Annotated in this window: 86 protein-coding genes, 4 pseudogenes and 1 riboswitch; of the genes and pseudogenes, 52 read left to right on the top strand and 38 right to left on the bottom strand. The window is 73.7% G+C overall.

Going from position 1 to position 96,868, the window contains the following annotated elements:
* Positions 1 to 315 precede the first annotated feature (315 nt).
* From xylB to ACY1JF_RS21965, 6 genes are all read left to right on the top strand, one after another.
* Positions 316 to 1,761: a xylulokinase gene (gene xylB / locus ACY1JF_RS21990; protein WP_462706906.1), complete on the top strand. Its 1,446-nt coding sequence runs from the start codon at positions 316 to 318 to the stop codon at positions 1,759 to 1,761.
* A gap of 354 nt (positions 1,762 to 2,115) precedes the next feature.
* Positions 2,116 to 3,324 carry an ROK family protein gene (locus ACY1JF_RS21985; RefSeq protein WP_462706905.1) on the top strand — a complete coding sequence of 403 codons (1,209 nt, stop codon included), beginning with the start codon at positions 2,116 to 2,118 and terminating at the stop codon, positions 3,322 to 3,324.
* A gap of 555 nt (positions 3,325 to 3,879) precedes the next feature.
* On the top strand, positions 3,880 to 4,482 hold the full coding sequence (locus ACY1JF_RS21980) for an N-acetylmuramoyl-L-alanine amidase (RefSeq protein WP_462706904.1): 603 nt from the start codon (positions 3,880 to 3,882) through the stop codon (positions 4,480 to 4,482).
* A 282-nt stretch (positions 4,483 to 4,764) separates the two neighbouring features.
* Positions 4,765 to 5,898: a GH12 family glycosyl hydrolase domain-containing protein gene (locus tag ACY1JF_RS21975; RefSeq protein WP_462706903.1), complete on the top strand. Its 1,134-nt coding sequence runs from the start codon at positions 4,765 to 4,767 to the stop codon at positions 5,896 to 5,898.
* Between the two features lie 94 nt (positions 5,899 to 5,992).
* Positions 5,993 to 7,072, top strand: coding sequence for a lytic polysaccharide monooxygenase auxiliary activity family 9 protein (locus tag ACY1JF_RS21970; RefSeq protein ID WP_462706902.1), 1,080 nt, complete (start codon positions 5,993 to 5,995; stop codon positions 7,070 to 7,072).
* Between the two features lie 242 nt (positions 7,073 to 7,314).
* Positions 7,315 to 7,704, top strand: coding sequence for a luciferase domain-containing protein (locus ACY1JF_RS21965; RefSeq protein WP_462706901.1), 390 nt, complete (start codon positions 7,315 to 7,317; stop codon positions 7,702 to 7,704).
* A 424-nt stretch (positions 7,705 to 8,128) separates the two neighbouring features.
* Here ACY1JF_RS21965 and ACY1JF_RS21960 read toward each other — a convergent pair whose 3' ends face one another.
* From ACY1JF_RS21960 to ACY1JF_RS21935, 6 genes are all read right to left on the bottom strand, one after another.
* Positions 8,129 to 8,323, bottom strand: a complete 195-nt coding sequence (locus tag ACY1JF_RS21960; protein ID WP_462706900.1) for a hypothetical protein — start codon at positions 8,321 to 8,323, stop codon at positions 8,129 to 8,131.
* A 127-nt stretch (positions 8,324 to 8,450) separates the two neighbouring features.
* Positions 8,451 to 9,314, bottom strand: a complete 864-nt coding sequence (locus ACY1JF_RS21955) for a phosphatidylinositol-specific phospholipase C/glycerophosphodiester phosphodiesterase family protein (RefSeq protein ID WP_462706899.1) — start codon at positions 9,312 to 9,314, stop codon at positions 8,451 to 8,453.
* 187 nt (positions 9,315 to 9,501) lie between these two features.
* A complete protein-coding gene (locus ACY1JF_RS21950) occupies positions 9,502 to 10,575 on the bottom strand; it encodes an acyl-CoA dehydrogenase family protein (protein WP_462706898.1) in 1,074 nt (357 codons plus the stop codon).
* A complete protein-coding gene (locus ACY1JF_RS21945) occupies positions 10,572 to 11,753 on the bottom strand; it encodes an acyl-CoA dehydrogenase family protein (protein WP_462706897.1) in 1,182 nt (393 codons plus the stop codon). The genes ACY1JF_RS21950 and ACY1JF_RS21945 overlap by 4 nt, the downstream gene beginning before the upstream one ends.
* On the bottom strand, positions 11,750 to 12,739 hold the full coding sequence (locus ACY1JF_RS21940) for an NADPH:quinone oxidoreductase family protein (protein WP_462706896.1): 990 nt from the start codon (positions 12,737 to 12,739) through the stop codon (positions 11,750 to 11,752). Before ACY1JF_RS21940 ends, ACY1JF_RS21945 begins: the two co-directional genes overlap by 4 nt.
* Before the next feature lie 240 nt (positions 12,740 to 12,979).
* The gene (locus ACY1JF_RS21935; RefSeq protein WP_462706895.1) at positions 12,980 to 13,552 is read right to left on the bottom strand and encodes a helix-turn-helix domain-containing protein; all 573 of its coding nucleotides are present in this window, start codon (positions 13,550 to 13,552) and stop codon (positions 12,980 to 12,982) included.
* 77 nt (positions 13,553 to 13,629) lie between these two features.
* Between ACY1JF_RS21935 and ACY1JF_RS21930 the strand changes: the two genes are divergently transcribed.
* The 5 genes from ACY1JF_RS21930 to ACY1JF_RS21910 all read left to right on the top strand — a co-directional run bounded on the left by ACY1JF_RS21930 (position 13,630) and on the right by ACY1JF_RS21910 (position 18,495).
* Positions 13,630 to 14,592: an NAD(P)/FAD-dependent oxidoreductase gene (locus ACY1JF_RS21930; protein ID WP_462706894.1), complete on the top strand. Its 963-nt coding sequence runs from the start codon at positions 13,630 to 13,632 to the stop codon at positions 14,590 to 14,592.
* A gap of 176 nt (positions 14,593 to 14,768) precedes the next feature.
* Positions 14,769 to 16,307, top strand: coding sequence for an ATP-dependent DNA ligase (locus ACY1JF_RS21925; RefSeq protein WP_462706893.1), 1,539 nt, complete (start codon positions 14,769 to 14,771; stop codon positions 16,305 to 16,307).
* Positions 16,304 to 16,765, top strand: a complete 462-nt coding sequence (locus ACY1JF_RS21920) for an NUDIX domain-containing protein (RefSeq protein ID WP_462706892.1) — start codon at positions 16,304 to 16,306, stop codon at positions 16,763 to 16,765. The genes ACY1JF_RS21925 and ACY1JF_RS21920 overlap by 4 nt, the downstream gene beginning before the upstream one ends.
* Positions 16,766 to 16,843: 78 nt before the next feature.
* Positions 16,844 to 18,229, top strand: a complete 1,386-nt coding sequence (locus ACY1JF_RS21915) for an NADP-dependent succinic semialdehyde dehydrogenase (RefSeq protein ID WP_462706891.1) — start codon at positions 16,844 to 16,846, stop codon at positions 18,227 to 18,229.
* A gap of 26 nt (positions 18,230 to 18,255) precedes the next feature.
* A complete protein-coding gene (locus ACY1JF_RS21910; RefSeq protein WP_462706890.1) occupies positions 18,256 to 18,495 on the top strand; it encodes a DUF6213 family protein in 240 nt (79 codons plus the stop codon).
* Here the strand turns inward: ACY1JF_RS21910 and ACY1JF_RS21905 are convergent.
* The gene (locus tag ACY1JF_RS21905; RefSeq protein WP_462706889.1) at positions 18,483 to 19,178 is read right to left on the bottom strand and encodes a thiaminase II/PqqC family protein; all 696 of its coding nucleotides are present in this window, start codon (positions 19,176 to 19,178) and stop codon (positions 18,483 to 18,485) included. The two genes, ACY1JF_RS21910 and ACY1JF_RS21905, sit on opposite strands and share 13 nt — an antisense overlap.
* A gap of 166 nt (positions 19,179 to 19,344) precedes the next feature.
* On the opposite strand from ACY1JF_RS21905, the pseudogene ACY1JF_RS21900 reads away from it, so the two are divergent.
* The 6 genes and pseudogenes from ACY1JF_RS21900 to ACY1JF_RS21875 all read left to right on the top strand — a co-directional run.
* A pseudogene (locus ACY1JF_RS21900) lies at positions 19,345 to 20,427 on the top strand (type III polyketide synthase); the annotation flags it as partial.
* Positions 20,424 to 21,638 (top strand): cytochrome P450, encoded by a 1,215-nt coding sequence (locus tag ACY1JF_RS21895; RefSeq protein ID WP_462706888.1) that lies wholly within the window; start codon positions 20,424 to 20,426, stop codon positions 21,636 to 21,638. The pseudogene ACY1JF_RS21900 and the gene ACY1JF_RS21895, both read left to right, overlap by 4 nt.
* Positions 21,639 to 21,645: 7 nt before the next feature.
* On the top strand, positions 21,646 to 22,179 hold the full coding sequence (locus ACY1JF_RS21890; protein WP_462706887.1) for a cupin domain-containing protein: 534 nt from the start codon (positions 21,646 to 21,648) through the stop codon (positions 22,177 to 22,179).
* Between the two features lie 120 nt (positions 22,180 to 22,299).
* The gene (locus tag ACY1JF_RS21885; RefSeq protein WP_462706886.1) at positions 22,300 to 22,953 is read left to right on the top strand and encodes a VanZ family protein; all 654 of its coding nucleotides are present in this window, start codon (positions 22,300 to 22,302) and stop codon (positions 22,951 to 22,953) included.
* A 9-nt stretch (positions 22,954 to 22,962) separates the two neighbouring features.
* The gene (locus tag ACY1JF_RS21880; protein ID WP_462706885.1) at positions 22,963 to 23,637 is read left to right on the top strand and encodes a response regulator transcription factor; all 675 of its coding nucleotides are present in this window, start codon (positions 22,963 to 22,965) and stop codon (positions 23,635 to 23,637) included.
* Positions 23,630 to 24,709: a sensor histidine kinase gene (locus ACY1JF_RS21875; RefSeq protein ID WP_462706884.1), complete on the top strand. Its 1,080-nt coding sequence runs from the start codon at positions 23,630 to 23,632 to the stop codon at positions 24,707 to 24,709. The genes ACY1JF_RS21880 and ACY1JF_RS21875 overlap by 8 nt, the downstream gene beginning before the upstream one ends.
* 75 nt (positions 24,710 to 24,784) lie before the next feature.
* On the opposite strand, the pseudogene ACY1JF_RS21870 reads toward ACY1JF_RS21875, so the two are convergent.
* A pseudogene (locus ACY1JF_RS21870) lies at positions 24,785 to 25,507 on the bottom strand (DUF4253 domain-containing protein); the annotation flags it as partial.
* 50 nt (positions 25,508 to 25,557) lie between these two features.
* Positions 25,558 to 26,820, bottom strand: a complete 1,263-nt coding sequence (locus tag ACY1JF_RS21865; RefSeq protein WP_462706883.1) for an acyl-CoA dehydrogenase family protein — start codon at positions 26,818 to 26,820, stop codon at positions 25,558 to 25,560.
* A gap of 169 nt (positions 26,821 to 26,989) precedes the next feature.
* On the opposite strand from ACY1JF_RS21865, the gene ACY1JF_RS21860 reads away from it, so the two are divergent.
* The gene (locus ACY1JF_RS21860) at positions 26,990 to 27,631 is read left to right on the top strand and encodes a TetR family transcriptional regulator (protein ID WP_462706882.1); all 642 of its coding nucleotides are present in this window, start codon (positions 26,990 to 26,992) and stop codon (positions 27,629 to 27,631) included.
* Between the two features lie 92 nt (positions 27,632 to 27,723).
* Here the strand turns inward: ACY1JF_RS21860 and def are convergent, their stop codons facing one another.
* A complete protein-coding gene (gene def / locus ACY1JF_RS21855) occupies positions 27,724 to 28,287 on the bottom strand; it encodes a peptide deformylase (RefSeq protein ID WP_462706881.1) in 564 nt (187 codons plus the stop codon).
* A gap of 150 nt (positions 28,288 to 28,437) precedes the next feature.
* Between def and ACY1JF_RS21850 the strand changes: the two genes are divergently transcribed.
* The 5 genes from ACY1JF_RS21850 (at position 28,438) to ACY1JF_RS21830 (ending at position 32,995) form a co-directional block, all read left to right on the top strand.
* Positions 28,438 to 29,676, top strand: coding sequence for a DUF1727 domain-containing protein (locus tag ACY1JF_RS21850; RefSeq protein WP_462706880.1), 1,239 nt, complete (start codon positions 28,438 to 28,440; stop codon positions 29,674 to 29,676).
* Between the two features lie 27 nt (positions 29,677 to 29,703).
* Complete coding sequence (locus ACY1JF_RS21845) at positions 29,704 to 30,432, top strand: type 1 glutamine amidotransferase (RefSeq protein ID WP_462706879.1); 729 nt, start codon at positions 29,704 to 29,706, stop codon at positions 30,430 to 30,432.
* 178 nt (positions 30,433 to 30,610) lie between these two features.
* Complete coding sequence (locus ACY1JF_RS21840; RefSeq protein WP_462706878.1) at positions 30,611 to 31,636, top strand: 6-phosphofructokinase; 1,026 nt, start codon at positions 30,611 to 30,613, stop codon at positions 31,634 to 31,636.
* A gap of 180 nt (positions 31,637 to 31,816) precedes the next feature.
* On the top strand, positions 31,817 to 32,770 hold the full coding sequence (locus tag ACY1JF_RS21835) for a cytochrome c oxidase assembly protein (RefSeq protein WP_462706877.1): 954 nt from the start codon (positions 31,817 to 31,819) through the stop codon (positions 32,768 to 32,770).
* A gap of 54 nt (positions 32,771 to 32,824) precedes the next feature.
* Positions 32,825 to 32,995: a hypothetical protein gene (locus tag ACY1JF_RS21830; protein ID WP_462706875.1), complete on the top strand. Its 171-nt coding sequence runs from the start codon at positions 32,825 to 32,827 to the stop codon at positions 32,993 to 32,995.
* A 3-nt stretch (positions 32,996 to 32,998) separates the two neighbouring features.
* Here ACY1JF_RS21830 and ACY1JF_RS21825 read toward each other — a convergent pair whose 3' ends face one another.
* From ACY1JF_RS21825 to ACY1JF_RS21810, 4 genes are read right to left on the bottom strand one after another with little or no spacing between them, the layout of a single operon-like run.
* Complete coding sequence (locus ACY1JF_RS21825; protein WP_462706874.1) at positions 32,999 to 34,204, bottom strand: sensor histidine kinase; 1,206 nt, start codon at positions 34,202 to 34,204, stop codon at positions 32,999 to 33,001.
* A complete protein-coding gene (locus ACY1JF_RS21820; RefSeq protein WP_462706873.1) occupies positions 34,201 to 35,937 on the bottom strand; it encodes a sodium/solute symporter in 1,737 nt (578 codons plus the stop codon). The genes ACY1JF_RS21825 and ACY1JF_RS21820 overlap by 4 nt, the downstream gene beginning before the upstream one ends.
* A gap of 5 nt (positions 35,938 to 35,942) precedes the next feature.
* Positions 35,943 to 36,305: a hypothetical protein gene (locus ACY1JF_RS21815; RefSeq protein WP_462706871.1), complete on the bottom strand. Its 363-nt coding sequence runs from the start codon at positions 36,303 to 36,305 to the stop codon at positions 35,943 to 35,945.
* Positions 36,306 to 36,308: 3 nt separating this feature from the next.
* Positions 36,309 to 37,058, bottom strand: coding sequence for a LytR/AlgR family response regulator transcription factor (locus tag ACY1JF_RS21810; RefSeq protein WP_462706870.1), 750 nt, complete (start codon positions 37,056 to 37,058; stop codon positions 36,309 to 36,311).
* Between the two features lie 77 nt (positions 37,059 to 37,135).
* Here ACY1JF_RS21810 and ACY1JF_RS21805 point away from each other — a divergent pair, with 77 nt between their 5' ends.
* From ACY1JF_RS21805 to rocD, 3 genes are all read left to right on the top strand, one after another.
* The gene (locus ACY1JF_RS21805; protein WP_462706869.1) at positions 37,136 to 37,693 is read left to right on the top strand and encodes an Lrp/AsnC family transcriptional regulator; all 558 of its coding nucleotides are present in this window, start codon (positions 37,136 to 37,138) and stop codon (positions 37,691 to 37,693) included.
* A gap of 125 nt (positions 37,694 to 37,818) precedes the next feature.
* Positions 37,819 to 38,628, top strand: a complete 810-nt coding sequence (ddaH, locus tag ACY1JF_RS21800) for a dimethylargininase (RefSeq protein WP_462706868.1) — start codon at positions 37,819 to 37,821, stop codon at positions 38,626 to 38,628.
* Positions 38,628 to 39,848 carry an ornithine--oxo-acid transaminase gene (gene rocD / locus ACY1JF_RS21795; protein ID WP_462706867.1) on the top strand — a complete coding sequence of 407 codons (1,221 nt, stop codon included), beginning with the start codon at positions 38,628 to 38,630 and terminating at the stop codon, positions 39,846 to 39,848. Before ddaH ends, rocD begins: the two co-directional genes overlap by 1 nt.
* A gap of 287 nt (positions 39,849 to 40,135) precedes the next feature.
* Here rocD and ACY1JF_RS21790 read toward each other — a convergent pair whose 3' ends face one another.
* Complete coding sequence (locus ACY1JF_RS21790) at positions 40,136 to 40,591, bottom strand: RpiB/LacA/LacB family sugar-phosphate isomerase (RefSeq protein ID WP_462706866.1); 456 nt, start codon at positions 40,589 to 40,591, stop codon at positions 40,136 to 40,138.
* Between the two features lie 116 nt (positions 40,592 to 40,707).
* On the opposite strand from ACY1JF_RS21790, the gene ACY1JF_RS21785 reads away from it, so the two are divergent.
* Together ACY1JF_RS21785 and ACY1JF_RS21780 are read left to right on the top strand one after the other, a co-directional pair.
* Positions 40,708 to 42,228, top strand: coding sequence for an MFS transporter (locus ACY1JF_RS21785; RefSeq protein ID WP_462706865.1), 1,521 nt, complete (start codon positions 40,708 to 40,710; stop codon positions 42,226 to 42,228).
* A gap of 341 nt (positions 42,229 to 42,569) precedes the next feature.
* Complete coding sequence (locus ACY1JF_RS21780; protein WP_462706864.1) at positions 42,570 to 43,535, top strand: YihY/virulence factor BrkB family protein; 966 nt, start codon at positions 42,570 to 42,572, stop codon at positions 43,533 to 43,535.
* Positions 43,536 to 43,598: 63 nt separating this feature from the next.
* On the opposite strand, the gene ACY1JF_RS21775 is transcribed toward ACY1JF_RS21780, so the two are convergent.
* Positions 43,599 to 45,500 (bottom strand): ABC transporter ATP-binding protein, encoded by a 1,902-nt coding sequence (locus ACY1JF_RS21775; protein WP_462706863.1) that lies wholly within the window; start codon positions 45,498 to 45,500, stop codon positions 43,599 to 43,601.
* A 168-nt stretch (positions 45,501 to 45,668) separates the two neighbouring features.
* Here ACY1JF_RS21775 and ACY1JF_RS21770 point away from each other — a divergent pair, with 168 nt between their 5' ends.
* On the top strand, positions 45,669 to 46,391 hold the full coding sequence (locus ACY1JF_RS21770; RefSeq protein WP_462706862.1) for a lysophospholipid acyltransferase family protein: 723 nt from the start codon (positions 45,669 to 45,671) through the stop codon (positions 46,389 to 46,391).
* A gap of 62 nt (positions 46,392 to 46,453) precedes the next feature.
* Positions 46,454 to 47,491, top strand: a complete 1,038-nt coding sequence (locus ACY1JF_RS21765) for an NAD-dependent epimerase/dehydratase family protein (RefSeq protein ID WP_462706861.1) — start codon at positions 46,454 to 46,456, stop codon at positions 47,489 to 47,491.
* 46 nt (positions 47,492 to 47,537) lie between these two features.
* Here the strand turns inward: ACY1JF_RS21765 and ACY1JF_RS21760 are convergent, their stop codons facing one another.
* Complete coding sequence (locus ACY1JF_RS21760) at positions 47,538 to 49,142, bottom strand: alpha/beta hydrolase (protein ID WP_462706860.1); 1,605 nt, start codon at positions 49,140 to 49,142, stop codon at positions 47,538 to 47,540.
* A 929-nt stretch (positions 49,143 to 50,071) separates the two neighbouring features.
* Positions 50,072 to 50,204, top strand: a riboswitch (cyclic di-AMP (ydaO/yuaA leader).
* Between the two features lie 3 nt (positions 50,205 to 50,207).
* On the opposite strand from ACY1JF_RS21760, the gene ACY1JF_RS21755 reads away from it, so the two are divergent.
* The gene (locus ACY1JF_RS21755) at positions 50,208 to 50,681 is read left to right on the top strand and encodes a C40 family peptidase (RefSeq protein ID WP_462706859.1); all 474 of its coding nucleotides are present in this window, start codon (positions 50,208 to 50,210) and stop codon (positions 50,679 to 50,681) included.
* A gap of 376 nt (positions 50,682 to 51,057) precedes the next feature.
* Here the strand turns inward: ACY1JF_RS21755 and ACY1JF_RS21750 are convergent, their stop codons facing one another.
* On the bottom strand, positions 51,058 to 51,522 hold the full coding sequence (locus ACY1JF_RS21750; protein WP_462706858.1) for an ATP-binding protein: 465 nt from the start codon (positions 51,520 to 51,522) through the stop codon (positions 51,058 to 51,060).
* Between the two features lie 213 nt (positions 51,523 to 51,735).
* Between ACY1JF_RS21750 and ACY1JF_RS21745 the strand changes: the two genes are divergently transcribed.
* Positions 51,736 to 52,596, top strand: coding sequence for a helix-turn-helix domain-containing protein (locus tag ACY1JF_RS21745; RefSeq protein ID WP_462706857.1), 861 nt, complete (start codon positions 51,736 to 51,738; stop codon positions 52,594 to 52,596).
* Positions 52,597 to 52,605: 9 nt separating this feature from the next.
* Positions 52,606 to 52,836, top strand: coding sequence for a DUF397 domain-containing protein (locus ACY1JF_RS21740; protein ID WP_462706856.1), 231 nt, complete (start codon positions 52,606 to 52,608; stop codon positions 52,834 to 52,836).
* A 42-nt stretch (positions 52,837 to 52,878) separates the two neighbouring features.
* Here the strand turns inward: ACY1JF_RS21740 and ACY1JF_RS21735 are convergent.
* Positions 52,879 to 53,084, bottom strand: a pseudogene (locus tag ACY1JF_RS21735) (8-amino-7-oxononanoate synthase); the annotation flags it as partial.
* Positions 53,085 to 53,495: 411 nt separating this feature from the next.
* On the opposite strand from ACY1JF_RS21735, the gene ACY1JF_RS21730 reads away from it, so the two are divergent.
* The 6 genes from ACY1JF_RS21730 (at position 53,496) to mug (ending at position 60,159) form a co-directional block, all read left to right on the top strand.
* Positions 53,496 to 53,921 carry a GNAT family N-acetyltransferase gene (locus ACY1JF_RS21730; protein ID WP_462706855.1) on the top strand — a complete coding sequence of 142 codons (426 nt, stop codon included), beginning with the start codon at positions 53,496 to 53,498 and terminating at the stop codon, positions 53,919 to 53,921.
* Between the two features lie 355 nt (positions 53,922 to 54,276).
* Positions 54,277 to 55,728 (top strand): hemolysin family protein, encoded by a 1,452-nt coding sequence (locus ACY1JF_RS21725; RefSeq protein ID WP_462706854.1) that lies wholly within the window; start codon positions 54,277 to 54,279, stop codon positions 55,726 to 55,728.
* Positions 55,725 to 56,738, top strand: coding sequence for a hemolysin family protein (locus tag ACY1JF_RS21720; protein WP_462706853.1), 1,014 nt, complete (start codon positions 55,725 to 55,727; stop codon positions 56,736 to 56,738). The genes ACY1JF_RS21725 and ACY1JF_RS21720 overlap by 4 nt, the downstream gene beginning before the upstream one ends.
* 217 nt (positions 56,739 to 56,955) lie before the next feature.
* The gene (locus ACY1JF_RS21715; RefSeq protein ID WP_462706852.1) at positions 56,956 to 57,795 is read left to right on the top strand and encodes an SGNH/GDSL hydrolase family protein; all 840 of its coding nucleotides are present in this window, start codon (positions 56,956 to 56,958) and stop codon (positions 57,793 to 57,795) included.
* 362 nt (positions 57,796 to 58,157) lie between these two features.
* Positions 58,158 to 59,600: an adenylosuccinate lyase gene (gene purB, locus ACY1JF_RS21710; protein WP_462706851.1), complete on the top strand. Its 1,443-nt coding sequence runs from the start codon at positions 58,158 to 58,160 to the stop codon at positions 59,598 to 59,600.
* A gap of 13 nt (positions 59,601 to 59,613) precedes the next feature.
* Positions 59,614 to 60,159 carry a G/U mismatch-specific DNA glycosylase gene (mug, locus tag ACY1JF_RS21705; protein WP_462706850.1) on the top strand — a complete coding sequence of 182 codons (546 nt, stop codon included), beginning with the start codon at positions 59,614 to 59,616 and terminating at the stop codon, positions 60,157 to 60,159.
* A gap of 359 nt (positions 60,160 to 60,518) precedes the next feature.
* Here mug and ACY1JF_RS21700 read toward each other — a convergent pair whose 3' ends face one another.
* Together ACY1JF_RS21700 and ACY1JF_RS21695 are read right to left on the bottom strand one after the other, a co-directional pair.
* A complete protein-coding gene (locus tag ACY1JF_RS21700) occupies positions 60,519 to 61,244 on the bottom strand; it encodes an ABC transporter permease (RefSeq protein ID WP_462706849.1) in 726 nt (241 codons plus the stop codon).
* Positions 61,241 to 62,167 (bottom strand): ABC transporter ATP-binding protein, encoded by a 927-nt coding sequence (locus ACY1JF_RS21695; RefSeq protein WP_462706848.1) that lies wholly within the window; start codon positions 62,165 to 62,167, stop codon positions 61,241 to 61,243. The genes ACY1JF_RS21700 and ACY1JF_RS21695 overlap by 4 nt, the downstream gene beginning before the upstream one ends.
* A 108-nt stretch (positions 62,168 to 62,275) precedes the next feature.
* On the opposite strand from ACY1JF_RS21695, the gene ACY1JF_RS21690 reads away from it, so the two are divergent.
* The 3 genes from ACY1JF_RS21690 to ACY1JF_RS21680 all read left to right on the top strand — a co-directional run bounded on the left by ACY1JF_RS21690 (position 62,276) and on the right by ACY1JF_RS21680 (position 65,347).
* Positions 62,276 to 63,424, top strand: coding sequence for a sensor histidine kinase (locus ACY1JF_RS21690; protein WP_462706847.1), 1,149 nt, complete (start codon positions 62,276 to 62,278; stop codon positions 63,422 to 63,424).
* A 14-nt stretch (positions 63,425 to 63,438) separates the two neighbouring features.
* The gene (locus ACY1JF_RS21685) at positions 63,439 to 64,101 is read left to right on the top strand and encodes a response regulator transcription factor (RefSeq protein WP_462706846.1); all 663 of its coding nucleotides are present in this window, start codon (positions 63,439 to 63,441) and stop codon (positions 64,099 to 64,101) included.
* 91 nt (positions 64,102 to 64,192) lie between these two features.
* A complete protein-coding gene (locus tag ACY1JF_RS21680) occupies positions 64,193 to 65,347 on the top strand; it encodes an ROK family transcriptional regulator (RefSeq protein WP_462706845.1) in 1,155 nt (384 codons plus the stop codon).
* Between the two features lie 390 nt (positions 65,348 to 65,737).
* On the opposite strand, the gene ACY1JF_RS21675 is transcribed toward ACY1JF_RS21680, so the two are convergent.
* Complete coding sequence (locus tag ACY1JF_RS21675; protein ID WP_462706844.1) at positions 65,738 to 66,493, bottom strand: GntR family transcriptional regulator; 756 nt, start codon at positions 66,491 to 66,493, stop codon at positions 65,738 to 65,740.
* Positions 66,494 to 66,697: 204 nt separating this feature from the next.
* On the opposite strand from ACY1JF_RS21675, the gene ACY1JF_RS21670 reads away from it, so the two are divergent.
* The gene (locus ACY1JF_RS21670; protein WP_462706843.1) at positions 66,698 to 67,576 is read left to right on the top strand and encodes an alpha/beta fold hydrolase; all 879 of its coding nucleotides are present in this window, start codon (positions 66,698 to 66,700) and stop codon (positions 67,574 to 67,576) included.
* On the opposite strand, the gene ACY1JF_RS21665 is transcribed toward ACY1JF_RS21670, so the two are convergent.
* Together ACY1JF_RS21665 and ACY1JF_RS21660 are read right to left on the bottom strand one after the other, a co-directional pair.
* Entirely contained in the window at positions 67,528 to 68,397 is an 870-nt protein-coding gene (locus tag ACY1JF_RS21665; protein WP_462706842.1) for a lipase family alpha/beta hydrolase, read from the bottom strand. The genes ACY1JF_RS21670 and ACY1JF_RS21665 overlap by 49 nt on opposite strands.
* 137 nt (positions 68,398 to 68,534) lie before the next feature.
* Positions 68,535 to 69,077 (bottom strand): SRPBCC family protein, encoded by a 543-nt coding sequence (locus ACY1JF_RS21660; RefSeq protein WP_462706841.1) that lies wholly within the window; start codon positions 69,075 to 69,077, stop codon positions 68,535 to 68,537.
* A gap of 369 nt (positions 69,078 to 69,446) precedes the next feature.
* On the opposite strand from ACY1JF_RS21660, the gene ACY1JF_RS21655 reads away from it, so the two are divergent.
* From ACY1JF_RS21655 to ACY1JF_RS21630, 6 genes are all read left to right on the top strand, one after another.
* On the top strand, positions 69,447 to 70,082 hold the full coding sequence (locus tag ACY1JF_RS21655; protein ID WP_462706840.1) for an HD domain-containing protein: 636 nt from the start codon (positions 69,447 to 69,449) through the stop codon (positions 70,080 to 70,082).
* 48 nt (positions 70,083 to 70,130) lie between these two features.
* The gene (locus ACY1JF_RS21650) at positions 70,131 to 71,927 is read left to right on the top strand and encodes an NAD(P)/FAD-dependent oxidoreductase (RefSeq protein ID WP_462706839.1); all 1,797 of its coding nucleotides are present in this window, start codon (positions 70,131 to 70,133) and stop codon (positions 71,925 to 71,927) included.
* 161 nt (positions 71,928 to 72,088) lie between these two features.
* Positions 72,089 to 72,613 carry an RNA polymerase sigma factor gene (locus tag ACY1JF_RS21645; RefSeq protein ID WP_462706838.1) on the top strand — a complete coding sequence of 175 codons (525 nt, stop codon included), beginning with the start codon at positions 72,089 to 72,091 and terminating at the stop codon, positions 72,611 to 72,613.
* A gap of 86 nt (positions 72,614 to 72,699) precedes the next feature.
* Entirely contained in the window at positions 72,700 to 73,497 is a 798-nt protein-coding gene (locus tag ACY1JF_RS21640) for a hypothetical protein (RefSeq protein ID WP_462706837.1), read from the top strand.
* Positions 73,498 to 73,609: 112 nt separating this feature from the next.
* Positions 73,610 to 75,181, top strand: a complete 1,572-nt coding sequence (locus tag ACY1JF_RS21635; protein WP_462706836.1) for an ABC1 kinase family protein — start codon at positions 73,610 to 73,612, stop codon at positions 75,179 to 75,181.
* A 74-nt stretch (positions 75,182 to 75,255) separates the two neighbouring features.
* A complete protein-coding gene (locus ACY1JF_RS21630; RefSeq protein ID WP_462706835.1) occupies positions 75,256 to 76,131 on the top strand; it encodes an SAM-dependent methyltransferase in 876 nt (291 codons plus the stop codon).
* 1 nt (position 76,132) lies between these two features.
* Here the strand turns inward: ACY1JF_RS21630 and ACY1JF_RS21625 are convergent, their stop codons facing one another.
* The 9 genes from ACY1JF_RS21625 to ACY1JF_RS21585 all read right to left on the bottom strand — a co-directional run bounded on the left by ACY1JF_RS21625 (position 76,133) and on the right by ACY1JF_RS21585 (position 85,198).
* Positions 76,133 to 77,386 (bottom strand): wax ester/triacylglycerol synthase domain-containing protein, encoded by a 1,254-nt coding sequence (locus tag ACY1JF_RS21625; RefSeq protein ID WP_462706834.1) that lies wholly within the window; start codon positions 77,384 to 77,386, stop codon positions 76,133 to 76,135.
* A gap of 109 nt (positions 77,387 to 77,495) precedes the next feature.
* Complete coding sequence (locus ACY1JF_RS21620; RefSeq protein ID WP_462706833.1) at positions 77,496 to 78,818, bottom strand: NAD(P)/FAD-dependent oxidoreductase; 1,323 nt, start codon at positions 78,816 to 78,818, stop codon at positions 77,496 to 77,498.
* Entirely contained in the window at positions 78,815 to 79,390 is a 576-nt protein-coding gene (locus ACY1JF_RS21615; RefSeq protein ID WP_462706832.1) for a flavin reductase family protein, read from the bottom strand. The genes ACY1JF_RS21620 and ACY1JF_RS21615 overlap by 4 nt, the downstream gene beginning before the upstream one ends.
* Positions 79,362 to 79,829: an aromatase/cyclase gene (locus ACY1JF_RS21610; RefSeq protein WP_462706831.1), complete on the bottom strand. Its 468-nt coding sequence runs from the start codon at positions 79,827 to 79,829 to the stop codon at positions 79,362 to 79,364. The genes ACY1JF_RS21615 and ACY1JF_RS21610 overlap by 29 nt, the downstream gene beginning before the upstream one ends.
* A gap of 45 nt (positions 79,830 to 79,874) precedes the next feature.
* Positions 79,875 to 81,170 (bottom strand): aspartate aminotransferase family protein, encoded by a 1,296-nt coding sequence (locus ACY1JF_RS21605; RefSeq protein WP_462706830.1) that lies wholly within the window; start codon positions 81,168 to 81,170, stop codon positions 79,875 to 79,877.
* Positions 81,167 to 82,306 carry an SDR family oxidoreductase gene (locus ACY1JF_RS21600; RefSeq protein ID WP_462706829.1) on the bottom strand — a complete coding sequence of 380 codons (1,140 nt, stop codon included), beginning with the start codon at positions 82,304 to 82,306 and terminating at the stop codon, positions 81,167 to 81,169. Before ACY1JF_RS21600 ends, ACY1JF_RS21605 begins: the two co-directional genes overlap by 4 nt.
* A gap of 125 nt (positions 82,307 to 82,431) precedes the next feature.
* Positions 82,432 to 83,586 (bottom strand): acyl-CoA dehydrogenase, encoded by a 1,155-nt coding sequence (locus ACY1JF_RS21595; protein ID WP_462706828.1) that lies wholly within the window; start codon positions 83,584 to 83,586, stop codon positions 82,432 to 82,434.
* Positions 83,587 to 83,739: 153 nt separating this feature from the next.
* Entirely contained in the window at positions 83,740 to 84,702 is a 963-nt protein-coding gene (locus ACY1JF_RS21590; protein WP_462706827.1) for a bifunctional lysylphosphatidylglycerol flippase/synthetase MprF, read from the bottom strand.
* Complete coding sequence (locus ACY1JF_RS21585) at positions 84,686 to 85,198, bottom strand: hypothetical protein (RefSeq protein ID WP_462706826.1); 513 nt, start codon at positions 85,196 to 85,198, stop codon at positions 84,686 to 84,688. Before ACY1JF_RS21585 ends, ACY1JF_RS21590 begins: the two co-directional genes overlap by 17 nt.
* Before the next feature lie 271 nt (positions 85,199 to 85,469).
* On the opposite strand from ACY1JF_RS21585, the gene ACY1JF_RS21580 reads away from it, so the two are divergent.
* The 3 genes from ACY1JF_RS21580 (at position 85,470) to ACY1JF_RS21570 (ending at position 90,491) form a co-directional block, all read left to right on the top strand.
* Positions 85,470 to 87,050, top strand: coding sequence for an alkaline phosphatase D family protein (locus ACY1JF_RS21580; RefSeq protein ID WP_462706825.1), 1,581 nt, complete (start codon positions 85,470 to 85,472; stop codon positions 87,048 to 87,050).
* A gap of 226 nt (positions 87,051 to 87,276) precedes the next feature.
* Complete coding sequence (locus ACY1JF_RS21575) at positions 87,277 to 88,566, top strand: N-acetyltransferase family protein (RefSeq protein ID WP_462706908.1); 1,290 nt, start codon at positions 87,277 to 87,279, stop codon at positions 88,564 to 88,566.
* Between the two features lie 236 nt (positions 88,567 to 88,802).
* Positions 88,803 to 90,491 carry a DUF885 domain-containing protein gene (locus tag ACY1JF_RS21570; protein ID WP_462706824.1) on the top strand — a complete coding sequence of 563 codons (1,689 nt, stop codon included), beginning with the start codon at positions 88,803 to 88,805 and terminating at the stop codon, positions 90,489 to 90,491.
* A gap of 330 nt (positions 90,492 to 90,821) precedes the next feature.
* On the opposite strand, the gene ACY1JF_RS21565 is transcribed toward ACY1JF_RS21570, so the two are convergent.
* From ACY1JF_RS21565 to ACY1JF_RS21545, 5 genes and pseudogenes are all read right to left on the bottom strand, one after another.
* On the bottom strand, positions 90,822 to 91,346 hold the full coding sequence (locus ACY1JF_RS21565; protein ID WP_462706907.1) for an immunity 21 family protein: 525 nt from the start codon (positions 91,344 to 91,346) through the stop codon (positions 90,822 to 90,824).
* A gap of 24 nt (positions 91,347 to 91,370) precedes the next feature.
* Positions 91,371 to 91,573 (bottom strand): annotated as a pseudogene (locus ACY1JF_RS21560) (rhodanese-like domain-containing protein); the annotation flags it as partial.
* Positions 91,574 to 91,700: 127 nt separating this feature from the next.
* The gene (locus ACY1JF_RS21555; protein ID WP_462706823.1) at positions 91,701 to 94,691 is read right to left on the bottom strand and encodes an AAA family ATPase; all 2,991 of its coding nucleotides are present in this window, start codon (positions 94,689 to 94,691) and stop codon (positions 91,701 to 91,703) included.
* Positions 94,688 to 95,851 (bottom strand): exonuclease SbcCD subunit D, encoded by a 1,164-nt coding sequence (locus ACY1JF_RS21550; protein ID WP_462706822.1) that lies wholly within the window; start codon positions 95,849 to 95,851, stop codon positions 94,688 to 94,690. The genes ACY1JF_RS21555 and ACY1JF_RS21550 overlap by 4 nt, the downstream gene beginning before the upstream one ends.
* A 151-nt stretch (positions 95,852 to 96,002) precedes the next feature.
* Positions 96,003 to 96,868: hypothetical protein (locus tag ACY1JF_RS21545; protein WP_462706821.1), on the bottom strand; the 866-nt coding region annotated here is incomplete at its 5' end.

Here is a 96,868-nt window from a genome sequence, read left to right as displayed (position 1 = left end):
CACCGGATCCAGCTGCGGCCGGGTCGCGTCCCCGAACGGATCCCTGCCCTGCCACCCAACGGTCCACAGACCGAACGTGAACCTGTCCTCGGGAGTGGGCTGATAGCTCATGCTGTTGCTCCTTGCTCGCTTGCGACTATTTCGTCATGGCGCTTTACAAATTAGTATGCGAACCCATTCCTGGGAAGGGTCAGGGTGTCCCGGAGGAGTGATGTCCGCGTCTTCGCGGTCCTGACTCCGAAGCGGAAGCCCGTGGAGACATCCCTGGAGCCCGGGTCGGAATCGCGCAGAGCCGCGGAAAGAGGGAGAAGCCCGATGTCAGCAGCCGAGGGTCCGCTCGTCGTCGGTGTGGACACGTCCACCCAGTCCACCAAGGCACTGGTCGTCGACGCGGCCACCGGCCGGGTCGTCGCGAGCGGCCAGGCACCGCACACCGTGTCGGCGGGGGCGGGCCGCGAGAGCGATCCGCGCCAGTGGTGGGACGCCCTGTGCGAGGCCCTGCGCCAGTGCGGCGAGGCGGCGCACGAGGCGGCCGCCGTGTCGGTCGGCGGACAGCAGCACGGACTGGTCACGCTGGACGCGCGGGGGGAGCCGGTGCGCCCGGCCCTGCTCTGGAACGACGTGCGTTCGGCACCGCACGCACGACGTCTGATCGAGGAGCTGGGCGGGCCCAAGGCGTGGGCGGAGCGTACCGGCAGCGTTCCCAGCGCCTCCTTCACCGTCACCAAGTGGGCCTGGCTGGCGGAGAACGAGCCGGAGGCCGTCCGTGCGACCAAGGCCGTGCGCCTTCCCCATGACTACCTCACCGAGCGTCTCACCGGCGAGGGGACCACGGACCGCGGTGACGCGTCCGGCACCGGCTGGTGGGCGGCCGGGACGGAGGCGTACGACGAGGAGACCCTCGCGCGCGTGGGGCTCGATCCGGTGCTGCTTCCCCGGGTCGTGCGGCCCGGGGAGGTGGCCGGCACCGTACGTGGCGGTCATGACCTGCCGTTCGCCACGGGCACCCTGGTCGCGCCCGGCACCGGCGACAACGCGGCCGCCGCGCTGGGCCTGGGGGTCGGTCCGGGCGTGCCGGTGATGAGCCTGGGGACGTCGGGGACGGTGTACGCCGTGTCGCGGCACCGGCCCGCCGACCCGACCGGTACGGTGGCCGGCTTCGCCGACGCCCGCGGCGACTGGCTGCCGCTCGCGTGCACCCTCAACTGCACGCTCGCCGTCGACCGGGTCGCCGCGCTGCTGGGACTTGACCGGGAGGCCGTCGAGCCCTGCTCCGGCGTCACCCTGCTGCCGTATCTGGACGGCGAGCGCACCCCCAACCTGCCGAGCGCCTCCGGCCTGCTGCACGGGCTGCGGCACGACACGACCGGCGGCCAGGTGCTCCAGGCCGCCTACGACGGCGCCGTGCACGCCCTGCTGGGCGCGCTGGACCTGGTCCTCGACGCGGACGCCGACCCTTCCGCCCCCCTGCTCCTGATCGGAGGCGGCGCCCGCGGTACGGCCTGGCAGCAGACCGTACGGCGGCTGTCGGGACGCCCGGTGCAGATTCCCGAGGCCCGCGAACTGGTGGCTCTCGGGGCGGCGGCGCAGGCTGCCGGGCTGCTCACCGGGGAGGACGCGGCGGCGGTCGCGCGGCGCTGGAACACCGCCGCCGGTCCGGTGCTGGACGCCGTGGAGCGGGACGAGGCGACGCTGTCCCGGATCTCCGGGGTACTCTCCGACGCGGCTCCGCTGCTGGAGCGGAGCGCGCCCCGCAGCTGAGCAGCGCCGGGTGAGTACCGTCAGGTGAACGCCGCCGGGTGAGCGGCATCCGCTGGGGCCCGCTCACCGGGTGCCGCCCGCCCGGCGCACGTCCTCCCGTCGTCCGGGCGGGCACCGGATCCGCGCCGCCGGCACGCGTGGCCGCCGCGGGCCCGTGCCGGCCCACCGTGAATCAGCCGTGTCCCACCCAGGAGGACCGACCTTGAACACCCACCCAGGGCGCCGGCCGAGGACGACGGTCGAGGACACTGGTCAGGGACGCCGCCGAGGACATCGACGAGCGCGTCAACGAGTACGTCGAGTACGTCGAGTACGTCGAGTACGTCGACAAGGACCGACAAGGACCGAGGAGGCATGACCGCACCCCCGCAGCCCGCGCACCCGGCCGGTCCCGGGCGCCCACTGCCCGACACCCAGCAGGGCATGCGCCGCCGCAACCTCTCCCGGGTGATGCACACCGTCCGTGCCGAGGGCCGGCTCTCCCGGGCCGCCGTCGCGTCACGGATCGGGCTGACCCGTGCGGCGGTGTCGACGCTCGTCGACGAGCTCGTCCGCTCCGGCCTGCTGGAGGAGCTGGGGCCCGAGCGGCCGGGGCGGGTCGGCCGGCCGGGCTCGGCGCTGGCGGTCAGCGCGAGCGGTCCCGCCGGGATCGGTGCGGAGATCGGCGTCGATCACCTCGCGGTGTGCGCGGTCGATCTGCGGGGCCGGGTGCGGTCCCGGGCCGTGCGCCACGGCGGCAACCGCGACCGCTCCGCCGAACCGGTACTCGGACAGCTCACCGACCTGGTCCGCCAGGTCGTCGACGAGGCCGAGGCGGAGGGCCTGTGGCCGGCCGGGCTCGCCGTGGCGGTACCGGGCCTGGTGGCACGGGACACCCGGACCGTCGTACGGGCCCCCAACCTCGACTGGCACGACACCGATCTCCGCGACCTGCTGACTGTGGACATGCCACTGACCGTGGACAACGAAGCCAACTTCGGCGCGCTCGCCGAACTGTGGCTCGGTGACGGCACGCCACGGGACTTCCTGCACGTCTCCGCCGAGATCGGCATCGGCGCGGCGGTGGTCGTGGACGGGCTGCTGCTGCGGGGCACCCGGGGGTTCGCGGGTGAACTGGGGCATGTGCCGGTCCACCCGGACGGGCCCGCGTGCGCCTGTGGCGGGCGCGGTTGTCTGGAGCAGTACGCCGGTGAGGAGGCGGTGTTGCGGGCGTCCGGTCTGGCACCGGGCGACAACCGCGTCGGTCTGCTCGCGCAGCGCGCGACGGAAGGCGACGAGCGCGTACGGCATGCCCTGAGCGGCGCCGGGACCGCGCTCGGCATCGCGCTGACCGGCGCGGTGAATCTGCTGGACCCCGAGACCGTGGTGCTGGGCGGCGCCCTGGCCGAACTCGCGCCCTGGCTGCTGCCCGCGCTCCGCGACGAACTGGCCCGGCGCACCGCCGGTCCGGCGTGCCCGGTGACCGTGTCCGCCCTCGGACCACAGGGGCCGCTGCTGGGTGCCGCGCACTCGGTGGTGCGGACCGTGCTGGACGACCCGGCGGCGGTCGCGGAAAGGGCCTGATCCGGTCACGTCCGGGCCGCCCCGGGCTGCCACAGGCCGGCCTGGGCTGCCACAGGCCGACCGGTCCGACGTGGCCTGACCAGTCCGGTCAGCCCCGCCGACCCGCCAGTCCGGCCGGACTGGACCGACGGACCAGACCGACCGGACCAGACCGACCTGTCTGACCACCACCACTCGCTCATCCAGCGTTCCGGCGCGCAGTCGGACCCCACTCGATCGGGTGACGAAGTTATCCACAGTCAGACCGTTGTCCACCGGGCGACGCCTCTCCGTCCTGCCCAACCCGCGCTCCCCGTACCGTGATTCACGTGAACGCAGCCGCCACGAGGACGGCGGACGCGTTCGCCGGACCCACCACCACCTGGAGGAGGGCTCGGGTCGTGACGCCGCGCACGCGGGTGTGCGCGCCACCCTGAGCACATCACCCCGTCGGCAACCCGGCACCCCCCGACGCCGTTGGCCTCATGCGCGGGGGTGCACACGCACACACGCACTCACCCGGAAGACGCGTCAGCCAGACAAACCACATGAACCACGCACGAAAGGCGACCCCTCATGGAACGGACACGACCGCTTCCCAGCAGACGACGGCTCCTCGTCGGCGGTGCCGCCCTCGCCGCCGCCTCCTACGCGCTGTTGCCGGACACCCGGGCTCACGCCCGGCCCCAGGACGTCGACCACCCGGGCGCCGAGTGGCGGCCGGCGAACGGTTCGAACTACACCCGGTCCAGCCGCCCGGCCACCCATCCCATCGATTACGTGGTCATCCACGTGAGCCAGGAGACCTACACCGACACCCTGGCCATCTTCCAGGATCCGCGGAAAAGCGTGTCCGCGCACTATGTCGTGCGCTCCTGCGACGGGCACCTCGCGCAGTGCGTCCGCGAGGCCGACATCGCCTGGCACGCGGGCAACTGGGACTACAACACGCGCAGCATCGGGATCGAGCACGAAGGGTGGGTGGACGGGCCGGCCTGCTTCACCGACGCGCTCTACGCGAGTTCGGCGGCCCTGACCTCGGCGATCTGCGCGAGATACGGCATCACCAAGAACCGGGCGCACATCATCGGGCACCACGAGGTGCCGGGCAGCGACCACACGGACCCCGGCCCACTGTGGGACTGGACCCGTTACATCGGACTGGTCAACCTCATGTGACCCGTAAGGGTCCGGCCGGGCCTCCACCCGCCCGGACCCCGTCCGACTCCGCCCGGTCCCGCCCGAACTCCGGCCGAGCCCCGACCGGCCCCCGACCGGACCGAAGTCCGGGTTCCCCCGGCCCTCTCCCCCGCTGGCCGCACAATCTGCCGCACACACCCTTGTCAGGGACATGAACAACTCCTACAGTCCCCCCACACAAGCGGTGGGAGCGCTCCCACCCACTCTCGCCCGCCCCGATCGGTCCCCACGCACCACCACCCCTCCCAGAGAGGTCCCCCCATGCGTTCTTCCCCGCATCAGGCCCCCACCCTGCGCGGCCTCCTCGGAGCGCTGCTCATGGCTCTCTCCCTGGTCGCGGCGCTCGCGACGCTCACGGCGCCGTCGGCCGGAGCAGCCGACACCACCATCTGCGAGCAGTACGGGACGGCCACGATCCAGAGCCGTTACGTCGTCCAGAACAACCGCTGGGGCAGCAGCGCCGAGCAGTGCGTCACCGTGACCGACACCGGCTTCCGGCTGAGCAGAGCGGACGGTTCGGTACCGACCAACGGCGCGCCGAAGTCGTACCCCTCGGTCTTCAACGGCTGCCACTACACCACCTGTTCCCCGGGAACCGCTCTCCCCGCCCGGATCGACTCCATAACGAGCGCGCCCAGCAGCGTCTCGTACGGCTTCGTCAGCGACGCGGTGTACAACGCCTCGTACGACATCTGGCTGGATCCGACGCCGCGGACCGACGGGGTGAACCGGACCGAGATCATGATCTGGCTCAACCGGGTCGGTCCGATCCAGCCGATCGGCTCCCAGACCGGCACCGCCACGGTGGCCGGGCGGACCTGGGAGGTGTGGTCGGGCGGCAACGGTTCCAACGACGTGCTGTCCTTCGTCGCCCCTGCGGCCGTCGACAGCTGGAGCTTCGACGTCATGGACTTCGTCGAACAGGCGGTCTCCCGGGGCTTCGCCGAGAACACCTGGTATCTGACGAGCGTCCAGGCCGGCTTCGAGCCCTGGCAGAACGGTGCGGGGCTGTCGGTCGACGCCTTCTCCTCGACCGTCACCACCGACGGAGAGGATCCGGCCGGTCCCGGCACCCCGGTCAGCTGCGAGGTTTCCTACACCCCGCAGGTCTGGCAGGGCGGCTTCACCACGGAGGTCAGGGTCGGCAACACCGGACCGGCGCCCGTGGACGACTGGTGGCTCGCCTTCACCTTGCCCCAGGGACAGCAGATCACCCACGCCTGGAACGGATCGGTGACCCCGGCGGCGGGTGCGGTGACGGCACGCGGCCCGGAACACGGTACGCGGATCGCGGCGGGCGGCAGCCAGACGTTCGGCTTCCAGGGCACCTACAGCGGCGCGTTCGCCGAACCGGACAACTTCACGCTGAACGGCACCGCCTGCACGACCAGCTGAGAAGGTTCCGACCCGGACCGACCGGACCCATCGGGACCACACCGGCGAAAGGACCCGCACCACCCCCGACACCAACCAGGAAACTGGAGATTCCATGGCTCGACGCAGCAGACTCCTGTCCCTAGCGGCGGTACTGGCCACCCTGCTCGGCGCACTCGGGCTGACCGCTCTCTGGCAGGGCAAGGCGGAGGCGCACGGCGTGGCGATGACGCCCGGGTCGCGCACCTACCTCTGCCAGCTGGACGCCATCACCGGCACCGGCGCCCTGGACCCGACCAACCCCGCCTGCCAGGACGCACTGGACCAGAGCGGGGCGACGGCGCTGTACAACTGGTTCGCCGTGCTGGACTCCAACGCGGGCGGCCGAGGGGCCGGTTACGTGCCCGACGGCACGCTGTGCAGTGCCGGCGACCGTTCGCCGTACGACTTCTCCGCCTACAACGCGGCCCGCGCCGACTGGCCCAAGACCCACCTGACGTCCGGGGCGACGATACAGGTGCAGTACAGCAACTGGGCCGCGCACCCCGGAGACTTCCGGGTCTACCTCACCGAGCCCGGCTGGTCGCCCACCTCCGAGCTGGGCTGGGACGACCTTGAGCTGATCCAGACGGTCGCCGATCCGCCGCAGCAGGGCTCGCCGGGCAGCAACGGCGGCCACTACTACTGGGACCTGGCGCTGCCGTCGGGCCGCTCCGGGGACGCGGTGCTCTTCGTCCAGTGGGTGCGGTCGGACAGCCAGGAGAACTTCTTCTCCTGCTCCGACATCGTCTTCGACGGCGGCAACGGTGAGGTGACCGGCATCCGCGGTTCCGGCGGCACCCCCACTCCCACCCCGACCCCCACCCCGACCGATCCGCCGCACACGGGGTCCTGCATGGCGGTGTACACCGTGCAGAACAGCTGGAACGGCGGTTTCCAGGGTTCCGTGGAGGTGATGAATCACGGAACGGAGCCCCGCGACGGCTGGGCCGTGCGGTGGACGCCCGGTACCGGGACCCTGATCAACACTGTGTGGAACGGCGCGCTGTCCACCGGGTCCGACGGTTCCGTCACGGTGCGGAACGTGGAGCACAATCGGGTCATAGCCGCGGACGGCAGCGTGACCTTCGGGTTCACCGCGACCTCCACCGGCAACGACTATCCGATCGGGACGATCGGCTGTGTGAACGAGTAGTCGTCCGGTGCCCCGGGAGGGCCGTCGCCCGGCCCCGCGGCAGCCCGGAGGAGCGCCCGCAGGACCTGTGGTGTCCGCCGCACGACCATGATCTACTGTGCTCACGACAACGAAGCGCCGTGCGTGACCGCGCGGCGCTTCCCGTGCGTCCGGGTACCTCACACCGGCCCATTTACCTCACGTGCCGGTTACAAATTGCTCAACCCCTGGTTGCCGGGCGGTAATGGAGCGACGATAGGGACATGACTCTGGCCCAGCGTGCCCTGGAGCGACTGCAGGACTGGCCCGACCTCACGGCGGGGCCCGCCAGTTGCGGTACCGGACAGGCGCTCCGCTCCGTCCGTGACGAGATCGTCCACTTCCACTCGGACCGGGACGTGGACCTGCACCTGACCCAACGGGCCATCCAACGCTTCCACTACGACCTCGTCGGTTCCAGCGCGATCCAGCTGATCCCCGGTTCCCGCTGGGTGACCGTGCACCTGGACTGCGAGACCGATGTCGATCTGCTGATGAGTCTGGTGAGCATCGCGCTGAAGGCGCACCAGACGTGGCCCGCCGCGGAACCGCCGGCCGGCTGCAACTTCCACCGGGTCACGGTGCTGCACCGCGACGGCGTCCTGGAGGGCTGAGTCCCCGGGCCGCCGTCGCCCACGCGCACCCGAGGGGCTGCGGTGTGCCGCCCTTCCGCACGTCTTGGGCCCCGGGCCGCCTCCGAAACGACCGCGATCTGATGCGCTTCCCCCCATCCCGTGCAACTGACGAGACATCAGGGGGCCGGTATGACGCGTCGTGCGGCATGCCGCCGGACACTGGCTTTCCTGGCCGCCTCCGGCGCGCTGACGGGCGCGGCACCGGCCGCCGCCGCTCCGGCGGCGGTGGGATCGGGCCGGGGGTGGCCTTCGAGGAGTTCGACCTGCCGGCGGTCAAGGGGACGACCCACGCCCATTGTGCTCGGCGTCGACCTGGACGTTCCGGACGTCCGGCTGGCCTTGCTCCACCGGGGGGCGGTGGCGGCACGGGCCGCGGTCTCCCGGATGGCCGCGGAACGAAAGGTCAGGGTCTGAGGCTGCTCACGATGTCGGCCGTGGCGGTGAGCCCGCTGCTGATGGTGGGGGCCATGTTCGTGCCGGCCAGGTAGAAGCCCAGCAGCAGGCAGACCAGCGCGTGGGAGACCTTCAGCCCGCCGTTGCGCAGGAAGATCACCGCCAGGATCGCGAGCAGCAGCACCACGGAAATGGAAACGGCCATCGTCAACCTCCTCCGCCACGCCGCGCGTCCGGTTCACGGCGTTCGGCCGCAAGTGTGGCGTAGCGGAGGGTTCGTCCGGGCGGCTGACATGTCCTCCGAACGTGTGGTGTCCGTCGTGCCCGACGCGTCACGCCGCCCGGTGGGCGTCCAGGAACGCCTCCAGACCGGCGAGGTCGTCCGTGTTGAGGTGGTCGACGTCCGCGGCGACCAGCTCCGCCCACACCGCGTCCCGGGCCGGCCCCGCGAGGTCGGGCGTGGCCCAGAAGCGGACGCGCTGCCCGCGGGAGTGCGCGGCGACGACGATGTCGCGCAGCTTGCGCCGTTCGGCGGCGGGGAAGGCGCCGACGCCCTGCCAGGTGAAGTGGTTGGTCCAGTTGTCGCTGATCAGCGGGACGAAGGAGGCCGGGGCGGAGGTGCCGAGGTCGGTGAGGCGGCCGTCGTAGAAGGCGCGGCGTTCGGTCTGCGCCTCCATGGGCTCGCGGGCCGCCCGGTCGCCGGAGATCACGGCGGTGACGGCGCCGGTGCGCACCCTGCCGTGGGCGTACGTGGTGAACAGGTGCCGGTAGCGGCGCAGGTGACGGTCGAGTTCGAGGTAGGTCGCCGCGCCCTCGGTCTTGATGTCGATGAGCAGTTGCAGCGGACGCCGGTCGCCGCGGTGGACCCGGCCGCCCTGGGCGCGGACGCGGGCGGCGAGCGGGTCCAGGTAGAGGGACTCCAGGGTGCGGGCCGGGTCGAGGTCCACGGCGTCATGGGCGACCAGGAGTTGGCCGTCGACCAGGTAGATGTCGGCCTCGACACTGCCGAAGCGGTGGTCGAGGGCGTCGAGGAGGGGGCGGGGGTGCTCGTAGTCGTTGTGGGCGTGGGCACGCCACAACGGGCGCGGACGGGACGTCCGTTCGCCGGCCAGCGCGGGGCCGGCGGGCAGGGCGACCGCGCCGGCGAGGGCGGCGCCGAGGGTGGTGAGGGCTCTGCGACGGGTGGTGAGGGCCATGCTCTGCCTCCCTGGTAGGCCTTACGGGACCTCAGTGAGTATGCGAGGCGAAGGAGGCCGGGAAGCGGGTCCGTGCGGGGAAATTGGCCGGTGGGCCGCCACCTGTTCACTTCGTGCGGGCAGAGCACACGAAAAAGCCCGCCCGGGGTGGGGCGGACTTCTCCAAAGGTGCTGCCGAGGTGAGGTCTTACGGTGCCGGCAGCTCCACCAGGGTGGCCAGCGCCGCGCGGTGGGCGCCCGCCGTGCCGTAGGCGATCGAGTCGGCCTTGGCCCGCTTCAGGTACAGGTGGACCGGGTGCTCCCAGGTCATGCCGATACCGCCGTGCAGTTGGAGGGCCTCCTCGGCGGCGCGGACGGCGACGGGTGCCGCGTACGCCTGCGCGACGGCGACGGACACGTCGGCGTCCCGGCCGGTGGCCAGCGCGTCCGCGGCGTTCCGGGCGGCGGCGCGCAGGTGGACCACCTCCAGCCACAGCGCGGCGAGCCGGTGCTTGAGCGCCTGGAAGCCGCCGACGGGCCGGTTGAACTGCTTGCGTTCCTTGAGGTACCGCACCGTCTCGGTCAGCGCCCAGTCGGCCAGGCCCAGTTGCTCCGAGGCGAGCAGTCCGGCAGCGGACCGCAGGGCACGGCGTACGGCGGGCCCTGCCTCGCCCAGCCGCTCGCCCGGCGCTCCGTCGAACGCGACCGCGGCCACCGGCCGGGTGAGGTCCAGGGAGGTCTGCGGGGTGACGGTCGCGTCGGCGGCGCGCACCGCGTAGAGCCCGCCGTCGTCGGCGGGGACCAGCAGGACGTCGGCGACGGCCGCGTCCGCGACGCCGGTCAGGGCGCCGCGCAGGACGCCGTTCTCGGCGCGCACGGCGGGGAAGGCGGCCTCCGGGGCGGTGTGCAGGCCGACGGCGAGGGCGCCGACGCGGCGTCCGGCGGCCAGCTCGGCGAGGAGGTCCCCGGCCGCGCAGGCCAGCAGCGCCTCGGTGGCGGCCACGGCACTGGTGAGGTACGGCACGGGGGCCACCGCCCGGCCCAGTTCCTCCAGGGTGACGGCCGCCTCCCGGTGAGTGGCGCCCTGGCCGCCGTACTCCTCGGGGATCAGCAGACCGGCCAGGCCCATTCCCTTGGTGAGCGCCTTCCACACGGTCAGGTCGTGCGGGTGGTCCGTCTCCGTGCGCGCGATGACGCCGGCCGCGTCGCAGTGGTCGGTGAGCAGGTCCCGGACGGCGGCGCGCAGCGCCTCTTCCTCCTGCGAGTACAGCAGGTCGCTCATCGGGCCAGGTCCTTCCAGGCGACGTCCTTGTCGGTGCGGGGCTCGGCGGGCAGGCCGAGGACGCGTTCGGCGACGATGTTCAGCAGGATCTCGCTGGTGCCGCCCTCGATGCTGTTGCCCTTGGAGCGCAGGTAGCGGTAGCCGGCGTCGCGGCCGGTGAAGTCGACCAGTTCCGGGCGGCGCATGGTCCAGTCGTCGTACAGCAGGCCCTCCTCACCGCGGAGTTCCACCTCCAGGCCGCTGATCTCCTGGTTGAGGCGGGCGAAGGCCAGCTTCATGCCGGCGCCCTCGGGGCCGGGGTGGCCGACGGCGAGCTGCTGGCCGAGGCGTTCGCCGGTGAGCCGGGCGACCTCGGCCTCGACCCACAGGGTGAGCAGGCGCTGGTGGAGGTCGTGGGTGCGCAGTCCGGGGCGTTCGCGCCAGGTCCTGGCGAGCGGGCCGATCATGCCGCCCTCGCGGGGCAGGCGCCGGCCGCCGATGGCGACGCGTTCGTTGTTCAGGGTGGTCTGCGCGACGCGCCAGCCGTCGCCGACCTCGCCCAGGCGCCGGGAGTCGGGGATGCGGACGCCGGTGAGGAACACCTCGTTGAACTCGGCCTCGCCGGTGATCTGCCGCAGCGGACGGACCTCGACACCGGGGTCGGTCATGTCGCAGAGGAAGTAGGTGATGCCGCGGTGTTTGGGCGCGTCCGGGTCGGTGCGGGCGATGAGGATGGCCCAGCGGGCGAGGTGGGCGCTGGAGGTCCACACCTTCTGCCCGTCGACGACCCAGCTGTCGCCGTCGCGCACCGCGCGGGTGCCGAGCGCGGCGAGGTCGGAGCCCGCGCCGGGCTCGCTGAACAGCTGGCACCACACCTCCTCGCCGGTCCACAGCGGACGCAGGAAGCGCTGCTTCTGCTGCTCGGTGCCGTACTTGAGGATGGTCGGGGCGGCCATGCCGAGGCCGATGCCGATGCGCCGGGGATCGTTGTCGGGGGCGCCCGCGGCGGCCAGTTCGGCGTCGACGACGGGCTGGAGGGTGCGGGGGGCGCCGAGTCCGCCGAGGCCCTCGGGGAAGTGGACCCAGGCGAGTCCCGCGTCGAAGCGGGCCCGCAGGAAGTCGAGGCGGTCGGTGTCGGCGGGCGGGTGCGCGGCCAGCAACTCGGCGGTACGGCGGCGCAGTTCCTCTGCGTCGGTCATGCGGCGGCCTCCTTCTCGGGACGCTCCGGCTCCTCCAGGACGACGGCGATCCGGCCCGTGGTGACGCCGTCGGCGACCCGCTGCACGGCACCGGCGGCCCCGTCGAGTGACACGCGGTCGCTGACCAGGGGCTTCACCGCGCCCTGGGCGGCCAGCTCGGTGAGCCGCTCGTGGCACTCGGCCACCAGTCGCGGATTCCTGGTGTTGTACAGACCCCAGTGGAGTCCGAGGATCGCGTAGTTCTTCACCAGGGCGTGGTTGAGGGCGGCGCTCGGGATGTCCCCGCTCGCGAAGCCGACGACCACGATCCGGCCCTCGAAGGCGACGACCTTGGTGGACTGCTGGAAGGCGGCGCCGCCCACCGGGTCGTAGACCACGTCGGCGCCGCGCCCGCCGGTGGCCTCCTTCACCGCGGCGATCACGTCCTCGCCGCGCCGGTCGATCACCGTGTCGCAGCCCAGCTGCCGGGCGACGGCGGCCTTGTCGGCGCCGCCGACGACGCCGATGACGGTGGCCCCGGCGGCCTTGCCGAGCTGTACGGCCGCGCTCCCGACCCCGCCCGCGGCGGCGTGGACCAGCAGGGTCTCACCGGCCTCCAGCCGGGCCCGGCGGTGCAGTGCGAACCAGCCCGTCTGGTAGCCGATGTGCAGGGCGGCGGCCTCGGCGTCGTCCAGGGCGTCCGGCGCGGGCAGCAGGGCGGCGGCGTCCGCGACGGTGTACTCGGCGAACCCGCCGTACGGCAGCACCGGGTTGGCCAGCACCCGGCGGCCGTCCGCCGTCTCGGCGCAGACCTCCACGCCCGGCGTGAACGGCAGCGGCGGCCTGACCTGGTAGTGGCCCCGGCACAGCAGCGCGTCCGGGAAGTTGACGTTCGCGGCGCGGACCCGCAGCAGGACCTGGCCCTCGCCCGGCGTCGGCGGCGGGACCTCCGCGAGGCGCATCACCTCGCCCGGCTCGCCGTTCTCGCGCACCTGCCATGCCTGCATGCGGGGCCTCCACCGACTGCGTCGTCCGTCCGGGTCCACCGCATACTAAGCGGTCGCTTGCCGATCAGGGAACCGTCCCGGACGCCTCCATCGGGGGAACGCCACGAGCCGGAGGACCGTCACGATCAAAGGAACCGTCCCGACCGGAGGACCGTCGCCGCCGGAACCGTCACGGCCGCGCGGGCCGCCGCCGCCACCGACGACGGAACCGTCCTGGCCGGAGAACCGCCGCCGGAACCGTCACGGCCGCGCGGGCCGCGCCCGTACGTGCATCCGTTCCCCCTGCGGTCCGAAGAGGCTGAGGAACTCCACCGGCCCCTCCCCGGTCGACCCGAACCAGTGCGGCACCCTCGTGTCGAACTCGACGGCCTCACCGGCGCCGGCGACCAGATCGTGCTCGCCCAGCACGATCCGCAGCCGTCCGGACAGCACGTAGATCCACTCGTACCCCTCGTGGGTCCGCGGGTCGGGCTCCTCGCGCCGCCGCGGCTCCAGCACCTTGAACGCCTGGAGTCCGCCGGGCTGGCGGGTGAGCGGCCAGTAGGTGCGGCCGTGGCGCTGGATCGGCTCGGCCCGGACCCGGGGATCGCCGACCGGCGGGGCGCCGACCAGTTCGTCCAGCGGCACCTGGTGGGCCTGGGCGATCGGCAGCAGCAGTTCGAGGCTCGGCTTGCGCAGCCCGGACTCCAGGCGGGAGAGGGTGCTCAGCGAGATGCCGGTCGCCTCGGCGAGCGCGGCGAGGGTGACCTCGCGCTCCTTGCGGAGCTGCCGCAGCCGCGGACCGACACCGGCGAGTACATCGTCCTTCGTCATGGATTTATTGCAGAACCGGCAAATCTGTTTGTCAATCCACCGCGGTCGGGGCGACGGTCGGATCGGAGGTGGTCACCGTGACCGAACAGAACAGGCAGACGACCGAGAAGTACGACGTCATCGTGGTCGGGGGCGGCTCCGCCGGGCTGTCCGCCGGGCTGGTGCTGGGCCGGGCCCGGCGGCGGGCCCTCGTCGTCGACGCCGGGGAGCCGCGCAACGCGCCGGCCGCGCACATGCAGGGCTACCTGTCGCGGGACGGCATGCCGCCCGCCGAGTTCCTGGCGATCGGCCGCGAGGAGGTCGCGTCGTACGGTGTCGAACTGGTCCACGACCGGGCGGTGAGCGTCACCCGCGGTGACACCAAGGGCGGCGACTTCGCCGTGGAGCTGGCCGGCGGGCGGACCGTGCGCGCCCGGCGGCTGATCGTCACCACCGGGCTGAAGGACGAGCTGCCTGGGATCCCCGGGGTCGCCGAGCGGTTCGGCCGGGACGTGCTGCACTGCCCGTTCTGCCACGGCTGGGAGGTGCGGGACGAACGGTTCGGCGTGCTGGCGTCGGGTCCGATGAGCGTGCACCAGGCGCTCATGGTGTCCGGCTGGTCAGACGACGTGACCCTGTTCCTGCACACCGTCGACGAGGACGAGCTGTCCGACCAGGACCTGCGCAGGCTGGCCGCGGCGGGCGTCAAGGTGGTGCCGGGCGAGGTCGCCGGGCTGGTGGCCGAGGACGACCGGATCACCGGCGTGCGGCTGGCGGACGGCTCGGTGCACGAGCGGTCGGTGGTGTTCGTGGCGCCGCGCGCCGTGCCGCGGACGGGTCTGCTGGAACAGCTCGGCGCCGAGCTGGACGAGACCCCGTTCGGGGCTTACCCCGTGGTGGACCCGACCGGCCTGACCAGCGTGCCGGGGGTGTGGACGGCCGGCAACGCGATGGGCTTCGCCGAGCAGGTCGCGCACGCGGTGAGCGGCGGCTACCGGGCGGCGTCGGCGGTCGTCGGCGAGCTGATCATGTCGGATCTGGACGCGTCCTTGGAAAGCTGAGCACGTCCGCCCCGGACGCGCCCGTGGAGAGCCGAACCCGTCCGCCCCGGACGCGCCCGTGGAGAGCCGAACCCGTCCGCCCCGGACGCGCCCGTGGTGGGGTGACGGGCCAAAGGAGCCGTCCCCCGGGCAACGACCGGGTGTGAGCCCCGCCCTCCCGGTGCACCATGAAGGGCATGCTGCTCGCCCGGTTGGCCCGTGTGTCCCAGGAGGTCGCCGCCGCCTCGGCGCGGTCCCGCAAGACGGCCCTGCTCGCCGAGTTGTTCCGGGAGGCGGAGGCGTCGGACGTGCCGGTCGTCATCCCCTGTCTCGCGGGACGGCTGCCGCAGGGCCGGATCGGCGTCGGCCGGCAGGTGCTGGGCCGGCCCGTCGAGCCGGCCGCCGCACCGACCCTCACCGTGCGCGAGGTGGACGCCCTGCTCACCCGCCTCGCCGCCGTGTCCGGCCCCGGATCACGGGCCGAGCGCACCCGTCTGGTCGCGGAGCTGATGGGCGCCGCCACCGCGGACGAGCAGCGCTTCCTGCTCGGGCTGCTCACCGGCGAGGTCCGGCAGGGCGCGCTGGACGCGGTCGCCGTCGAGGGCCTGGCCCAGGCCACCGGGGCGGACCCGGCGGACGTACGGCGGGCGGTGATGCTCGCGGGCTCCCTGCGGACGGTGGCCGAGGCCCTGCTCGCCGACGGCCCCGAGGCGCTCGGCCGCTTCCGGCTCACCGTCGGCCGTCCGGTGCTGCCGATGCTGGCGCACAGCGCCTCCTCGGTGGCGGAGGCGGCCGGCAGGCTGGGCCGGTGCGCGGTCGAGGAGAAGCTCGACGGCATCCGGGTGCAGGTGCACCGCGACGGCAGTGCCGTACGGCTGTACACCCGCACTCTGGACGACATCACCGACCGGCTGCCCGAGGTGACCGCGGCGGCGCTGGAGCTGGACGGCGAGCGGTTCGTGCTGGACGGCGAGGTCATCTCCTTCGGTCCCGACGGGCGCCCCCGCTCCTTCCAGGAGACCGCCGGGCGCGTCGGCTCCCGTACGGACGTCGCCACGGCCTCCCGGGCGGTGCCCGTCTCCCCCGTCTTCTTCGACGCCCTGCTGGTCGACGGCCGCGACCTGCTCGACCTGCCGCTGGCCGAGCGGCACGCGGAGCTGGCGCGGCTGGTCCCGGAGCCGATGCGGGTGCGGCGCACCCTGCTGGCGGAGGAGGACGACGTGAGGACCGCGGAGGACTTCCTCGCCGAGACCCTCGCCCGCGGTCACGAGGGCGTCGTGGTCAAGGGACTCGACGCGCCCTACAGCGCCGGGCGGCGCGGCGCCTCCTGGCTGAAGGTCAAGCCCGTGCACACCCTCGACCTGGTGGTCCTGGCCGCCGAGTGGGGCCACGGACGGCGCACCGGCAGGCTCTCCAACCTGCACCTGGGCGCCCGCGCCGCCGACGGCTCCTTCACCATGCTCGGCAAGACCTTCAAGGGCATGACGGACGCGATGCTGGCCTGGCAGACCGGGCACCTCACCCAGCTCGCCGTGGCCGAGCACCCCTGGGGCGTGACCGTCCGCCCCGAACTGGTCGTCGAGATCGCCTACGACGGTCTCCAGCGCTCCACCCGCTACCCGGCCGGCGTCACCCTCCGCTTCGCCCGTGTGGTCCGCTACCGCGAGGACAAGCGCCCCGAGGAGGCGGACACGGTGGAGACGCTGCTCGCCGCGCATCCGGGGGCCGCGCCGTGAAGCGCAGCGCCGGCCTGCTGCTGTACCGCCGGACCGGCCAGGGCCTCGAGGTCCTCCTCGGCCACATGGGCGGCCCCTTCTTCGCCCGGCGCGACCAGGGCGCCTGGACGGTGCCGAAGGGAGAGTACGAGGACGACGAGCCGGCCTGGGACGCGGCCCGCCGCGAGTTCCAGGAGGAGCTGGGGCTGCCACCGCCGGAGGGCGACGGGGCCGTCCCGCTCGGCGAGGTCCGCCAGTCCGGCGGCAAGCTGGTCACGGTCTGGGCGGTCGAGGCCGACCTCGACCCGGCGACGGCCGTGCCCGGCACGTTCCGTATGGAGTGGCCGCCGCGGTCGGGACGGGAACAGGAGTTCCCGGAGCTGGACCGGGTGGCCTGGCTGCCCCTGGACCGGGCGCGCGAGGTGATCGTCACGGCACAGAGGGCGTTTCTCGACCGCCTGGCGGAGCACTCGGACTGACGACGGACCCCTCGCGTCGCGGCGCCCCGCGCCCGGCGCGAAGGTCGAAGCACAACCCCGCTCCCAGGGAGGTCGGCCATGCCCATCGCGACGGTGAACCCGGCGAACGGCGAGACGGTCAGGACGTACGAGGCGATGGACGAGGAGGAGACCGAGCGCCGGCTCCAGCTCGCCGAGGCCACCTTCCGCACGTACCGGACGACGACGTTCGAGGAGCGGGCCCGGCTGATGCACCGGGCCGCCGCTCTCCTGGAGGCCGACCAGGACGGGATCGGCCGGATCATCACCACCGAGATGGGCAAGCCCATCAGGCAGGCCCGCGCGGAGGCGGCGAAGTGCGCCAAGGCGATGCGCTGGTACGCCGACCGCGCGGCCGTGCTGCTCGCCGACGAGGAGCCCGACGGGGCCGACGTGAAGGACTCCGGGGCCTCGCGGGCGCTGGTGCGCTACCGTCCGCTCGGCCCGGTGCTCGCCGTGATGCCGTGGAACTTCCCGCTCTGGCAGGTGATCCGGTTCGCGGCGCCCGCGCTGATGGCGGGCAACGTCGGCCTGCTCAAGCACGCCTCGAACGTGCCGCGGACCGCCCTCTACCTGGAGGACCTCTTCCACCGCGCGGGCTTTCCCGAGGGCTGTTTCCAGACCCTGCTGATCGGCTCGGCCGCCGTCGACGACATCCTGCGCGACGAGCGCGTGAAGGCCGCCACCCTCACCGGCAGCGAGCCCGCGGGCCGCGCGGTCGCCTCCACCGCCGGAGAGATGATCAAGAAGACGGTGCTGGAGCTGGGCGGCAGCGACCCGTTCGTCGTGATGCCCTCCGCGGACCTCGACCGGGCCGCCGAGGTCGCGGTGACCGCGCGGACGCAGAACGCCGGGCAGTCCTGCATCGCCGCCAAGCGCTTCATCGTGCACACGGACGTGTACGACGCCTTCGCGGAGCGTTTCGTGGCCGGCATGAAGGCGCTCAAGGTCGGCGACCCGATGGACGAGGACACGGACGTCGGGCCGCTCTCCAGCGAGCGGGGCGTGACCGACCTGGTGGAGCTGGTCGAGGACGCGGTGCGCGGCGGCGCCACTGTGCTGTGCGGCGGCGAACGCCCCGAGGGGCCCGGCTGGTACTACCCGCCCACCGTGCTGGCCGGCGTCGACCGCCGGATGCGCATCCACCGTGAGGAGACCTTCGGCCCGGTCGCCACGCTGTACCGCGCGGCCGACCTGGACGAGGCGGTGCTGATCGCCAACGACACCGACTTCGGTCTCAGTTCGAACGTGTGGACGCGGGACGACGCGGACGTGGACCGGTTCGTCCGGGACCTGGAGGCGGGCGGCGTCTACATCAACGGGATGACGGCCTCGCACCCCGCGTTCCCGTTCGGCGGGGTCAAGCGGTCGGGCTACGGGCGTGAGCTGTCCGGGCACGGAATCCGGGAGTTCTGCAACATCACCACCGTATGGCACGGAGCGTGAGCCTTCCGCGGCTACGATCCCTTCCCGTGACCCGCGAAGTGACTCTGCCCCTGATCGTCGACGACCGCGGCAGCCTCCAGGTGTCCGCGGCCGACGTGAGCAAACTGCTGCGCACGATGGGCGGACGGTGGCTGCGCCTGGTGGAGACCGGGGAGAGCGGCCGGCTGGACGAGGACACCGTGGCGGCCCTGACCATCGAGCTGGCCAAGCTGGCCGACCGGATCGACGTGGCCTGCATCGCGCACAGCAGCGGTCAGTCGTGCTGACCCTGAGCACCGCCTTCGGGCCGTTCCCGTTCCCACAGGCTGTGCCAGAACATCGCCTCGTACGCCTGGAGCAGCCGTCCGTAGCGGTGCGTGAGCTCCTCGTTCAGGTGGCCGCCGTCCAGTCCGGCCCGCACGGCGGCCGTCGCCCTGTGCTCCAGGCCGGGATCGGGCCGGGCGAAGAAGTCGAAGAAGGCGCAGGCCTCGTCGGTGAAGCCGTGGTGGCGGCGCAGGGCGCCGGCGATGGTGGCGCAGTAGCCGCCCCAGGCGGAGAAGTTGGCGTGCACGGCGAGGACCGTCTCGGCGGGTGAGCCGTTCAGCGCGAGCCAGGCCACGTACGCGGGGTATGCCTGGCAGCCCGGCAGCGGCTCGTGGGCCACCGACCGGGACTCCCCCACGCCGCAGGCCGCGGCGAACGCCTCCAGCTTCCGGGCGGCGACGGCCTCGCCCTCGGCGAGCGCCGAGAAGTAGGCGGCGACGGGCGGGGTGTCGTCCGCGCGGTGCGCGAGGTACTCGAAGGCCCGGCGGTCGGCGGCGATCACCCACCTCTGCTCCAGCGCCAGTGCGGCGAGCGTGTCCCGGCTCACCGCGCCCCGCGCCACCAGCGGCACGAACCGGTTGGCCCGGGGGTCGGGGGCCAGCTTCCCGGTGGTGGTCTCCAGCAGGTGCCGTGCCGTCTGGGCCATCGTTTTCTCCCTCTCCTCAGCCGCGCCGCCCTCCCAGGGTCCCCGAGACGGAGTAACTCCGCGAGAGAACCGCGCCCCGCCGGGTGATCGTTGGAGGAACACCCCTAAGAGGTGGACCACTTTCTGACCGGGGGGCGCAAGGCCGCCCGGGAGGCGAAAGCAGGCACGGTTCATGGCGACTTTGTGCAGACCCTCGGTGGCCGTACCGGAACACGTGATCACGATGGAGGAGACACTCGCGCTGGCGCGTGAGCGCCACGCCGACCACCCCCAACTGCCGTTGGCCCTCAGGCTGATCGAGAACACCGGCGTGCGCACCCGGCACATCGTGCAGCCCATCGAGGAAACCCTGAAGCACCCCGGTTTCGAGGACCGGAACAAACTCTACGAGGCCGAGGCCAAGGCGCGCGTCCCCTCGGTGATCCAGCGGGCGCTGGACGACGCGGAGCTGCTGCCCACCGACATCGACGTGATCATCTACGTCTCGTGCACGGGCTTCATGATGCCCTCGCTCACCGCGTGGCTGATCAACGAGATGGGCTTCGACAGCACCACCCGGCAGGTGCCGATAGCACAACTCGGCTGTGCGGCGGGCGGCGCGGCGATCAACCGGGCCCACGACTTCTGCACGGCCTACCCCCAGGCGAACGCGCTGATCGTGGCCTGCGAGTTCTGCTCGCTGTGCTACCAGCCCACCGACATCGGCGTCGGCTCCCTGCTCTCCAACGGCCTCTTCGGCGACGGCATCGCCGCCGCGGTGGTCCGCGGCCAGGGCGGCACCGGCGTACGCCTGGAGCGCAACGGCTCGTACCTGATCCCGAAGACCGAAGAGTGGATCATGTACGACGTGAAGGCCACCGGCTTCCACTTCCTGCTGGACAAGCGGGTGCCCGCCACCATGGAGCCGCTGGCGCCGGCGCTGGTCCAGCTGGCCCGCGACCACGGCTGGGACGCCACCGACCTCGACTTCTACATCGTGCACGCGGGCGGACCGCGCATCCTGGACGACCTGAGCAAGTTCCTCGAGGTCGAGCCGCACGCGTTCCGCTTCAGCCGGGCGACGCTGACCGAGTACGGCAACATCGCCAGCGCCGTCGTCCTGGACGCGCTGCGCCGCCTCTTCGACGAGGGCGGCGCCGACGACCGGGCCCGCGGACTGCTGGCGGGTTTCGGACCCGGCATCACCGCGGAGATGTCGCTGGGCCGCTGGCGGACCGCGGACGAGGCCCAGGGCGTGAGACGGACGTGAGCGAGGAGACGATTCCCCGAACCGCCCCGCCCGTGCGGGACTGGCCGGTCCCGGACCTGCCCGGCACCGACTTCGACCCGGTGCTGCGCGAGCTGATGGCCGAGGGACCGGTCACCCGGATCTCGCTGCCCAACGGCGAGGGCTGGGCCTGGCTGGTGACCCGTTACGACGATGTGCGGATGGTCACCAACGACCCCCGGTTCGGCCGCGAGGCGGTGATGGACCGGCCGGTGACCAGGCTGGCCCCGCACTTCATCCCGGCCCGGGGCGCGGTCGGCTTCCTCGATCCGCCGGACCACACCCGGCTGCGCCGCTCGGTGGCGGCGGCGTTCACCGCGCGGGGCGTGGAGCGGGTGCGCGAGCGGTCCCGGGCGATGCTGGACGAGCTGATCGACGCGATGCTGGCGCAGGGACCACCCGCCGACCTCACCGAGGCGGTGCTCGGCCCCTTCCCCATCGCGGTGATCTGCGAGCTGATGGGCGTCCCGGCGGCCGACCGGCACAGCATGCACACCTGGACCCAGCTGATCCTGTCCTCCTCGCACGGCGCCGACGTCAGCGAGCGCGCCAAGCAGGAGATGGGCGCCTACTTCGCCGACCTGGTCGGGCTGCGGGAGAACAGCTCCGGCGAGGACGTGGCGTCGCTGCTGGGCGCGGCCGTGGGCCGCGAGGAGATCACGCTCCAGGAGGCGGTGGGCCTGGCGGTACTGCTGCAGATCGGCGGCGAGGCGGTCACCAACAACAGCGGGCAGCTGTTCTTCACCCTGCTGACCCGTCCCGAACTGGCCGAGCGGCTGCGGGCGGAGCCGGACATCCGGCCCCGGGGCATCGACGAGCTGCTGCGCTGGATTCCCCATCGCAACGCGGTCGGACTGTCCCGGATCGCCCTGGAGGACGTCGAGATCCGGGGCGTGCGGATCCGGGCGGGCGACGCGGTCTACGTCTCCTACCTGGCCGCCAACCGGGACCCCGAGGTCTTCCCCGACCCGGAGACCATCGACCTGGACCGCAGCCCCAACCCGCACGTCTCCTTCGGGTTCGGCCCCCACTACTGCCCGGGCGGCATGCTGGCCCGGCTGGAGTCGGAGCTGCTGGTCGACGCCCTGCTCGACCGGGTGCCGGGGCTGCGGCTCGCGGTCGACCCGGCTCAGGTGCCGTTCAAGAAGGGCGCGCTGATCCGCGGGCCCGAGGCCCTGCCGGTCACCTGGTGAGCGGGCGATGACGGCGATCGAGGGCCGCGCCGAGGGACTGCTGGTGCCGCCGGGGCACGGGCGGGTGGTGAAGGCCCCGGCGCAGCACGTGACGTTCAAGGTGACCGGTTCGCATTCGCGGATGGCGTCCACCTTCGAGGTGATCGTGCCGCCGGGCTTCGACGTCGGCGCCCATGTGCACACCCGCAGCGAGGAGCTGTTCTACGTCCTCGAGGGCGAGCTGGACGTGCTCGCCTTCGAGCCGCGGGTGCGCACCCCCGACAACTGGCAGCGCTGGGAGTCCAGCGGCGGCAGCCGGGTGGTGCGCGCCACCCCGGGCACGGTCATCGTGGTCCCGCCGGGGTGTCCGCACGCGTTCGCCAACCCGACGGACACCCCGGCGAAGATGTTCTTCCAGGCCAGTCCGCCACCGGATCACGAGCGGTACTTCGAGGAGCTGCTGGAGATCCTCCAGGACGGCGGCCCGCCGGACCACGCGGCCATCGAGGAACTGCGGGCCAAGTACGACATCGAGCAGCTGACGCCGCTCCGGCACCGCTGACGTGGTGCGCCCGCGCGCCGGGCGCACCACGGCCGTATCGCGGGCGCGTCACGGGTGTATCGCGGACGTATGGAAAAGCGCATACGCCCCGGCAACGGCCCGTGCCTTGTGCTGGAGGGCATGACTCGTATCTCCTCCCTGCTCGTCCTCGGCGTGGCGGGCCTGCTGTTCGCGCTGCGCGGGCCGCTGCTGATGGCGGCGCCGGTGTGCGCGGCCGGGCGGTGGGACCGCTGCTTCGGCACCTTCAACGGCGTGGTGCTGATGGCGCTGGTCGCGCTGCCGCTGTCCGCGCCGGCGGTGTGGGCGCTGGCCCGGTACCGGCGGGCCCGCGGCGACGTCCCGGCGCTGCGGAGGTCGCTGGCGGAGGTCGGTATGGTGCACGGCACGCTGCCGTTCCTGTGGATGACGATGATGTGGGGCTCCGGGGCGGGCACCGCCGAGCCCCGGGTGAGCCTGGTGCCGCTGCGCGACCTGGTGGCGATGGGCCCCTACGGCATCGCGGGCAACCTGCTGGTCTTCGCGGCGCTGGGCGCCTTCGCGCCGGTGCGCTGGCCGGCGTTGGCGTCCGTGCCGCGGGTGCTCGCCCTGGGCGCGGGCTGCTCGGTGCTGGTGGAGACCGCGCAGTACGTGCTGCGCCTGGACCGGGTGTCCTCGGTGGACGACGTGCTGGTCAACGCCGTCGGCGCGGTGCTGGCCGGGCTGGCGTCGCGCCGCTGGTGGCGCACCGGGGCGCCGGCGTCCGCGCATACGCCGGCGATACGGAGTGCGGCCTAGGCTTCCGGCATGCGTGTGCTGCTGGTGGAGGACGAGCCCTATCTGGCCGAGGCGGTCCGGGACGGGCTGCGGCTGGAGGCGATCGCGGCGGACATCGCCGGGGACGGCGACACCGCGCTGGAGCTGCTCGGCGTGCACTCCTACGACCTCGCGGTGCTCGACCGGGACATCCCCGGCCCGTCCGGTGACGAGGTGGCCCGGCACATCGTCGCCTCGGGCAGCGGCATCCCGATCCTGATGCTGACCGCCGCCGACCGGATCGACGACAAGGCGTCCGGGTTCGAGCTGGGCGCCGACGACTACCTGACCAAGCCGTTCGAGCTGCGGGAGCTGGTGCTGCGGCTGCGCGCGCTGGACCGCCGCCGGGCGCACGCCCGGCCCCCGGTGCGAAAGATCGCGGGCCTCCGGCTCGACCCGTTCCGCCGGGAGGTGTTCCGGGACGGGCGGCATGTGGCGCTGACCCGGAAGCAGTTCGCCGTCCTGGAGGTGCTGGTCGCCGCCGAGGGCGGGGTGGTCAGCGCGGAGGAGCTGCTGGAGCGGGCCTGGGACGCCAACGCCGATCCGCTCACCAACGCGGTGCGGATCACCGTGTCCGCGCTGCGCAAGCGGCTCGGCGAACCGTGGGTGATCGCCACCGTGCCGGGCGTCGGCTACCGGATCGACGCCGGCGGCGGGCGTGCCTAGCCGGCCTGCGCTCAGCACCCGGCTGAAGCTCGCCCTCAGCTATGCCGGATTCCTGCTGGTGGCCGGCGCGTTGCTGCTGGCCGTGGTCTGGCTGTACCTGCTGCGCTATGTGCCGGACAACTCCCAGGGGCTGCTGGGGGTGTCGCCCAACCGCTATCTGCTGGTGCGCGCCTTCGCGCCCGCCGCGGCCGTGGCGATGGCCTTCCTGCTGGTGTTCGGCCTGGCTGGCGGCTGGCTGCTGGCCGGGCGGATGCTGGCGCCGCTCACCCGGATCACGGCCGCGGCGCGGCTGGCCGGGACCGGGTCGCTGTCCCACCGGATCGGTATGACGGACCGTCGGGACGAGTTCCGGGAGCTGTCCGACGCGTTCGACTCGATGCTGGAGCGGCTGGAGGCGCACGTCGCCGAGCAGCGCCGGTTCGCCGCGAACGCCTCGCACGAGCTGCGCACCCCGCTGGCGATCTCCCGGGCACTGCTCGACGTGGCCCGCGCGGACCCGGGCCGAGACCGGGAGGAGATCCTCGGCCGGCTGCGCACGGTCAACACCCGGGCGATCGACCTGACCGAGGCCCTGCTGCTGCTCGGCCGCGGCGGGCGCGGGGACTTCGCCCGCGCGCGCGTCGACCTGTCGCTGCTGGCCGAGGAGGCCGCCGAGACGCTGCTGCCGCTGGCCGAACAGCGCGGGGTCGCGCTGGCGGTGACCGGCGGGGCGGCCCCGGCCGACGGCTCGGCGGAACTGCTGCTGCGGATGGTGACGAACCTGGTCCAGAACGCCGTCGTGCACAACCTTCCCGACGGCGGCAGCGTGCGGGTGCGCACCGGGACGGACGGCGGCACCAGCGTGCTGCGGGTGGAGAACACCGGTCCCCCGGTCCCGCCGGAGCTGGTCCCGGCCCTCACCGAACCCTTCCGGCGCGGCACCGACCGGGTCCGCACCGACGCCCACGCCGGCGTCGGCCTGGGCCTGGCCATCGTGCACAGCGTGGTCCGGGCCCACACCGGCACCCTCGACCTGGCCCCGCGCCCGGTCGGCGGCCTGGTCGTCACGGTCCGGCTGCCCGAAGCGCCGTGAGGGCCGCGCGCCCCAGTCCCACCGGAACGACCAGTGCGTACGTCCGGCCAGCTCCGCGGCGTACTCGGGGAACGGGGTCGGCGGGTCGTCGACGATGTTGTCCGCGGTGGACAGCACATGCTCCGGGGCGAGCAGTTCCGCGTGCTCCGGGCGGATCGGCGGACGGGCGACCGCGACGTGCAGGGTGCTGCCGAGCACCGCGACGGGCCGGGCGCCGAAGCGGTCCTCCCAGCTCTCCAGCAGGGCGCACAGCAGGGGCAGCGGAGCGGGCGCGGGCCGGCCGAGCAGCGCCGGCGCCTGACCACCGCGGGCGCCGACGAGCAGCGGGCGGCACTCGTCCAGCCCGTACTCACCCGCCTCCAGCAGCTCGGTCACGGCCGTCGACGCGGCGTCCAGCGGCGACCGGCTCGCGGGGGTGACGGGGACACCCGGCGCCGGGCCCGGCCACCGCTCGAAGGGCGGTCCGGGATCGTGCGGACACGGCTCGGTCCCGTCGGGCACCGGGTCCGGGTCCGGATGCGTCCAGGACGGCAGCCTCCGGCGGCGGTAGTCCGCGAAGTCCGCGGCCGGCGCCTCCTCCAGGCGCACCGCCCCGACCCGGGCCGGGTCGAGCGGTGCGCCCACGGCGTCCGCCCGGCCCAGGACGGCGACGAAACCGTGGACCGGCCCCTCGCTCAGCAGACGCGGCCACCGGCGTTCGAGGTCGTCCGGGAAGTCGTCGGAGATCCAGACACCCCGTGACGGACCGCGGGGAAGGAACCGGCCGGGCGGCAGTCCGGCGGGCGGTGTGAAGGTCATGGCCGCACCGTAGACCGCCCCACCGACATCACGCCCCCGTTGCGGCGGCGCTACCGGATCGGCATCCCCGACAGGGTGCGGGCGATCACCAGGCGCTGGATCTCGCTGGTGCCCTCGAAAATGGTGTAGATCGCGCTGTCCCGGTGCATGCGCTCCACCGGGTACTCCCGGGTGTAGCCGTTGCCGCCCAGGATCTGGACCGCCTGGGCGGTCACCTTCTTGGCGGTCTCGCTGGCGAACAGCTTGGACATCGAACCCTCGGCGGCGGTGAACGGCTTGCCGTTGATGGCCATCCAGGACGCCCGCCACACCAGCAGCCGGGCCGCGTCGATGGAAGTGCGCATGTCGGCGAGCTGGAAGGCGACGCCCTGGTTGTCGATGATCGGGCGGCCGAACTGCTCCCGCGTCTGGGCGTACTCCAGAGCCACCTCGTAGGCGGCGCGGGCGGTGCCCACCGCCATGGCGCCGACCGCCGGGCGGGACGCCTCGAAGGTGGCCATCGCCGCGTTCTTGACCCTCCCCCCCTCTCGGCTTCGCTCGAGCGGGGGGACCCCCATGCTGCCCTTCTTGGCCTTCTCCCGGGCGCGGGCGAGGCGGGCGTCCAGCTTCTCCTTGCCGCCCAGCAGGCAGGAGCCGGGCACGCGCACGTCCTCGAGGATGACCTCGGCGGTGTGCGAGGCGCGGATGCCGTGCTTCTTGAACTTCTGGCCCTGGGAGAGCCCCTTGGTGCCCGGCGGGACGATGAAGGAGGCGTGGCCCTTGGAGCCCAGCTCCGGGTCGACGACCGCGACGACCACGTGGACGCCCGCGATGCCGCCGTTGGTCGCCCAGGTCTTGGTGCCGTTGATGACCCACTCGTCCTTGGCCTCGTCGTACACCGCGCGCGTGCGCATCGAGGCGACGTCGGAGCCGGCGTCGGGCTCGGAGGAGCAGAAGGCGGCGACCTTGACGTCGTTCACGTCGCCGTACATCTGCGGGATCCAGGTGCCGATCTGCTCCTCGGTGCCGTTGGCGAGGACGCCGACGGCGGCGAGGCCGGTGCCGACGATCGACAGGGCGATGCCCGCGTCGCCCCAGAACAGCTCCTCCATGGTCATCGGGATGCCGAGTCCCGTCTGGTCGAAGTACTGCTGGGCGTAGAAGTCGAGGGAGTAGATGCCGACCTTGGCGGCCTCCTGGATGACCGGCCAGGGAGTCTCCTCACGCTCGTCCCATTCGGCGGCGGCGGGACGGATCACGTCGGCGGCGAAGCCGTGCAGCCAGTCCCGCACCTCCTTCTGTTCGTCGTTGAGCTCCATGGTGAACTCGGCCATGACCCCTCCAGTGACGCACCTGCGTGTTACTAACGGTAACATCGAGTCTGTTACCCACGGGTAAGAAAAGTCAACTCCCCACGCCCGTCGGCAGCCCGTTCGATCATCGGGGGGCGGTGAGTGCTAGTTTGCGCAGGCGTCACCGAACCGGCACAGGTGGGGAGAGCACATGGAGACCAGGCAGCGGACCGATCAGCAGCGGTCCGCCGACCGGCGACGGCGAGAGCTGCTGGAGGCCGCCGACCGGGTGGTGCTGCGTGACGGACCCCACGCCTCGATGAACGCCATCGCCGCCGAGGCGGGCATCACCAAGCCGATCCTCTACCGGCACTTCGGCGACAAGGGCGGCCTGTACGCCGCCCTCGCCCAGCGCCACACGGACGCCCTCCTCGCCTCGCTGCGGGCCGCCCTGGACGCCCCGGCGGAGCGGCGGCAGCGCGTCGAGGCCACCCTGGACACCTACCTGGCGGCCATCGAGGCCCGCCCTCAGGTGTACCGCTTCCTGATGCACCCGGCGGACAGCGCCCAGGGCGAGGCGGGTTTCGACGTCGGCAAGCACTCGGCGCCGCTGCTGCGCCGCATGGGCGAGGAGCTGGCCCAGGTCATCGAGGAGCGCCTCGACCTCGGACCGGACGGGCAGCGGCTGGCCCGGGTGTGGGGGCACGGGATCGTCGGGATGATGCACGCCGCCGGTGACTGGTGGCTCGGCGAACGCCCCTGCTCCCGCGAGGAATTGGTGCGCTGTCTGGCCGACCTGCTGTGGGGCCGGCTGGCGGCGGCGGACGACCGGACGGACGGCCCGGGTTTCTGACGGCCCCGGTCAGCGAGTCCCTGACGGCTCCGGGCAACGGGACCCTGACGGCCCCGGTCAGCGAGTCTCTGACGGCTCCGGGCAGCGAGTCCCTAGCGGCTCCGGGCAACGGGTGCCCGGCGGCCCCAGTCGGCCCGGGCGGCCTGCCGTTCCACCCGCCGGCGACGCCATCCGGTGAGGTGGTCGACGTAGAGACGCCCCTCCAGGTGGTCGCACTCGTGCTGCAGGCAGCGCGCGAAGAATCCCGTCCCGTGCACGGTGACCGGCTCCCCGTCCGCGGTGAAGCCCTCGACGACGGCGTGGTCGTACCGCTCGGTCCCGGCCTCCAGGCCCGGCAGCGACAGACAGCCCTCGGGCCCGCGCACCACCACCCCGTCGGTCTCCACCAGCCGGGGATTGACCACATGGCCCAGGTGACGGACGTCCTCGTCGTCCGGGCAGTCGTAGACGAAGACCCGCAGCGATTCGCCGATCTGGTTGGCCGCCAGGCCCACGCCGCGGGCGGCGTACATGGTGGCGAACAAGTCCTCCACGAGTCGCGCCAGTTCGGGGCCGAAGCCGGTGACCTCGCGGCACGGCTCGCGCAGTACCGTGTCTCCGAGCAGGGTCAAGGGCCGGACGCGCCCGCGGGCGCCCGGGATCGGGCCGTGTCGCATGGCCGCAAGGGTACGGGCCCGAACGGCCCGCTCGCGCGGGCCGCGATTCGGGCGGGCGAGCGGATCTCGATAGGCTGAGGTCCACACCACGTGGCCGTCAGGCTTCCCAGGCTTCAGGCGCGGCGCGTACGCAAGGAGGATCGAGAACTGATGGCAGGCAACTCGGACCCGCTCACGCCACGGGCCAAGCTGGCCGTGACCGCGGGCAAAGCGGTCGCGGCGGCGTCCCGCGCCGCGGGTCGCGGCAGCGGTTCGGTGATCGGCGGCAAGGTCGCGCTCCGGCTCGACCCCGACCTCCTCGCCCGGCTCGCGCAGCACCTGGACGTGACCCTGGTGTCGGCGACCAACGGCAAGACCACCACCACCCGGCTGATCGCCGAGGCCCTCAAGGCTGCCGGACCGGTCGTCTCCAACGCGCTCGGCGCGAACATGCCGGCCGGCATCACCTCGGCGCTGGCGGGCGGCGCGGACGCCCGGTACGGCGTCATCGAGGTCGACGAGAAGTACCTCGTGGGCGTCGCCCAGGCCACCGAGCCCAAGTGCATCGCCCTGCTCAACCTCTCCCGCGACCAGCTCGACCGCGCCGCCGAGACCCGCATGCTCGCGGAGGCCTGGCGGGAGGGCCTGGCCGGCACCAAGTCCGTCGTCGTCGCCAACTGCGACGACCCGCTGGTGGTCTGGGCCGCCTCCTCCTCACCCAACGTGGTCTGGGTGGCCGCCGGGCAGATGTGGAAGGACGACGCCTGGTCCTGCCCGTCCTGCGGCGGTGTGATGCAGCGCCCCGGCGACGACTGGTTCTGCGGCGAGTGCGGCTTCCGCCGGCCCACCCCGAGCTGGGCGCTCTCCGGTGACCACGTCATCGACCCGCACGGCTCGGCCTGGCCGATCCACCTCCAGCTGCCGGGCCGCGCCAACAAGGCCAACGCCGCCTCCTCGGCGGCCGTCACCGCCGTCTTCGGCGTGCCGCCGCAGGTCGCCCTGGAGCGGATGTACCAGGTGCAGGCGGTCGCCGGACGCTACGACGTGGTCCAGTTCCAGGGCCGCGACCTGCGTCTGCTGCTCGCCAAGAACCCGGCCGGCTGGCTGGAGACCTTCTCCCTGATCGATCAGCCGCCGGCGCCGGTGATCCTCTCGGTGAACGCGCGCGGCGCCGACGGCACCGACACCTCCTGGCTGTGGGACGTCGACTACACGCGGCTGACCGGCCACCCGATCTGCGTGATCGGCGACCGGAAGCTGGACCTGGCGGTCCGCCTGGAGGTGGCGGACCAGCAGTTCCAGGTGTGCGAGAACCTCGACCAGGCGGTGCAGCAGTGCCCGCCGGGCCGGATCGAGGTCATCGCCAACTACACCGCGTTCCAGGACCTGCGCCGCCGCGTCGGCAACTGACCCACGACACCGGTAGGGAACTTGAGAGTGAGCGACAACCAACTGCGCATCGTCTGGATCTACCCGGACCTGCTCAGCACCTACGGCGACCAGGGCAACGTCCTCGTCGTGGAGCGCCGCGCCCGGCAGCGCGGCCTGGACGTGGCCCGGATCGACGTGCGCAGCGACCAGCCGATCCCCACCTCCGGCGACATCTACCTGATCGGCGGCGGCGAGGACCGGCCGCAGCGGCTCGCGGCGGAGCGGCTGCGCCGGGACGGCGGTCTGCACCGGGCGGTGGGCAACGGCGCGATCGTCTTCTCGGTCTGCGCCGGCTACCAGATCCTCGGCCACGAGTTCGTCAACGACCTCGGCCGGCGCGAGCCGGGCCTCGGCCTGCTCGACGTGGTCTCGGTGCGCGGCGAGGGCGAGCGGTGCGTGGGCGACGTCCTCGGCGACATCGACCCGCGCCTCGGCCTGCCCCCGCTGACCGGCTTCGAGAACCACCAGGGCGTCACCCACCTGGGCCCGACCGCCCGCCCGCTCGCCCAGGTCCGCTTCGGCAACGGCAACGGCACCGGGGACGGCACGGAGGGCGCGTTCAACGACACGGTCTTCGGTACGTACATGCACGGGCCGGTCCTCGCCCGCAACCCGCTCATCGCGGACCTGCTGCTGAAGCTGGCCCTGGACGTGAACGCGCTGCCGCCGACCGACGACCGGTGGTACGAGGCGCTGCGCGACGAGCGCATCGCGTCGGCCCAGCAGTCCGCCTGACACAGGCGCCGTCCCGCACGTCACCGGCCCGTCTGATGGCGCGTCCGCACAGGTGAGCGGGCACGTCCAGCAGGCGGACGCGCCGTGCGGACGGGCCCGCGGATGCCGCTAGGGTGGCGGCATCCGAGCCGGACATCGCGGTCCGGACCCGTGGCCACTGGAGAAGGTAATTCGGGTTATGCGCATTGGTGTCCTCACGTCCGGCGGCGACTGCCCCGGCCTGAACGCCGTCATCCGGTCCGTCGTGCACCGCGCCGTCGCCGACCACGGCGACGAGGTCATCGGTTTCCGGGACGGCTGGAAGGGCCTCCTGGAGTGCGACTACCTCAAGCTCGACCTCGACGCCGTGGGCGGCATCCTGGCCCTCGGCGGCACCATCCTCGGCTCCTCGCGGGTCCGTCCCGAGCACCTGCGGGACGGCGTGGAGCGGGCCCGGGGGCACGTCCGGGAGCTGGGCCTCGACGCGATCATCCCGATCGGCGGCGAGGGCACGCTGAAGGCGGCCCGGCTGCTGTCCGACAACGGGCTGCCGATAGTCGGGGTGCCCAAGACCATCGACAACGACATCGCCGTCACCGACGTCACCTTCGGTTTCGACACCGCCGTGACGGTCGCGACGGAGGCGCTGGACCGGCTGAAGACCACCGCCGAGTCGCACCAGCGGGTGCTGATCGTCGAGGTCATGGGCCGGCACACCGGCTGGATCGCGCTGCACTCCGGGATGGCGGCCGGCGCGCACGCCGTCGTCGTACCGGAGCGGCCCTTCGACATAGAGGAGCTGGCCGCGAAGGTCGGTGAGCGGTTCTCGGCGGGCAAGCGGTTCGCGATCGTGGTGGCGGCGGAGGGCGCCAAGCCGAAGCCGGGGACGATGGCGTTCGACGAGGGCGGCAAGGACGTCTACGGCCACGAGCGCTTCGCGGGGATCGCCCGGCAGCTCTCCATCGAGCTGGAGGGGCGGCTCGGCAAGGAGGCGCGGCCGGTGATCCTCGGGCATGTGCAGCGGGGCGGGACGCCCACGGCGTACGACCGGGTGCTGGCGACGCGGTTCGGGTGGCACGCGGTGGAGGCCGCGCACCGTGGCGAGTTCGGGAAGATGACGGCGCTGCGGGGGACGGACATCGTGATGGTGCCGTTGGCGAAGGCCGTGGAGACGTTGAAGACGGTACCGGAGGACCGGTACGCGGAAGCGGAGTGCGTGCTCTAGGCCGTGCGGCGGGCGCGGACCCGTGGCGGCCGCCCGCGCCCCCGGCGGCGGAGCCGCGCGCACCGGTGCGGTCCCGCCCCCGGCGGGCGCTGTCCGGCCCCCGGTGACATCGGCTGCCGGGGGCGGTTCTAGTCTTGGGGCGGACAGAATCGTTCAATCCGCACGAAACAGGAGCCGGCGATGGATCACAGCGGGCACGGCATGATGACGGACCTGCCGCCGTTCACGCTGGGGCGGGGGCTCGGGTGGTCGACGGACCCCTTCTTCCTCGTCGCCTGCCTGCTGGGGCTCGCGCTCTACGGCTGGGGGGTCGTCCGGCTGGCGCGGCGCGGGGACGCCTGGCCGCCGGCGCGGACCGTCGCCTTCGTCGTCGGGGTGCTGAGCATCGCGCTGGTGATGTGCACCAGGCTGAACGACTACGGCATGGTCATGTTCAGCGTGCACATGGTGCAGCACATGGTCATCAGCATGGTGTCGCCCATCCTGCTCCTGCTCGGCGCCCCGGTCACCCTCGCGCTGCGCGCGCTGCCGCCGGCCTCCGTGCGGGGCAGCAAGGGGCCGCGGGAACTGCTGCTGATGCTGTTGCACAGCCGGTACATGCGGGTGATCACCCACCCCGTGTTCACGATCCCGATGTTCGTCGCGAGTCTGTACGCGCTCTACTTCACACCGCTGTTCGACTTCCTGATGGGCTCCCAGGTCGGGCACATCGCGATGATGGTGCACTTCCTCGCCGTCGGCGTGGTCTTCTTCTGGCCGATCATGGGGGTGGACCCGGGTCCGCACCGGCCGGGCCACCTCATGCGGATGCTGGAGCTGTTCGCGGGCATGCCGTTCCACGCGTTCTTCGGCATCGCGCTGATGATGGCGTCCTCGCCGATGGTCTCGACGTTCGAGAACCCGCCCGCCTCGCTCGGCGTCGACGCGCTCTCCGACCAGAACGCGGCCGGCGGTATCGCGTGGGCGTTCAGTGAGGTGCCCTCGGTCCTGGTGCTGATCGCGCTGCTGTTCCAGTGGTACGCCTCGGACCAGCGGCAGGCCAGGCGCAAGGACCGGGCCGCCGACCGGGACGGCGACAAGGAGCTGGCGGCGTACAACGCCTATCTGGCCTCTTTGCGGACGCGCGGGAGCTGAGCCGGGCGCTTCGGGGCACCATGGAGGGGATCGGACCATGAGGAGGGGGTCGCGATGCCCGGTTCCACGGACGGTGCCACGAGGACGATGGGGGCTCTCACCATCGGCGGCCTGGTGGCGGTGACGGCCTACACGGTGGCGCTCGGCGGCAACGGCTGGCTGTGGTTCGGCTGGGTCGTGCTCGGACTGATCACGCTGGGGATGGTCGCCACCCGCGACGCCTGAGGCTCAGCCGCGGGCCGGCCGGGCGGCCGAGTGGACGCCCGGCTGGTACTTCGGCAGCCGGACGGTGATCCTCATGCCCGCGCCCGGGGCCGTCTCGACGACCAGGCCGTGGTCGTCGCCGTACACCTGGCGGAGCCGGTCGTCGACATTGGACAGGCCGATGCCGCCGGACGGGCTGGCCTCGCGGGCGAGGATGGCGCGCAGCAGGGCGGGGTCCATGCCGGCGCCGTCGTCCTCGATGACGACGAGGGCCTCGGCGCCCGCGTCCTGCGCGGTGATCTGGATGCGGCGGGTACCGGACTCGCCCTCCAGGCCGTGCTTGACGGCGTTCTCCACCAGGGGCTGGAGGCAGAGGAAGGGCAGGGCGACCGGCAGGACCTCGGGGGCGATCTGGAGGGTGACGGCGAGCCGGTCGCCGAAGCGGGCCCGGACCAGCGCCAGGTAGTGGTCGATGGCGTGCAGTTCCTCGGCGAGGGTGGTGAAGTCCCCGTGCCGGCGGAACGAGTAGCGGGTGAAGTCGGCGAACTCGAGGAGCAGTTCCCGGGCGCGTTCGGGGTCGGTGCGGACGAAGGACGCGATCACCGCGAGCGAGTTGAAGATGAAGTGCGGGGAGATCTGGGCGCGCAGTGCCTTGATCTCGGCCTCGATGAGACGGGTGCGGGAGCGGTCGAGGTCGGCGAGTTCCAGTTGCACGGAGATCCAGCGGGCGACCTCGCCGGCCGCCCGGACGAGGACGGCGGACTCGCGGGGCGCGCAGGCCACCAGCGCGCCGTGCACCCGGTCGTCGACGGTGAGCGGGGTGACGACGGCCCAGCGCACCGCGCAGTCGGGGGTGGAGCAGGTGAGCGGGAACGCCTCGCCGCGGCCGGTCTCCAGCGGGCCGGCGAGCAGCCCCATGATCTGGGACCGGTGGTGGGCGCCGGCGCCGTCCCAGACCAGGACCTCCTCGGTGTCCGTCAGGCAGAGCGCGTCGGTGCCGAGCAGGGAGCGCAGTTTGCGGGCGGACCTGCGGGCGGTCTCCTCGGTGAGGCCCGCCCGGAGCGGGGGCGCGGCGAGGGAGGCAGTGTGCAGGGTCTGGAAGGTGGCGTGCTCGACGGGGGTGCCGAGTCCGCCCAGGTTCTCGGGACGGGCGGTGCGCCGGCCCAGCCAGAAGCCGGCCGCCAGCAGCGGCAGGACGGCCACGCACAGGCCCGCCAGGAATCCGCTCACGCCGCTCTGCCTTCCTGAGGGCGCAGCTCCTCCGTGCGCAGTTCCTCGGGGAGGTGGAACCGGGCCAGGATCGCCGCGGCCCGGGCCGGCACCCGGCCCGGGGTGGCCAGCGACACCGCGATCATGGTGAGGAAGCCCAGCGGCACCGTCCACAGCGCGGGCCAGGCCAGCAGCGCGTGCAGCGCGCCGTCGCCGGGGAGGCCGGCCATCGTCGCGGCCACGGCGAGCAGCGCCGAGCCGCCGCCGACCAGCATCCCGGCCGCCGCGCCCGGCGGGGTCAGCCGCCGCCACCAGATGCCGAGGACGAGCAGCGGGCAGAAGGAGGAGGCGGAGACGGCGAAGGCGAGGCCGACCGCGTCGGCCACCGGCAGCCCGCCCACCAGGACGCTCGCCGCGAGCGGCACGGCCATGGCGAGGACGGTGCCGAGCCGGAAGTGCCGCACGCCTCGGGTGGGCAGGACGTCCTGGGTGAGGACGCCCGCGACGGCCATGGTCAGCCCGGAGGCGGTGGACAGGAACGCGGCGAAGGCGCCGCCCGCGACCAGGGCGCCGAGCAGGTCGCCGCCCACTCCCCCGATCATGCGGCCGGGCAGCAGCAGCACGGCGGCGTCGGCGTCGCCGGTGAGGGTGAGTTCGGGGGCGTAGAGGCGGCCGAGGGCGCCGTAGACGGGCGGCAGCAGGTAGAAGGCGCCGACCAGGCCGAGGACGGCGACGGTGGTGCGGCGGGCGGCGACGCCGTGCGGGCTGGTGTAGAAGCGGACCACGACGTGCGGCAGGCCCATGGTGCCGAGGAACGTGGCGAGGATCAGGCCGTAGGTGGCGTACAGCGGACGTTCGGTGCGGCTCTCGGCGCGGGACGGGGTCAACGCGTCGTCGGCGCCGTGGACGGTCGCGGCGGGGACGGGGGTGTGCGGGGCGAAGGTGAGGCGGGTGCCGGCGTCGACGCGGTGCGGGCCGGTGGACAGGTGGAGCCGGGTGCCGTCGTGGCGGCGGCCGTCGACGGTGCCGTCGACCGTGACGGCCAGCGGGCTGTCGAGCCTCATGGTGAGGGTGTCCTGGACGCGGACGGTGCGCTGCTCGCGGAAGGCGGCGGGTTCGTCGAAGGCGCGGCGGGGGGCGCCGTCGGCCCGCCAGGCCAGGATCAGGAAGAGGGCGGGGACGAGCAGGGCGGTGAGCTTGAGCCAGTACTGGAAGGCCTGGACGAAGGTGATGCTGCGCATGCCGCCGGCGGCGACGGTGGCGGTGACGACGACGGCGACGATGACCCCACCGAGCCAGCCGGGCGCGCCGGTCAGCACGGCCAGGGTCAGCCCCGCGCCCTGGAGCTGGGGCAGCAGGTAGAGCCAGCCGACGCCGACGACGAAGGCGCCCGCGAGGCGCCGCACCGCCTGGGAGGCGAGCCGGGCCTCGGCGAAGTCGGGGAGGGTGTAGGCGCCGGAGCGGCGCAGCGGGGCGGCGACGAAGAGGAGGAGCACCAGGTAGCCGGCGGTGTAGCCGACCGGGTACCAGAGCATGTCGGGGCCCTGGACCAGGACCAGCCCCGCGACGCCGAGGAAGGACGCGGCGGAGAGGTACTCGCCGCTGATGGCGGCGGCGTTGAGGCGGGGGCCGACGGTGCGGGAGGCGACGTAGAAGTCGGAGGTGGTGCGGGAGATGCGCAGGCCGAAGGCGCCGACCAGGACGGTGGCGACGACGACGAGGGCGACGGCGGGGACGGCGTAGCTCGACTGCACGGTGGTCAGCCGTCCTCGACCAGGCGGACCAGGTCGCGCTCGTTGCGTTCGGCGCGGCGCACGTACCAGCGGGCGAGCAGGACCAGCGGGGCGTACAGGGCGAAGCCGAGGACGGCCCACTCCAGGCGGCGGGTGCCGGGCATCGCCGCGAACAGCAGCGGGAGCGGGCCGATCAGCAGGACGAGGACGGCGAAGACGGTGAGGGCGGCGCGCAGTTGGGTGCGCATCAGGGAGCGGACGTAGGTGTGGCCGAGGGTGGTCTGCTCGTCGATCTCGGTGCGCGGGCGGTAGTAGGCGAAGGTCCGGTGGCGGGTGCGGCGGGGCGGGCCCGTGACGGTGACGCGGCGCTCGGCGGGGTCCTGGGGCACGGTTCAGGTCCTCCTCATCAGCAGGTCGCGCAGTTCGCGGGCGTGGCGGCGGCTGACCTGGAGTTCCTCGCCGCCGACCAGGACGCTGACCGTGCCGGCGTCCAGGCGGAGTTCGCCGATGTGGCGCAGGGCGACCAGGTGGCGGCGGTGGATGCGGACGAAGCCGCGGGAGCGCCAGCGCTCCTCCAGGGTGGACAGCGGGATGCGGACCAGGTGGCTGCCCTGAGCGGTGTGCAGCCGGGCGTAGTCGCCGCGGGCCTCGACGTGGGTGATGTCGTCGACGGCGACGAAGCGGGTGACGCCGCCGAGCTCCACGGTGATGTGGCCGGGGTCGGGTTCGTGGACGGGGATGCGCGGCAGGGCACCCCGCAGCTCGGCGGCGCGGCGGACGGCTTCGGCGAGGCGTTCGCGGCGGACGGGTTTGAGGACGTAGTCGACGGCCTTGAGGTCGAACGCCTGCACGGCGAAGTCCTCGTGGGCGGTGACGAACACGACCAGCGGCGGCCGGGCGAAGCCGGTGAGCAGCCGGGCCAGGTCCAGGCCGTCCAGGCCGGGCATCTGGATGTCCAGGAAGACCACGTCGAGGGCGTCCGGCCCGTCGGGGCCCGACTCCAGGGCGCGGTTGACGCTGCGCAGCGCCTCGGTGGCGTCGCCGGCGCCCCGCACGCCGGCGACGCGCGGGTCGGCGTTGAGCAGGTACACCAGTTCTTCCAGCGAGGGGCGTTCGTCGTCGACGGCCAGGACGCGCAGCATGGACGTGGAGTCTAGGGGCGATCCGCAGGTGTGAACACGGGCCCGACGTGGACGTACGCGATGGATACAGTGCCCGCATGAACAGCAGGCCGGGCTCCTTCGACGAGCTGGACCGGAAGATCGTGACCGCGTTGACGGCCAACGCCCGGACGTCCTTCGCCGAGATCGGCGCCGGGATCGGACTGTCGGCGACGGCGGTCAAGCGCCGGGTGGACCGGCTGCGGGAGACCGGTGTGATCACCGGGTTCACGGCGACGGTGCGGCCGTCCGCGCTGGGCTGGCGGACGGAGGCGTACGTGGAGGTGTACTGCGAGGGGGCGGCGCCGCCGCGGCGGCTGGCGGAGGTGGTGCGCAACCATCCGGAGATCACGGCGGCGATGACGGTGACCGGGGGCGCGGACGCGCTGCTGCACGTGCGGGCGCGGGACGTGGAGCACTTCGAGGAGGTGCTGGAGCGGATCCGGGTGGAGCCGTTCATCCGGAAGACGATCAGTGTGATGGTGCTGTCGCACCTGATCCCGGACAGCCCGGAGGCCGGGGCCGGCCATCCCCTGCCCGAGCCGGTGCCGGCGCCGGGGCCGGAACCGGTGCCGATCCGGAAGACGGCTCCAAAGCGCGCAGCGGACCTGCGCTGAACGGCTGGAGCACGCATGATTGCTGCACGGACACGCAGCTTTCGTCGCTTGTCGCGCCTCTCCGCCTTTTCTTACCGTGGTGACACATCCCGTCACCCCCTGTGAGCCAAGCGGAGGACCCCGCTGTGCCCGACTCCCGTGTGCCGCGCAGGCGGCGCTTCCTGGTGTGCGAGCCCCGGCACTTCGCCGTGCGGTACGCGATCAATCCGTGGATGAGCCTCGACCGCCCGGTGGACGTCGTCCGCGCCCTCGACCAGTGGCAGGCCCTGGTCGACGCCTACCGCGGCCACGGCCACACCGTCGAGCGGGTCGCGCCGGTGCCCGGCCTGCCCGACATGGTGTTCGCCGCCAACGCGGCGGTCGTCGTCGGGGGCCGGGTCCTCGGCTCCCGCTTCCTCGCGCCCGAGCGGCGTGCCGAGTCACTGCCGTACGAGGCGTGGTTCAAGGAGCGGGGCCACGAGGTGCGGCACCCGGAGTCGGTGTGCGAGGGCGAGGGCGACCTGGCGCCGGCCGGGCGGTGGATCCTGGCCGGTACCGGGTTCCGCACGGCGCCCGGGGCGCACCGGGAGGCGCAGGAGTTCTTCGGCGTGCCGGTGATCTCGCTGACGCTGGTGGACCCGTACTTCTACCACCTGGACACGGCGTTGTTCGTGCTCGGCGACGACAATGTGGCGTACTACCCGGAGGCGTTCAGCCCGGGCAGCCGTGAGGTACTCGCCCGGCTGTACCCGGACGCGGTGCTCGCGACCCGCGAGGACGCGCTGGCGTTCGGCCTCAACTCCGTCTGCGACGGGCGTCACGTGTTCATCTCACCGGGGGCGACGGCCCTCTCCGGCCGGCTCGCCGAGCGCGGCTACGTCCCTGTCCCCGTCGACCTGTCCGAGTTCCACAAGGCGGGCGGCGGGATCAAGTGCTGTACTCAGGAGATCCGCTGATGACCACCACCGCGCACACCCGTACGTCCGCCGAGCTGATCCGCGCGGAGGAGCCGGTCCTCGCGCACAACTACCACCCGCTGCCCGTGGTCGTCGCCCGCGCGGAGGGCGTCTGGATGGAGGACGTGGAGGGCCGCCGCTACCTGGACCTGCTGGCCGGTTACTCGGCGCTGAACTTCGGCCACCGCCACCCGGCGCTGGTCGAGGCGGCCCACCGTCAGCTGGACCGGTTGACGCTGACCTCGCGCGCCTTCCACAACGACCGTCTCGCCCTGTTCGCCGAGCGCCTCGCCGCCCTGACCGGCATGGACATGGTGCTGCCGATGAACACCGGCGCGGAGGCGGTGGAGAGCGGCGTCAAGGTGGCCCGCAAGTGGGCGTACGACGTGAAGGGCGTCCCGGACGGCGAGGCGACGATCGTGGTGGCGGCGGACAACTTCCACGGCCGTACGACGACGATCGTGAGCTTCTCCACGGACGAGACGGCCCGCGCGGGCTTCGGTCCGTTCACCCCCGGGTTCCGGGTCGTGCCGTACAACGACCTGGCGGCGCTGGAGGCGGCGGTCGACGAGACGACGGCGGCGGTGCTGATCGAGCCGGTCCAGGGCGAGGCGGGGGTGCTGATCCCGGACGACGGCTATCTCGCGGGGGTGCGGGAGGTGACCCGGCGGGCGGGCTGTCTGTTCGTTGCGGACGAGATCCAGTCGGGGCTGGGCCGCACCGGGCACACCCTGGCCGTCGAGCACGAGGCGGTCGTCCCCGATCTGGTGCTGCTCGGCAAGGCGCTGGGCGGCGGGATCGTGCCGGTGTCGGCGGTGGCGGGCCGGCGGGAGGTGCTCGGGGTGCTGCATCCGGGCGAGCACGGCTCGACGTTCGGCGGCAATCCGCTGGCCGCGGCGGTCGGTACGGCGGTGGTAGAGCTGCTGGAGACGGGCGAGTACCAGCGGCGGGCGGCCGAACTGGGCGTGCTGCTGCGGGAGGGGCTGGCGGCGCTGGTGGGGCGGGGCGTCGTGGGTTTCCGGGCGCGCGGGCTGTGGGCGGGCGTCGACGTGGACCCGGCGCTGGGCACCGGCCGCGAGGTGAGCGAGCGCCTGATGCGGGAGGGCGTCCTGGTCAAGGACACGCACGGCTCCACGATCCGTCTGGCGCCGCCGCTGACGATCACGGCGGAGGAGCTTCGGGAGGCGCTGGGTGCGCTGGGGAAGGTCCTGGCGGCCTGAGCGGAGCGGACCCGCGCCCCGGCCGGCCCGGGCGCGCACGCCGCGGCACGCCCGGGCGGCGACTCGCCCGGGGACGGCACCGCGGTGGCCGGGGACCCGGCGGTGCCACGGCGGTCGGTCAGGGGCCGGTCAGGGGCCGTTCCGCCCTGGGCCGGGGTGCCACGGGGTTGGAGTGCCACGGGGGCGGGGTGTCACGGGGGCGGGGTGTCACGGGACCGGGGTGTCACGGGACCGGGGTGTCACGAGGCCGGGATGTCACGAGGCCGGGATGTCACGAGGCCGGGGTGTCACGGGGCCGGACGGGCGGCGTCGAGCCGGGTCACGTGGGTCACGCTCTCCCGGTCCTCGGCGTCCGTGCTGGGCGTGCCGGCGAACCAGGCGTCGAGGATCTCCGTCAGCAGCGGGCCGGAGGTCAGCCGCAGGCTGAGGGCGAGGACGTTGGCGTCGTTCCAGCGGCGGGCACCGTCCGCCGTGTACGCGTCCGCGCACAGGGCCGCGCGGACGCCCGGCACCTTGTTCGCGGCGATCGACGCGCCGGTGCCGGTCCAGCAGCACACCACCGCCTGGTCGGCGCGCCCGGCGGCGACCTCACGGGCCGCCCGCTCCGAGCACACCGCCCACCGGGCGTCGTCCCCGGGGCGCAGCGCGCCGTGGGCCAGCACGTCGTGGCCCCGGCCGCGCAGTTCCTCCACCAGGAGGCGGGCGACGGGTTCGTCCATGTCCGAGGAGACGGCGATCCGCATGCTCCGCAGCCTACTCGGTGATCGATACAACACCGATCCGTACGAGTGAAATTCGCATTCTGTGGCAGGTGCGGCTGGAAAGCATATGAACGAGCATGAGTTCCGTTTGGAGCGCTATGCCCCCGGAAAGGAACGCAGCCACGTCTCCCACCGACCACGGGCCCGTGCCCGATTCCGCGGCTCTCAAGCGTCACCCGGCTCTCTTCCGCGCCGTCAGACGCAGGCGGAACCCCCGGCTGCGCCGGTCGGACATCACGGTGACGGACGAGCGGGCGGTCAAGCGGGCGGTGAAGGCCGCCGCCCTCGGCAACGCCATGGAGTGGTTCGACTTCGGCATCTACGCCTATCTGGCCGGCACCATCGGCCGGGTCTTCTTCCCCTCGGGGAGCGACACCGCGCAGTTGCTGTCCTCCTTCGCCACGTTCGCCGTCGCCTTCCTGGTGCGGCCGATCGGCGGCATGGTGTTCGGGCCGATGGGCGACAGGATCGGCCGCAAGAAGGTCCTCGCGCTGACGATGATCCTGATGGCGATCGGCACCTGCGCGATCGGGCTGCTGCCGACGTACGCCGCGGTCGGCTTCTGGTCGCCGCTGCTGCTCATCCTGTTCCGGCTGCTCCAGGGGTTCTCCACCGGCGGCGAGTACGGAGGTGCCTCGACGTTCATCGCGGAGTACGCGCCGGACAAGCGGCGCGGCTTCTTCGGCTCCTTCCTGGAGCTGGGGACGCTGGCCGGGTACACCTGCGCGGCGGGGCTGGTGACCGCGCTCACCGCGGGGCTGGGCACCGAAGCGGTGGACGCGTGGGCCTGGCGCGTCCCGTTCCTGGTCGCCGGTCCGCTCGGTGTCGTCGGTCTGTATCTGCGGATGCGCCTGGACGACACCCCCGCCTTCCTGAAGCTGGAGGAGGGCGGCGTGCACGTCCCGGACGCGGCGACCGCGGTGGAGACGACGGCCCGGGGCGACCTCGCGAAGATCTTCCGGCAGCACTGGCGGATGCTGGTGCTGTGCGTCGCCCTGGTCGGCGCCTACAACATCACCGACTACATGCTGCTGTCGTACATGCCGACGTACCTCTCGGACGAGCTGCACTACAGCGAGACGCACGGGCTGCTGATCCTCGTCGTCACCATGATCGTGCTGATGCTGGTCATCAGCCGGGTGGGCCGGATCTCGGACCGGTACGGCCGCAAGCCCGTGCTGATGACCGGCATGCTGGGCTTCCTGGTGCTGTCCGCCCCGTCGTTCCTGCTGGTGCGGCAGGGCAGTCTGCTCGCCGTGGCGGGCGGGATGCTGATGCTCGGCCTGTCGCTGGTGTGCCTGCTGGGCACGATGTCGGCGGCGCTGCCCGCGATGTTCCCCACCTCGGTGCGCTACGGCTCCCTGTCGGTCGGCTACAACCTGTCGGCGTCCCTGTTCGGCGGCACCACTCCCCTGGTCATCACCGCGCTGATCGGCGCGACCGGCTCGGAGATGATGCCGGCGTACTACGCGATGGCGGCGGCCCTGGTCGGGGTGGTGGCGGTGGCCTGCATGAAGGAGACCGCGCGGCAGCCGCTGGAGGGGTCACCACCGTCGGTGCAGAGCGAGGAGGAGGCGGCGGCCATCGTGGCGGAGCAGGCTCCCGCGCCGAGGTTCTGAAGGGTTCACGGGGTTCGGCGGTCCGGTGCCGGCGCTTCGGAGTCACGGCGCCTCGCGGGTGTGGCCGTCAGCGGGGCACCCTGGTGCCGGACGGGCTGCTCCTGCGCGAGGTGCTGCTCACGGTGCCGCCGAGCGTGCGGTACGCGCTGACGGTGCCGGCCGCGCGGGACGAGCACGACCGCCGGCCGCGCCGGGCGTCTGACCGGACGGTCCGGCGGCTCGCACCACCCCCGCGGCGGTCCATGGGATGCCCGAGCGGAACGGGGGCAGTCTGGACGGACGGAACACGTCACTCGGCGGCCACCGGGAAGAGGGGCCCGCCGCGAGGAAGGGTGGACGCCGTGGGCACCGCCGTACACGTCCCGCAGACCAGGGACATGCGTGGGGAGGAGCTGTCGGGGGACGAGGCGTTCACCGCGCTGCGGCACTACGGGGGCGTGCGGCTGCTGGTCGACTCCTTCACCCGGTTCCGTTACGCGGACGGGTTCACCAACGCGCGGGCCCTCGCCTTCCAGGTGGTGCTGGGCCTGGTGCCGTTCACCGTCGCCCTGGTGGGCCTGGCCACCAGCGCGCACACCGAGACCGTGGGCCGCGTCGTCGAACTGACCCTGGGCCGGATCGTGCCCGGGGCCAGCGGAGACGTCGTCGCGGACGCCTTCGCGCGCACCCGGCGGTCCGCCCACGGTGATGTGTGGGGCACGCTCGCCCTCTGGCTGGGCCTGGGCTTCGCGCTGCTGAACCTCGCTTCGGCGATGGGCCAGATCGAGCGGGGCGCCAACCGCATCTACGGCATCGAGCGCGACCGCCCCCTTCCCCTCAAGTACGCCCGGGCGATCGCCCTCGCGGTCACCGCGGGGATGCCGATGGTGCTCGGGTTCGTCGTCCTGGTCGCCGGTGAGGCGGTCGGTGACGCGGTGGTGCGGGCCACCGGGCGGGCGGGCGGCGTGCCGGGCTGGTGGAGCGCGCTGGAGGTGCCGACCGGGCTGGCGCTGGCGTGGATCGCCTCGGCGGTGATCTTCCGGTGGTCGCCCCGCCGGGTGCAGCCCGGCTACACCTGGCTGGCCCTGGGTTCCGCCCTGCAGATCCTCCTGTGGGTGACGGCGACCTGGCTGCTGGCGCTGTACGTCGAGGAGAGCGGTTCCTTCGGGGCCCTGTACGGGCCGCTGACCGCGTTCGTCGCCCTGCTGCTGTGGGCCAACCTCACCGCCGTGGCCCTCTTCTTCGGCATCGCGTTCGCCGCGCAACTGGAGGCGGCCCGCGCCGGTCTCGCCTCCCCGGCCCACCCGGACCCGGGGCCCGGCGACTGACCGGCGGCGGACGGCCCGGGCCGCGGGACCCGTGGCCGGCCGAGACCGCGCCGAGGCCGTCCGTCACCGCCTCGTCGCGGCGGACCGGTCCGCCGCGTGCTCAGGCGGCCCGGCAGGCTCCGGCAGCCCGGCGAGGCCCGTTCCCGGGGGTTCGTCCCCCGGCTCCGGCTCGGCGCTCTCCGCGAGGAAGCCGCCGGACTGGTGCCGCCACAGCCGGGCGTAGGCACCGTCCGCGGCGAGCAGCTCCTCGTGGGTGCCCTGCTCGACGACGCTGCCCCGGTCGAGCACGACGAGACGGTCCATGCCGGCCACCGTGGACAGCCGGTGGGCGACCACGAGGGCCGTCCGTCCCTCCATCAGCCGCCACAGCGCGTCCTGCACCAGGATCTCGCTCTCCGAGTCCAGCGCGCTGGTCGCCTCGTCGAGCAGCAGGATCGGGGCGTCGCGCAGGATCGCCCGGGCGAGGGCGACCCGTTGGCGCTGGCCGCCCGAGAGCTTCACGCCCCGCTCCCCCACCAGGGTGGCGAAGCCGTCGGGGAGCTGGTCGGCGAACTCCGTGACGTGCGCGGCCCTCGCCGCCGCGTGGATCTCCTCGTCGGTGGCGCCGGGCCGGGCGAAGGCGATGTTCTCCCGCAGGCTGCGGTGGAACATGGCGGGTTCCTGCGGGACGTAGGCGATCAGTGAGCGCAGATCGGTCTGGCGCAGCGCGCTGATGTCCTGACCGCCGATCAGGATGCGTCCGCCGTCGACGTCCGACATCCGCAGCAGCAGCCGGGTGAGGGTGGTCTTGCCGCCACCGGACCTGCCGACCAGGCCGATCCGCGCACCGCCGGGTACGTCCAGGTCGAGTCCCTCGAAGATCGGCTCGGCTCCGGCGTGCGCGAAGGTCACCGCCTCGAAGCGGACGCCGCTGTCGCGCGGCGCGAGCGGTTCGGGCACCGCCGCGTCCACCACGGTGGGCGGGTCGAGGAGCAGCTCCGTGAACTGCGCGGCCTCGGTCATGGAGCTCTCCAGCCGCCGGTAGATCTGGTTGAACTCGAACATGATCTGGGTGGCGTTGGAGTAGTAGGTGAAGGCGACGACGATCTCCTCGACGCCGATACCCGGGCCGCCGAACGCGATGGCGACGAACAGGCCCAGCACGTTGGTCAGCACGGACATCGGGGCGACCAGCGTGTCGACGCGCAGATTGCCGTAGTCCCACGACCTGAGCGTCAGGCGCCGGGAGTCCGCGACCCGGCGGCGGTGTTCGTCGGCCTCCCGCCGCTCCGCCGCGAACGCCCGGATGGTCTCCATGTTGGCCAGGCTGTCGGCGACGTGCCCGGAGACCCGGGCGAGGGCCGCCTCCCGGTCGTTGACGAGCTTCTGCCGGCGGCGGATCAGGGGGGTCGCGCCCAGCACGGTCAGCGCGATCATCAGCAGCAGGCCGGCGACGAGCATCGGTTCGTAGCGCCACAGCACCACGGCACCGAACACCAGCGGGACGAGGCTGCCCACGATCCGGTACGTCACCGTGTCGACGAAGTCCTCGAAGCGCTTGCCGAAGCTCAGCACCCGCTTGGTCAGGGACCCGGCGAAGTTGTCGTGGAAGAACGCCGCGTCCTTGGCGAGGAGTTCGTCCATCCCGGTGACGTACAGGTGTTCCATGCCGAGGGCGTCCACGCGGTTCAGACAGTGCTGCCCGATCCGCCACACCGCCTCGGCGAGCAGCAGCGTCACGCCGAAGGCCAGCACGTACGGCAGCGCCGACGCGAGGGTGAGACCGCCGTCGCCGGCGGCCTGCCCCGCCAGCCTGGCGATGAGCAGGGGGGCGACGTAGCGGATGCCGATGTTGCCGACGGCCGGCAGCAGCAGGGCGGGCAGGGTCAGCCGTCGCAGTCTCAGCAGTTCCCTGCCGTAGTGGCGCAGCGCCAGGACGACCGCGCTTCTGCCCGGCGTCGGCGGGCGCGAATCTTCTGTTCCCATCACTCTCCCGAAGGTCGGAACTCGGAAGTTTCCCGGTGGGAGAGGTCGCCAGTCCAGGCATTTACGGCGGACGCGCCAGAACCGGACACGCCGTGCGGGCCCGCGGGCTGTTCAGGCGGTGCGGTCGGCTGTCACCATGACGGGTCCGGTCGGAGTGAGGGGCGAGCCGTGTTCTACCACCTGCTCAAGTACGTACTGCTGGGACCGGTGCTGAGACTGGTCTTCCGTCCCCGGATCGAGGGCCTGGACCATGTTCCGGCGACGGGGGCGGCCATCGTCGCGGGCAATCACCTGTCGTTCTCGGACCACTTCCTGATGCCCGCCGTGCTCGGGCGCCGGATCACGTTCCTCGCCAAGGCCGAGTACTTCACCGGTCCCGGCCTCAAGGGACGGCTGACCGCGGCCTTCTTCCGCAGCGCCGGGCAGATCCCGGTGGACCGCTCCGGCAAGGAGGCGGGCCGGGCCGCGATCCGCGAGGGGCTCGGCGTGCTCGGCCGGGACGAACTGCTCGGCATCTACCCGGAGGGCACCCGCTCGCCCGACGGACGGCTCTACAAGGGCAAGGTCGGGGTCGCGGTGATGGCGCTGACGGCGGGTGTGCCGGTGGTGCCGTGCGCGATGATCGGCACGTTCGAGGCGCAGCCGCCGGGCCGGCGCCTGCCCCGCGTCCGCCCGGTGGCGATCCGCTTCGGGGCGCCGCTGGACTTCTCCCGCTACGCCGGCATGGAGCACGAGAAGACGGTCCTGCGGGCCGTCACCGACGAGATCATGTACGCGATCATGGCGCTGTCCGGGCAGGAGTACGTCGACCGGTACGCCGCCGAGGTCAAGGCCGAGGCGGAGGGGAAGGCCGCGCGGGAGCGCCGGTTCCCCCGGATGCCGCTCGGCTAGCGTCCCTCTGCTCTCGGCAGAGGAGCGTGGCGGGAGGGGCCCCGCGCGCCTACGGTCCCGGTATGACACGTGCTGTGGTGATCGGGGCGACGGGACAGATCGGACGGCCGGTGGTGGGTGCGCTGGCCCGGGACGGCTGGGAGGTGACCGCCGTCTCGCGCGGCGGCGGGCGGGACGCGGACTGGCCGGGGGACGTGCGGGCCGTGCGGGCCGACCGGGAGGAGGACGGCGCCCTGGCCGCCGCGGTCGGTGACGGCTGCGACGTCCTGGTGGACGCGGTGGCGTTCGGCCCGGCGCACGCGCGGCAGCTGACCTCGCTCGCCGGGCGGATCGGCTCGGCGGTGGTGCTCTCCACGGTGTCGGTGTACGAGGACGACGAGGGGCGCGGCTTCGACACCGGGCAGGAGCCCGGCGGCTTCCCCGAGTATCCGGTGCCGCTCACCGAACAGCAGCGCACCGTCCGGCCGGGCGACGCCACCTACAGCACCCGCAAGGCGGCCCTGGAGCGGGAACTGCTCGCCGCGGGCGACCGGTTGCCGGTGACGCTGGTGCGGGCGGGCGCGGTCCACGGGCCGTACTGCCGTATGCCGCGCGAGCTGTACTTCGTCAAGCGCAACCTCGACGGGCGGCGCCGCCGCGTCCTGGCGTACGGGGGTGCGAGCCGCTTCCATCCGGCGGGGGTGCGCAACGTCGCCGAGGTGATCCGGCTGGCCGCCGCCCGGCCCGGCAGCCGGGTGCTCAACGCCGTGGACCCGGACGCGCCGACGGTGGCCGAGATCGCCGCGGCGATCGACGCGGTGATGGGCGCGGAGGTGGCGGACGTCCTGGTGGACGGTGCTCCGCCCGCGCCCCGGGTGGGCGACACGCCCTGGTCGGTGCCGGCGCCGGTGGTGTGCGGCACGGGGGCCGCGGAGCGGGAGCTGGGCTACCGGCCGGTGGCCCGGTACGCCCAGACGCTGCCGGAGACGGTCGCCTTCATCGAGGAGCGGCTGGCCGGGGGACGGGACTGGCGGGAGGCGTACCCGCAGATGGCGCGGGCGTACGGGGACCTCTTCGACTACGCGGCGGAGGACGCCTGGCTGGCGGGGCGCCGGGCGTGAGGAAGGGGCGGCCGGTGGTCACCCGGCCGCCCCTGACCCTGGCGGGTTACGGCTTCGGCGTGGCGTGCGGGGCGCAGGTCACGTCCCGGGCGTCCACCTCGCCGGTGAGCAGGTAGGTGTCGACGCGGTCGTTGACGCACGGGTTGGTCAGACCGGTGACGCCGTGCGAACCGGCGTCCCGCTCGGTGATCAGCCGGGAGCCCTTGAACCGCTGGTGCAGTTCGACGGCGCCCTCGTACGGGGTGGCCGCGTCCCGCTCCGCCTGGACGATCAGCACGGGCGGCAGGCCCTTGCCGGTCTTCACCTCCACCGGGGTGTGCTGCTTGGTGGGCCAGGTGGCGCAGGGCAAGTTCATCCAGGCGTTGGACCAGGTGAGGAACGGATAGTCCCGGTGCAGGCGGGTGTTGTCCCGGTCCCAGGTCTTCCAGTCGGTGGGCCACTTGGCGTCGGCGCACTCGACGGCCGTGTAGACGGCGTTGCCGTTCTCCGAGGAGGCGTTGCCCGCGGTGTCGGACATGTCGGGGGCGGCGGCGTCGACCAGGGCCTGGGTGTCACCGGCGACGTAGGCGCTGAAGACGGAGGCGACCGGCGCCCAGGCGGAGTCGTAGTACGGGGCGCTCTGGAAGAAGCCGAGCAGTTCGGCGGGGCCGACGACGCCGCCGACCGGGTTCTCCTTGGCGGTGGCGCGCAGCTTCAGCCACTGGGCCTGGACCTCGGCGCGGGTGTCGCCGAGGTGGTAGGTGGCGTCGTTCTGCGCGACCCAGTCCTGCCAGTCCTTCCAGCGGGTCTCGAAGGCCACGTCCTGGTCCAGGTTGGCCTGGTACCAGATCTTCTCCCGGGAGGGGTTCACGACGCTGTCGACGACCATGCGGCGGACGTGGTCCGGGAAGAGGGTGCCGTAGACGGCGCCGAGGTAGGTGCCGTAGGAGACGCCGAGGTAGTTGAGCTTCTTCTCGCCGAGGGCCGCGCGGATGACGTCGAGGTCGCGCGCGGTGTTCGGGGTGGTCATGTGCGGCAGCATCTCGCCGCTGCGCTCGGCGCAGCCCTCGGCGTACTCGCGGGCCAGCTTGCGCTGGGCGCGCTTGTCGGCCTCGGAGTCGGGGACCGGGTCCGCCTTGGGCGCCTTGACGAACTCCTGCGGGTCGACGCAGGAGATCGGCGCCGACTTGCCGACGCCGCGCGGGTCGAAGCCGACGAAGTCGTAGGCCTCGGCGGTCTTGGCCCAGATGGGGTTCTTGGCGGTCACGCGGGCCGGGAAGCGCAGGCCCGAGCCGCCCGGGCCGCCGGGGTTGTAGATGAGGGCGCCCTGGCGCTGGGCCTTCGTGCCGGTGTTGCCGATGCGGTCGACGGCGAGCTTGATCTGCTTGCCGTACGGCTTGGCGTAGTCGAGCGGGACGCTGACGTAGCCGCACTGGATGGGCGCGGGCAGACTCCAGTCGGCGGGGCAGTCCTGCCAGTCGATCCCGGCCTCGGCGGCGCGGGCCGCGGCGACGGCGGCGCCGTACGCCTGCCGGTCCGCGGTGCTGCTCCCGTGCCGGGCGGCCGGGCCGGCGACGGCCGCGGGCGCGGTGACGGCACCGGCCGTCAGCAGCCCGGAGACCAGTACCCCGGCGGTGCCGAGCGCGGCCGTGCTCCGCTTCAGTCGTCTCATCCTCAAGTGGACCTCCCCGTACATCCTTGCGATGGATACGGGGATCCTCCCGGCTGTGGGTTCGCTGAGGACAGGGGCGCCCCGACTTCTTTGCCAATCCGATAAACGGCACCACTCGTTCGATCGGCGGAGTACGGTCCTCCGCCCCGGTCGTGGCCGGCCGGCGCCTCGTCCGGCAGTCGGCGCGGGCGCGGCGTGCCGGGGGCCAGGGCGGTGACCAGGGCGGCCGGTCCGGTGAGCGGCAGCACCGCCGCGCCCTCCCCGGCCGTCCGGGCCGACGGCGGCCGCTCGGCGGACTCCGGCCGTACAGCGGCGACTTGGCCGACGGCGTGCTCTCCCGTCGGCACCGCGGGGCCGTTCCGGTCGGCCGGAGCCGCAGGCTGGTCGCACCGGCTTCCGTTCACGTCAGGCCGCCCGGGACCGCTTCCCGTCGTCCGGAGCCGCTTCCCGGACATACCTCCACCCGCGCGGGCACGGACGCCGACCCGGCCCGCGCGGGCGTGCGCTGACGCCGGTGCCGGTTGCGGCGGGCGCTCCGGGTTCCGTATCGCGGGGGCCGGCCGAAGCCTGAGCGGGCCGAACGGCGTACCGCCTATCGGCGTAGATTCACCTCCTGCTCCGGGACCGTCCGGCTTGCGCAACGCGCCTGTTCCGTCGGTGAAGTGACCACTGCGCCGCAGGTGGGGAGGTCGTCGGTCACGGCGGCGCTGGTCTGGACAGCGGACCGTCCACCCGAACGGATGAGTGGTGAGTAACAACACAAAGTCCACGTTCCGTTGGGATTTTTCCCCTTCGGTGCGCCAAGATCCCTGACTGACGACAAGACCCCGCCGCAGCGGCGGGGCGATCCGGGCGGACGCCGAGTCCTGCCGCCGCCCGGATGACCGGTCGACAGGAGTGGATCGGCAGGAGTGGAGGACCCGAGCAAGACGGGTCGCCGGCCCGGTCACGCCATGACCGGAGCCGAGCAGCCCTTGGGGTGAAGCCGCACTCGTGCGGCCGGGCAACTTCGCCAGCCCGAATCCGACAGGTCATCCTTCACAGGCGGCTGACGAAGGGTTGCGCATGACTGCGCTCAATCGTGTCCCGTCGCTCATGGTCCGGGCCTCCGCGGCCTCGGCCCTCACCATCGCCGCCGTGGGCGGTTCGATCGTGGTCCCCGGCGTCGCCTCCGAGGCCGCCGCGGCCACCCATGCGACCAAGGCGCTGAAGATCGCGGCCTCCAAGAAGGGCGCCCCGTACCGGTACGGGGCCACCGGGCCGTCCCGCTTCGACTGCTCCGGGCTGACGCTGTACTCGTTCAAGAAGGCCGGCAAGAAACTGCCCCGCACGGCGGCCCAGCAGTACAACCGGACCCGCCATGTCTCCGCCTCCAGCCGCAAGGCCGGCGACCTGGTGTTCTTCCACTCGGGCCGCAGCGTCTACCACGTGGGCATCTATGCCGGGAAGGGCAAGATCTGGCACGCCCCGAAGACCGGTGACGTGGTGCGGCTGCAGAAGATCTGGACGAAGAACGTCTGGTACGGCCGGGTGAAGTGATCCCCCGGGGGGTGTTCCGCCCACCCCGCCGGGCGGAACACCCCCTCGGGTGCGTACGGGCCCGTACGGGTCGGTACGCACCCGCACAGGGCGTCTCCCCGGACGCGTACGGCCCCGTACGGACCGGCAGGCGTCCCCACGGGGGTGCCACGGGGGCGCGGGGGCAACGCAGGGCGTACGGGGGCACGCAGGGGCGCGCAGACGCCCACAGGCCGTGGCGCGGGCCCGGCCGGCTGTCCGTTCGGCGTGACCGGCCGCCGCTCCCGCCCCGTGCGCGAGGCGGCCTCGACGCCGGTCCCGCGCGGACACGGGGACCACGGGGCCGCCCGCCGGGCGGGCCCGTGGTCCCCGGCGGGCGTCCGCCCCGTCCGCTCCGTCACCGTCGCCGGTTCCGCCGGACCGTCGCCGGGAGCGGCTCGGCCGGGGGCGTCCAGGGGAACTCCACGGAGACGGTCTTGCCGCCCTCCCGGGTGGGGCGGACCCTCAGGCGCCCGCCGCATTCGGCGGCGAGGCAGCGGATGATGACCATGCCGCGGCCGTTGTCCTGCTGGACGGCCGCGGGCAGACGCTTGGGGAAGCGCGGGTGGCTGTCGGTGACCCCGATGCGCAGGTACTCGTCGCGGTCGAGCGTCAGGTCCACCGTGAAGGTGGGTGACAGTCCCCGGGTGTGCTGCACGACGTTGGTGGCCAGTTCCGACACGATGAGCCGGATGGTGTCGGACACTTCCGTGTCCGCGGACAGCCCCCACTCCGCGAGCGTGCCGACGACGTAGGTCCGGGCGGCGGACACCGAGGCGGGATCGCTCGGCAGAGTGACGGATGCTTCCAGGTGGTCTGCCATGGCGACGTCGTCCCTTTCCGACGGGACCGCAGCCCACACGGAGCGGATGGTTCGAGTACGGTCCCGGACTGTGCTTGGTCGCCAGAGTGCCATCACCGCGCCGGTGACGGGGGGCGATCCACCAAGACGTGCATATATCTGTCGCTCGAAGCGGTGAACTCCGCGACCGCGGACCCTTTTCGCGCGACTCACAAGGAGTGAAGGAGTTGGCCCATGCGGCACGGTCCCGTGGTGCGCCGCCGGAAACTGGGTGCCGAACTGCGCGCGCTGCGCACGGACGCCGGGATCACCAGCGGCGAGGCGGCCCGGCTGGCGGGATGGCACCAGTCGAAGGTGAGCCGGATCGAGACCGGGACCAGCGGGGCGAAACCGGACGACGTGCGGTTACTCCTGGACGTCTACGGCGTGGCCGACGCCCAGTTGCGCGAGGTCATCCTCGCCCTGGCGGGATCCGAGGACAACGGCGGCAGGCAGCACTGGTGGCACCCCTACCGCGGCGTGCTGCCGCCGGCCTACCGGGACTTCATCAGCCTGGAGTCCCAGGCGAGCACGATGCGCACCCTGGAGACCACCGTGGTCCCCGGCCTGCTCCAGACACCGGAGTACGCCCGTGCGGTGACCCGCGCCGCGATGGACAAACTGCCGGAGGAGCGCATCGACGCGCTGGTCGAGGTGCGGCTGACCCGGCAGGACGTGCTGCGCTCCCCCACGCCCCTGCGCCTCAGTGCCGTACTGGACGAGGCGGTGCTGCGCCGGACGGTCGGCGAGCCGGGAGTCATGGCCCGCCAGCTGGAGCGGCTGGTCGACGCGGCGCGGCTGCCCCATGTCCGGCTCCAGGTGCTGCCGTTCGCCGCCGGAGCCCATATCGGCGTCACCGGGCCTTTCGTTATCTTCTCTTTTTCGAGCACTTCTGATCTAGACGTGGTGGTTCTCGACCACTTGACGAGTAGCCTCTATCTGGAACGGAAAGAAGACCTGGAGGCCTACACCGAGGCCTTCAACGCCCTTCAGGTTCACGCCCTTTCGCCCGACGACTCATTGGATCTCATCGCCGCGACCGCGGCCGGCGCGTAAGGAGGCACCATGTCAGCACCTCCGCGGCACGTCCCTTCCAGCACCCGACTGCACGGGGTGCGGTGGCTGCGCAGCAGCTACAGCACCGGAGCCAACAACTGCGTGGAGACGGCCCGTCCGTCGGCCGGCCCCTGGGCCGGACTCCTCGCCGTGCGCGACTCCAAGGATCCCGCCGGACCGGCACTGCTCGTCTCCCCCGAAAGCTGGAGCGGCTTCACCGCCGGGTTCCGCCGGAAGTAACCCCCTGCGGCAGCCGACGACGCACGGCCGTGTCACGCCGACTCATGGCCGCGTTTCGCGGATCGTCCGCACCGCACGTCCGACCTGAGCCTCGGTGAGGTCCGCACGGGCGGCCAGCCTGAACCGTGAGATGCCGTCGGGCACGGAAGGAGGACGCGAGCACCCCACGGCCAGGCCGGCCGTACGGCAGTCCGCCGCCCCCGTACGGCCCGCGCCGGAAACGGCGCGCGAGCAACCGGGGCGGACGGGCCCCGCGAGGTCCGGCGAACTCCTCCACCAGCCCGCCGTACGGTCGGTGAAACCCCTTACCCACTTGTCGACTTGTCAATTTGTCGTCGGACTCGTCGCCCGACGGTCCGGACCGCGTCCTCCTCGCCGGCTCCGGTCCGGTGCCGGTGGAGGCGCGGCGGGCGGCACGCCGGCGGAGGCGGCCGGGGCGCCCGGTGCGCACCAGCCGCGCGGAGACCGCCCCGCCTTGGTGTGGACGGGGCCGCCGGCCTCGCGCCAGGCATCCATCTGATCCGCGCAGGGCGGGCCCGGTGCGTCGGGGTGTCCCTGGCCGACAGCCGGTGCCGTGTCCCCCCGGCCACGGTCGGACCGGTCGTCCACATACCGGAAACCGCTGGTCAGCCGTCGGCCGCGGTTGATGGGATCGGCTCATGACCGCTCTTCACGTACGGGCCGCCGGGCCCGGGGACCTGGACACCGTGCTGGCCTTCTGGAAGGTGGCCGCCGAGGGCACCAGCATCAGCGACGACCGGGAGGGCGTCGAGCGCCTGGTCGCCCGCGACCCCGAGGCACTGCTCCTGGGCGAGGTCGGCGGCGAGCTGGCCGGCACGGTGATCGCGGGCTTCGACGGCTGGCGCTGCCATCTGTACCGGCTCGCGGTGCACCCGAAGCGGCGCCGGCAGGGCATCGCCACGGCGTTGCTGACCGCCGCCGAGGCACGCTTCACGGCCCTCGGCGGGCGGCGCGGGGACGCGATGGTGCTGGTGCGCAACGAACGGGCGGGGCACGCGTGGCGGGCCGCCGGTTACGAACCAGAGGAGCAGTGGCGGCGCTGGGTGAAACACCTCGCCTCCTGAGACACCTCGGGCCGGTTCCCGGCCTCACCCGGCCCGGGGCGGGCACTCGGGCGACCATGACGGACTCCGAGCACCTGCTGACAGAACCGCCGCCCGGCGTGCGACAACGCGCGGACCGCCCGCCCCTGTCCGATCATGGGACGGGTGATCGGGCGACGGACGACCGGGCGACGGACGATCACGAGGCCGCGGACGATCGCGACGTCACGGATGATCACGGGGTCGCGGATGATCACGGGGCAGACGATCGCAGGACGGCGGGCGGCCGCGGGCCGGCGGACGGCCATGGGACGGCGGACGATCGCGGGACCGAGAACGGACACGGGACCGAGGATCGCGGGACGGAGGTGAACCGGTGACCGAAGTGCTCCTGCTGCTGGTGGCCGTCCTGCTCGCGCTGGCCTGTGGCGCCTTCGTCGCGGCCGAGTTCTCCCTGACCACCGTCGAACGCGGCGCGCTGGAGCGGGCCGCGGCGCGCGGGGAGCGCGGCGCGGCGGGCGCCCTGAAGGCCGTACGGAACCTGACGTTCCAGCTGTCGGGCGCGCAGCTCGGCATCACGGTGACCAATCTGGTGGTCGGCATGCTCGCCGAGCCGTCGATCGCCGCGCTGCTCGCGGGCCCGTTGCGGGACCTGGGCGCCTCCCCCTCGACCGCCTCCTCGATCGCGCTGGTGGTGGGCACTGCGCTGTCGACGGTGGTGCTGATGGTGGTCGGTGAGCTGGTCCCGAAGAACTGGGCGATCTCCTCGCCGGTCGCCGTGGCCAAGCGGGTGGCGACCCCGCAGCGCTGGTTCAGCACCGCTTTCCGGCCCTTCATCACCCATCTGAACAACAGCGCCAACCGCCTCGTACGGCGCCTCGGGGTGGAGCCCGCCGAGGAGCTGGCGTCCGGGCGCGGGCCGCAGGAGCTGGCGGCGCTCGCCCGGCACTCGGCCAGGGAGGGCTCGCTGGAGGCGGACACCGCCGAACTGTTCGTGCGGACGCTGAACCTCGCCGACCTCACCGCGGAGCACGTGATGACGCCGCGCGTCCAGGTGATCGCCCTGGAGGCCGACGCGAGCTGCGCGGACGTGGCGAACGCGACCCGGGCGACCGGGCTGTCCCGGTTCCCCGTCTACCGGGAGACCCTGGACGCGGTGGTGGGCACCGCGCACATCAAGGACGTCCTGGCGGTACCCGCCGAGCGGCGTGCCGAGGTGCCGGTCTCCGAGCTGATGCGGGCCCCGCTGCTGGTCCCGGCGACACTGACCGTCGACCGGCTGCTCGACCGGCTCTCCGGGCGGCGCACCATGGCCGTGGTGATCGACGAGTACGGCGGCACGGCGGGCGTGGCGACGCTGGAGGACATCGTGGAGGAGGTCGTCGGCGAGGTACGGGACGAACACGACCCGCACGAGACGCCCGAGCTGGATCCGGCCGGCGCGGACGAGCGGGGACGCGCGCTGTTCCGGGCGGACGGCTCGGCCCGGGTGGACCGGCTGGAGCGGATCGGGCTGCGGGTGCCGGAGGGGCCGTACGAGACGGTGGCCGGGCTGGTCGCGGCCGAGCTGGGCCGTATCCCGGTGGTCGGCGACCGGGTGGAGGTGGCGGGCTGGCGCCTCGACGTCGTGGACGCGACGGGCCGCCGGGCCGCCGCCGTCCTGCTGCGCGCGCCGCTCGAGGACGGACGGACCGGGGACGCCGGCTCGGGCTCGGGCTCGGGCTCCGGCTCCGGCTCCGGCTCCGGCTCCGGCTCCGGCTCCGGCTCCGGCTCCGAGAACGGGAACGGGAACGGGAACGGTTCAGGGAACGGGGAGGCCGGGCGGTGACCGTCGTACAACTGCTGATCGGCCTGCTGACGCTGGTCGTCAACGCCTTCTTCGTGGGCGCCGAATTCGCGCTCATCTCCGTGCGCCGCAGCCAGGTGGAGCCGCACGCCGACGCGGGTGACCGCAGGGCGACGCGCGTGCTGTGGGGGCTGGAACACGTGTCGGCACTGCTGGCGGCGGCCCAGCTCGGCATCACCCTGTGCACGCTGGTCCTCGGCATCGTCGCGGAACCGGCCATCGCGCATCTGCTGGAACCCGTGTTCCACGCAATGGGAGTGCCGTCCGGGGCCGGGCACCTGGTCTCCTTCATGCTGGCGCTGGCCCTGGCGACCTATCTGCACATGCTGCTGGGCGAGATGGTGCCGAAGAACATCGCGCTGGCGGAGCCGGTGCGCAGCGCGCTGCTGCTCGGTCCGCCGCTGGTGGCCCTGTCCCGGGCACTGCGGCCGGTGATCTTCACGGTCAACGCGTTCGCCAACGCGCTGCTCAAGCTGTTGCGGGTCGAGGCTCGGAACGAGGTGTCGGCGTCCTTCACCGACGCCGAGCTGGCCGAGATCGTGAAGGACGCGAGCGAGGCCGGGCTCATCGACGACCGCGCCCAGGAGCGGCTGCACGACGCGCTGGAACTGGGCCGGCGGCCGGTGCGCGACGTGGTGCTCCCCCTCGAGCGGGTCGTGCACGCGCGCGTGGGCGTCACCCCCGAGCAGTTGGAGCGGCTGTCGGCCGAGTCCGGGTTCTCCCGGTTCCCGGTGGTGGACGACGGGCGGCGGATCGTCGGTTACCTGCACGTCAAGGACGCCCTGGACGCCTCCCCGCGCGGCGCGGCGTTCCGGCCGGGTGACATGCGTCCCATCGCCCGGGTACGGGAGAGCACCCCGCTGGACGACGTGCTGACGGCGATGCGCGCGAGCCGCACCCATCTGGCGGCCGTCCTGGAGGCCGACGGCCGGCTTGCGGGTCTGGTCACCATGGAAGACGTCCTGCGGGAGCTGTTCGGGCAGCGGATGTGAGGACACCGGTCGGCGATGCACCGGGCTCCCGCCATCGGGCACTGGGCACCTGCCGACGAGCACCGGGCTCCCGCCGACGGGCAGCGGACACCTGCCGGCGGGCGCCGAAGACCGGACGGCAGACGCCGGGCGCCCGTCGGCAAGCGCCACGCGCCCACCGGCGGGTACCGACCGGCGAGTATGCCGTTGGGTGCCTCGGGATACCATTTTCGCCGCCATGCAGACGAACCCCACTTTCACCAGCCTGGTCGCGGTCGGCGACTCCTTCACCGAGGGCATGTCGGACCTGCTGCCCGACGGCTCCTACCGGGGCTGGGCCGATCTCCTGGCCGCCCGGATGGCGGCCCGCACCCCCGGCTTCCGCTACGCCAACCTCGCCGTCCGCGGCAAGCTGATCGGACAGATCGTCGACGAACAGGTCGACGCCGCCGCCGCGATGGGCGCCGACGTGATCACGCTGGTCGGCGGGCTCAACGACACCCTGCGCCCCAAGTGCGACATGGGGCGGGTGCGGGCCCTGCTGACGGAGGCCGTGGAACGGCTGGCCCCGAACTGCAAGCAACTGGTGCTGATGCGCAGCCCCGGCCGCCAGGGCCCGGTCCTGGAACGGTTCCGCCCGCGCATGGAGGCGCTCTTCGCCGTCGTCGACGACCTCGCCGCCCGGCACGGCGCCGTGGTCGTCGACCTGTACGGGGCGCCCTCGCTGGCCGACCCGCGGATGTGGGACGTGGACCGGCTGCACCTGACCGCCGAGGGACACCGCAGGGTCGCCGAGGCGGTGTGGCAGGCGCTCGGGTACGAGGCCGAGGACCCTCAGTGGCGCACGCCCATGCCGGCGACGCTGCCGCCCGGCTGGATGCTGCGGCGCGGCGCCGACCTGCGGTTCGCCCGGGTGCACCTGCTGCCGTGGATCGGTCGCCGGCTGACCGGCCGCTCCTCCGGGGACGGCCGGACAGGCGCCCAGTTCAGCGCTGAGCTGGGCAGGGCCTTCTGGGTCACCCCCGCGGACCACGCGGACCCCGGTCCCGTGACGGACTGGCGACGGGTGGAGCCCTGACCCGGAGCCACGCCGGCCGTCGTGCGCCGGTGTGACGCGGGGTCTCGCCCACACGTCCCTGCGGCCGGCGGACCGGCGCACACCGCGAGTCGTGGAGCGCGCCGAGCCAGGACCCGCTTCCCGCCGGCCGCGACGACCGGCTCCCCGCGGCCCGCGGCGAGCCCGGGGCGTGCGATCAGCTCCACCACTTCGCATCGCGGTACGCCCGAGAGCGGACATCACCGGTGACCGGCGGAACGTCCGGAGCCGCCGCCGTGCGACGGGCCGCTCGGCCGGCTCCGGGCCGGGAAGGCGTTCTCGTAGGTTCCTCCAGTCCACCCCTCGGCGCCGGCCTGCACGAATCGCCAGTAGAATCCGGTTACGTGACTTCCGCTCCCGCCAAGCCCCGCATCCCCAACGTCCTCGCCGGACGCTACGCCTCCGCCGAGCTCGCCACGCTCTGGTCGCCCGAGCAGAAGGTGAGGCTGGAGCGGCAGCTCTGGCTCGCCGTGCTGCGGGCGCAGAAGGACCTCGGCATCGAGGTGCCCGACGAGGCGATCGCAGCCTACGAGCACGTGCTCGACCAGGTGGACCTGGCCTCGATCGCCGAGCGCGAGAAGGTCACCCGGCACGACGTGAAGGCGCGGATCGAGGAGTTCAACGACCTCGCCGGGCACGAGCAGGTGCACAAGGGCATGACCTCCCGGGACCTGACGGAGAACGTCGAGCAGCTCCAGATCCGGCTGTCGCTGGAGCTGGTGCGGGACCGGACCGTGGCCGTGCTGGCGCGGCTGGGCAAGCTGGCCGGCGAGTACGGGGAACTGGTGATGGCCGGGCGCTCGCACAACGTGGCGGCGCAGGCCACGACGCTGGGCAAGCGGTTCGCCACCGCCGCCGACGAACTGCTCGTCGCCCACGGCCGGGTGGAGGAGCTGCTCGGCCGCTACCCGCTGCGCGGCATCAAGGGTCCGGTCGGCACCGCCCAGGACATGCTGGACCTGCTCGGCGGTGACGCGGGCAAGCTGGCGGAGCTGGAGCGGCGGATCGCCGGGCACCTCGGCTTCGCGCAGGCGTTCACCTCGGTCGGCCAGGTCTACCCGCGCTCGCTGGACTACGAGGTCGTCACCGCGCTGGTGCAGCTCGCGGCGGCGCCGTCGTCGCTGGCCAAGACGGTCCGGCTGATGGCCGGGCACGAGCTGGTCACCGAGGGCTTCAAGCCGGGTCAGGTCGGCTCGTCCGCGATGCCGCACAAGATGAACACCCGCTCCTGCGAGCGCGTCAACGGCCTGATGGTGATCCTGCGCGGCTACGCCTCGATGACCGGCGAGCTGGCGGGCGACCAGTGGAACGAGGGCGACGTGTCCTGCTCGGTGGTGCGCCGGGTGGCCCTGCCCGACGCGTTCTTCGCGCTGGACGGGCTGCTGGAGACGTTCCTGACCGTGCTGGACGAGTTCGGGGCGTTCCCGGCCGTCGTGGCCCGGGAGCTGGACCGCTACCTGCCGTTCCTCGCCACCACCAAGGTCCTGATGGGCGCGGTGCGCGCCGGTGTCGGCCGCGAGGTCGCGCACGAGGCGATCAAGGAGAACGCCGTCGCCACCGCGCTGGCCATGCGCGAGCAGGGCGCCGAGCGCAACGACCTGCTCGACAAGCTCGCCGCCGACGAGCGGCTGCCGCTGGACCGGGGACAGCTCACCGCGCTGATGGCCGACAAGCTGTCCTTCACGGGGGCCGCCGCCGACCAGGTGGCCGCCGTCGTGGCCCGGGTCGAGGAGATCGTCAAGCAGTACCCCGACGCGGCCGGTTACACGCCCGGCGCGATCCTCTGACGAGCGGACGGACATGCCCCGCTTCACCCCGGCGGAACTGGAGGCCGCCCGCGACCGTCTCGTACCGGACGTCGTCGCGGACGGTCTCCAGGTGCTGTTCTGCGGCATCAACCCCGGTCTGATGACCGCCGCCACGGGCCACCACTTCGCCCGCCCCGGCAACCGGTTCTGGCCGGTGCTGCATCTGTCCGGGTTCACCCCGAGGCTGCTCAAACCCGCCGAGCAGGAGGAACTCCTTTCGTACGGGCTCGGCATCACCAACGTGGTCGCGCGGGCGAGCGCCCGGGCCGACGAGCTGACCGCCGAGGAGTACCGGGAGGGCGGCCGGGAGCTGGCCCTCAAGGTGGCGCGACTGCGGCCGGGCTGGCTGGCCGTGCTCGGTGTCACCGCGTACCGGGTCGCCTTCGACGACCGGAAGGCCCGGGTGGGGCCGCAGGAACGGGTGATCGGGAACACCCGGGTGTGGGTGCTGCCCAACCCGAGCGGGCTGAACGCGCACTGGACGGCCCAGACGATGGCGGAGGAGTTCGCACGGCTGCGGGTCGCGGCGCGGGAGTAGGCGCGGGCCCGGACGCGGGAGTACGCGCAGGCGCAGCGGCAGGCCCGGACGCGGACCTGGACGCGAAAACGGACTTGGGCGTGGTTCATGGCGGGGCTTCCCGCGTGACGGCGGCCGGCGACCACGCCTCGTCCGTCGCGTCCCGGCCGGCGACGGCGAGCGCGGCCGGCGGCCGGTGCCCGCCGCCTCCCGGCCGTGGCTGCCGCTCGGCACCACGCGGTGGTGGCCGTGCCCCCGCCGGGAAGGGGCAAGAGCACAGCTCCTCGACGAGGACGATGCGCGGCGCGGTGTCCGGGGCTCCAGGGCTCCAGGGCTCCAGGGCTCCAGGGGAGCGGGCACCACTGACGACCGGTGGCCCGTCAGGCGTCCCGGCGGCACAGCCGCCATCCGCCCGCCAGCACGGCGGCGGCCGTCCACAGCGCCGTCACGGCGAGTCCCGTCCAGGGGCCGACACTCCCGTCGTACGTCTCGTACAGGACCACCCGCCCCGCCTTGTCCGGCAGGAAGTCGGTGGCGCCGCCGACCGCGTCGCCGATCACGAAGGAGACGGCGAGGAGGAGCGGGACCAGGACCGAGAGGGTGGCGACACCGCTGCGGAAGAGCGCGGTGAGGCCGGCCGCGAACAGCGCCATCAGCATCAGGTAGACGCCGCAGCCCACGACGCCGCGCGTCTGCTCGGCCGTGCTGAGCCCGCTCGCGGCCGGCCCCAGACCCGCCCGTGCGGCCAGCAGGGCGGCGAGGGCGGTGACGAGACCCACGGCGAGGGAGAGGACCGCGACCGTCGTCAGCTTGGCCGCGTACCACCGTCCGCGACGCGGCACCGCGGCCAGGGACAGCCGGATGGCGTCGCCGTGGTACTCGGACGACAGGGCCAGGGCTCCGAAGGCGACGGCGGCCATCTGGCCGGGCAGGACGCCGGACAGAGCCGTGAACAGGGCGTCGAAGTCCGGGTCGGAGGTGTCGGAGGCACCGGCCAGCGCGGAGAACGCCGTGGTGGCGGCTAAGACCGCCAGCAGCGTGCCGTACGACGACCGCAGGGTGCGGACCTTGAGCAGCTCGGAACGCAGGACGGGTACGTGTGTCATGGTCGGGCCTCCTGGGGCCGGGCGGTGAACTCGGTCTCGACGGCCGTCAGGTCGAGGTAGGCCTGTTCCAAGGTCCCCTCCTCGGCCGAGAGTTCGAGGATCGGCACCCCGGCCGCCGAGACGGCCCGGCCGATGTCCTCCACGCGCGCGTCGGACACGGTCCAGTGCCCCGCCTCGTGCCGCACGGCGTCGTGGCCGTGGCGGGCGAGGACACCGGCGAGGGCGGTGGGGTCCGAGGTGCGGACGCGGACGCGTGGCCGCACGCGCGCGTGGATGAACTCCCGCATCGGGGTGTCGGCCAGCAGCCGGCCCCGGCCCAGGACCACCAGATGGTCGGCGAAGGACGCGGTCTCGTTCATGAGGTGGCTGGAGACCAGCACCGTACGGCCCTCGGCCGCGAGCCGGCGCAGCAGTTCCCGGATCCAGATGACGCCTTCGGGATCGAGGCCGTTGGACGGCTCGTCCAGCATCACCACCTCCGGGTCGCCGAGCAGAGCGGCGGCGATGCCGAGCCGCTGGCGCATGCCCAGTGAGTACGTCCGCACCCGGCGCCGGGCGGCCGACGCGATGCCCGTCTCCTCCAGCACCTCGTCCACCCGGCGTTCGGGCAGCCGGTTGCTCACCGCCAGGACGCGCAGATGGTCCCGGGCGGTGCGCGAGCCGTGCGCGGCGTGCGCGTCGAGGAGGGCGCCTACGTGGCGCAGCGGTTCGTCGAGCGCTGCGTAGGCGCGTCCGCCGAGGGTGGCGGTGCCGGAGGTGGGCCGGTCCAGGCCGAGGACGAGGCGCATGGTGGTGGACTTCCCGGCGCCGTTGGGGCCGAGGAAGCCGGTGACACGGCCGGGGCGGACGGTGCAGGTCAGGTCGTCGACGGCGCGTCGGGTGCCGTACTCCTTGGTGAGGGCCCGCAGTTCGATGCTGGTCATGACGGCAGCGTGGCCGATCGTGCCCGGCTCGGGCCTCCCCCGCCGGTGGAGTCCGTCTCCCCCGTGCGGGGGAGGGCCGGTGTCAGTGGCAACTGGCACGATGCCGCCATGGTCCGCTTGCTGCGCCCGCTGGTGCGGGGGACGACGTACACCCGGCTGCTGCACCTGTGGGTGCCGATGCTGGTCGTGAGCCTGTGGATCCTCATCGACGACACACGGATGTGGGTACCGGCGGTGGCGCTGGCCCCGCTGGGGCTGATCGCGGGGGTGCGCGGCGGCGAGCGGCTGCAGGCGCAGTGGCTCCTGCTGCCCCGTGGGGACGACGCCGGCTTCTCTCCCGTCCCCTCGGTGACCTGGACGGACCGGCTGCGCACGGTGGTGTGGCTGGAGGTGCGGATGGCGCTCGGCTGGCTGGTCTCGGGCGTCTGCGTCTGGCTGCCCATCACCGTGTACTGGCTGGTACGGCTCGCCTCGGGGCACGGCGTCGACACGTTCGCCGGGACGATCGCCCCGCACCGGGCGTACGCCCTCCTCGTGCCGGTTCCCCTGGTCGCGCTGTACGGAGCGGTGGTGGCCCTCGGCGCCCTGGCCACCACGGCCGCCCGCGCACTGCTCGGCCCCTCCCCTGCCGAGCGGCTGGCCTCGCTGGAGGAGTGCACCGAACAGCTGCTGGAGCGCAACCGCATCGCCCGCGAACTGCACGACTCCATCGGGCACGCGCTGACCGCGGCCGTCGTGCAGGCGGGCGCGGCGCGGGCGGCCGGTGACCCGGACTTCACCGACCGGGCGCTGCTGGCCATCGAGGACACCGGGCGGGCTGCCCTGGAGGACTTGGAACGCGTCCTGGGGGTGCTGCGGGAGGAGCGGCGTCCGGTGAGCGCCCGGCCGACGCTGGCGGACGCGGACCGGCTGCTGGAGTCCGCGCGGTCCTCCGGGGCGGAACTCGACACGGAGGTGACCGGGCCGCTGGAGGCCGTGCCGGGGCCGGTTTCCAGGGAGGGGTACCGCATTCTCCAGGAGGCGCTGACCAACGTACTGCGGCACGCGGGGGCCGTTCCCGTCCGGGTCCGTGTCCGGGTCGAGGACAGCACCCTCGGGCTGGAGATACGCAGCCCGCTCGCGGCCGACGCGCCCGGCCCGGGCCGCGGCAGCGGACTGCGCGGCATACGGGAGCGCGCCGCGCTCCTCGGCGGGCACGCCAGCACGGGCCCCGACGCCGGTGACTGGCAGGTCCACGTCGTACTGCCGGTGGGCTGATCTACTCTGGCCGGATGCCGGTCACCGTTCTCCTCGTCGACGATGAACCCCTGGTGCGCGCTGGCCTGCGGACGGTGCTGGAGACGCAGCCCGACATCGAGGTGGTCGGGGAGGCGGCCGACGGGGCGGCGGTGATCCCGCTGGTGCGGCAGCTGCGGCCGGACGTGGTCGCCATGGACGTCCGCATGCCGCTGCTGGACGGCATCGAGGCCACCCGCGCGGTGCTGCGGACGGTGGCCGAGCCGCCGAAGATCCTGGTGATCACCACCTTCGAGAACGACGAGTACGTGTACGAGGCGCTGCGCGCCGGGGCCGACGGGTTCCTGCTGAAGCGGGCCCGGCCCGCGGAGATCGTGCACGCGGTGCGGCTGGTGGCGGAGGGTGAGTCGCTGCTGTTCCCGGCGTCGGTGCGGCAGTTGACGGCGGAGCACGGCGACGACGGCGGGATGCGCGCGGCCCGCGCGGTGATGGAGCGGGCCCGACTGACCGAGCGGGAGGGCGAGGTACTGCGTCTGATGGCCCGCGGGCTGTCGAACGCGGAGATCGCCGCCGAGCTGGTCGTCGGGACGGAGACGGTGAAGTCGCACGTGAGCGCCGTCCTGGGGAAGCTGGGGGCGCGGGACCGCACGCAGGCGGTGATCGCGGCGTACGAGTCGGGGTTCGTGGCGCCGGGCTGAGCCGTGCGGGAGCGGGCGGATCGGCACTCGCCGGGGCCCGGTGTGCCGAGTACCATCCGGCCAACACGCGCACGAGCTGGGAGGACGGACCGTGGGGCGGCTGACCGGCGGGGATCCCTCGCTGCTGCGGAGGATCAACTCCGCGGTGGTGCTGCACGCGCTGCGCGCGACGGACTGCGCGACGCTGACCGAGATCACCCAGGTGACGGGGTTGTCCCGGCCGACCGTGGAGGGTGTGGTCGACGGGCTGATCGAGGCCGGGCTGGTCGTGGAGGCGGTGGCCGAGGAGGGTTCGGCCCGGCGGCAGGGGCGGCCTGCCCGGAGGTTCCGGTTCCGGGCGGAGGCGGGGCATCTGCTGGGGCTGGAGATCGGCCCGCACCGGGTGTCCGCGCTCCTGTCCGACCTCGACGGCACGGTGCTCGGTGTCCAGGCCAAGGACGTCGGCGAGGACGCGCCGGCCGACGAGCGGCTGGAGCGACTGCGGGGCGTCGTCGCCGAGTTGCTGCGCCGGGCCGGGGTGTCGCGTGGCTCGTTGCGGGCGGTGGGGGCGGCGACGCCGGGGATCGTCGAGGCGGACGGCACGGTGCGGCTGGGCACGGCGCTGCCCGGGTGGACGGGGCTGCGGCTGGGCGAGCGGTTGAGCCGTTCCTTCAAGTGCCCGGTCCTGGTCGAGAACGACGCCAACGCGGCGGCGGTGGCCGAGCACTGGCAGGGTGCCGCCACCGACTCGGACGACATGGTGTTCGTGCTGGCCGGGTTGAGTCCGGGGGCGGGCGCGCTGATCGGCGGGCGGCTGCACCGGGGGTTCGGCGGGGCGGCCGGGGAGATCGGGGCGCTGCATCTGCTGGGCCGTGAGGTGACGCCCGAGACGTTGCTGTCCACCACCGACGAGCCGCTGCACCCGCTCGACGAGCAGGCGGTCGCGCAGGTGTTCACTCAGGCCAGGGGCGGTGACCGGCGGGCCCGCGCGGCCGTCGACCGGTTCATCCAGCGCCTGGTGCACGACGTGGCGGCACTGGTGCTGGCCCTCGACCCGGAGCTGGTGGTGATCGGCGGCTGGGCGGCCGGTCTCGACGGCGTCCTGGAACCCCTGCGCCGCGAGCTGTCCCGCTACTGTCTGCGCCCCCCGCGGGTCGCCCTGTCGCTGCTGGGCGAGGCCGCCGTACCGACGGGCGCGCTGCGGCTGGCCCTGGACCACGTGGAGGAACAGCTCTTCGCGGTGGAGGGAACGACGGCTCGCCGGTGACCGGCTCCGCGGTGGTCCGCCGGTCGGGGCGGCCGTTCCGGACGCGGCCGTCGGCCGGGGCGGTCACCGCGGGGCCGCGGTCGGCTGCTGAGCCGGGGCGGCCGCCGAACGGTCCCCGGCCGGTCTTCGTCCGGCCGGGGCTGGTCTCGGTACGGCCACCGGGCGGGCACCGCCCGGCCGGAGCGGGCCGCCACGTCGTCACCGGCCGGCCACCGCCCGGCAGGGGCCGGCTCCGCCGCTCCGGTCGTCCAGGCCGGCCGCTTCGCCGACCACCGTTCAGGTTCCCGGGGGCCAGGGGCCGCGTCACCGGCCCGCCGGTGCTCCCGTCCGCCGGCAAATCCGCGAGGCCACCGGACCGGTCCTTCCGCGACCGGTCGCCGCCCGCCCGCCTCAGCCGGCCCCGCTCGCCACCCCGTGGTGGACCCGTACGTCCCCCGCGTCGCCGAACGTCAGCCGGCAGGTGTCCGCCCGGTAGGTGGCGACACTGAGCGCCGCCGTGCCGGACTCGGTGAGGTAGCGGGTGGTGACCACCAGGACGGGGGCGCCCGGAAGGCGGTCCAGTTCCCTGGCCTCCTCGGCCCGGGCGGAGCCCAGTTCCACGGAGCTCTCCTGGTGCGCCAGCTCCAGGCGGTGCAGTTCGCGCAGGATCTCACGCGCGCGTGCCGCTCCGGCGGGGGCGTCACCGAGGCCGGGGACGGACGCCGGCGGAACGTGGAGCAGTTCCGCCGCCACCGGCTGGCCGTGCGAGACGCGGGAGCGGCGCACGGTGTGCACGGGGGCGTCGCGGTCGGTGCCCAGGGCGTCGGCGACGGCCGCGGGCGGCGTGGCCAGGGTGCTGTCGAGCGGCTCCCAGGCGTCGTCGGCCACACCGGGCCAGACCTGCTCCCGGGTGCCGACGGCGACGCCCACGCGCGGTGGCGCCACGGTCGTGCCGACGCCGCGGCGGCGCTGGAGCCGGCCTTCCAGTTCGAGCTGTTCCAGGGCCTGGCGGAGCGTGGCGCGGGCGACACCGAAACGGGCGGCGAGATCACGCTCGTTGGGCAGAACCTCGCCGACGGAGAACTCCGAGTCCAGCGCCTCGCTGAGCACGGTCCTCAAGTGCCAGTACTTGGGTTCCTGTACCGGTTCCAGCTGCGTGGTCCCCACCCTGTCCTCCGCACTCGCCGTGGTCCGGCGGCGTTTTAACGCCCTTGTTTATTAAAGGTTGTTGCACTTCTCCGCGACCATAGGGCGGCCCTCCTCCTTGGTCAAGACCAATACCGGATGCACACCCCGGGTCTACCCGTCGGTAGCTTTTGCTGACACTCTGTCTACGCATGTTCCCCGGACGCGCCACGACCAGGAGTGCCCATGTCCGCAACCGTCTCCTTCACGGTCCCCGCCCCGCACGGCCCGCGCCCCGTCACCGTGTCCTACGCGCGCTCGGGCAGCGGTGAACCGCTGCTCCTGCTGCACGGCATCGGCCACCACCGGCAGGCCTGGGACCCGGTGCTGCGCATCCTGGCGGCCGAGCGCGACGTGATCGCCCTGGACCTGCCCGGATTCGGCGCCTCCCCGGCGCTGCCGGACGGCCTGCCGCACGACCTGCCGACGACGGCCGCCGTGCTCACCGCGTTCTGCGCGGAACTGGGCCTGGACCGGCCGCACGTGGCGGGCAACTCGCTGGGCGGACTGCTGGCCCTGGAACTGGGCCGCGAGAACCTCGTCCGGTCGGTCACGGCCTTGTCCCCGGCGGGCTTCTGGACCGAGGCCGAACGGCGCTACGCCTTCGGTGTGCTGGCGGGCATGCGGGCCACCGCCCGGCGCCTGCCGCCCCCGCTGGTCGAGCGGCTGTCCCGCACCGCGGCCGGCCGCGCCCTGTTGACCAGCACGATATACGCCCGGCCCGGGCGCCGTTCGCCCGAAGCCGTGGTCGCCGAGACACGCGCGCTGGCCCGTGCCGAGAGCTTCGCCGCGACGCTCCGGGCCGGCCGCGAGGTCCGTTTCACCGACGACGTCGACCGCGTGCCGGTCACCGTCGCCTGGGGGACCCGGGACCGGCTGCTCATACCCCGGCAGGGTGTCCGCGCCAAGGCGGTGATCCCGCGGGCCCGGCTGGTCCGGCTGCCCGGCTGCGGCCACGTGCCGATGAACGACGACCCCGGGCTGGTGGCCCGCGTCCTCCTCGACGGCAGCCGGGGTCAGGACTCCAGCGCCGCGAGCACCTCGCGCAGCACCGTCGCGTCGTAGGGCATGCCCACGTGCGGTGTGCGGTCGTCCGGGGCGATGTCCTGGAGGAGGATGTCGCGGACGTACCGGTCCTCGGTCTCCGCCAGGGCGCAGGAGGCGCAGGGGGTGACCACGTCGTCGCAGGCGGTGGCGATGACGGTGTACCGGACGCCGTCGGTGCTCTCGCCGAGCGCAGCGAGTCCGCGCCGGAAGGGGTGGTCGTGCTGGAGTTGCGGCCAGGCCGGGACGGTCATGGCGACCACGCCCTGTTCGACCAGCTCGAGCGCGCCGGGGATCTGCCGGGCGAGGTTCATCAGCCCCTGCGCGGTGATGCCGTGGTTGCTGGGGCTGATGCCGACGAGGTGGTGGACCTTCGGGCCTCCGCCGAGCTTGTTCAGGTAGTGGCGCGGCATCATGCCGCCCTGTGAGAAGCCGACGATGTCGACCTGCCGGGCACCGGTGCGCCGCAGCACCTCGTCGACGAAGTCCCGCAGCTGCTCCGCCGACTTCCTGATGTCACCGGGGCCGAGGAGCACCGGGTCGAGGTGCTTGCCGTGGTCGGGGCGGAAGACGCGGTAGCCGCGCTCCCGCGGCACCGGGGCCGCCGTGGACCAGGTACAGCCGCGATTGCCGAACGTGCCGTGCACGAGCACCACCGGGCGGGGGTGCTCGTCGGTCAGCGGCGGGTCCCAGTCGTCCTCGTCCGCCTCGACGTCGACGGTGGTGACGACCGTGGCGCCGGTGACCTCGGTGAGGACGGCCGCCCGGTGCGGCAGCTCGGTGATGTCCTTGGCGGCGTCGTCGGTGCCGGGTCCGGGGAGGCGGGGGGTCGAGAAGCCCACGGCGCTTGTCCGATCCTGGGAATCCGATCCTGAAGAAGGGGTCCGGCGTTTTCTCCGGCTTCCAGTCTCCCGTCCGGGGATTTCCTCCACGACCCCTCGTCCGGGTGAAAGAATTCCCCCTGTCGCAGGCAGAGGGCTCACCCCTCCGGGTGCGTACTGAGCGCCTGCCGCCGGCCGGCTGCCAGGTGCGGGGCGAGGCGGGCGGTCACCGCGCGGAGCAGTCTGACGTACCGGCTCCACCGGACGGGGCGGGCCACCTTGCCGGTGAGCGCGCGTTCGGCGCGGTCCAGGCACTCCCGGAAGACGGTGTCGTGCAGCGGCCGGAAGAACAGCGCCCAGACCGGCCACAGCGGGGCCACCGGCCGCATGACCAGGGTGTGGCGCAGTACGGACCACCGGCCGTCCAGGTGATCGACGCCGAACTCGTGGAAGCCCGCGAAGCCCCGCGGACCGGTGAACCGGAACCGCACCCACTGGCCGGGGACGTAGTGGCTCACGACGTAGCGCACCGGTCCGTGGCCGCCCGGGACGCCGACGGCCAGCGGCCCCGCGAAGCGGATGGGGGGCCAGTCGGGCGGCCAGAGGCGGTCGTCCCGGGAGCCCAGGGTGTCGATGAGGGCTCCCACGGTCTCCGGCGGGGCGGGCAGCGCGCGTTCGTGGACGTTGAGCACGGCGATCACGGAAGCAGAATGCCCGGGATCCGGGTGCGGTACTAACTCGCCGGAAAAGGAGCCGGAACGCGCGCCGGAGCGTGCGGGGCGTCGTGCGCGCCGCTGTCTTCGCCCTTCCTTTGTTCTCACCCCTCGTTCGTTTTCACTCCTCGTTCCGGTGAGTGGCCGGATTCCGTCATCGCGCCCGCCCCGGCCGGCGGGCGTCCGCCGTGGTCCGACTCGGCCGCGGCGGACGCCCGCCGGCCGGGGCGGACCCGCGTTCGACCGTCGACGGGCGAAGACCGGCCAAAGGCCGGCAGGGCGCGGGAGCGGGCGGGGCCCGAGCGTAAAGAGAGGTGAGGAAGGCATCAACGGGGCCGCAGTCGAAGGGGGTTGGCCATGACCGCACGTCCCGGCGTTCCCGGTTCCGGCCGTCCGGCGGCCGGCCGGCCGCCGTTGCCGCGGGCGTGGCAGCCGCTGCTCGGCCGGCCGCCCCTGGCGGGTCTGCTCGGCGATCCCCTGGCGGACGCCGCCCTGCGCGAGGCGTCCCGGCTGCTGCCGGCCGGCCTGGCGCTGCACTCCCTGCGGACGTTCCTGCTGGCCGACGCCGGCGCCCGGGCCGCCGGAACCGGCTACGACCGGGCCGGGCTGCTGGCCGCCGCCGTGTTCCACGACACCGGGCTGGTGGGCCGCGCGCCGCTCGGCCGGGGCGGGTTCACCGCCCGTGGCGCCGAGTTGCTCGACCGGTTCCTGGCCGGACTGCAGGTGGGCGACGACCGCCGCCGGGCGCTGACCCGGGCGGTGCGCGAACACCTGCGGCCGTTCCCCGCGCCGGACGCGGGACCCGAGGCCCGGCTGCTGCACTTCGGCGCCTGGCTGGACGTCACCGGGCGCGGTGACCGGCGGGTGCCCGGGGAGCGGCGGCTGCTCGCCGGGCTGGCCCCGACTTCCTGGTTCACCCTCTCCTTCTGCGCCCGGGTGGCGGCCTGCGGGCCGCGCCGGGTGCTGCCGGCCCGGCCCGCCGCCCCGCGGTGACCGCCGGGCCGGGCCACTCGCTCCTCCCGTCGCGAAAGGACCCCAGACATGCAAGAGGACCAGCGGGATTTCGATGTCGCCATCGTCGGTGGCGGCATCGGCGGGACGATGCTCGGGGCGGTCCTCGCCCGGCACGGTGTGCGCACCCTGCTGCTGGAGGGCAGCGGGCACCCCCGGTTCGCCATCGGGGAGTCCACCGTCCCCGAGACCACCTTCGGCCTGCGGGTGCTGGCCCGCCGCTACGACGTCCCCGAGATCGAGCACCTGGCGACGTACGGGGCGCTGCGCCGGCACGTCTCGTCCAACTGCGGGGTCAAGCGCAACTTCAGCTTCGTCTACCACCGGGAGGGCGAGCCCACCCGGGCAAAGGAGTGCACCCAGTACCCCACCTGGGGGCCGCCGCTCGGTCCCGACTCGCACTTCTTCCGTCAGGACGTGGACGCCCACATGTTCCACGTCGCCGTGTCCTACGGCGTCACCGCGCACACCCACACCGTGGTCGAGGACGTCAAGTTCGAGGACGACCACGCCACGCTCGTCACCCGGGACAAGGGCAGCTTCCGCGCCTCGTACGTGGTGGACGCCGGCGGGATGCGGGCGATGCTCCCCGAGCGGCTGGGGCTGCGGCAGGAACCGCCGTACCGCACCCGGTCGCGCACCATCTTCACGCACATGGTGGACGTACGGCCCTTCGACACCGTGGCGCCGCCGCGCGAACAGCACGGCATGCCCAGCCCGTTCAGCCAGGGAACGCTGCACCACGTGTTCCAGGGCGGCTGGCTCTGGGTCATCCCGTTCGACAACCACACCGCCGGCACCAGCGGGCTGTGCAGCGTCGGGATCAACCTCGACCTCGACGCGTACCCGCGGCCCGAGGGGGTCGGTGCCGAGGAGGAGTTCTGGCAGCACGTCGGCCGGTTCCCCAGTGTGGCGCGGCAGTTCGAACGGGCGCGGCCGGTACGGCCGTACGTGTCGACCGACCGGACGCAGTTCTCCTCACGGCAGGTGGTCGGCGACCGGTGGTGCCTGCTGCCGCACGCCAGCGACTTCATCGACCCGCTGTTCTCCAGCGGGCTCGCGGTGACGGTGATGTCCCTCAACGCGCTCGGCCACCGGCTCATCGACGCGGTGCGCCGGGACGACTTCGACACCGCCCGGTTCCAGTACCTGGAGCACTGGACCAAGCGCATGTTCCGGTTCTACGACGACCTGGTGTCGTGCAGCTACATCTCCTTCGACGACTTCGACCTGTGGAACGCCTGGAACCGGGTGTGGACCATCACCACGCTGTACGGCACCAACGCGCAGAACCAGGCCGCCGTCGCCTTCGAGAAGACCCACGACACCGCCTGCTTCGACGCCCTGGAACTGCCGCCCTACCGGGGGCTCCAAGGTGTCGACAACCCTTGGGTGGAGCGGCTGTTCGAGCAGTCCCGGGACGCCGTCCTGGCCTACCGGGACGGTGCGTCGTCCAAGGAGCGGACCGTCGGCCGCATCTACGAGCTGCTGCGCGAGAGCGGGCTGTGCCCGCAGGTGTGGGGCACGCTCGACCCGCGGGACCGGTGCCCCGCCGGTGTGTTCACGCTCTGGCCGCTGATGCGGATCCTGCTGTGGGGCAGGTTCCGCTCACCGCGGCACGTGCGGGGTTCGTACTTCACCGGGGGCGCGCGGATGGTCGGCAAGGAGGCCGTCCAGACGTACGCCACCGAACTGCGCTCGGGCGTCACCCAGGCGCACCAGACCCTGCGCGACATGTGGTTCAACTGGAACCGGGACTGGGCCAGGCGGCCCGCTCCGCGGTCGGCGGCCGGCCGGTCCTCCGGGACGGCTCCGGCCCGGGACTGAGCGCGGAAAATCATTTCTTCGGATCAGCGGAGAAGCGGATCTGAAATAATGCGGTTTGCCGCCCCGGGCACTCGGGTAGGAAAGGCGCGTGGCCGCCGGAGAAGAAATCCGGCCGCCGATTTCCCCGCCTAAATCCGAGAGACAACGGGCCGCAATTCACAATGGCACCACATTCCACTTGCCAATCGCCCGCTGCATGCTCCTGGGAAGACATTTTCCAGCATCAGGGCCGCCTCATGCGGTTGGTTCGACGCCGACTGCCGAGTCTTCAGGATGCCGAGGACTGTGTTCAGGAAACCATGGCCAGAGCAGCCGCACACGCCACCCTGGACAAAAACAGGCTGGGGCCCTTTCTGACGTCCGTGGCGCTTCGGCTCTGCATCGACTTCTACCGCGAAATGGAGCGTCGTAGCAGGCTGTTGCAGCGCGCGGCACTTCTGGACTTCCCCGGTACCACCGAGGAGGACGTCTGCGACGAGGATTTCGGCAGATGGTTGCTGAGCCAGGCGGAAAAACTGCGCGGCCGGGAGCAGGAAGTCATACTCGCCCGTGCCGCAGGAATCTCCACAGCGGAATTCGCCCGCATACACAACATTTCCGTGAAAGCGGCGGAAGCCGCGTTCACCCGAGGTCGGGCACGCCTGAAAACGGCGTGCGCCAAAGCCCTGGAGGGCTGCGCACGGTAACCGTCCCACGCTCCGGAAAACATCCGCCGCCGTGGGTCCGCCATCCCATCTGCGTACACCGCGGAAAAGGAAAGGAAGCTCCTCTCATGTCCAAGAGCATCCAGGACATCATCAAGGACCTCATCGGCGATGTGGCCGACAGCGGGAAGGAAGCGTTCGACGACCTCCTGGACCGGGACGGCAAGCCGGGGGCGGGCCGCTCCGGCAACCCGGTCGACGCACTGGCCGGGCTGCCGGCGGGCGCCCTGGGCGCCCTGGTGAACCCGCTCGCCCTGGCGGGCGGCGCGCACCACCACCTGACCGCGCTCACCGGGAGCGCGGGCGCCGTTCAGAACCCCTTCGCGACGCTCGCCGGCACCACCGGCGCCGCCCACAACCCCCTCGCGGCACTCGCCGGCACCACCGGCGCCGCCCAGAATCCGCTCGCGGTGCTCGCCGGGGTCCAGGCCGCCAACCCGTTGGGCGCCCTCGCCGGGCTGGGGCAACCGGCCGGCGGGGCCGGGCACGCCGCCGCGGGCGCGGGTGACCTGCTGTCGTCCATGGCCTCGCTGCCCGGTCAGCTCAGCCAGCTCGGTCAGATGATCACACAGCTCGTCCAGGTCCTGCAGAACAACTCCGTCGGCCAACTGGCCTCGACGGCCGGTCAGGCGGCCTCCGTGGCGACCGACGCGGCCAAGGCGGCGAAAGACGTGTCCGAGGGCGTCACCGGCGCGACGAGCCTGCCGGGGGCCACCGCGGTCACCGGGGCGGCGGGAGTGACCGGAGCCACGGGGGCCACCGGTGCCTCGGGAACCACCGGCACCACGAGCACCACCGGAGCCACGAGCGCCTCCGGAGACCCGGGGCTTCCGGGCTTCCGGGGCGGTGGTCCCCTCAGCCGCTGACCCCGCCGTACCCCGCCGTCCCGCTCCGCCGGTCACGCCGGAACCCTCCGGCCGACGGTCGTGGCCTCCGCCGTGCCGATCCCGCCGTGCCGATAGAGGAGGAACGCCCACCATGCCGTCCGCCGTCGGAGACCGCCTGCGTCTCGTGGTCAGGGTCTTGGGAAGCCTCGTCGCCGACGAGGTCGGCCAGGCGACCCGGCTCAGACGCCGGAAGCGGGACACCCCGCCCGCGGTGGCGTCCGCCGAGGCCCCTGAGGGGGCGCCGGAAGACGCCACCGCGGGCGAACAACGGCGTGCCAAGGCGGTGCGCCAGGCCCTGGAGAGCCTCGGCCCCTTCTACGTGAAGCTGGGCCAGATGCTCTCCACCCGGCCCGACATGGTCCCCCAGTCCATCCGTGACGAGCTGCAGAACCTGCACGACCAGGTCGACGTCCAGCCGTTCTCCGAGTTCGAGCCGGTGCTGGCGCGGGACCTGGGCCCGGACTGGAAGCTGCGCTTCGACGACATCGACACCGTCAAGCCGCTCGGCGCCGCCTCCCTCGCCCAGGTCTACCGGGTGACGCTGCCCGGCGGCCGGCCGGCCGTGGTGAAGATCCAGCGGCCCGGCATCCGCGAGGGCGTCCTCGCCGACATGGCGCTGATGCGCAAGGCGGCCAGGATCGTCGCCCGCGTCGCGCCCCGCTTCAACGAGGTCATCGACGTCGAGGCGATGCTCGGCTCGGTCTTCGACGCGATGGAGCCGGAGCTGGACTTCACCGGCGAGGCCCGCAACATGGACGAGGCCCGCGAGCACGTACGGGCCTTCCGCACCCTGGAGGTGCCCCGGGTGCTGCACGCCGGCCCGAAGGTCCTGGTCCAGTCACTGGCCACCGGCACCTCGGTCCGCCATCTCGACCCGTCGCACTTCGCCGACGACGAACGCGTCGAGATCGGCAAGGACCTGCTGCGCTTCATGTACCACGGGTACTTCGTGCACCGCTTCTTCCACGCCGATCCGCACGCGGGCAACGTCTTCGCCGCCCCCGGGGCGCCCGCGACGCTGATCGACTGGGGCATGGTGGGCCGCCTGGACCGCCGTACCAGCCTGCGGCTGCTGCCGCTGTTCATGACGCTGGCGCAGAACGACGGCGCGGGGCTCGCCCAGCACTGGGCGGAGATGGGCCGGATGACCTCCTGGGCCGACATGCCCGCGTTCGCCGCGGACATGGCGGCCTTCGTGCCCAAGGTCTCCCACCTGTCCCTGGAGGAGATGAACTTCGGCATGGCGCTGACCACGGTGCTGGCCAAGGCGTCCCGGCGGGGCATCGGGTCACCGCCCGCGGTGTCGCTGCTCGGCAAGTCCTTCGCCAACCTGGACGGTTCGGTGCGTCATCTGGCCCCCGAGATCACCCTGCCGGAGGTGTTCCAGGGGGAGGTGCCGCGCATCCTGTTCGCGCTGGGCCGGGAGTTCCTCGGCCGGCACCAGTTCGCCCGCAACTCGATGGAGCTGCTGCTGACCGCGGTCACCAGTCCCGAGCAGGTGCGCGGGGTGCTCACCGACGTCGCCAACCGCCAGTTCGCGTTGAACGTCCACGAGCCGCGGACCCCCACCGCGATGGGCGGCCGGCGTCCCGTCCGTCCCTCCGGCGGCCTGCTGGCCCTGGGCGCGATGGCCTATCTGCTGGGCCGCAGCCACTCCCGCTGAGCCCGGGCCGCCGCCTGACGCCGCCCCGGTTCCCGTACCACCCCTGCCGATCCCCTACCGATCCGGAGGTTTCCATGACGGACACCGCACGGCCCACGCCGCCCAGAGGCGTGCCGCTGCCCGAGGGGCTGTCCAAGGTCGCCGTGTGGACCGCGGCGGCCCACGCCGTGGAGTACGGGCGCCCGGCGCCGTACGTCCGTGACGCGTGGGCCGGTGACTTCCTGCACGCGGCCGGGTTCCCGCCGGACGGGCCGCCGGGCGACGGCCCGCTGCAGCGGCTGCTGCCCGACTGGGCCGTGGTGCGCAGCCGTTTCTTCGACGAGTACCTGCTGGCCTCGGCCGGTTCGGGATGCCGCCAGGTGGTGCTGCTGGGCGCCGGGCTGGACACCCGGGCGTTCCGGCTGGACTGGCCGCGCGGCGTGCACGTCTTCGAAGTGGAGGACCCGGCGCTGCTGGCCTTCAAGGAGCGTGTGCTCGACTGGGCCCCGCCGGCCTGCGGCCGGCGCAGCACCGTGGGCACGGACCCCACCGGGGCGTGGGCCGCGGACCTGCTCGCCGCGGGTTTCGACCCGCGGCGGCCCACCGCCTGGCTGGCCGAGACACTCCTCTACCACCTGCCGCCGCACGACGCGGAGTCCGTCGTCACCACCATGACGGACCTCTCCGCGCCCGGTTCCGCCTTCGGCGCGGAGTGCGTCAACGCCGCGACCGCCTCCTCCGCGTTGGTGGCGCCGTTCCGAAAGGCCCTGGCCAGTACCGGGATCAGCTGGCGGTGGCGGCTCGCCGAGCCGGAGCGCTGGTGGGCGGAGCACGGCTGGGAGGCGGCCGTGACGGACCCGTTCACGCTGCCCTACGCGGTGCGGCGGCTGTCCCCGTATCTGCCGCTGGTCGGTGAGGCCGCCGCGCGGACGGTCTTCCTGACCACCGGCGCGCTCGCCGCCCCGCGGTGAGTCAGCTCCGTTCCAGTTCGAGCAGCGACGAGAGCCACAGGCCGGGCAGCCGGCCGGCGGCGGGCAGGTGCTCGTCGTGCACGACGGTCAGGCAGGCGGTGTCGTGCTGGCTGGTCAGGGTCACCAGGCAGCGGATGCCGGAGGCCAGCCCCGAGTAGACGGCCGACCACCGCGACTGGGCTCCCTGGTGGCGCAGCGGGGCCCCGAAGCCGACGCTGCTGGCGGGACCGGCCACGACCGAGCCGTTGACCAGGCGCAGGCCGATCCGGGCTCCGGCCGCCCGCGGGGTCGCGGCCAGCAGCACCCGGAAGGCGTCCCGCCGGCGGCTCTCCTTCAGCCGGCGGGTGCGCTCCGCCACCCGCCGGACCGCCCCCGTCGGCGAGGGCTCGTCGCAGGGCAGCAGCAGCCGGGCGGTGACCATCCGGTTGCCGGGGGCGTGCTCCTCCCCCGGTGCCCGGACCGACATCGGCACCGCCACCGGCAGCGGCGGGTGGACCGTGCCGGTGGCCTTCAGATGCCAGGTGCGCACGGCGTGCGCGAGGGCCGCGAGGTACACGTCGTTGACGGTGGCGCCGTGCGCCCGGCCGAGGGCCCGCAGCCGGGCCAGCGCAACGGTGACGTGGCGGACGCCGTCGCGGCCGCCGACCGGTCCGTCGAAGCCCGGCTTGGGCGTGGGGGCGCCGAAGCCGCCCGCCACGTCGCGCAGGACGCCGGCGAGGCCGCCCGGTGCCGGGCGGGCGCCGGGCCGCGCGGCGGGCTGGGCGTCGGGGCGGTCGTCGAGCAGGGCGCGCGCGGTGTAGGCGGCGCCCACGCCGTCCTGGACGGTGTGGTCGGTGCGGTAGCACAGGGCGTGGCCGCCCGCCGCGCCGTGCACCAGCCACACCTCCCACAGCGGCCCGTCGGCGGTGCTCATGGGCCGGGACAGCAGCAGCCGCCCGGTGGCCGTGCCGTCCGTGTCCTCGGGCAGCCGCAGCTCCCGCACGTGCCGCTCCACCGCGAGGTCGCCGGCCCGCTGGAACACCCTGCCGTTCCGGGCGGGGCGGTAGTTGAGCGCCGGGATGCGCGGGGCGCGTTCGGCGACCCTGGCGCGGACCGTGTCCAGGGACGGCGCCGGACCGTCGAAGGCGAACACGAACGGCAGGGGCAGCGGCCTGCCGCGCGTGGCCAGGCGGTAGGCGAGGTCCACGGTCCCCAACGGCAGGGTCGGGGGCAGGGGGCCGTCGGTGCCTCGTACGCCGGGGCGCATCGGTCGCATCGGGAACCTTCCTGTGCGGTGGGGGACGGAGTCACGGGGAACGAGGTCACGGGGGCCGGGGTCACGGGGCACGAGGTCACGGGAGTCAGCCCGCCGTTCTCCGGCTGCCTCAGCACGAGTGGCGTGCGACGCGGCAGCGCGTGTCGACGTAGGCGCGCAGCAGGCCCCGCAGGGGGCCGCGCGCCGGCAGGCGGGGGGCGCGCGAGCGGTGCCAGGGCAGCGGCTCGCCGGCATCCGGATCGCCGAGCAGGGCGGCGGCCACGTACGCGCCGTGCGCGACGGACAGGGCGAGGCCGTGTCCGCAGCAGCCGCCGATGTACCAGACGTCGGGGAAGCCGTCGACCGGCCCGACCACCGGCAGGTCGTCGCCGGTCACGCCGATCCGGCCGGACCAGCGGTGGGTGACGCGCACCGGGGCCAGCTCGGGGTGGAGGGAGCGCAGCCACCCCTCCAGCCAGGTCCAGGCGCGTTCCCTGGCCGCCCGCAGCCGGGGGCCGCCGAGCCCGGTGGGAACGGTGACGGTGCCGCCGCCGGCCACCACACCGCGGTCGGGGAGCAGCCGGTAGTACGGCGCCATGGGCACGGCGTCGACCACGGCGTACCCCGCGGCCCCGCCCAGCGCCTCGTACGCCGGGACGCTCAGCGGCGCGGTGGCGACGGCGTACACCTCCAGCGGGAGGACGGTGCCGACCGGCAGGCCCACCGACCGCGCGGCGGAGTTGACCGCGAGGACGGCCCGTCCGGCGTAGAGGCGGCCGTGCGGGAAGACCAGTTCGGGGCCGACCAGTTCGCCGGGGCGGACCGTCAGCAGCGGGCTGTCGCCGTAGAACCGGACGCCCTTGGCGGCGCAGGCGCGGGCCAGGGCGCAGGTCAGCGCGGCCGGGTCGAGGGTGGCCGCGGGGCGGTGCAGCAGCCCGGCGGGGTAGGAGACGCCGACCCGGTCGCGGATGCCGGCCGCGGACAGCACGGGGACGTCCAGACCGAGCTGCCGGCCGGCGCGGGCCTGGCGGGCGAGGGCGGCGAGGCCGGCCGGTGAGCGGGCGGCCATGATCTGCTCGCCGGGCCGCAGTCCGCAGGGCACGTCGAGCCGGGCGCACAGGTCGAGGACGTCGCGGACCGCGCGGACGCCGGCCCGGTGCATCCGGCGCGCGGTGTCCGGTCCGAACCGGCGCACCGCGCGGTCGAGCGCCGGGCCGGCCCGGGGGCCGAGCAGACCGGTGCCCCGGCCGCTGGCCCCGGCGGCCGGGCCGTGCGCGTCGACCACGGCGATGTCCAGGCCGGGGGCGCGTTCAGCGAGGTGGTAGGCACAGGCGAGCCCCGCGAGGCCGGCGCCGACCACGGCCACGTCCGCGGTGACCACGCCGTGCAGCGGGTACTGCGGCGGCAGTTCGGCCGGGTCCCAGCGGGGTGTGCCGGCCGGGGGCCCGGTCACCTGGTGCCGTCCGGTGCCGGTTCGGTCAGGGCCCGGAACCGGCGGTCGTGCCACAGCAGCGGCCGGCCGCCGCCCACGTGCACGGCCGCGACCCGGCCGACGACGAGGTGGTGGTCGCCGTAGCGGCGTACGTCCTCGGTCAGGCAGACCGACCAGGCGAGCGCGCCGGCCAGGACGGGCACGCCGAGCACCTGCCGGGTGCCGGTGCCCGCGAACCGTTCGGCGGCCGTGGCGGTGGGGGACGCGAACCGGCCCGCCAGGTCCTGCTGTTCCTCGCGCAGCAGGTGCACGGCGAAGGCGCGGCGGGAGCGGACGGCGGCGAGGGTGCGGGAGCCGTCGCGCAGACAGGCCAGGAGCAGCGGGGGGCGGGCGGAGAGCGAGGTGACGGCGGAGACGGTCATGCCCAGCGGCCCGTCCTCGCCGCGCGCGGTCACCACGGTCACCCCGGCGGCCAGCTTGGCGTACAGCCCCAGGCAGCGGGCGGCGTCCGGGCCCGGTTCCTCGCGCAGCGGCTCGGCGTGGGGCGGGGGCGGGGCCGCCCGGTCAGTCACGGGAGGCGTCGGCGCCCTCATCGGTCACCTCCGCCCCCAGCAGGCCCTTGACGATCTCACCGATGAGATGGCGCAGGGTGGCCGAGGCGACCGGGTCGAGGATGTCGGCGAGGGTGGGGATGCCCAGGTCGAAGGAGGCGGTGAAGACGACGCGCGTGCCGGTACCGTGCGGTTCGCAGCGCCAGCTGCCCGAGAAGCTCTGGAAGTCTCCGGTGATCTGTTCGAAGGCGAGGCTGCGGGTGTCCGGGTCGTAGGTGTCGCGCTCGCGCCAGCGCATCAGGCCGCCGCGGAAGAGGACGGCCCAGTCGGAGACCGTGGAGCCGTCGGGCAGCGGCGGCTCCACGCTCACCTCACGGACGGTGTCGGTGAAGTCGGGGTAGCGGCGGAAGTCGCTGATCCGGCGGTAGGCCTCGGCGGGGTCCACCGTGTCGGCGAGCGCGTGCAGTACCACGTGGGGCATCGGGGGTGGGGTCCTTCCCGTCTTTCCGGACTGCTTCGGTGGTGGTCAGCCGGCCATGCGGGCGGCGGTGCTGCCGAGGGCGTCGGCGAAGGTGGTGAGGAACAGGTCGAGCGCGGTGTCGTCCACCACGGCGGGCGGGGTCAGGCGCAGTACCCGGGTGGAGTTGAGGGAGTGGTTGACGAGCACGCCGCGGGCGATCATCTCCAGCAGGAGTTCGCCGACCGCCTGTTCCCGGACGAACTCGATGCCGATCAGCAGGCCCCGGCCGCGCACCTCGCGCACCAGGCCGTCCTGGTAGGGCGCGCACACCTCGCGCACGCCGGCCAGCAGGCGTGCGCCGAGGGCGCCCGCGCGGGCCACGGTGCGCTCCTCCTCCATCGCGGTCACGGTGGCGAGCGCGGCGGCGCAGGCGATCGGCGAGGCGCCGAAGGTGGAGGTGTGCAGATAGGGGTCGCGGCTGAACGGGCCGTACGCCTCGGCGGTGGCGACCATCGCGGCGACGGGGACGACGCCGCCGCTGAGGCCCTTGCCGGCCAGCATGATGTCCGGGCGGACGTCCTCGGCGTCGACGCCCCACCAGGTGCCCAGCCGGCCCATGCCGGTCTGGATCTCGTCGACGACGAGCAGCGCGCCGTAGGTCCGGCACAGTTCCGCGACACGGGTGAGGTAGCCGGGGCGCGGGATGCGGACGCCGCCCTCGCCCTGGACGGGTTCGACGATGACGCAGGCGGTGTCGCGGCGGGCGGCCAGGGCCTGTTCGAGGTCGGCGGCGTCGTCGTAGGCGACCTGGGTGACGTCGGGCAGCAGGGGCTGGAACGGGGACTGGTAGGTGTCGTTGGCGGTGACGCTGAGGGCGCCGAGGGTCTTGCCGTGGAAGCCCCTGCGGGTGGTGACGAGCGAGGTGCGCCCGTGGGCGCGGGCCAGCTTGAGCGCGGCTTCGGTGGCCTCGGCGCCGGAGTTGACGAAGTGGACGTGGTCGAGTCCGGGCGGGGTGTGGGCGGCGAGGGCGCGGGCGGCCCGGGCGGCGACGGGTTCCAGGAAGACCCGGCTGGCCAGCGGATGGGTGTCGATCTGCCGGTGGACGGCCTCGACGACGGCGGGGTGGCGGTGGCCGAGCAGGAAGACGCCGTAGCCGCCGAAGTTCAGGAAGCGGCGGCCGTCGTCGGCGTGGATCCAGGGGCCCTCGGAGCGGATCTCGGCCATGCCGCCCATGACCCGGCCCATGACGGCGCGGCCGGAGCCGATGTGTTTGAGGTACAGGGCGACCACGTCCTCGTCGGCGTCCTCGTGCGCGAGGGCGGGCGTGGGCGCGGTGCCGGGCACTGGGGACGATACGGTCATGAGGCCACCTCCGTGGGGGTCTGCGCGGCGGGGCGGCGCCGCGGGGCGGGCCGGTCCTCGGACCAGCTCTCCAGGTTGCGGACGAGTGCGGTGCGGATGTCGGCGCGGGTGGGGCGGGTGCCGCAGTGGGGTGCGCCGAGGGAACTGTCGAGGGGCAGCCCGCTCTGGAAGACCAGCAGGAGTTCCGCGTAGTACCGGAAGCGCTGGCGGACCGCGCCGGAGAGCGAGGTGCCCTCCAGCATCGGCAGCAGCAGCCGGTGCACCGCCTCGACCGGGATCAGCCGGGGGCGCGGCGGCCGGGGCAGCCCGACGCGGACGGCGAAGTCGCCGCAGATGTCGGCGATCTCCCGCAGTTCGACCGCCTCCTTGCCAGCGGTGAGCCAGTACTCGCCGCCGACGCCGCCGCGGACGAGGCCGCCGATGGCGCGGGAGACGTAGTCCTGCGGGACCATGTCGATCCGTGCCTCGGGGGCGCCGGGCAGCACGGGCACCTGGCCGAGGACCATCGCGCCGATCGTCTTGGTCAGGCCCTGCTGTCCGGCGATCCGGCCGGTGGCGGAGTCGCCCATCACGACCGAGGGGCGGACGATGGTGCCGGGTACGCCGGAGTCGCGCGCCATCTGTTCGGCGCGGGCCTTGGAGTCGAGGTAGGCGGCGGCGCCCGGGAAGCGCTCCCGGTCTTCGTCGGACGGCGTGTTGGCGACGAACGCGGTGCTCACCAGGTGGAGCGGTGCGTCGGCGCGGGCGGCGAGGTCGAGCACGGCGTCCGTGCCGAGGGTGTTGGTGCGGGCGATCTCCTCGGGCGGGACGTGCCAGTTGGTGGCGGCGGCCGAGTGGACCACGACGTCGACGCGGAGGGCGAGTTCGTACCAGGCGCGGGGGGTGAGGCCCAGGCGCGGGGCGAGCAGGTCGCCCTCGATCTCGCGGACCCGGGGGTCGCCCAGGGGGCGGGTGCGGCGCAGGCAGAGCAGGTCGTGGTCGGGGGCGAGTTCGTCGATCAGCGCCCGGCCGAGCACGCCGGAGCCGCCGGTGAGCAGCAGGGTGGGGCGGGCTGTGGGGGCGGAGCGGGGGGCGGGCGGAGCGGGGGTGGGGCCGGGGACGGGCAGAGCGGGGGGGCGCGAGAGGTCTCGCGGCATGGTCGGCTCCAAGGTCGGTCGTCTCGGGCTCGGGGGCGGAGGTCTGCCGGCCGGCGGGGGCGGAGGCGTGCGGTGTGCCTGGCCGGAGGCGGGACGGACCTCGCACGCGGCCGGTCCTGTGCCGGTCAGGCGATCGTCAGCGGCCGGTCCGCGAGGTACGCGGCGAACGGGCCGGTCATCCGGGTGCGGGACGGCGGGTGCAGGGACAGGCCGTTGGCGCTGGCGGCCAGGTGGCCCACCTCGTCGGAGGTCATGAAGTTGAGGCCGCCGAGCAGTTCGACCGCGCGCGGGACGATCCGGCCGAGGGCGTCCTGGACGCCGTAGCGGGTGCAGAGCGCCTGGGCGAGCGCGGACTCGCCGAGGTCTCCTGAGTCCACCCGGCGGGCGATGCCCTCGGCGGTGGCCGCGGCGGCCTCGGTCTCCACGTACAGGCGGACCCGTTCCTGCTCCGGGACGCGGTCGTTGAGCAGCACCCTCTCCACCAGGGCGCTGGCCACGCCCAGGTAACTGCCGGTCATCAGCACCTGGAACCAGATGAGCCCCGCGGTCTGGAGCCGGTCCAGACGGCCGCCGGAAGCGGCGGTGCCGGTGCGCAGGACGAGGTCCGGTGGGACGAGGACGTCGGTGAGGGTGACCTGTTCGCTCTCGGCGCCGGCCAGGAAGGCGCTGGACCAGAAGCCGCTGACGGACAGTCCCTCGCTCCCGGCGGGCACCAGCGCGACGGCGAGTTCGTCGCCCTGCCCGTCCTCGCGCGGGACGAGGACGCCGGCGGTGAGGACGTCCATCGAGCGGGCCAGGCTGCACGGGCGTTTGACACCGTTGATCCGGACGCCGTCCCCGGTGACCTCCGCGGTCATCGACGGGTCCAGGATGCCGCTGCCGCCGCGGCCCTCGGCGAACCCGGAGGCGACGATCCGGTTGCCGGCCGCGACGCCCTCGACGAGCATCCGCTCCGGTCCGGTGCCGAGGTCGCAGGGGCCGCCGGGGCCGCCGAGGCCGACCAGTGTGGCCACGGAGAAGTGGTGCATGGTGGTGGCCACGGCCAGCGAGGGTGAGCGGCTGCCGACGGCCCGCTGGACGCGCAGGGCGTCCAGCGCGGTGGCGCCCCGCCCCTGGTGGCACTCCGGGACCAGCAGGCCGGGGCCACCGCTGTCCCGGAACAGCCGGATGCCCGGACTGCCGGGCCGCTCCAGCTCCATCAGCGGTGTCTCGCGCAGCGCCGGGTCGAGGTCCGGGAGCAGTTTGTCGAGGGTGGCGCGTTCACGTTCTAGGAATCGCATGGAAGTGCGGTCCTCCAGCATCGTTCCGGGGTCGTTCCGTGATCGTTCCGGAGTCCTTCCGGGGCCGGGGCCTCCGGTGTCCCTCCGGGCCGGGGCCTCCGGTGTCCCTCCGGGCCGGGGCCTCCGGTGTCCCTCCGGGACCGGGAGCGCGGCTCAGACGGCGTTGGTGGCGCGCAGCAGCTGCCAGACCGCGCCGGGGCGGGGCCGGCCGAGGAAGGCGATGTACTCCGGGAGGACCTCGTGCGGGGCCCACTTCTGCTTGTACTCCAGCTGGGAGGCGGCCGGGTAGACGGCTTCGCCGTGCTTCGCCAGCCAGTGCGCGAAGCGGGTGAACAGGCGGCTGGCGCCCGGCAGTTCGTGCCGCGGGGCCAGTCCGGTGAACGGGGTGAACCCGAAGTGGAGCCAGCCGGCGCCCTCGGCGACCAGCCGTTCCATGACGGTGGCGTTGAGCGCCTCCATCACCCCGGGCGGCGCGTCCGGCCGCCGTCTGCTGAGGTCGTGCAGCCAGCCGGGGCGGCTGCCGTAGACCGGGGAGTAGTTGATGTAGCCGACCGCCTCGCCGTCGATCCGGCCGGTGAAGAGCCGGCGGTGGCGCTGCAGGCCGCCCGTGCGCTGGCCGACCAGGAACCGCAGTTCCTTCACACGCCGGCCCTTGCGCCGCAGCCAGGTCCCGTCGATCAGGTCCAGCTCGGCGCAGTCGTCGCCGGCGCGGACCTCGACGACCTCCAGGCCCGCGCGCCGGGCCCGGGAGATCTTGTTCCGCAGCCGTACGAACCGCGAGCCGCGCAGGGTGAAGCGGGACAGGTCGACGGCGTAGGAGGCCCCGATCTGGTTGACCGTGAAGCCGTGCGCCGCGTACAGCTCGGCGTCCGCCCGCTGCAGCTGGACGGCGACCAGGCGGCGTCCGGCGTGCGCCACGAAGGCGTCCAGCAGCCGGCCCCGGTGCTCCCTCGCCGCGAACGGCCCGCCGAACTGGAGGACGTAACGCCCCGAGGTCCGATAGGCGCAGGCGCCGTCGAACCGGTCGTCGCGGAAATACTCATTACCGCTGTTGAGGGCGAGAAAGGAACTCGGGTTGTCGCTGTGCGCGGCGAGGGTGTCAAGCACGGACGGCATGCGTGCCCTCCACGGACGAGGGGTCGGACGTGGGTTCGGAGGGGTGGCCGGGGAACACCGGGGAGTACCGCTTCTCGAATTCCGCGAAATCCGGGTCGGCGGCCGGTTCGAAGGCGACCCCGAAAGGCTTCAGCGAGTTCCCGAAGAGGGCGCGGTCGCCCATCAGGTGGACCGGCAGGGCGAGCAGCGCCCACTCGGGCCGGACCAACAGCGCCCAGGCCCCGGCGATGACCCCCGCGGTGACCAGGCTGTGCATCGTGTTGTAGGCGACGTAGTAGCCGCGTGCGATCCGCCGGTCGGGGCTGCGCCGGCAGGCGATCGCCCCGGGCAGGTAGCCGATCACGTCGATCACCGCGAACAGCAGCACGAACACGCCCCACCTGATGTCCGTGCGGTGCTGGAAGGCGAGGACCAGCGAGACTGCCAGAAAGGCCAGCCATTCGAGTCGGGAGAGGGCGAAGGTGGTTCTCGTCTCGAACCGGTTCTTGGCGTCCACGGGCGCTCCAGGATTGCGCGTAGCCGGCGCGTACGGATTTCGGGGCCCGGCATCGGCCTGCCCCCTCGGTGCGGTCGGTCACTTCTGTTTACGCCTCGGCGGCCTCAACCCCTCATATGGACAAAGCGACTTGGGCCGCGGGGCCGGTGCGCGCGCGGCGGTTGTTCACTTGGGGTTCGTGTGCGCGCCTCCGCACCCCAGTAGGTGTGGCGTGCCGACCGGCCGGTGCCCGCCGGCCGGCCCACGTCCCCTTCGCCTGGAGGCCGCATCCATGTCACACCGTCCGCTTCCCGGCCGTCGCAGCGTGCTGCGCGGTTCCCTCGCCGCCTCGGCGGCGCTCGCCCTGCCCACCGCCCTCGGCGCGGCACCGGCCTTCGCCCGCTCCGGGCGGCCGGGCGCCGGCTGGGGCGTGCAGGCGGGAGACGTGACCGCGCACTCGGGCCTGGTCTGGGTACGGTCCGACCGGCCGGCCCGCATGATCGTGGAGACGTCCGCGACCGAGTCCTTCCGCAACCCGCGCAGGTGGCGGGGTCCGCTGCTGGGGCCGGGCACCGACTTCACCGGCACCACCCGGCTGAGCGGGCTGCCCGCCGGTGAGCAGATCCACTACCGGGTGCTGCTGGCCGACCCGGACGACCCGCGCCGCACCGGCGAGCCGGTCACCGGCACCTTCCGGACCGCCTCCGACAGCCGCCGCGACGGGGTGCGCTTCGTGTGGTCCGGCGACCAGGCGGGGCAGGGCTGGGGCATCAACCCGGACATCGGCGGCTACCGCATCTACGACGCCATGGGCGAGCTGGACCCCGACTTCTTCCTGTGCAGCGGCGACAACATCTACGCCGACGGACCCATAGCCTCCACGCAGGCCCTGCCCGACGGCAGCGCCTACCGGAACATCACCACCGAGGAGAAGTCCAAGGTGGCCGAGACGCTGAACGAGTTCCGCGGCGCCTTCCGCTACAACCTGCTCGACGACAACCTGCGGCGGTTCAACGCCCAGGTCCCGTCGATCATCCAGTGGGACGACCACGAGGTGCGCAACAACTGGTACCCGGGCCAGGTCATCACGGACAGCAGGTACACGGTCCAGGACGCGGACGTGCTGGCCGCGCGGGCGCGGCGCGCGTTCTCCGAGTACTTCCCGATCTCCACCCTGGAGCCGGGCGCCCGCGAGGGCCGCGTCCACCGGGTGCTGCGCCAGGGCCCGCTCCTGGACGTGTTCGTCCTGGACATGCGGACCTACCGCAACGCCAACTCCCCCGACGACCAGACCACCGACCCGCAGGGCATCCTGGGCCGCGAGCAGCTGGAGTGGCTCAAGCGGGAGCTGTCCCGCTCGCGCGCGGTGTGGAAGGTGATCGCGGCCGACATGCCGATCGGCCTGGTGGTGCCCGACGCCACCGAGGGCGAGGCCAACTTCGAGGCGATCGCGCAGGGCGACCCGGGCGCTCCGCTCGGCCGTGAGCTGCAGATCGCGGAGCTGCTGCGGTTCATCAAGCACCGGCGGATCACCGGCACGGTGTGGCTGACGGCCGACGTGCACCACACCTCCGCGCAGCACTACCAGCCGTCGAAGGCCGCGTTCACCGACTTCGAGCCGTTCTGGGAGTTCGTCTCCGGGCCGCTGAACGCGGGCGCGTTCCCGGCCAGCGCGCTGGACGGCACCTTCGGCCCGGAGCGGGTCTTCGTGAAGGCGCCGACCGCCTCGAACGTCTCGCCCGCCGAGGGCTACCAGTTCTTCGGCGAGGTCGACATCGACGGCGACAGCGCCGAGATGACGGTCCGGCTGCGGGAGCAGGACGGCACCGTGCTGTTCACCAAGGTGCTCCAGCCGGGACGGGTGGGCCAGTAGCCGCCGCGGCTCCCGTACGCCGCGGGGGTGTCGCGCGCTGGGGCCGTCCCCCGGTGCGCGACCCCGGCGGGCGGGGAAGGGGGCTGGGGGCTGGGGCTGGGGGCTGGGAAGGGGTGGCGGGAAGGCGGCCCGCGAAAACAGGTCAAAAGCACTCTTTACCCATCGGACACAAGGCGTTCGTGATCACGCAACACCGTTCCTTCACAGTGATCGCATGAGTCGAGACATGTCCCGTGCGGCACACCACACCGAGCAGAACCCTCCCGCGCCCCGCCGGAAAACGGTGGCGGGCCTGTGGACACGCTGGACACGACGTCACGGTCACGCACCGCCGGCGGACGATACCGGCGCCCGGCCGTCGTCGGGCGCCGCCGCCGGCACCGCGTCCGGGGCCGAGGACAGCGCGCTGTGGCGGATGCGGACCACGGTGCGGGACGAGCCGGGCTCGCTGGCCGCGCTCTGCACCGCCCTCGCCGGCCTGCGGGTGGACATCCTCAGCCTCCAGACGCACCCGCTGGCCGACGGCACGGTGGACGAGTTCCTGCTGCGCGCGCCGGGTCCGCTGACCGCGTCCGACCTGAACGGGGCGGTGTCGGCCGCGGGCGGCAGCGCCACCTGGTGCGAGCGCGCCGACGCCCACGACCTGGTCGACGCCCCGACCCGGGTCCTGGGCCTGGCCACCCGTACCGCCGTGGACTCCGCCGAGCTCCCTCTCGCGCTGCGGCAGTTGCTGGGACGCTGCACGATCCGCTCGCTGCCCGCCCCGGCGGCCGACGCCGGACACGGTCCCGGGGACGTCCCGGTGGAGGGCGTCCTGGAGGAGACCGTGATGCGGCTGCGCGCCCCCGAGGGCGGCCTGATCAGCGTCGAGCGGCCGTACCTGCCGTTCACCCCGACGGAGTTCGCCCGCGCCCGGGCCCTGGTCGAGCTGGACGCCCGGCTCGGCCCCCGGGTGCCGCGCGGCCAGGACGTACTGACGCTGCCCGAGGGCGGCCTGACGCTGTCCGGGAGCGGGGACGTCACCGTCGGCCGCGCCGACACCGGAGACCTGGAAGCGGCGAAGGCGATGCACGACCGGTGCTCCGCCCGCACGCTCGCACTGCGCTACCACGGACCGGTCCGCGACGCGGACCGCTACCTCAACCACCTCCTCAGCCCCCGCTACGGCCGCACCCTCGCCGTGCGCACCGCCTCCGGCCGCGTCGTGGGCCTCGGCCACCTGCTGTGGGACGGCGACGAGACCGAGGTCGCCCTGCTCGTCGAGGACGCCTGGCAGCGCCGGGGCATCGGAGCCGAGCTCCTGGGCCGGCTCGTGACGATGGCCGCCGAGGCCGGCTGCGAGAGCGTCTACGCCGTGACGCAGGCGTCCAACACCGGCATGGTCGCCACCATGCGCGGCCTGGGCCTGCCCCTCGACTACCAGATCGAGGAGGGCACCCTGGTCATCACGGCCCGCCTGGACCCGGCGGCGGTGGCGGCGCTGCGGCCGCACGGGGAGCGGATCGGGCGGCGGTAGCGCGAGCGCGAGCCGCGGCCGGCCGTGAGGGACGGCGGACGCGGCCACCACTCGCGGGAGCGCGAGCGCGAGCCGCGGCCGGCCGTGAGGGACGGCGGACGCGGCCACCGCTCGCGGCCCGGCGGCCACCGGTGCCGCCGCGGTGCGCGCTCCCGCTCCCGCGGCGCGGGGTCCTCCGGCGCCCCGGCCGGTGCATCGGGCTGACGCGGCACCGGCATCCGTACGAGGATGTCCGCATGTCAGAGACCAAGAGCCCGCTGCCCCGCGAGGTCGCCGACGCCTACGTCGACGAGCTCATCGCCCTCGACCCGGTCACCGGTACGTACCTGGGCGTACCGGAGAGCTCCGGCCGCCTGCCCGACCTCTCGCCCGCGGGGCAGGAGGCCCTCGCCGCACTGGCGCGGGCCACGCTCGCCCGGCTCGACGAGGCGGAGCGACGGCCCGGCGGGGACAGTGACGTGGAACGTCGCTGCGCCCGGCTGCTGCGCGAGCGGCTGACCGCCGAACTGGCCGTGCACGAGGCCGACGAGGGGCTGCGCTCGGTCGGCAACATGGGCACGCCCGCGCACAGCGTGCGGGAGGTGTTCACCGTGACGCCGGCGCGGACCGAGGAGGACTGGGCGCGGATCGCCGAGCGGCTGCGCGCGGTGCCTCAGGCGCTGGCCGGCTACCGGGCCTCCCTCGCCCTGGGCCTGGAGCGCAAGCTGTTCGCGGCGCCGCGGCCGACCGCCACCTTTGTCGAACAGCTCGGCGAGTGGGCGGACACCGGGGCGGGCCGGGGCTGGTTCGAGGACTTCGCGTCCGCCGGGCCCGAGGCGCTGCGCGCGGAGCTGGACGAGGCGGCCCGGGGCGCGACCGCGACCGTGGTGGAGCTGCGGGACTGGATGCGCGACGTGTACGCGCCGGCCGTCGACGGCGCCCCGGACACGGTGGGCCGCGAACGCTACGCGCGCTGGTCGCGCTACTACAACGGCACCGACCTGGACCTGGACGAGGCGTACGCGTACGGCTGGGCCGAGTACCACCGGCTGCTGGGCGAGATGAGGCGGGAGGCGGAGAAGATCCTGCCGGGTGCCGCGACGCCGTGGGTGGCGCTGGCCCACCTCGACGAGCACGGCCGGCACATCGAGGGCGTCGACGAGGTCCGCGACTGGCTGCAGGACCTGATGGACCGGGCGATCGAGGCGCTGGACGGCACCCACTTCGAACTCGCCGAGCGGGTACGGAAGGTGGAGTCGCGCATCGCCCCGCCGGGCAGCGCGGCGGCGCCGTACTACACCGAGCCGTCGCTGGACTTCTCCCGGCCGGGCCGCACCTGGCTGCCGACGATGGGACAGACCCGCTTCCCGGTGTACGACCTGGTCTCCACCTGGTACCACGAGGGTGTTCCTGGTCACCATCTCCAGCTCGCGCAGTGGGCGCACGTGGCGGGCGACCTCTCCCGCTACCAGGCGTCGGTGGGCATGGTCAGCGCCAACGCCGAGGGCTGGGCGCTGTACGCGGAGCGGCTGATGGACGAACTGGGCTTCCTCACCGACGCCGAGATGCGCCTCGGTTACCTGGACGCGCAGATGATGCGGGCGGCCCGGGTCATCGTCGACATCGGCATGCACCTGGAGCTGGGGATCCCCGCGGACTCGCCGTTCCACCCGGGCGAGCGGTGGACGCCGGAGCTGGCGCAGGAGTTCTTCGGGGCGCACAGCAGCCGGCCGGCGGACTACGTGGAGAGCGAGCTGACCCGGTACCTGTCGATCCCGGGCCAGGCGATCGGTTACAAGCTCGGGGAGCGGGCCTGGCTGCTGGGCCGGGAGAAGGCCCGTGCCCGGCACGGCGACGCCTTCGACCTGAAGGCGTGGCACATGGCCGCGCTGTCGCAGGGCTCGCTGGGCCTGGACGACCTGGTGGACGAGCTGGCCCGGCTGTAGGGCCGGCCGGCTCGGGAGACCGCCCGCCGCGGCGCGGACGGGGGTGAGCGCCTCCGCGGTCCGGTCGGCGTCCCGGGGGCGACGGTGTCGTGCGGCCCGCGGCGGTGCGGACAGACGCTCGCCCCGTACGCGGCGGGCCGCCGCGTGGCCGGTGCCGGCGCGGCGGGCCGCTCCGGTGACGAGCGCGGGCCGGCCACGCGGCCACAGGGGGACGCGGCGGAGCTCTCCGGGTCCGGAGGGGTGGCGTCCGGGGCGTGGCCGGCCAGGGTGGCGGGGCCGCGCGGGCCGCCGTACCCGGTCGTCCCGCGGGCCGCCGCGCCGGTGATCCGGTCAGTCCGTCAGCGGGCGCAGCCGCACCAGCCCGAGCCAGGTCTCCGGGCCGGGCCGGGTGTGGGCCGTGCGGACGGTGCAGCGGCCGGGTTCCAGGGGGACGCGGACGTGGTCGGTGCCCTCGCAGGCGCCGCCCGGCCAGGCGGCGTCGAACAGCACCACCGGGCCGGGGACCCGCCAGACCGTCTCGGGGCCCCACTCGGCGGTGCGGAGCGCGGCGGGCACGCTCGCCAGGAGTTCGCGTTCGTCGTCGCCCGCGCACCAGCGGACGAAGGTGTGGTGCTCGGGCAGGAACGCGGTCGCGGCGGGCTCGTCGCCGAGGACCAGCGCCGCCGCGTCACCGACCGGGAGGAGCCCGGCCTGTCCGTCGACCTCGCAGGCCCGGTCGTAGTCGGAGGCGGTCTCCTCGCCGTCGGCGCCGGTCCAGAACGGCAGGACCGTCTCCGGTACCGCTATGAGCGGTCCGCCGCCCGACTCGACCCAGTCCGCCGTCCCCGCCGTGCCCGGCTCCGCGTATCGCACCATGCGGCGGAACCTACACGTCCCTCGACAGCCGCAGCCGGCCGCGCCGGTGGGAACGGTCAGCCCGTCCGCGGCCCGGCGTCCGGTGCCCTGCCAGGTCCCGTACGCGAGCCCTCCCGCACTCAGTGCTCGAAGCCGCCGAGCATCTCCTTGACCCGGTAGCCGAGTTCGGCGAGGACGAGGGCGCGGCGGGTGGCGCCGTCGCAGCCGGGACCCCGGATCAAGGTCACCGCCCGTTCGACGCGGCACCTGGGGGAGGTGTCCGGGCGGACCGGCGCGTTCGGCTCGGTCACGACCGGCGTCGTCCGCTCCTCGCCCCTCCCCCGCCGCCCGGAGGGCCGCTGACCGCGCCGCCCGTCAGCCGTCCCGCTGCCGCAGTACGGACCCCGTCCGCCCCTTGACGACCTCCAGCTGGGCGTGGACGCGCCGTCTGAGGTCGGCGACATGGCTGACGATGCCGACGCTGCGGTCCCTCTCGCGCAGCGAGTCCAGCACGTCCAGGACCTCGTCGAGGGTCTGGTCGTCGAGGCTGCCGAAGCCCTCGTCGATGAAGAGGGTGTCGAGGCGGACCCCGCCGGTCTCGTCGGTGACGACGTCGGCGAGGCCGAGCGCGAGGGCGAGGGAGGCGAAGAAGGTCTCGCCGCCCGACAGTGTCGCCGTGTCCCGCTCCCGGCCGGTCCAGGCGTCGACGACGTGCAGTCCGAGGCCGCTGCGGCCGCGTCCGGCGCGGTCGTCGGAGTGGACGAGGGTGTAGCGCCCGCAGGACATGCGCCGCAGCCGTACGGTCGCGGCGGCGGCGACCTGCTCCAGGCGGGCCGCCAGGACGTACGCCTCCAGGCGCATCCGGCGTCCGTTGTCCGCGGAGGTGCCCGCGGTCAGGGCGGAGAGCCGGGCGACCCGCTCGTACTCCTCGCGCAGCGGGGCCAGCCGGCGGGCGGCGGCGGTGGCCCGGGCGGACAGCCGGTCCAGTTCGGCACAGCGCCGGGCGGCGGCGTCCCGCGCGGAGGCCGCCTCGCGCAGCCGCCGGGCCGCCGCCTCGGCCGCCGCCTCGGCCGCCGTGACGTCGGCGGGCGGCAGGTGCGCGGCGGCGGCCGTGTCCGCCTCGGCGAGCACCGCCCGTACGGCGGCCTCCTCGGACTGCCACGCGTCGAGCCGCCGTTGCAGTTCCCGGTGGGCGGCGTCGTCCAGCAGCGCGCCGGCCGCGGCGGCCGGGGTGTCGAACCCGGCGCGGAAGGCCGCGTCGGCGAGGCGGGCGTCGGCGTCCTTCAGCCGCTGCGCCGCGTCCTCGGCCTCCCGGGCGGCGTCGGCGGCGTCGGTGAGGAGGGCGGCCCGCCGCTCCCACTGCGCGGCGCGCGCGGCCACGCTGCCGGCGGTGCCCCGGGCCCCGGCGACCTCCTCCTCCAGTACCGTCCGTTCGCGCTCCAGCCGCTCTCGCCGGCCGACCCGGGCGGCCGCGCGGACGGCGGCCTCGCGCTGCGCGGTGATCCGCTGCTCGCGCTCCTCCTCCGCGCGGCGCAGTTCCTCCTGCGCGGCGTGCAGCGCGGAGGCGGCGGCCCGGGCCCGCGCGTACTCCCGTTCGATCGCGTCGGCCTCCTCGGCCAGCCGCCCGGCGGGGGCGTCGCCCGCCTCGGCGGTGGCGGCGGCGAGCGCTTCCCGTACGGTGCCCAGGTGCCGTACGGTCTCCGCGTGTTCCTCCTCGGCCCGCCGGCAGGCGGCCAGGGCGCGCTCCTCCGCGGCCCGGTCGACGTGTCCGGCGTCCTTGCGGGCGGGGGCGGGGTGCTCGGTGGCGCCGCAGACGGCGCAGGGCTCGCCGTCGGCGAGGTGGGCGGCGAGTTCGGCGGCGATGCCGTCCAGGCGCTGTTCCTTCAGGCCGAGCCAGTGGGCGCGGGCCTCGGCGGCGCGTTCGGCCGAGGCGAGGGCGGCGTGCCGGGCGGCGTCGGTGTCGCCGGTGAGCTGGTCGCGCCGCCGGGCGGCGCGCAGCCGGCGCCGGGCGGGTTCGCGCCGCTCGGCGAGCTGTTCGGCGCGGGCGGCGGCCTCCTGGGCGGACTCGACGGCCGCCCGCAGTGTCTCGCGGGTGCCGTCCCAGTCCGCGAGCCAGCTCTCCGCCTCCGCGAGGAGGTCGTCGTCGGCTCGCTCGTCGCGGTCCAGCTCCGCGCGTTCGGCGGCCAGCGAGTCCAGCCGCCGCTCGGCGCGGCGGGCCGACTCCAACCGGCCCAGTTCCTCGGCGGCGCGGCGGGCGGCGGCGGCCAGCCCGGCCGCGCCGGACTCGGTGTGGGTGTCCGGCAGCAGAGCACGCGCGCGCACCTCCGCCTGCCGCGCCCGCCGGTGCTCGGCCTCGGCGGCGTCCCGCAGCTCCAGGGCGGGTGCCACCGCCCCGGCCTTGCGGGCCCGCTCCATCCGGGCCCGCGCCTCGCGGTGCGCGTCGGCCCGCTCGGCCAGCCGCGCCGCCCGCGCCCGCGCCTCGGCGAACCGGCGCTGCAGCCGGTCGCGTTCGCGTACCTCGGCGAGCTCCCGTGCGGCGGCGGCCTGGGCGGACTCGGCGGCGGTGAGGCGGCAGCGGGCGACGGCCAGCTGTTCCCTGGCGGCGCTGCGGGCGACGGCGGCGGCGCCGAGCACGGCCTCGGCCAGCCCCGGCTCCCCCGGTGCCGCCTCGGGCAGCTCCATGGCGTCGCCGGCGGCCTGCTGCATACGGTGGGCGTCGGCGAGCAGCGCGCCGTCCCCGTCGCGCACCCGGGCCTCGGTGGCGCGGCGCCGCTCGGCGAGGCGCTTCTCGACCTCGGCGAACCGCTGGGTGTCGAAGAGGCGGCCCAGCAGCTTGCCGCGCGCCTCGGCGTCGGCGCGCAGGAACCGCGCGAAGTCGCCCTGGGGCAACAGCACGACCTGGCAGAACTGCTCCCGGCTCATGCCGAGCAGCTGCGTGATCTCCTCACCGATCTCCTGGTGGGAGCGGCTGAGGTCCTTCCAGGCGCCGGCCGCCGCGTCGTACTCCCGCAGCCAGGTCTGCGCCTTGTCGACGGTGGTCCCGGCGCCGCGCTTCTTGGGCCGCTCCCAGGGGGGCTGCCGGGTGATCTCCAGGCGGCGGCCGGCGACGGTGAGGTCGAGGCGGACCTCGGTGCGGGTGCCGGCGGCGGCGTGGTCGCTGCGCAGGCCGATGCCCTGGCCGCTCTGCCGGGCGCCCGGGACCGAGCCGTACAGGGCGTAGCACACGGCGTCCAGGACGGAGGTCTTGCCGGCGCCGGTGGGTCCGTGCAGCAGGAACAGTCCGGCCGCGGACAGCGCGTCGAAGTCGACGCTCTGCGCGGTGCCGAAGGGTCCGAACGCGGTGATGTCCAGCCGGTGCAGCCTCACCGCGCCACCTCCCCCGCGGCCGCGTCCGCGCGGACGGCGTCGAACGCGTCCCGCAGGACGGCCCGTTCGCGGACGTCGGGTCCGGCGCCGCGCACATGGGCGACGAAGTCCTCGGCGATCTCCTGGTCGTCGCGCCCGGCCAGCCGTCGCGCGTAGGAGACGTCGGGGTCGTCCGGTGGCCGTTCGGGGTCGAAGACGAGGTTGAGGGTGTGCGGGAAGCGTGCGGTGAGCCGGGCCATGGGGTCGGCGGGGCGGACCGGGTCGGTGAGCGTGGCCTCGACCCACGCCTCCTCGTGCTCGGTCAGTCCCGGATCGGCGAGCAGCTCCTCCAGGGTGCCGCGCAGCCGGGCCAGCGGACGCGGCACCGGGCAGTCGAGCCGCTCGGCGCTGACCGCTCCGTCCGCGTCCAGGTCCACCAGCCACATGCTCTTGCGGTGCGCCGCCTCCGAGAAGGAGTACGGCAGCGGGGAGCCGGAGTAGCGGACACGCTCGGTGAGGGTCTGGCAGCCGTGGAGGTGGCCGAGCGCCACGTAGTCGACGCCGTCGAAGACGCCGGCGGGCACGGCGGCGACGCCGCCGACGGTGATGTCCCGTTCGCTGTCGCTCTGGGTGCCGCCGGTGACGAAGGCGTGCGCGAGGACGACGGACCGGGTGCCGGGCGGCCGGCCCGCGAGATCGGCGCGGACCCGGTCCATGGCGGCGGCGAGCACGGCCTCGTGCCCGGCCCGCTCGACCCCGAACTCGTCCTTCACCAGGGCCGGTTCGAGATAAGGGAGTCCGTAGAGGGCCACCGGCCCGGCGGCGTCCTCCAGCAGTACCGGGGTAGCGCACCGGGCCGGGTCGGTCCGCAGGTGGATGCCGGCCCGGCCGATCAGCCCCGCGCCCACGCCCAGGCGCCGGGCGGAGTCGTGGTTGCCGGAGATCATCACCGTGGGGACGCCGAGGGCGGCGAGGCGGTGCAGGGCGTCGTCGAACAGCTCGACCGCGGCGAGCGGCGGCACCGCCCGGTCGTACACGTCCCCCGACACGGCCACGGCGTCCACGCCGCGCTCACGCACGGTGTCGACGAGGTGACCGATGAAGGCGGCCTGGGCGCCGAGCATGTTCACCCGGTGGAACGCCCGGCCCAGGTGCCAGTCGGACGTGTGCAGCAATCTCATGAAATGACCCTGATCGGCATATTTCTCGTGGTAACGGCCCAAAAAGCAGCGCGAGTCGGCACGGGAGTCCCGCACCGACGCTCACCACGCTAATGCCTGCCGGCACCTCGTTCGCCACAGACCTCACATGGACCGGCACGCCCGGCAGCGCTCAGTGCTGCGTCTTCGACGCCCAGATCGGTGCCCCGCCCGAATAGATCACCAGGTTGCCGTCGGCCTGGAGACGCAGGACCGCGCCGGCGTGGCCGTGGGTCTTGCTCGCCCACACCGGGCGGCTGTCGGACGTGTAGACGACCAGGTTGCCGTCCGCCTGGAAGACCGCCTGGTAGTTGTCGCCGAAGGTCATCGTGGCCCAGCGGGCCTTGTCGTTCTCGTCGTAGACCACGAGGTTGCCGTCGGTCTGCATGCGAAGCCGCGTCCTGTTCGCCTCGATGGACTCGCCGGCCCGCAGCACCCGGGTCGCCGTGACCGTGATGTCGGCCGGGAGGGACGGTTCCTTCGCCTTCTTCGTCGCCTTCTTCGTCGCCTCGGGGGTGGCCTCGGCAGTGACCTTCTTCGTCGCGGCCGGCTTCTTCGTCGCGGCCGGCTTCTTCGTCGCCGACGCGGAGGGGGAAGGGGCGGCGGGCGGGGCCGCCACCTGGGCCTGCTCCCTCGCCACCGCCTTGCGCGTCGCGGGCTTCTGGGACCCAGCCGGCTTCGACGGGGACGCGCTCGACGACGCGTACGCCCCCGCGCCCTCCCGCGACGGCTCCGCGCCGCCCAGCACCGTGCCCGCCCCCTCGGCGACGGTCGTCCCGTGCCGCTCGGGCGTGCCGTCGCGGTTCACCAGCAGGACCGGCACGGCCATCAGCGCCGCCCCGAGCAGGGCGGCGCCCGCCAGCAGGGGACGGCCCGGGCGGCCCGCGGGTGCCGGGGCCGCGGCGCCGGGGGCCGGGTCCTCAGGTGCCGAAGCCGCCAGGGCGTCGGCGGCCGGCTCCGCCCCGGCGGCCGGCTCCGCCCCGGCGGCCGGCTCCGCCC

This window comes from Streptomyces sp. SYSU D01066-1 (assembly GCF_054956795.1).
This window is presented reverse-complemented; position numbering and strand designations above follow the sequence as displayed.

Coding starts and splice junctions, on each gene's coding strand:
- ACY1JF_RS21830 (WP_462706875.1), top strand. CDS start 32,825: ATGCCCGGTTCCACGGACGGTGCCACGAGGACGATGGGGGCTCTCACC.
- ACY1JF_RS21785 (WP_462706865.1), top strand. CDS start 40,708: ATGCCCCCGGAAAGGAACGCAGCCACGTCTCCCACCGACCACGGGCCC.
- ACY1JF_RS21700 (WP_462706849.1), bottom strand. CDS start 61,244: ATGACACACGTACCCGTCCTGCGTTCCGAGCTGCTCAAGGTCCGCACC.
- ACY1JF_RS21940 (WP_462706896.1), bottom strand. CDS start 12,739: ATGCAGGCATGGCAGGTGCGCGAGAACGGCGAGCCGGGCGAGGTGATG.
- ACY1JF_RS21975 (WP_462706903.1), top strand. CDS start 4,765: ATGCGTTCTTCCCCGCATCAGGCCCCCACCCTGCGCGGCCTCCTCGGA.
- ACY1JF_RS21950 (WP_462706898.1), bottom strand. CDS start 10,575: ATGAGCGACCTGCTGTACTCGCAGGAGGAAGAGGCGCTGCGCGCCGCC.
- ACY1JF_RS21925 (WP_462706893.1), top strand. CDS start 14,769: ATGCTGCTCGCCCGGTTGGCCCGTGTGTCCCAGGAGGTCGCCGCCGCC.
- ACY1JF_RS21835 (WP_462706877.1), top strand. CDS start 31,817: ATGGATCACAGCGGGCACGGCATGATGACGGACCTGCCGCCGTTCACG.
- ACY1JF_RS21755 (WP_462706859.1), top strand. CDS start 50,208: ATGACTGCGCTCAATCGTGTCCCGTCGCTCATGGTCCGGGCCTCCGCG.
- ACY1JF_RS21595 (WP_462706828.1), bottom strand. CDS start 83,586: ATGCGATTCCTAGAACGTGAACGCGCCACCCTCGACAAACTGCTCCCG.
- ACY1JF_RS21690 (WP_462706847.1), top strand. CDS start 62,276: ATGGTCCGCTTGCTGCGCCCGCTGGTGCGGGGGACGACGTACACCCGG.
- ACY1JF_RS21630 (WP_462706835.1), top strand. CDS start 75,256: ATGACGGACACCGCACGGCCCACGCCGCCCAGAGGCGTGCCGCTGCCC.
- ACY1JF_RS21980 (WP_462706904.1), top strand. CDS start 3,880: ATGGAACGGACACGACCGCTTCCCAGCAGACGACGGCTCCTCGTCGGC.
- ACY1JF_RS21880 (WP_462706885.1), top strand. CDS start 22,963: ATGCGTGTGCTGCTGGTGGAGGACGAGCCCTATCTGGCCGAGGCGGTC.
- ACY1JF_RS21750 (WP_462706858.1), bottom strand. CDS start 51,522: ATGGCAGACCACCTGGAAGCATCCGTCACTCTGCCGAGCGATCCCGCC.
- ACY1JF_RS21565 (WP_462706907.1), bottom strand. CDS start 91,346: ATGGTGCGATACGCGGAGCCGGGCACGGCGGGGACGGCGGACTGGGTC.
- ACY1JF_RS21670 (WP_462706843.1), top strand. CDS start 66,698: ATGTCCGCAACCGTCTCCTTCACGGTCCCCGCCCCGCACGGCCCGCGC.
- ACY1JF_RS21945 (WP_462706897.1), bottom strand. CDS start 11,753: ATGACCGACGCAGAGGAACTGCGCCGCCGTACCGCCGAGTTGCTGGCC.
- ACY1JF_RS21645 (WP_462706838.1), top strand. CDS start 72,089: ATGGCACCACATTCCACTTGCCAATCGCCCGCTGCATGCTCCTGGGAA.
- ACY1JF_RS21570 (WP_462706824.1), top strand. CDS start 88,803: ATGTCAGAGACCAAGAGCCCGCTGCCCCGCGAGGTCGCCGACGCCTAC.
- ACY1JF_RS21740 (WP_462706856.1), top strand. CDS start 52,606: ATGTCAGCACCTCCGCGGCACGTCCCTTCCAGCACCCGACTGCACGGG.
- ACY1JF_RS21865 (WP_462706883.1), bottom strand. CDS start 26,820: ATGGCCGAGTTCACCATGGAGCTCAACGACGAACAGAAGGAGGTGCGG.
- ACY1JF_RS21695 (WP_462706848.1), bottom strand. CDS start 62,167: ATGACCAGCATCGAACTGCGGGCCCTCACCAAGGAGTACGGCACCCGA.
- ACY1JF_RS21615 (WP_462706832.1), bottom strand. CDS start 79,390: ATGAGGGCGCCGACGCCTCCCGTGACTGACCGGGCGGCCCCGCCCCCG.
- ACY1JF_RS21775 (WP_462706863.1), bottom strand. CDS start 45,500: ATGGGAACAGAAGATTCGCGCCCGCCGACGCCGGGCAGAAGCGCGGTC.
- mug (WP_462706850.1), top strand. CDS start 59,614: ATGCCCCGCTTCACCCCGGCGGAACTGGAGGCCGCCCGCGACCGTCTC.
- ACY1JF_RS21915 (WP_462706891.1), top strand. CDS start 16,844: ATGCCCATCGCGACGGTGAACCCGGCGAACGGCGAGACGGTCAGGACG.
- ACY1JF_RS21605 (WP_462706830.1), bottom strand. CDS start 81,170: ATGACCGTATCGTCCCCAGTGCCCGGCACCGCGCCCACGCCCGCCCTC.
- ACY1JF_RS21760 (WP_462706860.1), bottom strand. CDS start 49,142: ATGAGACGACTGAAGCGGAGCACGGCCGCGCTCGGCACCGCCGGGGTA.
- ACY1JF_RS21640 (WP_462706837.1), top strand. CDS start 72,700: ATGTCCAAGAGCATCCAGGACATCATCAAGGACCTCATCGGCGATGTG.
- ACY1JF_RS21805 (WP_462706869.1), top strand. CDS start 37,136: ATGAACAGCAGGCCGGGCTCCTTCGACGAGCTGGACCGGAAGATCGTG.
- xylB (WP_462706906.1), top strand. CDS start 316: ATGTCAGCAGCCGAGGGTCCGCTCGTCGTCGGTGTGGACACGTCCACC.
- ACY1JF_RS21745 (WP_462706857.1), top strand. CDS start 51,736: ATGCGGCACGGTCCCGTGGTGCGCCGCCGGAAACTGGGTGCCGAACTG.
- ACY1JF_RS21575 (WP_462706908.1), top strand. CDS start 87,277: ATGTCCCGTGCGGCACACCACACCGAGCAGAACCCTCCCGCGCCCCGC.
- ACY1JF_RS21590 (WP_462706827.1), bottom strand. CDS start 84,702: ATGCCGTCCGTGCTTGACACCCTCGCCGCGCACAGCGACAACCCGAGT.
- ACY1JF_RS21550 (WP_462706822.1), bottom strand. CDS start 95,851: ATGAGATTGCTGCACACGTCCGACTGGCACCTGGGCCGGGCGTTCCAC.
- ACY1JF_RS21650 (WP_462706839.1), top strand. CDS start 70,131: ATGCAAGAGGACCAGCGGGATTTCGATGTCGCCATCGTCGGTGGCGGC.
- ACY1JF_RS21885 (WP_462706886.1), top strand. CDS start 22,300: ATGACTCGTATCTCCTCCCTGCTCGTCCTCGGCGTGGCGGGCCTGCTG.
- ACY1JF_RS21905 (WP_462706889.1), bottom strand. CDS start 19,178: ATGGCCCAGACGGCACGGCACCTGCTGGAGACCACCACCGGGAAGCTG.
- ACY1JF_RS21580 (WP_462706825.1), top strand. CDS start 85,470: ATGTCACACCGTCCGCTTCCCGGCCGTCGCAGCGTGCTGCGCGGTTCC.
- ACY1JF_RS21890 (WP_462706887.1), top strand. CDS start 21,646: ATGACGGCGATCGAGGGCCGCGCCGAGGGACTGCTGGTGCCGCCGGGG.
- ACY1JF_RS21715 (WP_462706852.1), top strand. CDS start 56,956: ATGCAGACGAACCCCACTTTCACCAGCCTGGTCGCGGTCGGCGACTCC.
- ACY1JF_RS21730 (WP_462706855.1), top strand. CDS start 53,496: ATGACCGCTCTTCACGTACGGGCCGCCGGGCCCGGGGACCTGGACACC.
- ACY1JF_RS21790 (WP_462706866.1), bottom strand. CDS start 40,591: ATGCGGATCGCCGTCTCCTCGGACATGGACGAACCCGTCGCCCGCCTC.
- ACY1JF_RS21970 (WP_462706902.1), top strand. CDS start 5,993: ATGGCTCGACGCAGCAGACTCCTGTCCCTAGCGGCGGTACTGGCCACC.
- ACY1JF_RS21965 (WP_462706901.1), top strand. CDS start 7,315: ATGACTCTGGCCCAGCGTGCCCTGGAGCGACTGCAGGACTGGCCCGAC.
- def (WP_462706881.1), bottom strand. CDS start 28,287: ATGCGACACGGCCCGATCCCGGGCGCCCGCGGGCGCGTCCGGCCCTTG.
- ACY1JF_RS21850 (WP_462706880.1), top strand. CDS start 28,438: ATGGCAGGCAACTCGGACCCGCTCACGCCACGGGCCAAGCTGGCCGTG.
- ACY1JF_RS21935 (WP_462706895.1), bottom strand. CDS start 13,552: ATGACGAAGGACGATGTACTCGCCGGTGTCGGTCCGCGGCTGCGGCAG.
- ACY1JF_RS21765 (WP_462706861.1), top strand. CDS start 46,454: ATGACACGTGCTGTGGTGATCGGGGCGACGGGACAGATCGGACGGCCG.
- ACY1JF_RS21610 (WP_462706831.1), bottom strand. CDS start 79,829: ATGCCCCACGTGGTACTGCACGCGCTCGCCGACACGGTGGACCCCGCC.
- ACY1JF_RS21810 (WP_462706870.1), bottom strand. CDS start 37,058: ATGCTGCGCGTCCTGGCCGTCGACGACGAACGCCCCTCGCTGGAAGAA.
- rocD (WP_462706867.1), top strand. CDS start 38,628: ATGACCACCACCGCGCACACCCGTACGTCCGCCGAGCTGATCCGCGCG.
- ACY1JF_RS21985 (WP_462706905.1), top strand. CDS start 2,116: ATGACCGCACCCCCGCAGCCCGCGCACCCGGCCGGTCCCGGGCGCCCA.
- ACY1JF_RS21840 (WP_462706878.1), top strand. CDS start 30,611: ATGCGCATTGGTGTCCTCACGTCCGGCGGCGACTGCCCCGGCCTGAAC.
- ACY1JF_RS21860 (WP_462706882.1), top strand. CDS start 26,990: ATGGAGACCAGGCAGCGGACCGATCAGCAGCGGTCCGCCGACCGGCGA.
- ACY1JF_RS21655 (WP_462706840.1), top strand. CDS start 69,447: ATGACCGCACGTCCCGGCGTTCCCGGTTCCGGCCGTCCGGCGGCCGGC.
- ACY1JF_RS21960 (WP_462706900.1), bottom strand. CDS start 8,323: ATGGCCGTTTCCATTTCCGTGGTGCTGCTGCTCGCGATCCTGGCGGTG.
- ACY1JF_RS21685 (WP_462706846.1), top strand. CDS start 63,439: ATGCCGGTCACCGTTCTCCTCGTCGACGATGAACCCCTGGTGCGCGCT.
- ACY1JF_RS21955 (WP_462706899.1), bottom strand. CDS start 9,314: ATGGCCCTCACCACCCGTCGCAGAGCCCTCACCACCCTCGGCGCCGCC.
- ACY1JF_RS21625 (WP_462706834.1), bottom strand. CDS start 77,386: ATGCGACCGATGCGCCCCGGCGTACGAGGCACCGACGGCCCCCTGCCC.
- ACY1JF_RS21635 (WP_462706836.1), top strand. CDS start 73,610: ATGCCGTCCGCCGTCGGAGACCGCCTGCGTCTCGTGGTCAGGGTCTTG.
- ACY1JF_RS21600 (WP_462706829.1), bottom strand. CDS start 82,306: ATGCCGCGAGACCTCTCGCGCCCCCCCGCTCTGCCCGTCCCCGGCCCC.